The sequence below is a fragment of the Marinobacter lutaoensis genome (assembly GCF_001981305.1).
Taxonomy (GTDB): domain Bacteria; phylum Pseudomonadota; class Gammaproteobacteria; order Pseudomonadales; family Oleiphilaceae; genus Marinobacter; species Marinobacter lutaoensis.
Genome location: NZ_MSCW01000005.1, coordinates 172617 through 285557, shown reverse-complemented (window position 1 = coordinate 285557; position 112941 = coordinate 172617). Strand labels below are relative to the sequence as shown.

Here is a 112941-nt window from a genome sequence, read left to right as displayed (position 1 = left end):
TGATCAACCTCGGCCACGGCGATCCCACGCGCCTTTACGGCCGGCTGCCCCGGCTGGACTTCGACGATGCCTGTCGCCTGGCCTGAAAAGGAGAGAACCATGAAATCCCAAGCACAACTGCGTGACATCGTGAACCTGCCGCCGCTGGTGGACAAGCAGACTTTCCGGAATGCCATGTCGACCCTGGCGGCCGCCGTCAATGTGGTAACCACCGACGGCCCCGGTGGCCGGGCCGGCTTTACCGCCACCGCGGTCTGCAGCGTCTGCGACGAGCCGCCGACACTGCTGGTGTGCCTCAACCGGGGCTCCTCGGTGTACAACGTGTTCAGCCGCAACGACGTGCTGTGCGTGAACACCCTGGCCGATCACCAGTCGGAGCTGTCCAACCGGTTCGGCGGCAAGAGCCCCATGGCAGAGCGTTTCGCCGCCGCCGAGTGGGGCCAGTCGGTCACCGGAGCGCCGGTTCTGGAAGACGCCCTGATCAACTTCGACTGCTACATCCGCAAACGGGTGAACGTGGGAACCCACGAAATCCTGTTCTGCGAGATTGCATCGGTGCGCCAGCGGGACGAAGCCGGCAGTCTGGTGTACTTCGGCCGGGGTTACCACCAGCTGAAGCTGCCGGCGTGAACACTGCGGGTGCTCGGGACGAAAGCCCGGCACCCGCCCGACAAAAGTCGCTTCGACAGGGTAATCGCCTTGCGGGATACTGCCAGTTATAGGTTCTGGCACAACAACATCCAACGCAACCCTGGAGGCAGACATGACGGAAACCGCGGAATCACGAATCAAGGTGTCCCGGGACAACGGCGTCACCACGGTGACCCTGAACCAGCCGGAGCGGCGCAACAGCCTCTCCATGGCGATGCTGGAAACCCTGTCCGAGGTGCTGGCGTCGCTGGCCACGGACGCCGATACCCGGGTGGTGGTACTGGCCGGCGAGGGCCGGGTGTTCTGCGCCGGGCATGACCTGAAGGAAATCCGCGAACAGTTCGACCGGCACGAGTTCCAGCTGGCCTTGTTCGAGCGCTGCAGTGCGGTCATGCAGCAGATCGTACACCTGCCCAAGCCGGTGATCGCACGGGTGGCGGGCGTGGCCACCGCGGCCGGCTGCCAGCTGGTGGCGTCCTGCGACCTGGCCGTGGCGGCGGACACGGCGCGCTTCGCGACGCCGGGCGTCAATATCGGCCTGTTCTGCTCCACGCCGATGGTGGCGCTGTCCCGCAATGTGTCCCGTAAGCATGCCATGGAAATGTTGCTGACCGGCGAGATGATCAGCGCCTCCCGGGCCGAGGAAATCGGGCTGGTGAACCGGGTGGTGGACGAGCAGGTGCTGGACGACACCGTCTACCGGCTGGCCCGCACCATCGCCGACAAATCCTCCCACACCCTGCGCATTGGCAAGGAGGCCTTCTACCGGCAGCTGGATATGCCACTGGCCGAGGCCTACGACTACACCGCGAAGGTGATGGCGGACAATCTCCAGGCAGACGACGCCCAGGAAGGGATCTGCGCGTTTCTGGACAAGCGGACGCCGGAGTGGAAGGACCGCTAGCGGTGACAGTCGTCGCCCAGCCGCAGCCGGTCACCCACCTCGATCTGGTTCGCCTGGTAAAACCCAGCGTTCATCTCCACCGCGGACCAGTAGGGTACCCCGGCAGGGTAGGTGGGGCAGCCGGCGCTGTCGCCGGCCAGGCAGGGAATCATGGAGCGGATTCTCAGGATGTGGTCCTGGCGATCGAGAAAGGCAATGTCGAGGGGAAGGCGGGTCCGGTACATCCAGAACCCCTGACTCGGTGAGCGCTCCTCTGGATAGCGGAACAGCATGCCGTGATTCGCCGGCAGCTCGCTCCGGCCCATCAGACCGACCCGGCGCTGCTCCGGCGTGCTGGCCAGTTCCAGCACCACCGGCACGGTCCGGGCGCCGGCGACGAAGCAGGCCGGCACCACCGGCCACTCCGATTGCGAGGAAACCGTACCGGTGCGACAGCCGGCCAGCAGCGCCAGTGCCAGCGCCGGGAACAGAAGGCGTGCGCGCCGGTTTCGGTTCATGTGCGCAGCCGGTAGCCGGTGCGGAAAATCCAGGACACGATGCCCACGCAAATGGCCAGGAACACCAGGGTCATCGCCACGCTGATGCCCACGTGCACGTCCGAGACACCGTAAAAGGCCCAGCGGAAACCGCTGATCAGATACACCACCGGATTGAACAGGCTGATGGTCTGCCACACCTCCGGCAGCATGTCGATGGAGTAGAAGGTCCCCCCCAGGAACACCAGCGGGGTCACGATCATCATCGGCACGATCTGGAGCTTCTCGAAACCGTCGGCCCAAATACCGATGATGAAACCGAACAGGCTGAAGGTCACCGAGGTGAGCACCAGGAACGACAACATCCAGAGCGGATGGAGAATGGCGTAGTCCACGAAGAAGCGGGCGGTGATCAGGATGATCAGCCCCAGAATGGTGGACTTGGTCGCCGCCGCGCCAACGTACCCGACCACCACTTCCAGGTAGGAGACCGGCGCCGACAGCACCTCGTAGATGGTACCGGAAAAGCGGGGCATGTAGATTCCGAAGGCGGCGTTGGAGATGCTCTGCATGAGCAGGGTCAGCATCACCAGGCCAGGGATGATGTAGGCGCCATAGCTGATGCTGTTGATGTCACCCATGCGCGAGCCGATCGCCGAGCCGAACACCACGAAGTACAGGCAGGTGGAAATGACCGGCGACAGCACGCTCTGCATCACCGTGCGTTTCATCCGGGCCATTTCGAACAGGTAGATTGCGCGAATACCGTGAAGGTTCATGAAGGTCTCCGTAGCGGGAACACTATTCGTGGACCAGTCCGACGAAAATTTCTTCCAGGGAGCTTTCCCGGGTCTGTAGGTCCCGATACTCAATGCCCAGGTCGCCCAGCGTGCGCAGCAGGCGGGCAACGCCGGCCTGTTCCTGCTGGGAGTCGAAGGTGAAGATCAGCTCCCAGCCGTCGTTCGCCAGTTCCACCGGTTCCAGGGTAAGTTCGCCGGGAATCCGGTCAAGCCGTTGCTGCAGTTGCAGGCGCAGCTCCTTCTTGCCCAGCTTGGTCATCAGCCGCGTCTTGTCTTCCACCAGGATGATTTCCCCCTGCCGGATGACGCCGATGCGGTCGGCCATCTCCTCGGCTTCCTCAATGTAGTGGGTGGTCAGGATGATGGTCACGCCGCTTTCCCGCAACTTGCGAACCATCTCCCACATATCCCGGCGCAGTTCCACGTCAACGCCGGCGGTGGGTTCGTCCAGGAACAGGATGCGGGGTTCATGGGACAGCGCCTTGGCGATCATCACCCGGCGTTTCATGCCACCGGACAGGGACATGATGCGGTTGTTGCGCTTGTCCCAGAGCGAGAGCGCCTTGAGCACCCGCTCGATATGGCCCGGGTCCGGCGCCTTGCCGAACAGTCCCCGGCTGAAGGAAACCGCGTCCCAGACGGTCTCGAAGGCATCCGTGCTCAGTTCCTGGGGCACCAGCCCGATCAGCGAGCGGGCCTTGCGATAGTCCTTGACGATATCGTAGCCGCCGGCGCGAACCTCGCCGCTGGTTTTGTTGACGATGCCGCAGATGATGCTGATCAGAGTGGTCTTGCCGGCCCCGTTCGGGCCCAGCAGCGCGAAGATCTCGCCCGGATGGATTTCCAGGTTGATGTCCTTGAGGGCCTGGAACCCGCCGGCGTAGACCTTGTTGAGGTGCTTGACGGAGATGTCCGGTTGCACGGGCGTGTCCTGTGTCTGAGGGTGGATGGGTTCTTGGCAGGCGCAGTATTTTGTCACGACTGGGCCCGGTTGAGAAACCTTTGCCAAGCCGACGGGATTCCCCATAATGCGCCTTTGTCCTGAACGAGGTGAGGCATGTTGCGGGAAGTTTTGGTGGCGAGTGTGATTGTGGCGGTCCTAGCCGTGCTGGTGTTTGTGCCCCGGTGGCTGCGTTCACCGGAACCCGCGGCCCAGATGCCGACCTGCGACGTACTCGCCGGCCCGTGCCGCTGGCACAGTGACCAGGGTGAGTGGGTGGTCGAGGCCGAGCCGCTGGGCGAGGGGGACCAGGGCACGGAATTCCGGCTCCAGGTCCGCGCCCCGGTGGCACCGGAGCGGTTCCTGGCGGTACTGCGGGGCGAGTCCATGTACATGGGAGAGTATCCGGTACCGCTGATGCCCGACGACAAGGGTGGCTGGAACGCCCGTTTCACCGCGCCCTTCTGCACCACCGGCTCGGAAATGCAGTGGCGTATTGACCTTCAGAGCGGGCAGCGGCCGGTCGGCGCCCCTCCGGCCAGGCTCACGTTCTGGGCCCGGTGAAGCCGGACCCCGTCGTCAGCAGCTGGGCAGGGTCTGCAACGCCAGCCTGCGCCGGATGAAGCGTCCCAGAGCATCGATCCCGATGTTCAGCAGGGCGGTGATCAGGATCAGCACCATCGCCCGGTCAAAACGGATGTTCTGGATCGCGCTGTCCACGTAAAAGCCCAGGGTATAGATGCCGAGAATGCCGAGAATGGCGGTCTCGCGCATGATGATTTCCCAACGGTAGAACAGAAACGCCAGAAACGGCCGGTACAGGCGGGGCACCAGCTCCCAGGCGTAACGGTGAATGCCCCGGGGCGCGTCGGGCCGGAGCCGGAGGGTATCGCTTTGCCGGCCGATCAGGTGGCCGATGATGCCCCCGTTGTGCAGCGCCAGGGCGACCACGGCGGGGAGCATGGATGGCCCCCACAGTTGCAGCAGGATATAGGCCAGCACGTATTCGGGCGTGGACCGGGCAACCACCAGCAGGATGTGGCCGGAGGTGCGCCGAACCGGCCCGCCGAAATGGCGGGAAATCAGCGGAAAGGACAACAAGGCCAGCAGTCCCGTGGCCACCAGGGCGATCTGCGTGAGCAGGACGGTGTTCCAGATCCCCGGCAAGGCTTCGTTCAGGAACAGGTCACCCAGCCACGACAGCAGCCCGCCCACCCCCTCACCGTGCCGCAGGGGCGCGGGAACGATGTCCTCGGTGAAGAAACGCTCGACGTTGCCCCAGACAATCGGAAACCCTTCGCCCAGGAAAAACGGCGCCGCCACCAGGTACACGGGCAGCAGTTTCGGCCGTACCCACAGGGGGATGGCCGCGATCAGTACGTAAAACAGAATCAGGACGGCGCCGGCGTCGGAGTACAGCCCCTGGGAAAAGGACGTTTCCAGATAGAAGCCCAGCGTCGGCAGGCCCACGAACCCCAGGATGGCGCTGGACCGCAGGCCACATTCCAGGCGATAGGCGGTGTAGGTTCGCAGCTGGGCCCAGCAGTCCGGGATGCGGGCATAAACAAAGGCGGCGACCACGCCGGTGCCGGGGGGCAGCAGACGGTAGGGTTCCGGGTCCGCTTCATCGAGGATCTCGGCGTACACCTTGGCGAAAATACCGGTGTAGGGAATGGCGATGGCCAACACCCCAGTGAGCGGATGGAAGCCGAAGAACTGTAGGAAGATCAGCGCCCAGAACAGCTCGTGGATGGCGCGGATGAAGGCGCAGAACACCCGGACCGGCCCATGGCGGTAGAGCAGGGCCAGCAGGAACCCGCTCAGACTGCCGAGCGCCACCCCGACGAAAGCGAAGGACACGGTTCGCAACAGCGCTGTCAGCAGGCCCTCGGAGCTGAAAAAATTGGGGGTGACCACACCCAGGAAAAAATTGCCCAGATCCCGCCAGGGGTTGGAGGCGGTGATGCTGATATCGGCCAGCAGCAGCCCGACCAAGGCCAGGGCCACGAACAGCAGGCTCAGTCGTACGGTCGGGTAGGAGAACATGCCCGGACGTTCCTCAGTACAGGGACATGATGTCCGAGGCGGACAGCCGGTCGGCGCCGGCGTCCAGGGCGATGCCGCCATCCTGAATGCCGACGATCCGGTTGCAGTAAGCCAGCGCCAGGTCCACGTCGTGCAGGGCAATGACGCTGGTTTCAAACCGGTCCCGGAGCAGGGCCATGACTTGGTGCGCCATCGGCCCGTCCAGCGCCGACACCGGCTCGTCGGCCAGCAACAACGGTGCGCCCCGGTAAAGGGCGCGGGCAATGGCGACCCGCTGGCGCTGGCCACCGGACAGAGCCGCCGCCGGCGTCCAGAGTTTCTCCGCCAGATGCAAGTCGGCCAGCAGCGCCCGCACCGCTTCCCGGTCCGCCCTGAACGGCCGCACCAGCGTCAGTAGGCTGTACCAGGTCGCGTGCCGGTCGAGCCGGCCCATGAACACGTTGTGGAACACCGGCAGGGCGTTGACCAGCCCCAGCTCCTGGGGCACCAGGGCGGAGGCGCGGCCCACCCGCTCATGGATCAGGCGGATGAGGGTGGACTTGCCCGCGCCGCTTTTACCCACCAGCGCCACCTTCTCACCGGGTTGCACCCTCAGGGCGAGCGGGCCCAGGACCCGCTCGCCGCCGAAGGACGCGGTCAGGCCGGAAAGGTCAAACGCCGACATCAGTCCAGAATTCCGATCGCTTCGGCCGTCTCGCGGATGGGTTCGTAATCGTCGTTGGACGCGGGCACGAATCCGGAACGGGGGAAGCTTTTCAGCAACTCCGGGTCATCCAGGTCGAGCAGCGCCTGCCGGACTTTCGCCTTGAACCCCTCGCCAAAGCGCTGGTCAACGTCGCCACGGATGGTCCACTGGTAGTCCGGGTAGGGCGGTGTCTGCCAGATGACTCGCACCGCGGATTCGTCGATGTTGCCGTCTTCCAGTTCCTTCTGCCAGACCTGGAAGTTGAGCGCGCCCACCTGATAGGTGCCCGCCTCCACCAAGCGCAGGGTCCGGGTGTGGTTACCGCTGAAGCCCACCCGGTCGAATACGTCCTCGGGCGAGGTGCCAAAGGCTTGGCGCAGGAAGAACTCGGGCATCAGGCGGCCGGAGGTGGACCCCTTCGAACCGAAGGTGAAGGTCTTGCCACGCAGACTGTCCGTCAGTTCCTTTAGATCCTGGGCCGGCGCAATGCCGGTACTGGTGTTGGCAATGAAATAGGTCTGGAAGGCCTGATCCTCCACCCCCTGGGCGAGGGCCTCGGACCCCGGGACCAGCCGGCGGGCCTGGACGCCGGACAGGCCGCCAAACCAGGCCAGCTGCACCTGATTGTTGCGAAACGCAGAGACGGCGGCGGCATAGGACTTCACCGGAATGTAGCGAACCTCCACATTCAGTTGTTCCGACAGATAGTCGGCAACCCCGCGAAAACGCTCGATCAGCTTGGTTTCGTCCTCATCCGGAATGGCGGTGAAGACGAAGGTCTCGGCCCAGACGGCCGAACTCGCAAGCAGCAACAGTGCGGACGCGATGACTTTCCGTATCGTGGTCAATGACATTGTGAAACCCTGTTCTGGTTAATGGGGAAGGGTGCACAGGATACCCGGATTTACCGGAACCCTGAACCGTCGGAAGCCGGGCCCGGTTCACCGAGACGGTTACCCGGGCCCGGCTCCGGAGGTCTAGCCACAGAGACGGATCGGCTCGATAGCGCCCTGGCGCTCCTGGGCCAGCACCTGCCCGATGATCGCGGTGTTCGGGTAGCCCAGGGCTTTGAGCTCCCGGACACAGGCTTCGGCGTTTGCCTTTGGCACGCCGGCCAACAGGCCGCCGGCGGTCTGCGGATCGAACAGCAGCGGATAGCGCGGGTGCTCGCGCCAGCGGGCCTGGTCGCGGATGCCCCGGCGCAGCCGGACATTGGCCGGTTGCAACGAACTCAGGATGCCGGCGGCCACGGTTTCTTCCGCCCCCGGCAGTACCGGAATGGCGGACAGCGACAGTTCGGCGTCGACTCCGGAGGGCCGGGTCATCTCGATCAGGTGGCCCAGCAGACCGAAACCGGTGACATCGGTACAGGCCCGGGCACCATGGCGCCGCAAGCAGTCGGAGGCCAGCCGGCTGGATTGCACCATCGAGGCGAGCGCGGTGTCGATCCAGCGCCCCTTGGCGGCCAGCCGGGCATGAGCGGCCAGCAGGGTTCCGGTTCCGATGGGCTTGGTCAGCACCAGCGCATCCCCGGGGCACAGTCCGGCCTTGCTCAGGATGTGGTCGGGGTCGACCAGTCCGTTGACCGCAAATCCCAGGGCCAGCTCTCGACCCTCGCCGGTGTGTCCGCCCACCAGGGCACAACCGGCATCGTTCAACACATCCACCGCCCCGGCCATCATCTGGAACACCACGTCTTCGACCTTGGCCTCAATACCATAGGGCACGGTGGCCACGGCGGTGGCGCTCTGGGCCTCGGCGCCCATGGCAAAGATGTCGCCGAGGCTGTGGTTGGCGGCGATCCGGCCAAAGACGTAGGGATCGTCGATAAAGGCGCGGAAGAAGTCCACGGTCTGCACCACCGCCTTGCCGGCGGGGACCCGCAGAACCGCGGCATCGTCGGGCGCGTGCAGGCCCACCAGAATGTCGTCCCGCTGCACGGGGCGCAGCTCGCTCAGCGCCCGAGACAACACGGTACTGCCCACCTTGGCCCCACAGCCGCCGCAGCGCATGGCGACGGCGGACAGAGCCTGAGCCGCTTCCTCACGGCTGCGGGCAGCGGCGGTGTCCGGCATCGCCACCGCCTCCGGCATCGGCGGCAGTTCGGTGAACCGGCGCATGAAGCGGCGGTCAATCCAGTCCTTCCAGCGCCAGACCCAGGCGCCGTGCAGTTCCAGGTCGCCCCGCGATGCCACCGCGTATCGGTCGCCGGTGCTGATCAGGGCCAGCCACCGCTTCTGGGGGCGGAAGTCCCTCGGGGCCCGGCCGGTGGCCAGACGGCGGAGGTTGTCGGCCAGTGGCGGTCCCTGGCGTACGGCGAAAACCCCGGCTTTCTCGCGCGGGTGGTGAACAACGTTGGCAATGTCGCCAGCCGCGAAGATGTTGTCGTCGGTTTCCGTTTGCAGAGTGTCCCGGACGCGGATGAAACGTCCCTCGTCCAATGCCAGCCCAGTCTGCTCCAGCCAGGCCGGGCCGCCGGCCCGGGTGACCCAGAGCACTTCGTCCACCCCCAGGCTCTGACCGGCCTCGGTACGCAGCTGGCCGGCGTCCACCTTGACCACCGGTGATCCCAGGTGGACGGTCACACCACGGTCGGCGAGCGTGCGCCGGAACACCGCGCGGACCCTGGGGTTGTGGGTGGGCAGGATATCCGCCGCCGCGTCGAACAGATGAAAGTGCAGCTGGTTCGGATCCTTGCCGCGCTGGCGCAGTTCCCTGCGCAGACGGTACTGCATGGCCAGCAACAGCTCAACACCGCCGGCGCCGGCACCCACCACGGCGATCACCAGGGGGCCGTCGTGATTTTCGACGCGGCTGAGCAGCTTGAGCCAGCGCTGGTTGAAACCGTGGATAGGCTTGACCGGCACCGTGTACTTCTCGGCGCCGTCCACGTCCGCCACCCGGGGCGAGGAGCCGATGTTGATGGACAGAAGGTCGTAGGGCACCTCGGGGCGGTTGCGGCAGACGACCCGTTGTCGGTCGCGGTCGAGCCCGATGGCTTCGTCCCGATAGAAGCGGGCGCCGGCGAACTCGGCCAGCCGGCTCAGGTCGATATGGACATCGTCGTAGCTGTAATGCCCGGCGACATAGCCGGGCAGCATGCCGGAGTAGGGGGTGTGGGTGTCCCGGCAGATGAGGGTCAGGCGGACGCCGGGGACCGGGTCCATGGCGAACCGCTTGAGAACCCCGACGTGGCTGTGCCCGCCGCCAACCAGGACAATGTCCCGTAATACAGGCTGGTCAGGCGTTCGCATCAGAGCAGTTTCTTGGCTTCAGCGGACAGCTGGCTATAACCTTTGAGGCTTTTGAATGCCTTGAGCTTTTCCCGGTCCTCGGCGGACGGGTTGGCGATCTGGTCAATGGAGGTGATACCCGCTGCCTTCATTTTCTTGGCGGTGGCCGGGCCGATGCCCTTGACCCGGGTCAGGTCGCCCTTGTCCAGCGGTTTCTTCCCGGTCTTGGCAGCGGTGGCGCTCCTGGTACCGGTCTTCGGCTTGGCGGCAGCCTTCGGTGCGGGCTTGGTGCCAGTCGGTACCGCGGCTTTGGCCTGTTCGGCCACGCTTTTCACCTCGGACTCGGCTTCCCGGGCGGCAATGCCCAACCGTTCCAGGACGGCTTTCTGGAACTCCTGAAGCTCGGTCAGGCGGCGATCGAATTCTTCGTGGAAACGCTTCATCTCACGCTCCCGGAGTTCGTTGACCTCCTTGAGTAGCTTGCGCACCGGCTCCTCGATCTGGCTTTGGAGGCTGTCGAACTGACGCAGGGCGTCGCTGATCAGGCCCTCGATCTGACTGGATGTCTTCTCGAATTCCTTGTTGACCTTCTTGACGATCTTATCGACGCTCGGTTTGGCTTTCTTTGCCATGGATTGTCTCCTTACGGACGGGGGGTGAAACGCTGCGCCACCGGTCAGGCCATTTGCCGGAAGCCGGAAATTGGGGAACGGCGTGACTTCAGGGTCAGTTTTCGCGACAGGACCTCGCGAATCCTTGTGAGCTTTTCGGATAGGGGGGAATTTGGGTCAAACTCCACAAAATCAATGGAATAAAAGAAATTGCTACAGTGCTTTCGACGTTCCGTCACCAGGCCGGAAACCCCTTCGGCGCGGATTTCCTCGAAGGGCATGTCCATAACCAGATCCAGCACCAGGGTATCGCCGGGGTTGAACACCTTGTCGGTCTTCATCACACAACCGTAGCCGTCCAGCTCGAACAGGGAGGCTTCAACAATTTCCTTGCGAAAGAGCCCATGCCTGACCCGGAACCGGGCCGTTAGATCGGGAAGTGCTTCGTTCATGAATGACGTTCTCTGATGATATCCCTATCCACTGCAGCCGGCCCACCGGTCGGGCGACTTGGATAATGGTTAAACAATAGACACTCTTCGATGAATTGACAATGTCATCAGTGTCCTACACCAAAACCCTGAAGCGGCACATCAACTGCCGCCGTGCACCGGCGCCAGCAGCTCGACCCGATACAGGTCGGCGCGGCGGTCCTTCAGGTTGTTGACGGAGCCTTCGTTGCGCACCAGTTTCAGTTTTGCCAGATCCATGTCCGAGAACATGATCATCTCGGTATTGGGGGTGGTTTCGGCCATGACCGCGTCGTGGGGGAAGGCAAAGTCCGACGGCGAGAAGACCGATGACTGGGCATACTGGACGTCGAGGTTTTCCACCTTCGGCAGGTTGCCGACGCTGCCGGTGATCACCACGTAGCACTCGTTCTCGATGGCCCGGGCCTGGGCGCAGTGCCGGACCCGGAGGTAGCCGTTCTTGGTGTCCGTCCAGAACGGAACACAGATGATGTCCACTCCCTGGTTTGCCGCAATCCGCCCAAGCTCCGGGAATTCGATGTCGTAGCAGATCAGGATGGCCACCCGCCCGGCATCGGTTTCAAACACCTGGAACTTGTTGCCGCCCTCGATGACCCAGTCCCGCCGTTCGTGGGGCGTGATGTGGATCTTGCGCTGTTCGTCCACCCGACCGTCACGGTGGCACAGGTAGGAAACGTTGAACAGCCGGTCGTTTTCCAGCAGTGGCATGGAGCCGGTGATGATGTTGATGTTGTAGCTCACCGCCATTTCCGACATTTCGTTGCGGAACTGCTCGGTGAATCCGGCCAGGAAACGGATGGCCCGGGTCTGATCCACCTGGTCGGTCAGGCCCATCAGGGGCGCATTGAAGAATTCCGGGAACAGCGCGAAGTCGCTCTTGTAGTCCGACAGCGCGTCCACGAAGTATTCCACCTGCTTGAGCACTTCTTCGACCGAGCCGAACTCCCGCATCTGCCACTGGACCGCGCCCATGCGCACCTGGGTCTTCTTGGCCCGCAGCACCGGTTCCGGCGGGGTATAGAAGATGTTGCGCCATTCCAGCAAGGTGGCGTAACCCATGGATTTTTCATCTTCCGGCAGGTATTTGTGCATCAGCCGGGTCACCTGGAAATCGTTGGAGAGCTGGAAGGTCAGGATCGGGTCGTAGATTTCCTTCCGGTCCACCCGCTGAATGTACTCCTCCGGCGAGTACTGATCCTTGTACTTGTGGTAGTTGGGAATCCGGCCACCGGCGAGGATCGCCCTCAGGTTCATGGACCGGCACAGGTCCTTGCGCGCTTCGTACAGCCGGCGCCCCAGACGGTAACCCCGGTACTCCGGATGAATGAACACGTCCAGACCATACAGGGAGTCGCCGTCGGGGTTGTGCCAGATTTTCTCGTTGCGCAGGATCAGGTCGTCGTAGGTGTGGGGGTTGCTGAAGCGGTCGTAGTTGACACACACCGTCAGAGCCACCGCCACCAGTTCGCCGCAGTCCTCGATGCAGATCTGCCCGTCCGGAAACTGTTCCACCAGCGCCCTGATGGTGTCCTTGGGCCAGGCTCCGCCGATGTCCTCGTAAACCAGGTCCATCAGGGCCTGCAGCTGGTCGTAGTCGTCCAGCGTCAGGTTACGGAGGTTGAGGTGGAGTTCTTCGTGGGCCATCGAAACGCTCTCTCTTCGTCGGGCTGGGTCACGTGGGTGCCGGCAGGTGTCTGCCGGAGGTTGCGCAGAAGGAGTTTAACAGATGGCGCTAAAGACTTCGTAGCAGGGGCCGAAACAAGATATAACAGAATTTGGTCCCGAAAGTGGGTAATCTTTCGGCCCTTCCTGCACTTGTGACTTGTATTCTCCGATCCTGCTAGGGGAGTTCTTCCTGTGAATCTGACATTTGGTCAAAAACTGCTTGTTGCTTTCGGGGTCCTCCTGCTCCTGGTGATGGCCGCCTTCACCGTAACCAGCGACCTCCGCCTCCGGCACACCACGGAAACCTATGTCGAGGCGATGATCGATGAATCAGTGGCCCAGAGCACCTCGAGTATCGCCGAGTGGCTCAATTCGAAGCTGGCCACCACCGAAGCCGCCGCTTCGGCCCTGCAGCCGGTCGCCGACGATGCCCAGGCTCGCAACATTCTGGCGGCCTTCACCCGGGCCGGCGGCTTCCAGAACGTTTATGTCGGGAAGGCCGATGGCTCCATGCTGATGAAAACCGTGGCGGATGACGCCACGCTGCCCCCCGGGTTTGATCCCCGTACCCGCCCCTGGTACAAGAAAGCCGTGGAAACCGGACGCGCTTCCTACACGGAACCGTTTACCGATGTCAGCACGGGCAAGACCATCATTTCCGCCGCGGCACCGGTCACCCAGGGAGACTACCGTGGCGCTGTGGGTGGCGATATCACCCTCGATGCCATCGATAAAATCCTGTCCACCATCACCCTCGGTGGCAACGGCTACGCCGCCCTGATCAACCAGCAGGGCACCGTGCTCTTTCATCCGGACCAGGCGCTGGTGGGCAAGAACGTGAGCGCCCTGATCGGCGGCCAGGCCAACCTCGACGGCGCGCCCCGCGCCTACCAGACCGACGGCGTGAACTGGGAGGTCAGCTTCCATCCGATCACCGGCGCCCGGGGCGTGAGCTGGTATCTGGGCACCTTCGTCAACATGGACAAACTGCACGCTCCGGTCCAGAGTGCCCGCATGACCGGGCTGATCATTGCCGCCATCGCCCTGCTGCTGTCACTGGTGGTGCTGCATCTGGGCATCCGGGTGCTGATGGCACCGGTGCGGCGCCTGAACGCCGCGATGGATGACATCGGCTCCGGCGACGCCGACCTGACCCAGCGTCTGGACGATTCCGGCAGCGACGAGTTTGCCGACTTGGCGCGCAGCTTCAACCGGTTCGTCGAGAATATCCGTACCGTGGTGCGGGACGTGCAGCAAGGCAGCCGGGAACTCGGGGATAACGTGGTGTCCCTGAAAAAGACCGCCAGTGCCAGCCGCACCAGTGTCGAAAAACAGCAGTCGGAAATCGACATGGTGGCCACCGCCATCAACGAAATGTCGGCGGCGGCGGCCGAGATTGCCCGCAATGCCCAACAGACCGCCGACGCGGCCAACACCGCCGATGCCGACAGCCATGCATCTTTGGAAACCGTGGCCGCCAGCCGGGACGCGGTGCAAAAACTGGTCAAGGAAATCAACGCCGCAGCCGAGGTGATCGACCGGCTGGGTCAGGATGTCACCTCCATCACCTCGGTGCTGGAAGTGATCCAGGGCATCGCCGAGCAGACCAATCTGCTGGCGCTGAACGCGGCCATCGAAGCCGCCCGGGCCGGGGAAGCCGGGCGCGGTTTCGCGGTGGTGGCCGACGAGGTGCGCAACCTGGCACAGCGGACCCAGCAGAGCACCGAAGAGATCAACGACATGATCGAGCGGTTGCAGAAAGGGGCCAACAACGCCGTGGATGTGATGAAAGCGTCCACGGCCGTTTCCAACATGAGCATGGAGAAGGCCCAAGACGCGATGGAAGCCCTGAACCGGATCGCCGAAGCCATTTCAGCGATCAGTCAGATGACGTCCCAGATCGCCACCGCCTCGGAGGAGCAGACGTCCGTGACGGAAGAGCTCAATGCCTCCATCAATCGCATCGCCGAGCAGGGCCAGCAGGCCGCCGCCGCGGCCAGCGAGAACGATGTCTACAGTGGCCATGTCGAGGACATCGGCCGCACCCTCAACGAGCACGTTTCCCGCTTCCGGGTCTGATCAGCGCTCCGGGACAAGGAGGTCCAGGCGCCGCCGCAGGTTGTCGAAAGTTTCCCGGCTGACGTACTGGGACTCCTCGCTCAGCAGCGGATTGTCGAGCACGATCAGCCGCCGTTGTTCCAGATTCAGGCGGGCCACCGCCTGACCGTAAAAGTGGTCCAGATAGGTCCCGAAACTGCCGTCCTCGATCGCCCGCTCCAGCCCCAGTTGCAGCCGGTGCGCCGTCAGGGTGTCCCGGGGCCCGACGAACAGGTAGGACGGCATGGGGTAGGCGATCAGCAGATTGGGTTCGATCACCAGGTTGGGATCGGCGGCCAGCCGCAGGTCGTGGGTCACTTCGCTGATGCCCCGGGCAAAGCAGTCGAAACGGTCGTTGCGCAGCATGGTCAGGAGGATTTCATAGCGGGTGTGGGTGATCACCGTAAGCCCGCTTTCCCGGAGAATGGTGGTATCCGGCCAGTGGCTGCCCTGGCCGATCCGGATGCCACTGTCCCGCAGCTGCGCCAGTGTCTGGATGCCCCGGAAGCGAGGCAGGTGGTCCGCTTTTACCACGCATACCCGAAAGCCCAGCAGGCCACCGTCGATGGGAATCGGGATGGCGGTCAGCTCCGCTTCCCGCTCCTTCGACGTGGCCACGTTGGCGATATCCACCAGCCGGGAGCGGCCGCTGGCCAATTCCAGCAGGGCGCGCCCCTGGCTCAGCTCCTCGCTGCGACGCAGGGTATAGGGACCGTACTCGGGCGTTTTGTCGAGGGCCAGTTGGACCAGGGAACGAATGGCAGGGCTGTCGTAGTTGCGGTACCAGAGGACGAACGTCTCCGGAGCGGGCTCGGTGGCACGCCCGTCCGTGGTCGTGTCGTCATTTGCCTGCGCCTGGCAGCCAACCCAGAAAAACAGGGCCAGCACCAGGGAGCGACCGGATAGCGCCAACGGCGAGTTCCTTCTCTGATGGTGTCTGACGGATGACTTTTGTCCTCACTGTAAACGAGATTTTCGCAAAAATAACGTATAAATTGCGGGATCGGTCCCATCCACGACAACCGTCACAACAACAGGACATGCCATGGCACTGATTGACCACCTGATTACCGCCACCGGCCAGTGGGTCGCCGGCGCCGATCCCCGGGCCACCCTGAGCCACCCGGTGGCCTGGCTGAAAAAAACCGGAGGCTATGCCGCGGTCAACCGGATCATCGGCCTGTCGATTCCGTTCGCCAGGCGCAACGGTTTCCGGGTCGAGGAGCTGCGCCCAGGGTACGTGAAGGCCCGGATTCCGCTGAAAGGCAACGGCAACCACTTCGGCAGCCTGTACGCGGGCGCCTATTTCCTGGTCGCCGAGATTCCCGGGGGCGTACTGAGCCTGTTCGATCTGGGGCCGGCCTATACGCCGATCCTCAAGGCGATGACCCTGGAGTTCCTGCAGCCGGCGAATTCGGACGTGACGGTGGCGTTTTCCCTGTCGCCGGAACAGATCGCGGCGATTCTGGCGGAGGCGGACGAAACCGGTCGGGCGAAGTTCACCCTCGAAGGCCGGCTGATGGATCAGGAAGGCAACCACGTGGCCACCTCCATTGCCCACTACCGGGTGAGAAAAAGAGGCTTCCAGGCGGGAACGCACCGTCCGCCTAGCTAGGCGTCCAGTTCGGCCAGTGCCGCCAGGAAAGCGTCGCCGTATTTTTCCAGCTTGGCGGCACCAACCCCGTTGATCTCTGCCAGTTCCGCCAGGGTCCGAGGGCGGCGCTCGAGCATCTCGAACAGGGTGGTATCGTGGAAGATCACGTACGGCGGCACACCCTGCTGATCCGCCAGGGCCTTGCGGCAGGCTCGCAGGTGGTCCCAGGCGGCCTGATCCCGGATCTCCAGGCTGGCCGTGCGGACGTTTCCCGTTCCCCGGCCAGCCGGCCGGCGCGAGACCGGATCCTTGCGTAGCCACACCTGTTCTTCCCCCTTGAGGATCGGGCGGCACCGTTCGGTGAGCTGCAGCGCGCCATAACCGTCCGGATCGGCGCGCAGGTAGCCCTTGGCGACCAGCTGCCGGAATACCGATTTCCACTCGTTGGCGCTCAACTCCTCGCCAATGCCATAGGTGGACACGGCCTGATGGCCCGCCTGCCGGATCCGTTCGTTGTCGGCCCCCCGCAACACATCGATGAGATAGCTCACGCCGTAACGCTGGCCCGTTCGGTAGACGCAGGACAGAGCTTTCTGTACCGCCACCGTGCCGTCCCAGGTCTCGGGGGGATTGAGGCAGGTGTCGCAGTTGCCGCAGGGCTCCGGCAGGTCGTCCCCAAAATAGCGGAGCAGCACCTGGCGTCGGCAACTGGTCACTTCGCAGAAGCCCAGCATGGCATCCAGTTTCTGGCGTTCGATCCGCTTGAACTGGTCGTTGCCAGCAGAGGCCTCCAGCATCTGCCGCAGTTTGATCACATCCTGCAGGCCGTACACCATCCAGGCCGTGGAAGGGTTGCCGTCCCGGCCGGCCCGACCGGTTTCCTGGTAGTACGCCTCCAGGCTTTTGGGCAGGTCCAGATGGGCGACGAAACGAACGTCCGGCTTGTCGATGCCCATGCCGAAGGCGATGGTCGCCACCATAATGATGCCGTCCTCCCGCAGAAAACGCTCCTGATGGTGGGCCCGATCCTGGGCGCTCATGCCGGCATGGTAGGGCAGGGCCTGGAAGCCCTGTTCCACCAACATCCGCGCGGTGGCTTCCACCTTGTTGCGGGAGAGGCAGTAGACGATGCCGCTGTCGCTCGGGTGTTCGGAGCGGATGAAGTCCAGCAGTTGCCGGTTGGCGTTGGTCTTGGGCGCGATTCGGTACTGGATGTTGGGCCGGTCGAAACTGCTGATGAAGTGACGGGCCTCGGTCAGACACAGACGTTCGGCGATCTCCCTGCGTGTGCGCTCGTCGGCGGTCGCGGTGAGGGCGATCCGGGGCACGCCGGGAAATTCCCGTGCCAGCAGACTCAGTTGCAGATAATCCGACCGGAAGTCATGACCCCACTGGGAGACACAGTGCGCCTCGTCGATGGCGAACAGGGCGATGGGCGTATTGTGCAGCAGCTCCAGAGTGCGGGGCTGGATCAGCCGTTCCGGCGCGCAATAGAGCAGGTCCAGCTCGCCGGACGTCAGGGCGTACTCGGTGGCCCGGGCCTGCTCAAAGTCCATGGTGGAGTTCAGGAAAGCGGCCCTGACACCCAGCTCGCGCAGGGCATTGACCTGGTCCTGCATCAGCGCGATCAGCGGCGACACCACGATCGCGGTACCGGGGCGGACCAAGGCCGGCACCTGGTAACACAGGGATTTGCCACCACCGGTGGGCATCAGCACCAGGGCGTCCCCGCCATTGACCACCTCTTTCACGATGTCTTCCTGCAACGGTCGGAAGGACTCGTACCCGAATACCTCGTGCAACACGGCCTCCGGCGTTCGTTGCATGCCCTGGGGGCGTTCGGTGTCCAGTTGCTCGAAGTCGTGGTCGAAATACATGGATGAGCCGCTTGTCGTTGTTCCGGAAGGGGTCAGTGTGCCGGAGGGGCGTCACCCCGGCGAGGAAATGTGGAAGATCATACCAGATTGTGCCAGTGCGTGGGTCAACCCGCCTTTCGGGTGAGGCAAACCGGAAACAGAACCGCTACAATAGCGCGGCTTTCATGCATGCCATGGTTTTGGCACCAACCCGATTTCCGGTAGTGACCACAACAACAGGACTCCAATGCAGGATTTTGATGCCATCCGTCCCTATTCGGACGAAGAGACGGCTCCGGCGATCCGGCGTCTGCTCGACGACCAGGAATTCCTGGACATGGTGGGTCGGTTCAAGTCGCCGACCCTGGCCCGCTGGGCTCCGGCGGTGCTGCGCGGCTTCACCCGCCGCTGGCTGGCTCGCCACTTTGGCGGCATCACCCGGGTGGACGACCTTCAGGCCCACCTCTCCCGCTACGTGGGCGAGCTGGTGGAGCACACCACCACACGGGTGACCCACAGCGGCCTGGAGCGGCTGGACAAGCATAGCCCCTACCTGTTCATTTCCAACCATCGCGACATCGTGTTCGACCCGATGGTGGTCAATTACCTGCTGTTCCAGAACGGCTTTCATACCACCCGCATCGCCATCGGCGACAACCTACTGCAAAACCGGGTGTTTGCGGAAATGATGCGCCTAAACAAGAGCTTCGTGGTGCGCCGCAACCTGACCAGCCCTCGGGAAATGCGGGACGCCTACATGACGCTGTCGAGCTTCATTAACCACAGCATTGACACCAACCACAGTATCTGGATCGCGCAGCGCGAAGGCAGGGCGAAGGACGGCCTGGACCACACCGACCCGGCGATCATCAAAATGTTCTACATGAGCCAGAAGAAAAGTGGCCTGGGTTTCGGCGAGGCGATGAACCGCCTGCACATCGTACCGGTCTCCATTGCCTATGAGTACGACCCGTGCGACGCCGACAAGGCCCGGGAGCTGGAAATCCGGGCCCGGACCGGCTCCTATACCAAGGCCGAGGGTGAGGACAGCGAGCAGATCGTCAAGGGGCTGCGGGGGTTCAAGGGGCATGTTCACGTCCATTTCGGCACCCCGATACACGACGCGCCGGATAGCCCGAAGGAACTGGCGGCCCGGATCGACCGGGAGATGCACGCCAACTACCACCTGCACGCCTCGAACCTGGTGGCCTACCAGATGCGTGGTGTACACCCGGACGCCCACGCCACTCCGGAGTCGGTCAGCGACGCGGTGGTGACTGCCGAGACTTGGTCACCGGCGGACCTGGCCGCGGCGGAAGCGGAAATGGAGCGTCGCCTGGCGGCCTGCGAGCCGGCCATTCGTCCCTATCTGCTGGACATGTACGCCAACCCCGTGGCCACGTCCCTGGCCGCAACCGCGGGTTAGGCCCAGAGCATGCAGCCCATCTCGAACAGGTGGGTGAGGGCCGGATGGTAGGGATACATCCGGAGGCGGAGGGTTTGCAGTCCCGGATAGGGCGGCGCCACTTCCGTCTCGAACACCGTCCGGCCATCCTGTTCCGAGGCTTTCGTCAGCAGGAACCGGTCCGGACCGGGTGAGTCATGGCTGCCGGTGCATTCGGGGGTGACCAGGCACTCGACACGCACATCCCCGGCATTCAGTCCATTCAGATCCGCCTCCACCCGCAGCGCGATACTGCCGTCGCTGCGGCAGAGTTCCTCCACGCAGCCGACCACCTTCAGTGACACGCCACTCCAGGCCTGGCGCACCCGGGCCTTCCATTCGGCCAGTTCCCGGGCTTCCGCACCGTTGTCGGCGAGCAGCCGATCCCCTTGGGCGGAGGCCGGCTCGTAATAGCGTTCCACATAATCCATCACCATGCGCTGGCTGTTGAACCGGGGCGTGATGGTCTTCATGGATGCCTTGGAGCGGGCCACCCAGCCCTTGGAATACCCTTGGGAGGCGCGGTCGTAATAGAGGGGGATGATGTCATGCTCCAGCAGGTCGAGCAGGTCCCGGGCTTCCTCCTGATTCCGGAATTCCGGATCCAGACGGGTGTCCCGGGGCGTGATCGCCCAGCCATTGTGGCCATCGTAACCCTCGCCCCACCAACCATCGAGGATGCTCAGGTTCAGGGCTCCATTGAGGGCAGCCTTTTCTCCGGAGGTGCCGCTGGCCTCCTTCGGATACTCGGGGTTGTTGAGCCATACGTCCACGCCTGCCAGCATCTGCCGCGCCATGGCCTGGTCATAATCCTCCAGCAGCAGGATGTGGCCCATCAACGACGGCCGCATGGACAACTCGTGAATCACCTTGATCAGTTGCTGGCCGGGGTTGTCCCTGGGGTGAGCCTTGCCGGCGAAAATCAGCACCACCGGCCGCTCGGGGTCGGTCAGCAAGCGCTCAAGGCGCTCCAGGTCGGCGAAAATAAGGGTGGCCCGTTTGTAGGTGGCGAAACGTCGGGCGAAGCCGATCACCAGCGTGTCCTTTTCCGGTGACACCAGTTGCCGGGTCATGCGCTCGGTCACCGAGTGGCCGGTGCCGTTGCGTTGGTGTTGCCGCTCCAGCTGCTCCACCACGAACTCGCCCATCTGCTGTTTCAGGGCCTTGTGCACGCTCCAGTAGTGGTAATCGGGAATCTGGTCAACAAAACTCCAGAACTCCGGGTTGCGCAGTTCGCTTTTCCAGGTGGGGGCGTGGATGTCGAACAGGCTGGCCCATTCCGGCGCCAGAAAGGTGGGTACGTGGACGCCGTTGGTGATATAGCCGATGGGATTTTCCTCCGGCGGAATCTGTGGCCAGATGGCCCCTTCCATGGCCGAGGCGACGCCGCCATGGATACGGCTGACACCGTTGTGAAAGCGTGATCCCCGCAGCCCGAGGCTGGTCATATTGAAACTGTGATCCCCTGCCTTGGCGCCCAGCGCGAACACCGTTTCAAAGTCCAGTCCGGATTCCTCGAGATAGCGACCGAGGGCATGCTGGACCAGGTCCCGGGAAAAAATATCGTGGCCGGCCGGAACCGGGGTGTGGGTGGTGAACAGCGTGGAGGCGGCCACCGCTTCCAGCGCGGCCTTGAACGACAGCCCCTCGGTCATGCGCTGACGACAGCGTTCGAGAATCAGGAACGCGGCGTGACCTTCGTTGATATGCCAGGCGGTGGGGCTCAGGCCCAGGGCCTCCAGCACCCGAGTACCGCCGATGCCCAGCAGCATTTCCTGACTGATGCGCGTGGACTCGTCGCCGCCGTACAGGCGCTGGGTCAGCTCCCGGTCCTGCTCGCTGTTCTCCTCGGTGTGGCTGTCGAGCAGGTACAGGCGGATGTGCCCGACCCGGGCCTGCCACACCCGTGCGACCACCAGGCGCCCGGGAAAGGGCACCGACACCTTGAGCTGCTCGCCGTTGCCTTGGGTTACCGGGGTGATGGGCAGCTCATCGCTGGAGTGAGACTGGTAGCGGGCGATCTGCTGTCCCTGGGCATCGATGGTTTGAATAAAGTAACCCTGCTGGTAAAGCAGACCAACGGCCACAAACGGCAGGCCCAGGTCGCTGGCCGCCTTGCAATGGTCACCGGCGAGAATACCCAGACCTCCGGAATAGATCGGGAAACTCTCGTGAAAGCCAAACTCGGCGCAGAAATAGGCCACCAGGTTGCTGGCCGGGTCCAGGATTTCCGTCACCTCCGGCACCGGCTCGAACTCCACGTAGGCATCGTAGGAGCTCAGGACCCGGCGGTATTCCGCCATGAAGGCGCGGTCCTGGGCCGCTTCGTCCAGGCGCTCCTGTGCCACCCGGCGCAGAAACAGTTTGGGGTTGTGCTCGACTTTCTGCCAGAGCGGGCGGTCGATGCGGGAGAACAGGTTCCGGACACCGTGGTCCCAGCTGTAGAACAGGTCGTTGGCCAGCTCATCCAGGCGGTCGAGCGCCTCCGGGATCGAGGGCCGGGCTTCGAGGCGGAATCGCGTCGCCTTGTCCATGCGGTGTCTCCTGTTGGGGCCCGCGCCCCGCTATGAGTGGTTGCAACGATCCCTCAGGATCGCCCGATACAATGCCTGGTATTCCTTTGCCCGCCGGCCCCAGGAGTGGTCGATGGCCATGCCGTTGCGCTGCAGGCGACGCCAGGCCCTGCGGTTGTCGTAGACGGCCAGGGCCCGGGTCGCGGCCTGCCAGAGTCCATCCGGGCCCGGCTGCCGGAAGCAGAACCCGGTGGCCTTGGCGGCACCGGCATCGTCGTAGTCCCGGACCGTGTCCCTGAGGCCGCCCACCGCATGCACCACCGGCACGGTGCCGTAGCGCAGGGAATACATCTGGTTCAGGCCACAGGGTTCGAAACGCGACGGCATCAGAAACAGATCCGCGCCCGCGGTGATCCGGTGCGCCAGCGGCTCGTCGTATCCCAGGGTCAGTGACAGCTGCCCGGGGTGACGGTGGGCAAGGGCCCGCAGGGGGTCGGCGTAGCGGGGCTCGCCGGAGCCGAGAATGGCGATCTGGCAGCCACGGTCAAGCAGGCCGGGCAACACGGCGAGTATCCAGTCGATGCCCTTCTGTTCCACCAGCCGGCCGATGAAGCCGAACAGCGGCGCACCGGTGCGCTCCAACCCCAGCTGCTGTTGCAGCCGTGCCTTGCACTGGGTCTTGTTTTCAATCTGGCCGAAATCGTAGTGAAAATCCAGGTAGGGGTCCTCGGTGGGGTTCCATATCCGGGTGTCGATTCCGTTCAGGATGCCGGTAAGGTGGTCTGAACGATAGCGCAGCAGCCCGTCCAGGCCATAACCGAATTCCGGGGTCTGGATTTCCTGGGCGTAGCTGGGACTGACCGTGGTTAGGCGGTCGGCGTACACCAGCCCGCCCTTGATGAATGACAACTGGCCATGGAACTCCAGACGATCGAAGCGCCACAGGCTGTCCGGCAGGCCCAGCGCCCGGAACGTCTCCCAGGAAAACACCCCCTGATAGGCGAGGTTGTGGATGGTGAACACGGTACCGGGGCGCTTCGGCAGCGCATCCAGAAACACCGGCACCAGGCCGCTTTGCCAGTCGTTGCAGTGGACGATGTCCGGCTGCCAGCTCAGTCCGACTTGGCCACTCGCCATCATGGCACCGACCCGGCAGAACAGCTGGTAGCGGTGAGCATTGTCCCACCAGTCTTGGCCGTCGTCGTTTTGATAGGGGTTGCCCGGGCGGTCGAACAACGCCGGGCAGTCCACCAGCCAGAGGGTGACGGGGGTGCCAGGCAGGCGCGTGCGCCAAAGGCTGAGGTGATACTGGCCCAGGCTGAGCTGGGCTTCCCGCCGTGCGCCGGTCGTCCGGGCCGTTTCCATGGCGGCGGGATAGCCGGGCAGCAGAATCTGTGTATCCAGGCCCTGTTGGCAGAGGGCCTCCGGCAGGCTCCCGGACACATCCGCCAGACCACCGGTTTTGATGACCGGGTAGACTTCGCTGGTGATGAACAGGACCCGCGTCACGTGGCCGGCCTCAGGACCACCGCCGCCAGTGGCGGCAGCGTCAGTTCCAGGGAAGCCGGGCGCCCCATCCAGGGTTCGTCCCGTGCCGCCAGGCCCATCGGATTGCCGACGTTACTGCCACCGTAGTAGGTGGAATCGGTGTTCAGCACTTCCCGCCAGTGGCCGCTCCGGGGCACACCGATGCGGTAACCGTAGCGCACCACCGGGGTGAAGTTGATCACCACCAGGGTGGTGTCATCCGGGCCCTGACGCAGGTAGCTGATCACCGACTGCGGAGCATCGTGGCAATCGACCCACTCAAAACCGTCGGCGCGGTAGTCACGGGCATGCAGCGACGGGGTGCCCCGATAGAGGTGGTTCAGGTCCCGGATCAGAGTTTTCAGTCCCTGGTGCCCGGGGTACTGGAGCAGTTCCCAGTCCAGCTCCCGGATCTCGCTCCATTCCCGACGCTGGCCGAACTCGCCGCCCATGAACAACAGCTTCGCACCCGGGTAGGTGTACTGGTAGGCGAACAGCAAGCGCAGGTTGGCCCGCTGCTGCCAATCGTCCCCAGGCATCTTGTGCAGCAGGCTGGCCTTGCCGTGCACCACTTCGTCGTGGGAGAGGGGCAGCATGAAGTTCTCGGAGAAAGCGTACATTAAACCGAACGTCAGCTTGTCATGGTGGTATTGCCGGTGCACCGGGTCGTGGCTCAGGTAGTCCAGGGTGTCGTGCATCCAACCCATGTTCCACTTGAGGTTGAAGCCCAGGCCGCCGACCCGGGGCGGGCGTGTCACCTGGGGCCAGGACGTGGATTCCTCGGCAATCATCAGAATGCCGGGGAACCGGGTCTGGCAGACCTCGTTGAGGGTCCGCAGGAAGTCGATGGCCTCTAGATTCTCGTTGCCCCCGTGCGCGTTGGGCAGCCACTCGCCGTCACGCCGGGAATAGTTGAGGTACAGCATGGAGGCCACGGCGTCCACCCGCAAGCCGTCGAGATGGTAGGTGTCGAGCCAGTACAGGGCGCTTCCGATCAGGAAGTTACGGACTTCGTGGCGACCGTAGTTGTAGATCAGCGTGCCCCAGTCCTGGTGCTTGCCCCGGCGGGGATCTTCGTGTTCGTACAGGGCGGTACCGTCGAACCGGGCGAGGGCGTGTTCGTCCTCGGGAAAATGGCCGGGTACCCAGTCCAGCAGCACCCCGATGCCATGGCGATGGCACTGGTCCACCAGATAGCGCAGGTCGTCGGGGCTGCCGTACCGGCGGGTGGGGGCGTAGTAACCGGTGGTCTGGTAACCCCAGGACTCATCCAGCGGGTGTTCAGTGACCGGCAGCAGCTCAATGTGGGTAAACCCCAGCTCCAGTACGTAGGGGATCAGCTGGTCGGCCAGCTCCCGGTAGGTGAGCCAGCGGCCCGAACCATGGTGGCGCCAGGAGCCGGCGTGAACCTCGTAGACGGAGAGGGGCGTCTGCTGCCAGGCATCCTGCCGTCGGCGGGCGAGCCAGTCACCGTCGCCCCAGTTGAACGGCTCCCGCGCGGTGACCACGGCGGCATTGGCGGGGCGCAGCTCGAACTGCTGGCCGTAGGGGTCGGTCTTCACCCGCACCTCGCCCCGACGGGTGGTGATGGCGAATTTGTACAGCGCGCCGGGCTCCAGCCCCGGAACAAATGCCGACCACACGCCGGAGGCACCGTGGCACTGCATTGGGCTCGATGCCGGCTGCCAGCCGTTGAAGTCTCCAATCACGCTGACCGCGGTAGCGTTCGGCGCCCATACGGCGAAGCGGACGCCATGCTCGCCCTGGAACTGGCAGGGGTGCGCTCCCAGGACGTTGTAGATGTGCCAGTGACGACCCTCACCAAACAGATACAGGTCGTAGTCACTGAGCAGGGGGCTATCCATAGACGACTCAATTCCTAAGTGGATTTGAGGTCATTGAACCCGGGGAAGGGTGTCGAAAAAATGACCTTTGGCAATTCTACGTCATAATTCCGTGATATTGTCCTAGTATTGTTACGACAGTACGAATTCTGTCGGTTTCCAATCACGGCCATCGGCAGTGTGACACTCCGTTGCAGGGATGGACCCATGCATACCGCCAAGCGCTTCGTCAGCCGGCTTACCCGGCAGACCCTCGCCCTGGTTCTCGCCGGTGGCCGCGGGTCGCGTCTCCATGATCTCACCAAGTGGCGGGCCAAGCCTGCCGTGCCCTTTGGTGGCAAATTCCGGATCATCGACTTTCCGTTATCCAATTGCATTAACTCCGGGATCGGGCAGGTGGGCGTGATCACCCAGTACAAGTCCCATTCCCTGATCCGGCACATCCAGCGCGGGTGGGGGTTTCTCCGGGGCGAAATGGACGAATTTGTCGAACTGCTGCCGGCCCAGCAGCGTATCGAAACCTCCTGGTACGAGGGCACCGCCGACGCGGTTCTCCAGAATCTCGACATCATCCGCAGCCACCATCCGGAGTATGTGCTGATCCTGGCCGGTGATCACATCTACAAGATGGACTACGGCACCATGCTGGCCGCGCACGTGGAAAGCGAGGCCGACATCACCGTCGGCTGCATCGAGGTGCCCATCGAGGAGGCCTCGGCCCTCGGCGTGATGTCGGTGGACGACGAATACCGCATCCGCGAGTTCGAGGAAAAGCCGGCACAGCCCCGGCCGATGCCCGGCAACCCGGGCCGGGCCCTGGCCTCCATGGGCATCTACGTGTTCAACACCCGTGTTCTGTTCGAAGAGCTGATCCGGGACCATCAGCTGCAGGAACGCTCGTCCCATGACTTTGGTAAGGACGTCATTCCCTCGGTGATCCGGCGGCTGCGGGTGATGGCGTTCCCATTCCGCGATCCGGCCACCAGCGCTCCGGCCTACTGGCGGGACGTCGGCACCGTCGATGCCCTGTGGCAGGCCAATCTGGAACTGATCGGCGTCAGCCCGGAACTCAACCTGTATGACTCCGAGTGGCCCATCTGGACCTATCAGGAACAATTGCCTCCGGCCAAATTCGTGTTCGACGACGACAACCGGCGCGGCACCGCCGTTGACTCCATGGTGGCGGGTGGCTGCATCGTGTCCGGCGCTCAAGTGAAGCACTCGCTGCTGTTCTCCCAGGTCCGGGTCCATTCCTTCAGCGAAGTCACCGATTCGGTGATCTTTCCGGATGTCGAGATCGGCCGCAACTGCCGGGTCCGCAAGGCCCTGATCGACCGGGGCTGCCGACTCGCCCCGGGCACCGTGGTAGGGTTTGACCCGGATGAGGACCGCAAACGCTTTCATGTCTCCAGTAAGGGCGTGGTGCTGATCACCCCGGAAATGCTCGGGCAGGACTACCCCCATGGCCTCTGACGGCAAAACCCCGGTGGTGTTGTGCTGGCATATGCACCAGCCCAGCTATTACGCCCGCCAAACCGGACAGTTCGTTTTTCCCTGGGTCTACCTGCACGCCATTAAGGATTACAGCGACATGGCGGCGCACCTGGAGACACACCCGGACGCCCGCGCGGTCGTCAATTTCGCCCCGGTGCTGCTGGAACAGCTGGAAACTTACCTGGTGCAGATTGAGCGCTGGCGTCACGGTGCCGGCACGCTGGGCGACCCGATGCTCGCGGCCCTGGTGTCCACGGAATTGCCGGTGCCGGGCAGCCCCGCGTTCCTGGAACTCATGGACAAATCGCTGCGGGCCAACAAAGACCGCATCATCAACCGCTTTCCCGCCTATGCCCGCCTGGCCGATCTCGCCGCCTTCTACCGCAGCCGTCCCGACATCCAGCGGTATCTTTCCCCGTCTCTGCTCACCGATCTTCTGGTGTGGTACCACCTGGGCTGGATGGGCGAAACGGTGCGACGCACCAATGCCCGGGTGCAGAGCCTGCAGGAAAAAGGTGCCGGCTTTACCCTGGAAGACCGCAAAGCCCTGCTGGACGTGGTGTACGAGGTCATGGCGGGCATCATCCCCCGCTACCGGGCCCTGGCCCAGAAAGGGCAGGTGGAGCTGGCGGTGAGCCCGTACAGCCATCCGATCCTGCCGTTGCTGCTGGATTTGGGCGCGGCCCGGGAGGCCATGCCCGATATCCGGCTTCCCCGCCACCCCGCCTACCCGGGCGGGGAGGCGCGCGCCGACTGGCAGCTGGCCGAGGCCCGAGCCTTGTTTCAACGCTGCTTCGGCATGGAGCCCACGGGCTGCTGGGCCTCGGAGGGCGCGCTGAGCCAGGCCACCCTGGAGGTTCTGTCCCGGCAGGGCTTCCGCTGGACCGCCAGTGGTGACTCGGTAATCAACAACAGCCTGGCACGGGCACGGGAGCAGGGCCAGGCCCCGGACACCGCAGGCATTCACCAGAGCTACCGTTTCGGCGACGCCGACATCACCGTATTCTTTCGCGACGATGGCCTGTCCGACCTGATCGGTTTCACCTACGCCGACTGGCACGCCAAGGATGCCGTCGGTGATCTGGTCCACCACATGGAGAACATCGCCAGGAGTGCCGTCGGGCGGCCGCCACCGGTGATTTCGGTGATCCTCGATGGCGAGAATGCCTGGGAGTACTATCCGGACAACGGCATCCACTTCCTCGACGAGCTGTACCGGGTGCTGTCCAAACACCCGTACCTGCGCCTGACCACCTATCAGGAGCTGCTGGAGCGGCCGGTGGCACCACCGGTGACATTGCCCCGTCTGGTGGCGGGCAGCTGGATCTACGGCACCTTCTCCACCTGGATCGGAGACCCCGACAAGAACCGGGCCTGGGATCTGCTGTGCGAGGCGAAGGGACACTACGACCGGGCTATGGACAACGGCACCCTGGGCACGGACCGGAAAGAGGCAGCCCGACGCCAGCTGGCGCTGTGCGAGGGTTCGGACTGGTTCTGGTGGTTTGGCGACTACAACCCGGCCCAGATCGTTTCCGACTTCGAACAGCTGTACCGGCGCCACTTGGTCAGTCTGTACGACCTGATCGGCTATGAGCCGCCGGCCTCGATCTTTCAGCAACTCAGCCAGGGCGGAGGCGAGCCGGCCCGCGGCGGAGCCATGCGTCAGGGCCACGAACAGGACGGCGATGGCGGATCATGAGCAGTCTTTCCCCCAGGCGACTTTGGCATACCCGGAGAGCCGGTGTCCTGCTGCATCCGACCGCCCTGGCCGGACGCTTCGGCCCCTTGGGCGACACTGCCCGGCGGTTCGTGGATTTCATCGCCGACAGCGGCCTGAGTGTCTGGCAGACACTGCCCGTCGGCCCGACGCACCGGGACTTGTCGCCGTACCAGTCACTGTCGGCGCACGCCGGCAATCCGGCCTTTATTGATGTGTCCGAACTGGCGACCCTGGGCCTGTTGCGCCCGGAGGAGCTGGACGAGCTCGAGCAGCAGGGGCGCCAGCCGCTTCTGCGCCGGGCCGCGACCCGGTTCTCCCGGGGTGAAGGCCGGCTCGGGCGCGAGGACTACGACCGGTTTTGCCGGTCACACCGGCGCTGGCTGGAAGACTTCGTCCTGTTTTCCGCGCTCCGTGAGCGGCACCCCGGCAGCAGCTGGCTGCAATGGCCGGAACCCTACCGGCACCGGGACCCGGCCGCTCTCAAAGCCTTCTCCGAGGCCAACCGCGACCTGTTGGAGGCGATCTGTTTTGAACAGTACCTGTTTCACCACCAGTGGCGGGACATCCGTGACTACGCCCGTGCCCGGGGCGTGCTGCTGTTTGGCGACATCCCCATCTTTGTCGCCCACGACAGCGCCGATGTCTGGGCCAACCGCCACCTGTTCAAGCTGGATGCCCATGGCCTGCCCACCGCCGTGGCCGGGGTTCCGCCCGACTACTTCTCGCCGGACGGCCAGCACTGGGGCAATCCGCTGTATGACTGGGAGCGCCTGGCCGCTTCCGGCTACGACTGGTGGCTGGATCGGCTGGACAGCCAGCGCCATCTGTTCGACCTGATACGCATTGACCACTTCCGGGGTTTCGAAGCGTACTGGGAAATTCCCGCCAGTACGCCCCAGCCCCGGTTCGGCCGCTGGGTACCCGGACCCGGCCGGCAGTTTCTCGAGGCCTGTTTCCGGCGTTTTCCCGAGCTGCCGCTGGTAGCGGAAAACCTCGGGGTCATCAGCGCGGAGGTGGAACAGCTGCGCCACGACTTCCAGCTTCCGGGCATGACCGTGCTGCAGTTCGGTTTTGACGGCAACCCGGACAATCCACACTTGGTGCACCGTCACCAGCCGGAAGACCTGGTGTATACCGGCACCCATGACAACGACACCACCCTGGGCTGGTACCGGAGCCTGGATGACCGGACCCGGAACTACGTTGACCAGTACCTGAACACCGATGGCCACAACATGCCCTGGCCGGCCATCGCAACGGTCATGCGCTCGGTGAGCTGGCTCGCGGTGGTGCCGGTCCAGGATTTTCTTGGGCTGGGCTCGGAAGCCCGTTTCAACAAGCCGGGCACGGTGAACGGCAACTGGATCTGGCAGCTGGACCTGACGCTCTGCACGACGGAACTGGCGGAAAACATCCGGAAACTGGTGGCCGAAACGGAACGATTGCCGAAACTTCCGATCAAGAATTGACCACAGTCAAGCCTGTTGGAACAGGCGTTTTGTATAAAAACTGTTCAAACAAAAAGTTCCTGGCGTCCAGGGAGGCAGATATGGAACACCGGCTCAGCACACGCATTCTCGGCAAACTTCCCATTCTCGTGTACAAGCGCGGCCTGCCGGTCGCCAGCGGGCAGATCATCAACGCCTCGCGGCGCGGTGCCTTCATCGCCACCGATTACGACGATGTCGCGCTGAACCAGTCGATCGAGCTTGAACTATGCTATCCGGGAAGGGCAGGCCGGTTGAAGGCCCACATCGTCCGCAAAGCGGCCGATGGACTCGGTGTCGATTTCGACACCACCGAGCAGGATGCCCTGGACATTTCACGGCTGTTGCAGTGGCTGCAGGATCAGAGTGCCGCCGCGTCGTTTCACCCACCGTTCCGACGGCGGGCCTGACGGACAGCCAGCCAAGCCAGTGACCTGAAGACGAGGATCTATGACTCTATACGCCTATCGGCCGAGACGACTCCCCGAGGCCCTTGGCGGGCTGTTCACCCTGGCTCTCGATCTTCGCTGGAGCTGGCATCACGGCAGCGACCGGCTGTGGCAGGCCCTGGATGAAGACACCTGGAACAGTACCCGCAACGCCTGGCTGGTTCTGAACGGCGTTTCCGGCGAACGTCTGGATATGCTGAGCCACGACCCGGACTTTCTGCAACGCCTTCAGGCCCAGCTGACCGCCCACGCGGCGTTTACCCGTGCGGAAACCTGGTACTCCGAAGCCCACCCCGGCAAGCTGGAGCGGGGCGTCGCCTTTTTCTGCATGGAGTATGGTCTGAGCGAATCGCTGCCGCTGTACAGCGGCGGGCTCGGCGTGCTGGCCGGAGACTACCTCAAGGCCGCCAGCGACCTGGGCGTGCCGGTCACGGCGGTGGGCCTGCTGTACCAGCAGGGGTACTTCCGCCAAGCCATCAGCGCAGACGGTGAGCAGCTGGAGTTCTATCCCTATAACGATCCCACCATGTTGCCGCTGTCGCCCTTGCGGGACGAAGATGACGGCTGGCTGCGTGTCACCGTGCCGCTGCCAGGGCGCGATGTGCGCCTGCGAGCCTGGATCGGCCAGGTCGGCCGCTGCGAACTGCTCCTGCTTGACAGCAACGACCCCCGCAACGAGCCCGGTGACCGGGGCATCACCAGCGAACTGTACAGCGGCGACCCGGAAAAGCGCCTGCAGCAGGAAATGATGCTGGGGATCGGTGGCTGGCGCCTGTTACGGAAACTGAAGCGGGACCCGGCCGTCTGCCACATCAACGAGGGGCACTGCGCGCTGGCCCTGGTGGAGCGGGCGCTGTCCTGGGGCCGGGACAACGAACGGGATTTTGAGACCGCCCGCTCGGCCACCCGGGTCAGCAACCTGTTCACCACCCACACCTCGGTGGCCGCGGGCTTCGACCGCTTTCCCAGGCGTCAACTGGAATTGTACCTGGCGCCCTGGCTGGCCCAGAGCGACCTGTCCGTGGAGCAACTGGTGGCCCTGGGAGTGCACGACGACGACCGGGACGCTACCGGCGACCCACTGCTCAACATGGGCCGTCTGGCCCTTGCCATGAGCGGCCGGGTCAATGCCGTGAGCCGGATTCACCAACAGGTTTCCCAGACCATCTTTCAACCGTTTTTCCCCCGCTGGCCAAGGCAAGACATACCGGTGGAATATGTCACCAACGGCGTTCACACGCCGTCTTGGGACTCACCGGAGTCGGATGAACTGTGGACCGGCGCCTGCGGCCAGGATCGCTGGTGCCGCCCTATGGAAACCCTGGAGCCCTTGGCGGAGGTTTCCGACCAGACACTGTGGCACATGCGCCTGGCGCAGCGCAGGCGCCTGATCCACTACCTCCGCCAACGCTTGGCCAGCCAGCACTGTGCACACCATCCCGGTGGCAATACTCAGGCTGCCTGCGGCCTTCTGCTGGACAGCGAGACCCTGACCCTGGGATTTGCCCGGCGCTTTACCGAGTACAAACGTCCCGACCTGCTGTTGAGCGACGAGGCTCGCTTGGTGCGGCTGCTCAGCCAGCGGGACCGGCCGGTGCAGATCGTCCTGGCGGGCAAGGCCCACCCCCACGACCATACCGGTAAGGCGCTGATCCAGCGCTGGAAGCGGTTTTCCCGTCGTCCGGAGGTCGAGGGCCGGGTGGTGTTCATCGAGGATTACGACCTGGGCGTGGCCAATCAGCTGGTGCAGGGCGTCGATGTCTGGCTGAACACGCCCAGGCATCCCTGGGAAGCCTGCGGCACCAGCGGCATGAAAGTGTTGGTGAACGGCGGCCTCAACGTCTCACAGTTCGACGGCTGGTGGGCCGAGGCCTGGCGTCCGGAAGTGGGCTGGGCCATCCGCCCCGGCGCGACCTTCGAGGAGCTGAGTCATACCAATGACCACGACGCCTCCGATGCCCTGGAGTTGTTCGAGCTGCTGGAAAATGAGGTCATTCCGGCGTTTTACGATGTCAACGCGGACGGGCTGCCGGAGGCTTGGCTCGCCCGGGTGCGCACCAGTATGAACACGCTCACTGCAACCTATTCCGCGAACCGGATGGTTCGGCAGTATGTCGAAGACTTTTATCTGCCAATGAGCGAAAACGGACGGCAGCGGACGGCAGCGGTGGCTCAGGCGCTGGTTGAGCAGTCCCGGCAAATCGCCGGGCACTGGCCCCGGATCCGCTTTACCGGAATGGAGGTGCAGACGCTGGACGGAGAGCAACAGGTGACGGTGGACGTATACCTGGACGGGTTGGATGAGCGCATGATCCGGGTGGAGCTGGTGGCGGAGGCCTCGGAATTCGGGCCACGGCTGGTTCAGCCCATGGCCGTTCAGGAAGCCCTGCCGGGGTCCGGCCATACCTGGGTCTATCAGTGCCGGGTACCGGCGCGACCCAAGGGACACTACACGCCAAGGATCGTGGTGGGCGACAACCGACTGACTCTGCCGCTGGAGGATGCCTCGGTGATCTGGATGCGCTAGCCCCGTTAGCCGCGCCAGAACGCCGGGGACAGCACGATCACCACGCTGAGCACTTCGAGACGCCCCATCAGCATACCGATGGACAGCACCCATTTGGCGGCGTCGGGCAGGGGCGCGAAGTTGTCGGCGGGGCCGATGATGTCACCCAGGCCGGGCCCCACATTGGTGAGCGCTGTCAGCGCTCCGGTGATGGCGGTGATGAAGTCCAGCTCCATCGCCGCCAGGGCCACGGTAATCAGCAGCAGGCTGAGCAGGAAGATAAAGGTGTAGGCGATCATGGACGAGATGATCTCGTCACTGACGGCACGACCGTTGAAATTCCGGCTCAACACCGCCCGGGGGTGCAGGAGTCGCATCAACTGTTCCCGAAGGATGATCAGCGACAACTGGAAGCGGAAGATTTTCATGCCCCCGGCGGTGGAGCCGGAGCAGCCCCCGACGAACATCAGGAAGAAGAACACCACGAACGCCAGCGGCCCCCAGGTGGAATAATCTTCCGAGGCATAGCCGGTGGTGGTGATCACCGACGTCACGTTAAACAGGGTGGCCACGTAGTTGTGCAGCGGGTTGAACGGAATCGGCGATACCCACCAGCGATACAGGGTGATCAGCACCGGCACCACGAACAGGATGGCCAGGAACAAGCGTACCTGCTGATCCCGGAACAGCACACCATGCTGGCCGTGAATCTCGCGCACGTACAGAAAGAACGGCAGGCTGCCCAGGATCATGATCAACGTCGACTCGAGCAGGATCAGGTCGTTGAACTTGCCCATCGACTGGTCGGAGGTCGAGAAGCCTCCGGTCGAGATGCTGGTCAGGCTATGATTGAAAGCATCGAACAGGGTCATGCCGGAGAGCCAGTAGATCAACACCCCGAACGCCGTCAGCACCACGTAGACAAACAGCAGGCTCCGGCTCAATGTCTTCATCCGCGGCAGCGCTTTGTCAGTCCACTCCGACGACTCGGTGGAAAACAGCCGCATGCCGCCCACCCGCAGAAACGGCAGTACCGCGACGAACATGCCGATGATGCCAATCCCTCCCATCCATTGCAGGATGGAGCGCCACAGCAGCAGGTCGGGATCCATCTGGTCCAGGCCGCTGAATACCGTGGCGCCGGTGGTGGTGATGCCGGAGGTGGATTCGAAGAAGGCATCGGTCATCGAAATGCCGTGGTTGCTCAGGTAAAACGGCAGGGCGGAGAGCAGGGCGACGATCAGCCAGCTGGAGACCGTCAGCACGAACATGAACCGGGGCTTGAGATCCCGGGGCTGTCGATAGGTACACAGGATGCCCAGAATGCCCAGCCCGCACACGATGGCGGCCGACTTCGCGAACGCCATAGCATTGGGCGCTCCCGAAAAGGCAAGCAAATGGACCGGCAGCGTCATGAAGATGCTCAGCAGAATGAACATGACGCTGACGATGAAGATAACGGGGTAAAGGTTTCTCAACGACTGCTCTAGCCAGCTGATCCAAAAGAGGCGTCAGAATACCTAGGGGTAAGGACATCCGCAAGACAGCCCGGACGATTAAGCGGGTATTAAATCGAGGTAAATTCGGTGCAAATCCGGATCCCGACTCTGGTCATCGGCGTCAGGGCAATGGTACTTAATGTCAGCGTACCGAGACGTTGCTTTTCAGAAGGAGAACCCACATGAACGCAACAAGAAGAATGCCCCTTGCCCTGGTGACCCTGGCCACCGGTCTGTGCCTTGCCGGCGCCGCCCAGGCCCAGGACATGTACAAATCCGGTGTCGGCGGCCTGTATGCCGGCCTGAACTACACCTTCCTGGATGTGGAGGATGACGGTCTGGACGCCGACCTTGGTACCCTGTCCGGCAAGGTCGGCGTTATGGCCACGCCGTTCCTGGGCTTCGAAGCGCGCGCCGGCTTTGGCGTCGACGACGACGAGGTCCGTGGCGTGGAGCTGTCTGTCGACAACTTCTACGGCGGCTACGCGACCCTCAATCTGGCCAACGAGTCCCCGGTGACTCCCTACGCCGTGGTGGGCTTTACCCGGGTGGAAGCGGAAGCGAAGTACCGGGGGGTATCGGTGTCGGATGATGATTCCGACCTGTCCTATGGCATCGGCGCCCATGTGAAGTTCGCGCAGAACCTCTCCGGCAATCTTGAGTACATGCGCTACTACGACGATGACGGCCTGACGCTGGATGGCCTTGGCCTCGGCCTGCAAGTCAACTTCTGATGAACCACCTTGCCCACGCGTTTCTCGCTCCGGATTCGCCCGAAGCCCGCGTGGGCAGCATCCTGGGCGATTTCGTCCGGGGGGTGCGGGTGGAGGCGTTGCCGGAGAACGTGCGCCGGGGTGTCCGACACCATTTCGCGGTCGACCGGTTCACCGACCGGCACCCGGAAGTCCTTGCCAGCAAGGCCGTATTCTCCAGGGAGCGGCGCCGGTTTGCCGGGGTCGCCCTGGACATGCTCTACGATCACTACCTGCTGCGTCACTGGCACCGTTTCAGTGATCAGGACCCGGATCGGTTCATCCTGCGACTCTACGGTGAACTGAGCGCGCACGAAGCGCTGATGCCGCCCCGCATGGTCGAGGTGACCCGGCGCACAGTGTGCCACGACGGGTTCAGAGCGTACCGGGATCTGGAGCAGGTGGGCCAGGCCCTGGACCGCGTGGCCAGCCGCGTCCGCTTTGCCAACCGCTTTCAGGGGATCATTGAGGAAATTCTCCGGAACCGGCAAGAGCTGGAAGATCGATTCCTTAAATTTTTTCCAGATTTACAGAAGAGTGCAGAAAATTTCTGATGCAGTTTATTAACTATTTTTTGATCATTTCCCTAGGGCTTCTGGGAACGGCTGGGCAGGCCCAGGCCGGGTCCGCGTCACCAGAGGCGGAAGTCCTCGGGTTTGTCGAATGGGTGGTTCTGGAGGAAGCCGGCGTCCGGCTCAAGGCCAGACTGGACACCGGTGCCAAGACCTCATCGCTGCACGCCGTCAATATCGAGGCGTTCACTCGGGACGGCCAGGAGTGGGTGCGCTTCCAGGTGCCCCTTGGGGACCACGAGGATCAGCCCAGCGAAGGTACCGTGGCGCACGAGGATGTGGTGCTGACGTTCGAGCGGCCGGTCTACCGGACCGTGCTGATCAAGCGGAAGGGGGCGCCCTCGCAACGACGGCACGTGGTCAAGATGCGCTTCTGTATCGCCGGCCACAGCCATGAAACCCAGTTTTCCCTGACCGACCGGGGCAAGTTTGCCTATCCGGTGTTGCTGGGGCGGCGTTTCCTGCGGGACGACAGCATTCTGGTCAGTTCCGAAGACAGTTTCCTCGCGCGCCAAGCGTGTGACTACAAGACGCTGGAACAGCTCGCGGAAACCTCGGCCAGCTAGCCCGTTCGCTCCGGAACCGCGCCAACATGGGCCAGCCGGAGTTCCCGGAGCATGGCCCGCTTTTTGGTCTGATGCGACTGCATGCGGGTCAGAATATTGTCGAGCGTCGACACGGCCTCCAGGACGTGCGGCCCCTTATTCAGCATGACACACTCGGCACGGTGCCCCATGGCGGCGTCGGTGATTTCCGCCCGGGACGGAAGCCCTTTCTGGGCCAGATTTTCCAGAACCTGGGTGGCCCAGATCACCGGCACATGGGCGGCTTCACAGATCCAGAGAATCTCCTCTTGAACCTCCGCCAAGCGCTCGAATCCGCACTCCACCGCGAGATCCCCCCGAGCAATCATGACGCCACAGCAGGGCCAGCGCATGGCCTCCAACAACATGGCCGGCAGGTTTTCAAAACCACGACGGGTCTCAATCTTCAGAACGATCGCGGGCTTTTCCACCGACAGCGCCCGCAGGTGCGCTTCCATCCGGCGAACATCCGCCACCGAATTGACGAATGACATCTCCACCGCGTCCGCATGCTCGGCGATGAAAGGCAATTGCGCAAGGTCTTCCGGCGTGGGTGAGGGCAGCACCAGGTCCGTATCCGGCAGGTTGATGCCCTTGCCGCCCCGCAACTTGGCGCCCCCCGGCCGGGCATGGGTGATTCGGACCAGAAAGGCCCCCGGCTCGACGGCCTCGATGGTCCCCCCGATCTTGCCATCGTCAAACCAGATGGTTTCACCGGCCCTGACCTGACCAACAACCTTCGGTTCGGTACAGGCGATGGTGGCCGGTTCCCGCCGTCGTCCCTGGGGGGGTGTTTTTGCGGGCTGTCCGGGCTTCGGATCGGCGGTGACCCGAATGCAGTCACCCTGGCGCAGAAGAATGACGCCGGGATGGGGAGCGAAGGCACCCACGGTGCATTGGCTGCGACGCCCTTTCTTTCTGGAAAGACGCAGCGGCGTGCCCGGCACGACGTAACACGCTTTAAACGTTTCCGCCCAGCAGCCTTCTGTATTCTTGGCCACCACCGACCACTTGCGGTTGGCCCCCCGGGCATCCAGCATGGTGATGACATCCCTCGGAGCCAGGGACTCCAGCCAGTCGCCAGGCACGGGCAGGGTGACGCCTTCAGGTGAGGGCGCGGGCCTGGGATTGTCCTGGGCGGTCAGCCAGATCCTGGCCGGCGCCACCGGGCGCCCGTATGGATCCCGCTCCGGTCGGATATGAATCACCGCAGGACCCGCTGCCACGGGGCCGGTACGCAGTTTCGGTCCGCCCAGATCCATAAACACCCGGCAGGACTGCTTCAGTTCCGCCTCGGCGGTGCGCAGGTTCCGGATCATCGCCAACCAAGCTCCCGGATCGTCGTGGGCACAGTTGATTCGCATCACATTCATGCCCGCCGCCAACAGTGCCCGCACCAGGGAAGGGTCCGTGGCCGCCTCGCTGGGCATGGTGACCATGATGCGGACTGACCGCTCCTCGGGCGCCGCGCCGAGAAGCGCTTCCGTGTGCTCGGCCAGCCATCGCTGGCCGGATTGGACATCCGGAAGCGCCGTCCCGATTCCGTGGGATTCGGGAATCGGCTCGCCCAGCAAACGCGCCAGTGCATGGCCAACCGCATCGACACTTGCCAGGACACAGGATTCGGCACGTCCGAGCGACGACAGTCCGAGTTCCGCCAGGCGTCGCTGCAGCGGACGAATGTCCTGTCGCCGTAAAGAAAGGTAGTGCACCAGGTTTTCTGCGCTGGCGCGGTAGGCGGGACTGACCTGATCCAGGCAGCCACCCGCCTGATCGGCGGCGGCAACCATCCGGTCACGGAGCTCCCGCAGTTGCCGCAGCAGCGCCGCCATCGCGTCACGGTTGGTTACCGGGTCAGCGCCTGCCGTTGCCTCTGATTCATTGCCCACGCGTCGTGCCTCCCGAGCGGAAACCGCTCACTCACGAAAGGCTGGTTGTTGCAGTAGGCCATGGTTTCGTTGCAGGGGGATGACGGCGCCCATACATCATTTAACATAATATACATTATGCGCACTTTTGGATGATCAAGACGACCGCGTCAGGGCACCGTGTGTCAATGTCCATATTCTTCTCATTCCACGCGTTCTTTCCACTCTATGCTTCCTTTCTGTGTTTTCGTTCTCCGTTTACCCCCGTCGGTCTGATGACCTTCAACCCTCTGACCGGTTCGCGGCGTTTCACGGGGCTGGCATGAAACCGCAACCTGGGCTCCCGCGTCCAGACACCCCCCGGTTTCGCCATGCCGGAATAGCGATCCCCGGAATAGCGATCCTCCGAAGCCCGACAGCGGAACGGCCCGCATCCCGCGAGCGCCTTGAGCCTTGAGGGGTGCCAACCTGGAATCCAGTAACGTCCGTACCATGCCAGGGTGATCACATCCGGGGAAACAGCGCCGGCGAGTCCGTGTCCCGGCGACAACGCCAAGTCTCGCCGGTTTGCGGGTATAAAGGCGCCGGTGTGGGATTACAGCGCGCCGTTGTTCCGTTAAGATGCTGATTTGACGGGGCTATCCATGACGTCCAATATTTAGGAGTATTGGACATTTTGCATACCCTGGCAGACATCCATCTCAACGCCAGATCGACCTTAAGACGCATCCGATGAACGCCCGAACCCGATTTCCCGGCTTTCCTCTGTTCGATACCGCCGAACGGATTCATGAGCAGTCAGACCTTGAGCTGTACCCGGACCTGCGGGTGGCCTTGGCAACGCTTCCGATCGACCCCCAAAGCGCCCACGAGGACTTTGAGACCAGTCGCAGGTTTCTGGAGAAATACAGCGACGTATCGGGAACCTACAACCGCTTTCGCAGCGAGATTCAGCGATTCCTGAATTACACCTGGCTGATCGCGCGGCGCCACCTGCCCCAGGCGGACAGTGAACTGGTCAGCAGCTATTTCGCCTTTATAAAGACGCCCCCGGCCTCGTGGATCTCCAGCGGCATCTATCCGGCGTTCCGCAGCCAGAACGATCAACGGCGATCAAACCCGGACTGGCGCCCCATGGCGCATCGCGCCAGGGATGGCGCGGCGCCCTATGCCGTCACCCAGGCCAGCCTGAATGCCAGCCGCACGGCCCTGCAGACGTTTTTCAAATACCTGGTCGCCCGGGACTACCTGCCGAAGAACCCGTTACTGGATGTCCGTAAACGGGACCGAAAGGCAAAACCGAACCTGAACCAGAACCGGGACGTGGAGGTCCGGCGGCTGACGGACTGGCAATGGTCGTTTCTGCTGGAAACCCTGACCGAACTGGCCAGTCTCCATCCGAAATACGAACGGCATCTGTTCGTCATCGTGACCATGAAAAGCCTGTTCCTCCGGGTCAGCGAACTGGCTCCCCGTCCGGTTGACCGCGGCCAGATGCGGACCCCGACCTTCGGCGATTTCCGGCGCACGGTGGTCGACGGCGAACCCTACTGGGTCTACTCCGTGTTTGGCAAAGGCGACAAAACCCGTCAGGTCACGCTGCCCGACGCCTATCTCGCCTATCTGAAACGCTGGCGTCGCCACCTCGGGCTGACGTCGCCGTTGCCGGTGCCCGGGGAGTCCACCCCGATCCTGCCGTCCGGTAAGGGCAACGCCATCGGCAAACGCCAGGTCCAGCGAATTTACGAGCAGGCCATGGTGGCCACCGCCGAGCGGATGGAACGGGAGGGCTACGCCGACGAAGCCAAGCAGATGCTGGCCATCCGATCGGAAACCCACTACCTCCGGCATACCGGCGCCAGCCAGGCGATCGAGGCCGGTGCCGATATCCGGCACATCAGTGAAGAGCTGGGCCATGCCAACGCCACATTCACCGAGTCCGTCTACGTTAACTCGGAACAGGCCCGCAGACGAACCGAGGGACGCCGCCGTCAGGTATGACGGCGGCAGGCCCGTCACTCACGCTCGCGGAAGACACTTTCCCGACGCTCGCTGAGTTCTTTCACTTCGGTGCACAGTTCCGCCGTCGGTCTGGCCAGGAGGCGGGGTATGCCGATAGGCTCGCCGGACTCCAGGCAGTAGCCGAATTCACCGGTGGCGATCCGCCGCAACGCGGCATCGATCTTGGGCAGAAGCTTGCGTTCACGATCTACGATGCGCAGCGCCATTCGGGACTCCTCCTCGTATGCCGCGCGATCCGCCTCATCATTGTGTTCGGGCGGATTGGCCAGGGTTTGCTTGGCCGCCTCGATGCTGTCCATGGTGTCCTGGCGCAGCTGTTCCAGCAGGGCCTTGAAAAACGCGAGCTGGTCCGCGTTCATGTACTCCGACTCCGGGGCGTTCAACAGCTCTTCCCTTGTCAGCATCGCATCACCTCCAGGATGAGACTTCGTAATAGTGGCAAGGTCTCCCCTCTTCCAGACCACGTTGCCACCGGGTCGCCATAAAGGTTATGTTATAATATAACGTTTAAGCAAGGGCATCGCGCCTGACATAACTGTCGGCCAGGCATTCGGAGAAGACCTGTGACTGAACCATTGCAGCAAGTGACAAAGCCCCCGGTCACCGTCGAGGGCTCCCACGCGGAAACCCTGACCCGCATTTTCCAGGACGAGGTGAACTTGGCGGTATGGCGCCGGCCGGAAAACCCGCACTGGCGCCCGTTCACCCAGGCACTGATCGAACAGGCGGGCCATTTCGAGCGCTTCGCCAGCGTGGTGCCGGGAGAAGCCGTGGATGGCCTGCTGCCAGACTGGGCACGGGAACTTGCGGGCGCAGACCTCTGGCTGGACGACGTCAATCAGCTGGTGGAGATGTTCTGCTGCCTGTTTGAACCCCAGGCGGTCGGCGTCCGGCTGCACGTGGTCGACCGGCCCCTGTGTCCCCGCTTCCATACGGACCGGGTCCCGGTACGCCTGTTGTGCACCTACTCCGGCCCGGGCACCGAATGGCTGCCGGAACACCGGGTAAGACGCTCCGGCAGCGGTGGGCCACTGCCGGAGCAGGTGGTGGACGCAAGCGACATCCAGCACATTCCCGCCGGTGCGGTGGCTCTTCTGAAAGGCGAGGCGTGGATCGGGAACGAGGGCCGGGGTATCGTGCACCGCTCCCCTTGCCTGAACCCGGAGCCACGCCTGATGGTTGGTCTGGACTGGCTTTCGGACTGAGCGTCGATGTTCAGAACCGGTATTCGAGGGACGCGCCCACCATCCGCGGCTGCACCTTCAGCGGGTTGTCGACCAAACTGTTGAAGATCAGCGTGTCGGCGTCCGTGTCAAACAGGTTGTTGACGAACACTTTGCTGGTCACCGGGCCATACCGGTAGGTCAGCTGGGCATCCGCCACGGTATAGGCACCGATCTTCTCGACCCCGAGGTTGTCGTAATCGGAATAGTAACTGTCGGTGTGACGCACGTTGCCACTCAGCTCCAGGTTCGGCAGCCATTGGTAAACGGCACCCAGCGTAGCGGCGTAACCGGGCGCTCGGGGCAGCTCGTTGCCCTCGATCGCGGTGCTGTCGAAGTCTTGGACTTCGGTCCGGAGCAGAGACAGATTGGCGAACACCGTGAACGCCTCGACCGGCATCCAGCGCGAGCCCAGCTCGGTACCATAGCTGATGGCGCGGTCGGCGTTGCGGATGACAATATCGTTGGCCCCCACGTATTCAGGCAACTGCATGTCGCTGTAATCGTTGAAGAACAGGTTGGCGGTCAGCTCCAGCTGACCGTCCAGCAGCTCGTTCCGGGTATAGACTTCGTAGCTGATGACGGTTTCCCGGTCGTACTCATAGGGGTCAAAACTGGTAATGGTCAGGCCGGCGCCCCCGGCGTTATAGCCTTTGGCCACCTTGAAGCCCAGGGTCTGGCCGGCGTGAGGCTTCCAGGCCAGGTCCAGGCGCGGCAACAAGGCGGTGTAGGTTTCGTCGAAATCCAGATCGACGGACCGAGACGGATTTAACTGTACGTCCGCCGTACGCTGCCGGCGTTCCCACTCATAGCGCAGTCCCAGTGTCAGGTCCACGGTGTCGGTCAGCGGATAGGTCATTTCACCGAACGCGGATCGGGTTTCGGTGTCGTCGGTCATCGGCTGGCTGCCGGAGGCATTGATGTACGCCTCGTCGGCGCTGGCTTGGTAGTAGCGCACGCCCACCAAGCCGCTGACCGTGCTCCCCCGGCCGCCGAAATGCAGCAGCGGCTCCAGGTGGTACTCGTCACCTTCGGAGGTGAAGTCCGCCACCGTGTTCTGAGTCTGACGCTTGTACTCAAGGTCGGTGTAGGTGACGTTGTTCTCGAACCGGAGCTGGTCCGACAGCTGCCAGTCCACGTCCCAGCTGCCGCTGGTGGCATCGGTGGTGTAAACCGGACGGTATTCGTTGGCCTGGCTGGAGGGTGGATCGGACAGCTCGTACTCACCCTGGGGCCCCTGGGTTTCCATGTCGCTCAGGGTGATTCCGGTACTGAAGTCTGGCAGTGCCCCGGGTTCGTACTGCAACCGGAAACGGGTGGTGGTCACCTCCACGTCCCGGGCATCCCCCACCGGATCGTAGGTGGCCAGGTCGACATAACTCTCGCGCCGCTGCCGGTCCACGGCGAGCCGGAAGGCCAACTCGTCCTCCAGCACCGGGCCGGACACCATGGCGGCGGTTTGCCGGTAGCCCTGGTTGCCGATTCCGCCCTTCACTGCCCCTTCCCATTCGAAGCTGGGCGCGTTGCTTTCCATGACCACCGCGCCGGCAATGGCGTTGCGACCCTGGATATGGCTCTGCGGGCCCACGTAGGTCTCCACCTGGCGAATGTCCCAGAGTGAACGGGGCCCAAAGGCGATCTCGCTGTAGCTGAGCGAACGGCCATCCAAGGACACGTTCAGGCGCGGACGAACCCCTGCGAAGGTGGCTACGCCACCGATGGAGGGGCCGGAGCCATCCACTCCGCGAACCGCCGGCATGTGATTGCCGACGCCGGCATCGACCACCGCCGGATTCAGCTTCAGCAGATCGGAAAGCTCGGTCGCCCCAGGGGTCGATTCGATGCGTTCCTGGTCATATACCTCGACACTGGAACCGGTTTCGAAGAGGGTCCGCTCGACCTTTTCGCCGGTGACCGTAATCGATGGCAACAGGGTGGAAACGGAGCCGCCGTCGTCGGCCCGGGCAACCGCGGCGGAACCCAGCCCCAGGCCGAGCGCCAGTAGGGGCAGATACGCCGGTTTCCTGGCGGCGGCCGGACCTGGTATGGGCGAAAACACTGAGGGCATGCAGGCATCTCCTGTCAACGAACGTAACCCAAGAAAATGAGAGTGAGAATTTCTCGCATTCGCTCGGTGCGCCGCCACCCAAGGCGGTAAAAAAACCACCCGTATTGGAAAACGTCACACACCGGCCCTACTCCGCGTCTCCCCGGCAGGGATGCCCAGATGGTCGGCGAAGGTGGTTCCGGAGTAGTCGGTGCGGAACACGCCGAGCTCAACCAGCCGGGGTATCACTTCATCGAGGAACAGATGCAGGGATGCGTCGGAACCGCTGGGCAGGGCGACAAAGCCGTCGGCGGCCCCGGTGTTGAAGCGCTGCAGAATGCTGTCGACCGCATCCTCCGGCGTGCCCACCACCAGCCAATGGGACGAACCGATGACTTCCGGCCGGTCCAGCAGTTCGGCCACGGTCGGCTGTTCCCGGATCACCAACCGGCGCAGCAGGGCGGCGTGGGTCCGGCTTCGCACCGGCCGGTCCGGCTCGGGGAGAAGAGCCGGTATCAGGCGCTGGCCGGGAGCCATCCCCCGGACATCCACCCCCAGGGCTTCCTCAATGTAGGCGTATTTACGTTCGAGGTTCTGCCGTGCGTGGGTGTCCCGGTACAGCGCCTGGGCCTCGCTCCGGGTCCGCCCCAGGAACAGGTTGAGACCGGGGAGCACCTTGACCGAGTGCGGATCCCGGCCGTGCCCCCGGACCCGTCGGCGAATGTCCGACACCAGCTCGCGGCCGGCGTCCGGGTCCGGCGTCGCCGCGAAAATCGCGTCGGCGACCCGGGCGGCGAAATCCCGCCCCCGGTCCGAGGCGCCGGCCTGAAGAAACGGAATACGGCCGAAATCGGTCTCGGGAATGTTCAGCGGGCCCTTGACCCGGAAACACGGCCCCTGATGATCAATCGGCTGGATCAGCGAACGGTCCACATAGCGGCCGGACTGGCGGTCCACCACCCTCGCCTGCTTCGGATAACTGCGCCACAGGTCGCAGACCACCTGGGTGAATTCCATCGCCCGGTCGTAGCGGGCGTCTGCCCCGGGCATCGCATCGAGGCCAAAATTCTCGTGACCATCCAGGGCGGTCACGATGTTCCAACCGGCCCGGCCCCGGCTGATCCAGTGCAGCGACTGCAGGGCTCGGGCAACGTGATAGGGATGGTTGAACGTGGTGGAGGCTGTCGTCACCAGACCGATACGGGAAGTTTCCCGGGCCAGCGTGGCCAGCAACAGCGTCGGATCCAGGCCTGCCAATCCCGGCGACTGATCGAGCATGTCCGGTTTCAGGAACAAAGCATCCGGCCGGAACAGGAAGTCCAGTCGGGCCGCCTCGGCTTTTTTGGCGTAGTCGACGTAGAAATCGGTCAGGCAGATCTCCTCGGCGCGGCTGTCCGGCCGACGCCAACCGTTTCCCGCCAACCACGTGGTGGCCAGCGACAAGCCGATGCACAATTGCCTGTTCTTCTGCATGGTTCACTCCTTCAGAAAGCGTCCGTCATCCATTCGTCCGACGCTGGCAATCGGCAGCACCCATGGGCAGCCGGTCACCGGGTCGGTCTCGATCCTGGCGCGGATACTGAACACCCGTTCCACCAGCTCCGCCGTCAGAATCCGCTCGGGCGCGCCGGCGGCGACAATCTCTCCGGCCTTCATCGCCACCAGGTAATCGGCGTAACGGGCCGCCTGATTCAGGTCGTGCAAGACCATCACCAGAGTCCGGCCCTGCTCCCGGTTCAGGCGCCGGCACAGTTCCAGCACTTCCAGCTGGTGGCAGATATCCAGCCACGTGGTCGGTTCGTCCAGGAGCATGACCGGTGTTTCCTGGGCCAGCAGCATGGCCAGCCACACCCGCTGGCGCTGGCCACCGGACAGCTCTTCCAGGGTGGCGTCGGCCAGTGAATGCACGCCGGTGGCTTGCATGGCCTGGGCCACCGCCTGCTCGTCCGCGGCGGTCCACTGGCGCAGGAGGGTCTGGTGCGGAAATCGGCCCCGCGCCACCAAGTCGGCCACACAGATGCCGGCGGGGGCACTGGACGACTGGGGCAGCAGACCCAGGATGCGGGCCACCTCACGGGAACCGTAACGGTGGATCTCCCGGTCCCGGAGCAACACCTGCCCCTGCTCCGGCACCAACAGCCGGGACAGGGTCCGCAGCAGCGAGGACTTGCCGCAGGCATTGGGGCCAACGATCACGGTGATCTGCCCCTCCGGAATGGACAGGTCGAGCCCCTTGAACACCCGCCGGGATTCATAGGACACCGAGAGCGACTCTCCGCGCAGCACGGCCGGATGGCGATCCTCCAAGAACATATCCTCCCGTTTCATGGTCATAGGGTTCGGCTTCGGCTCAGCAGCCAGATCAGGTACAGCCCGCCGACCACACCGGTCAGGCGCCCGATGGGCAATGACACGCCAAGCGGCAGGACGTGGCCGATCAGATCGGCGATGACCATCAGCAGGGCCCCCATGGCGGCGGCCACCATCACTGGCAGACGACCGGCCGGTGTCAACCGCCCGGCCAGCTGTGGCGCCGCCAGGGCAATGAAGGCGATGGGGCCCGCAGCACCGGTTGCCAAGGCCGCCAGAATCACCGCGCACAACACCATCACCAGACGCACCCGCTCCACCCGAACCCCGAGCTGGGCGGCCAGGTCGTCGCCCATTTCCACCAGGCTCAGCTGCCGGGCCAGCAGCACAATCACCGGGATCAGAAGGATGCAGCCCAGCATCACCGGCACCACATGCCCCCAGTTACGGGCGCTCAGGGAGCCGGCCAGCCACAGGTTGGCCATGATGGCGTTGTCCAGCGCCCCCTTGGCCAGCATCAGTCCGTTCAGAGCACTGAGAATGGAGCCCATGCCAATGCCCACCAGAACCAGGCGATAGCTGCCCACCACCCGGCGGCGCGCCGCCAGGGCGTAGACCACCACCGCCGTCAGCAGCCCACCGGCCACCGCCGCGACCATGACGCCGGCGGCACCCGAGCGGAAAAATACAATCTGGACAATGGCACCGCTGGCCGCCCCCGTGGTGAAGCCGATGAGGTCGGGTGAGCCCAGGGCATTGCGGGACACCGACTGAAACACCGCGCCAGAAACCGCCAGTGCGGCACCGACAAACACCGCCGTGAGGCCGCGGGGCAGCCGGATGTCCAGGAGAATGCGACGAGCCATGGCATCCGGGTCGGTCCCGGCCAAAATCCGGACAATCCGATCCGGCCCGATCTCCACCTGGCCCACCGACAGGGAAACCAGCAGCCCCGCCAGGGTCAGCAGCGACAACACCGTGGCGGCAGCCATCGAACGGGGACACAGGCGCAGGGAACACCGTCCGGGCGCCCAGACCCATACAGACGACCGCAGCCGGCTCATAGGTGCAGCAACCTCCGGCGTCGGGCCATGGCAATGAAGAACGGACCGCCAATCAGCGCCACCATGATGCCGACCCCCACCTCGCCGGGGTGAATGACCAAACGCCCTAGAATGTCCGCGAACAGGGTCAGAAGCGCGGCCAGCAAGGCCGTGCAGGGCAGCAGGCGATGGTGATCCGGGCCGGCAAGGCCCCGGGCGAGATGGGGTGCGGCGAGGCCCACAAAACTGATGGGACCGGCCGCGGCGGTGGCGGCGCCGGCCAGCAGGACGATGGCAACCGCGGCCAGCAGCCACACCAGGCGTGGTCGCAGGCCCAGCGCCCGGCCCAGATCACCCCCCAGCGCCATCAGATCGAGAGCACGGGCAAGGTAACCGGCCAGCACCATCCCAGCGAGTACCAACAGCCACAAGGGCAGCAGCAACGGACGCCCCCGCCCCTGCAACGAACCCACGGCCCAATGCCGGAACTGGTCGAACACCGGATCCTGGCTGTTGATAATCAAGATCTGGGCCAGGGCCATCAGCATCACCGTTACCGCGGCACCGGCCAGCACCACCCGCACGGGGTTGATGCCCTGCCTGAGACCGCCGAGCAGGTAAACACCCACACTGGCCAGGCCCGCGCCGACACACCCCAGCGTGAACTGGCCGGCCATGCCGGAGACACCCCCCAGGGCGATGCCCGCGACAATGGCCAGGGCCGCACCCGCGTTGATTCCGAGCAGGCCCGGATCGGCCAGAGGGTTGCGCGTCACCGCCTGCATGATGACACCGGCCACGCCAAGAGCACCGCCCACCAACACCGCCACCAGGGTGCGGGGAAAGCGGAGCTCTCGCACCAGCAGGTGATCGCTGATGCCGGGATCAAACGCGAGGAAGGCGTCCAGGATTACAGCCACCGGGAGCCCCCGGGCGCCCACGCCAAGGCTCACCAGCATCAGCAGGAGCAGCCCCCCTCCGGCAGCCAGCAGACCGTATCCCGTCCCCGGGGAACGGCGCCTGCGCAGGGTGCGGCCCGTCATCGGCCGAACCTGGCCAGCATGCCGTCGATGATTTCGAGGCTGCTGAAATAGTCGATCCGGAACGAATGAACGCCCAGGCCATACACCTGCCCCGACCGCACCGACGGCAGGTTCGCCAGCACCGGATCGTGCAGAAAATCCGAGACCCCCCGGTCATCGACACGGGTCAGGAAGGTGGTGGGGGCGGTCAGTCGGGTCAGGTGCTCGTACTGAGCACGCACGAAATCCGTGGCGTCGCCCATACCCGGGCTGTGCCAGGTCGGGTCCGGTTCCTCCACCTCGAACCCCAGAGCCGTCAGCAAACGGCCATGGACCCCGTCAGCGGTCGCCACCGGGTTACTCATCCCCGGCCCGTTATAGCTGATGATGTTGACCTGGCCGGCTGGCCGCACCAGCCGCGCCTTTGCCGCCTCCAGACGCTGATTGAATGCCTCGATCAGCTGCTCGGTCTGCCGTTCCAGCCCGGTGGCCTGTGCCAGACGCGAGGCCAGCGCCTGCCAGCTCTGGTTGCCGTAATCCACCAGGATGGTCGGCGCGATGGCGCGCAGGTCCGGAAGCAGATGGCCGACCGAATCGGCGCCGGAGACCGACACCACGATCAGGTCCGGAGCCACCGTCAGAACCGCCTCCAGATCCGGCGCGCCGGCGGACCAGAGCCGGGCAACCTGACGCGCCCGGGCGATGGCCTGCCACTGGCCGAAGAAGCGGCCGTCCGCGGCGGCAGCGCTGGCAACCACCGGAGCATCGATGGCAAGCAGAGTTCCCGTCACCGTGACCGAGGTGGACAGGATGCGTTGAGGCCGGGCCGGGATCGGCGTCACCGAGCCGTCGGCGTTGACGAATGTCCGCCATACCGGGGCTTTGTCGGTCGAAGCCCTTGGCGGCTCCGGTGAATCGCCACAGGCGGTGAGCGCGGCGGCCATCAACAGCAGGTAAACCAATGTGAGAAAAGGGGCAAACGGCATCCCGGATTCCATCATGAACGGTGTCACAGGGGGCAGCCGGGAACTGTCGCCCAACGGGCGGGAAACACGCCACCCGAAGGGGGAATTTTTCTGACGGAAAACGGAAAGTTAGTGCCCGCGGCCGGTTTCAGAGGGGCGATAGCCGAAATGAGTCCGGAACGCCGCGGCGAAGTGACTGGGGTTGGAAAATCCCACCTCCAACGCTGCCTGCTGGACGGTATAACCCTGACGGGCCAACAGGTGGCGAGCATGTTCCATACGCAGGGAGCGCACGTACTGGCCAATGGTCATGCCCACGACATCCTTGAAGCCGGACTTGAGGTAGCACTCATTCATGCCGACCCGGCTGGCCAGCTGAGTGATCGTGGGTGGGCAGCGCCACTCGGCATGGAGAATGTCCTGGGCCTCCCGGATCTGCCGTTTCTGCCGGGCATGGCGGCGTTCAGCCGCCGTCATGCCATGGTCATCACCGGCCCGGAGCAGAAACGCCAGCAGGCCCAGGGCCAGGGACTCGTATTCCAGCCGCGCGCACAGACTGCTGGTGGAGCAACGCAACATCTGCTGCGCCAACCGGTGAAGGGCCGGTGTAATCGGCGCGTAGCGGGCACACATTCCTTCGCCTTCCGCAAACCGGTGGCGCAGTGCCTGACGGATGGACTCGGGTGCCTCGTCCTTCCAGGCTTCCACCATGTGCTCGGGCAGGTCCAGGCCGATGCCCGTCATCTTTTCCCCCTGGCAATGGCGTGTGGTCACCGAAGCCAGATGGCCGCCACTGACCCACACCGAGCCTGCGCGGATGCGGTTGGAGAGCTTCGGATGCGGGAGTTCCACCTCATAGCGGCCGGCCAGCACCACGCTGAAACCGAGGGTCCGGCAAACCTGGGAATAATGGCTGGTCAGAGGCCGGGAGAAGGCGCAGTCCTTGCGGCTGATCACCAGGCCGCTGGGCAACTCGATGGATTCCAGATAGCCCTCGCCCAGCGGCGGCGTCAGTGACAGATGGGCGTGGCTGGCATAGGGACTGCGGGACACGGACGCCAGGGGGCGGACCGGTTCGGACAGGGATTTCGCCAGCTGATCACCAAACTGCTGAATACCTCGGGCAACGCCACGACTTCTCCCTGTCGAGGCCGGAGTTTCAACCTCAAGCATCACGCGCACGCCTTAAATGATAATGAATCTTATTGTATTTTGTCTGATGCCCCCGTGGTTGGCAAGGCGAACCGCCTTTGAGAGAATGCCCTGGCCCAGGGCAATGGTAATGGTCCATCCCCCTTCCGTTATGTTATAACGTCGGCAGACAACGGGCGTACCCAGACACAGACGGCGATGGCAACTCACGATCGATTTCCCCTCCTGCACAAAATCCTTTTGCTCCTTGGCGTATCCGTGCTCGTTGGCGCCGCCTTCCTTGGCACGCCGGACCGTTCCAGCGCCTACTCCATCGATCCCGCCACGGTCACCGGCACGGAAACGCCCGACCTGGCCCTCGCCGCCGCAGACGATCACGGCCATCCCCAACCTGAACAGGCGGTGGCGGAGCCCCAGGAGCGCGAGGAGGTCTACCGGGTCGAGCCCGGCGACACGCTGAGCGCCATCTTCGATGACAAAGGCATTTCGGTTCAGGTGCTGCACCAGCTCCTGGCCGCCGACGCCGAATACCTTGCCCTCGAAACCCTGCACCCCGGCACCGACCTGACCTTCAGGTTCGACCCGGAGGGCACACTCGAGGAACTGACCCTGCACCTGGACCCGGCCCGGAAGGCCGTGTTCTCACGCCAGGAAGACGGCACCTTCGCGTACCAGCAGATCGAAACGGAGACCCACTGGGTCCTGAATGTGCGCCAGGGAACCATTCACCGGAGCTTTTTTGCCTCCGGCAAGCAGGCCGGACTGACCGACCGGCAGATCGAGGAAATCAGCCATCTGCTGAAATCGAAAATCGACTTCCGCCGGGAAATCCGGGAAGGCGACCGGTTCGCCGCGCTGATCGCCTATGAGTGGACGCCCGAGCAGGAAACGGGCCGCTACCATATCGATGCCGTATCCTTTACCCGTGGCCGGCACACCTACAACGCGTTCCTGTACACCGACGGCAACTATTACGACGAAAACGGCGAGAGCGTTCTACCCGCATTCCTGCGCTGGCCGACCCCCCCGGCACTACCGGGTCAGCTCCCCCTTCAACCCGGCCCGGGTGCATCCGGTCACCGGCCGCAGGACGCCCCACAACGGAGTTGACCTGGCAACCCCGGTTGGCACCCCAATTCTCAGCACCGGTGACGGCATCGTCACGCGCATTGGCAACCATCCGTACGCCGGCAAGTACATCAACATTCGCCACAACGGCTCCCTGTCCACCCGCTACCTGCACCTGAGCCGGGTGCTGGTGAAGAAAGGGGAACGGGTCCACCGCGGCCAGAAAATCGCCTTGTCCGGCAACACCGGGCGCACCACGGGGCCGCATCTGCACTTCGAACTCCACATCGATGGCCGGCCGGTCAACCCGCTCACCGCCGACATTCCCACCGCCACCCGAGTCCCGGCCGATGCCCTGGCCTCGTTCAACTCAATGGTCCACGAGCGGCTGGCCTACCTGCAGGACCCGGGCAAACTCGACACCCTGTACGCCAGCGCACCGTCCAATACCGGTCCCGAGACCGGCGAAAAAACCGTGACGCGCTGAGGGCCCCAAGGGCCCTCATTCCGCCGCACCGCCCTCCGAGTCCCAGCGTTCCACGTCCCGCCGTGCATCCTCCAGAAACTCTTCCACGGTTTCTCCTGGCAGCAGCAGCTGCTTGCGGATCATGGCGTCGCGCCATTTGGTGTCGGCAAAGATGCAGCGGTAGTGGTTCGGGAACTCCACGTACAGGCGCTTGAAGTATTCCCGTGCCAGCACAGTGTTCTCGCCACCCCGGCGGGAGTGCAGCACAGCCATGTTGTAGAGGGCGGCCGCGCGGACGCCCTCGGGCTGAGCCGGGTCCCGGTAGAGGGTGTCCAGCCGCTCCAGAACCTCGTTGAAACCGCTCAGGCGGTACGTCTTGATAATCTCCACCGCCGAGTCGATCACCCGGTCCTCGCCGTTCCGGCAGGGTGAGTCGGCGTGGTCCCGGATGTACTCATCCACCTTCGCCTCCACCTCATGCTGGTACGCGTATTTCTGCTTCTGCTCGTAGATGATGCCCGTCCCAACGGCCGTCTCGATGGTTCCTGGCATACAGCCGGAAACAAGCGAAAACATAGAAAAAACAATAGGTAAAATAAAATAGTTAACTCGATTTCTGGAAATCCGAATTCCCTTCATTGTGGTGGTCCTTGCTCGGGCTCGTCGAATGTCATGGATCATTTTTTGGCGTATTAGAGCATGATCATCCGAGGCATAACGTGAGGCCGGTAGGAAAACCGGTCATTCCAGCGAACAGCGGATCCGGTCGATGAGCCATTCCATGAATACCTTGCCAGGCAGGCCGCTGCCCAGACCCTCTGCGCCCAGGCGCAGGCACTCGGCGGCCAAGCCGTGGCCCGGCCCCTGGATACCGGCAACCCGTCACACGTCCCGGCGTTCCGACAACGACTGATCGCGACTGTTCAACAGCACTGGCAGCGCGATACCATAGATGCCCTCGTGAACAATGCCGGGGGCATGTGAAAGGGCCCTACTTCCTGACCCAGGCACTGCTGCCGGTACTGGCCGACGGCGCCTCGATCGTGAACGTGTCCGGCGGCATGGTCCGGGACAACCCCGAAGATCACCGGATGGTGTCGTCGGTTACCGCGCTGGGGCGCCCGGGTGAAGCTGGGGACATCGGCGCGGCGATTGCCGCCCTGTTGAGCGATGACAACCGGTGGGTCACCGGCCAGCGGATTGAGGTGTCCGGGGGCCTGTTCCTCTAAAGCCGTCAGCCGTCGGTCTTGTTCGCGTCTCGTTAATTAGCTTGCTATGGAGATTCAATGTCAGAAACTGCGCGCACCCCGACAGTCGCCCCGGTACAGGCCCTCGTTATCCAGATCGTGCTTGCCCTGGGCGGATTCGCCATTGGCACCGGCGAATTCGTGCTGATGGGGCTGATGCCGAACGTCGCTGCCGACCTGGGCGTGACTGAGCCCCAGGTCGGCCACCTGATCAGTGCCTATGCCCTGGGGGTGGTGGTGGGCGCTCCCATTCTGGCAATCCTCGGGGCGCGTTTTTGCCACAAGTACCTGCTGATCGCGCTGATGGCCTTCTACGCCCTGGGCAATCTTGCCAGCGCCGTGGCGGGCCACTACGGCATGCTGCTGGGTTTCCGGTTCATCGCCGGCCTGCCCCATGGCACCTACTTCGGCGTGGCGGCCTTGGTGGCCGCCTCACTGGTGCCGGTGAACCAGCGCGCCAAAGCGGTGAGCCGTGTCATGATCGGGCTGACGCTCGCTTTGCTCATCGGCAACCCCCTGGCCACGGTGATGGGACAGAATCTGGAGTGGCGCTACGCCTTTGCCTTTGTCGGCCTGATCGCGCTGATTACCGCCATTGCCGTCTATCGGGTGGTGCCGGTCAACCAGCAGGAGGAGCGGCGCTCGCCGATGGCGGAGATCCGGGCGTTCGGGCGCCGTGAAATCTGGTATCCGCTGGCGATCGGGGCCATCGGTTTTTCCGGCATGTTCTGTGTCTTCAGCTATCTTGCACCGACGCTGCTGGAAGTCACCCACGTGTCCGAGGGCTGGATTCCGGTGGGCCTGTTTGTATTCGGGCTGGGCGGGTTCGTTGGCAACATTCTGGGCGGCTGGATTTTCGACCGCCTGCGTTTTCGCGGCGTTGGCGGGTTGCTGGCCTGGGCCGCCGTCATGCTGGCGCTGTACCCCATGGCAACCGACAACCTGTGGTTGCTGCTGGCGATGTGTTTCCTGGTGGCTCTGATGGTGGGGCTGGGACCGGCCCTGCAGACCCACCTCATGGACGTGGCGGAGGGCGCCCAGACGCTGGCGGCCGCCTCCCATCATGCCGCGTTCAATGTCGCGAACGCACTGGGTCCCTGGCTGGGCGGCATGGCCATTGGCGCCGGGTTCGGCTGGGAATCCACCGGCTTTGTCGGCGCCGCCACCGCCCTGGCGGGCCTGCTGATTTTCGTCATGGCCTGGCGCCAGCTGGCAACAACCGGCGCCCAACAGCCGACCTAGCCCACGGCAATCACGAACCGCGGGTGAGCGTGGCGTACAGCTCGTCCTTGAGCTGCGCCCGCCACGCCTTGAGCCGGTGCATCTTGTCATCGCCGATGGGCGCGCCCCGTCGCTCCAGCCCCTCGATTTCCTGATCCAGCTCCGAGTATCGGGCCAACCGTTCCTTGAACCTGGGGTCGCTGGCCTTGAGCGCCTCGATCCGGTCGTGGAATTCGGGAAATTCCTTCTGCAGCTGGTGGCTGGAAATGCCCATGGTCCTGGTCCTCTGGTTGGCCTGTGAATCGGAGCGCGGGGCTCACATTCCAGCATAGTCGACGTGCCCGGTTTCAGGGGGTCTTTGACAAATCGCTAATAACCCTCCGCGGAGTCCAGCGTATACGATGGAGGCCTGCGTCGATTCCAGACCCATTGAACATGCAACCCGAGGAATGAACAGAATGACCTACGCCCGCATTGTCGGCACCGGCTCCTACCTTCCAGAGAAAGTCCTGACGAACAAGGATCTGGAGTCCATGGTGGACACCACCGACCAATGGATTCGCGAGCGGACGGGCATTGCACAACGGCACATCGCCGCAGACGGACAGACCACGGTCGACCTGGCCGAGCGCGCTGCCTGGCGGGCACTGGAAGCCGCCGGCATCACCCCCGGCGATATCGACCTGATCGTGTTTGCCACCACCACTCCGGACAAGGTGTTCCCGAGCTGTGCCTGCATCCTCCAGGCGCGCCTGGGCATCCATGGCTGTCCGGCCTTCGATGTCCAGGCGGTGTGCAGCGGCTTTGTCTATGCCCTCTCGGTGGCCGACAAGTTCATCCGCACCGGCAGCAGCCGACGGGCCCTGGTGATTGGCGCCGAGGTGTTTTCCCGGATCATCAACTGGCAGGATCGAGGTACCTGCGTCCTGTTCGGGGACGGTGCCGGTGCGGTGGTGCTGGAAGCCAGCGAGGAAACCGGCATTCTCTCCACACACCTGCACGCCGATGGCCAATATGAGGAACTGCTGCATGTCCCCTGTGGCATTGCCGATGGTTTCGACCGGGTCAAGGCGGGCGAGGCGTTCGTGGAAATGAAGGGCAACGAAGTGTTCAAGGTGGCGGTGAACACTTTGGGCAAGATTGTCGACGAAACCCTGGCGGCCAACGGCATGCAAAAATCCGATGTGGACTGGCTGGTGCCACACCAAGCAAACCTGCGCATCATTTCCGCCACCGCCAAGAAACTGCGATTGCCGATGGACCGGGTGGTGGTAACCGTAGACCGGCACGGCAACACCTCCGCCGCCTCCATTCCGCTGGCGCTGGACGCTGCGGTCCGGGATGGCCGCATCCAGCGCAACGAGGTGCTGCTGCTGGAAGCCTTCGGCGGCGGTTTTACCTGGGGCTCGGCGCTGCTCCGGTACTGACCGGAAAGATCCTCATATTCCCCGAATGCATATTTTAATCGCGCATTAAACTTTTTAGTTCTTAAAAATCTTTGCTAGATTGCGGGCTTATTCACCAGCAGAGGATGGCTCGCATCATGAAAAAATTCTTCCGCGGCGTCGCGCTGGCCGCTCTTGTGACCGTACAGCCGGCATGGGCGGCCGATCGCGAGCTGCTGAACACCTCCTACGACATTGCCCGGGAACTGTTCGCTGCCTACAACGAGCAGTTCCAGACATACTGGCAGGAAAAAACCGGCGAAACGGTGACCATCAAACAGTCCCACGCCGGCTCCTCGAAGCAGGCGCAGGCCATCATTCAGGGGCTGAAAGCCGACGTGGCCACGTTCAACCAGGTCACCGACATTGACATCCTCCATAGCCGCGGCCACCTGATTCCGGAAGACTGGGCGAAGCGCCTGCCCAACAACAGCTCGCCCTACTACTCCACCATGGCGTTCCTGGTTCGCAAGGGTAACCCCAAGCACATCGACAACTGGGACGACTTGGTGCGGGACGGTGTCGAGCTGGTCATGCCCAACCCGAAAACCTCCGGCAATGGCCGCTACACCTACCTGGCAGCGCTGGGCTATGCCCAGGATCGGTTTGGGGATGATCAGGACGCCATCGATACCTTCATGGCCGACCTGCTGCGCCACGTCAAGGTGTTCGACAGCGGCGGCCGGGGCGCCACCACCACCTTTATCGAACGCGGCATCGGCGATGTGCTGCTCACGTTCGAGTCCGAGGTTCTTAACCTGGCGGACCGGTTCGACAACGGTGAATACCAGGTGGTGACACCGAAGGTCAGTTTCCTGGCCGAATTCCCGGTGACCTGGATTGACGAGTACGTCAAGCAGAACGGTACTGAAGATCTGGCCAAGGCCTACCTCGAGCACCTGTACAGCGAAGAAGCCCAGCGCCTGCTGGCCAGCTTTAACTACCGGGTCCACGATGCCACCGTCCAGGCGGAAACCCGCGACCGTTTCCCCGAAATCAAGCTGAAGTCGATCGAGGAGATCGCCGGCGGCTGGGAAAACGCGATGAAGACGCATTTCGCCAGTGGCGGCAAACTGGACCAGCTGCAGCGCCGGCGCTGAGATCCCGCCGTGTCCCAGTCCGCAAGTCGCGCCATCGGGCGGCCCCTGGTGGGCCGCAGCAAACGGGTTTTGCCGGGGTTTGGCTTAAGCCTCGGCATTTCACTGCTGTTCGTGAGTCTGGTCCTGCTGTTGCCGGTGACCGGGCTCGTCGTTGAAACCTCCGGCATGAGCTGGGATCAGTTCTGGTTCGTGATCACCGACCCTCGGGTGGTCGAATCCTACAAGGTCACTCTCTGGACTGCGCTGTCGGCATCACTGTTCAACGGCCTGTTCGGACTGCTTCTGGCCTGGGTGCTGGTGCGCTATGACTTTCCGGGCAAACGCCTGGTGGACGCGGTGGTTGACCTGCCCTTTGCCCTGCCCACCGCCGTCGCCGGCATCACGCTGGCCACACTGTTCGCCGAAACCGGCTGGTACGGGCAGCTGCTGGCCCGTCTGGGCCTCGAAGTGGCCTTCACGCCCTTGGGGATCGTGGTGGCCATGGCTTTCACCAGCATTCCCTTCGTCGTGCGCACGGTACAGCCGGTACTGGAGGAGATCGCGCCGGAAGACGAGGAAGCGGCCATGAGCCTCGGCGCCCGTGACGCCCGAGTGTTCCGTAAGGTGCTGTTTCCGGCGCTCTGGCCGGCCATCGTTACCGGCGTGGCCCTGTCCTTCACCCGCAGCCTCGGGGAGTTCGGCGCCATCATCTTCATCGCCGGGAATACCCCCTACGTCAGCGAAGTGACCAGCCTGATGATTTTCGTGCGCCTGCAGGAATACGACTACGCCGCCGCCAGTGCCATCGCTTCGGTGGTGCTGATCACCTCGCTGACCCTGCTGTTCCTGATCAACCTCTGGCAGAGCCGCTACCTGCGGCGTCTGGAAGGGAGGCGCTGAGATGCGAGCCCATACCGCTCACCGGATAGCCAGCGCCCCCTGGATTCGCCGTACCCTGATCAGCCTTGCCCTGGTCATCACCGTGGTGATGCTGGTCATTCCACTGGTGGTGATCTTTGCCCAAGCCTTCAGCACCGGCTGGCAGGCCTACATGGACAACCTGGCCGACGAATACACCCTGCACGCCATCGGGCTGACGCTGTTCGTGGCGGCATTGACCGTGCCCATCAACCTGGTCTTTGGCACGGCCCTGGCCTGGGCAGTAACCCGCTTCCGGTTTCCCGGTCGCAAGCTGCTGATCACGTTGATCGACATCCCATTCGCGGTATCTCCGGTGGTGGCCGGGCTGCTCTATCTGCTGCTCTACGGCCGCAACGGTTGGGTGGGGCAGTGGCTGGGCCAGTATGACATTCAGCTGATGTTTTCCTGGCCGGGCATCGTCATGGTCACGGTGTTCGTGACCTGCCCGTTCGTGGCCCGCGAGCTGATTCCGCTGATGCAACAGCAGGGCAGCGAAGAAGAAGAGGCGGGGGTGGTCCTGGGCGCCTCCGGCTGGCGTATTTTCCGCCGGATCACTCTGCCCAATATCAAGTGGGCACTGATTTATGGCGTGGTCCTGACCAACGCCCGGGCGGTCGGCGAGTTCGGCGCGGTATCGGTGGTTTCCGGCAACATCCGCGGCCAGACCAACACCCTGCCCCTGCACGTGGAACTGCTGTATCAGGATTACAACGTGGTAGGCGCCTTCGCCAGCGCCTCGCTGCTGGCGGGCATTGCCATCCTGACGCTGGCGGTGAAAGGCGCCGTGGAATGGCGTCAGTCCCGAATAAAGGCGAATGCCCCGGACGAGGAACCGAAACCATGAGTATTGTTGTCGATGGAATCAGTAAATATTTCGGTAACTTCCAGGCGTTACACGATGTTTCACTTGAACTCCCCGAAGGCAAGCTGACCGCCCTGCTCGGGCCGTCGGGTTCCGGCAAGACCACCCTGCTGCGCATCATTGCCGGCCTGGAGTCGGCTGAACGCGGACGCATCCTGTTCAATGGCCAGGACGTGACGGCACTGCACGTGCGGGACCGCAACATCGGTTTCGTGTTCCAGCACTACGCGCTGTTCCGCCACCTCACCGTGGCCCAGAACATCGCCTTCGGTTTGGACGCCCTGCCCCGGCGCGAACGCCCCTCCAAACCGGAGATCCGCAAGCGGGTGGCGGAGCTGCTGGAGATGATCCAGCTGCCGCACCTGGCCAACCGCTATCCCTCCCAACTGTCCGGAGGCCAGAAACAGCGGGTCGCCCTCGCCCGCGCCCTGGCCACCCAACCCCGTATCCTGTTGCTGGATGAGCCGTTCGGCGCCCTCGATGCCCGGGTGCGCAAGGACCTGCGCCGGTGGTTGCGCGCCCTGCACGACGAGTTCCACTTCACCAGCGTGTTCGTCACCCATGACCAGGAAGAGGCCCTGGAGCTGTCTGATCAGGTGGTCGTGATGAGCCAGGGGCGGGTGGAACAGGTGGACGCGCCCGCAGCCCTCTATGCGCGCCCGGACAGCCGGTTCGTGTTCGACTTCCTGGGCCATGTCAATGTCCTGTCCGGGCGCATTCAGGGCCAGGTCCTGCGCCAGGGTGAGGCCTGGGTCCGGTTGCCGGGCCAGCCGCCGGAGCAAGACGCCCAGCTCTACCTGCGTCCCCACGAAGTCCGGCTGGTGCCCAAGCCCACGCCCCACGCCTGCCTCCCCTTCACCGTGGAGGCGGTGAGCCTGATTGGCGCCGAAGTCCGGGTGGAATTGAGCCCGGCCGGCTGGGAAAGCGAGGAGATCTGGGAAGTCGGCATCAGCCATGGTGAGTTTGCCCGCCAGCCGCTGGCCCGGGGCGATCGTTGGTACGCGACGCCCGATGTCGGTCACCTGTTCCTGGCGCACGCCGAGAAGCCGGACACCCTGCACTGGGAGCCGGCTCATTATCTGGAGGCGGCGGGCTCAGGCATCTGACAACGGCACCAGTTCACCGCTGTCGTCCAGACGAAACAGCCAAAGCCAGCGGTTGCGAACCAGAGCCGACACATCCGGGTGGGCCGCGACCGCCCGCCGGATGGAGTCCTCCGGGGCATCCACCACCACGTTCAGGCGCAGCGGTTCATGCCGCCACAGGCGGCCGTCGTGCAGGGACTGGATCGGTAAGCCGATCCTCAGATCGGTACCGTTGCCCTCCACGACGCCGAGGTGTCCGCCCACCACCGAATGCAGCAGCTTGTTGCCGGCGCCGTACACCTCCGGGTTGGTCATGGATGCGAAATACTGCAGATTGATCCAGTTCGCCACGATCATCGGCGCGGACAGCAGCCGGGTCAGCACCTCGGCGTCCGGGTCCTGGTCGGCGTCGTAGTCATGCAGGAAACAGCGTCCCTTCAGGTTGATGCCCCGGGTCCGGTGGCGTTGCGCGAACACGATGGCGGCGTTACCCGCCAACCCCCACTCGGGTCGGACTTCGGCCCAGTTGCTGGTGCGCCGTGTCATCGCCGCCAGCAACGCCTCGTCATCAAGACCGTTGAGCCCCAGGGTGCTGGCACGCTCCCGGCGTGCTGCACGCCCCGCCTCGGCGAACGCCTGTTCCAGCTCCTGCAGGCGGAGCAGATGGGAATCGGGCACCTGATCCCGGTCCAGGATCCGCACTTGGTCGGTCACGGTACAGTGCTCCGCCGCCAGGACCCAGCAATGGTCCGGCAACCGGATACCGCGCTGCCGAAGACCGGCCCGAACGGTGCGGTCGTTCAACAGGTTCGCCGCGGCCCGGGCATTGGCGCCGCCGTTCTTGCCACAGCAGGCACCGCAGGCCAGGCCGGCCTCGTTCGGGTTGTTATCGGTGTGACTGCCATGCCCAACCAGCACCAAAAGACTGCCAAAGTTCCGGGTCAGTGACATGCCGCGCAGCACGGACTCGGCCAGTGCGACCCGCTCCGGATCACTCAGCGGGTCGCCGCCATGCAGGTGGCACAGGCGCCCTTCTCGCTGCGGTGAGGCATCGGTCTCGAGCCGGGTCCGCTTGCGCCCCAGGCTGTCCTTGACCAGTTTCCAGGCCCAGGCCAGGCCGGTGGTTTCCACCAGGGTGAAGGTGGACAGACTCGAATACTTGGCCCGGCGCACCGAATCCCGGGTGGCCTCTTTCTGATCAAGGCGCTGGCCCAGACGCAGGTCCTGCTCCAGGTTTCCGGTGGACTCCACGAAACGATAGGTCGGCGCCATCAGCCCCGGCAGCCGGGGAGAATCCCCCTCGGGGCCCGGCACACGGTGACTGATGGGCATGCCGAAGAAGCCGGCAAAGCCGAGCGTCTGAATGCCCGGCCGGCCCTCTTCAAGGTGCCGCCGGAACACTTCCGAGCGCACGTCGATACAGAACACGGCCTGAATCGCCGGCACCTGGACCGCCAGCTCACCGTCCCGGGGAACCGGCGCCCGAGTGGCCAGTTTGCCGCCGAACTCCCGCAGCCAGGCCAGCTCGTAGGCCCGGTGCCAGAGCCACAAACCGGTGAGGTCGCCGTCGCGCTCCCGGGACTGGGCAAACGACGCCCAGCGTCGTTGCCAGGCAGCCTTCTGCTCGGTACCCAGTGCCGACAGAGTCAGCGCCTCGAGCACCAACCAGGCAGTCAGCAGTTCCGCGCACAGGCTGGAAGCCCGGCCTTCGAGGCCGGCGCGCCAGTCTTCTCCTCGGCACCAGGAGGCCCAGCCCAGCAGGGCGTGCAGCAGGCGCCGGGCCAGGGCATCCTGGGCTTCGGACGCCAGCGGTATCGACGACAGTGCCCACTCGGCAGCGCTTGGCCAGGCGTCCGGCAGGTCCGCCAGCGCGGTGCGAAGGTCAGCCAGCCCGAGCTGTTTTTCCAGTGAGCGGTCACGGCGCGCCTGCCGTAACCAGGCCGAGAACAGACCGTCGTTGTCGGCCCGGCCCGGCCACCGGGCCTGGCGCCGATCGAAATAGCGGGCGCAGAAACGCCCCAGGTGATCCCGGGCACTGGCCAGCGGCGTGACACCATCGCCGGAGGGAGGCAGAAACTCCAGCGAGGAATACACCTGGCGCTCCGGTTCACCGGCGCTGGTCAGCATCGCCAGCCACGCCTTCGGGGAATCGGGGGGTGTCACCGCCAGCTCCCGTGCCGCTTGGTACAGATCCGACTCCCGGATGCGTCCGCTTGCAAAGGCGCTCCGGTAAAACGAGGGCGGCATCAGCATACCGACACCGGCCTCGCGCCGCAGTCGCCGCGAGGCCGCTTCCATGGGCAGCCGGCGCAACCCCCACCAGGGGTTGACGGCAATCCAGCGATCCAGGGGCCAGATCGGCGCGATGCTTTCACACAGTTCAGTCAGCCGTTTCCCGGCGTCGTTCACAGGCGCCGCCAGGGGAAGGTTCAGTTTTACCGTCATGATTGCTCTCCTGCCGGAAACGGGTAGGCATCCCGTTCATGCTGCCGACCGGCCGGACCGGCCAGGGCCTTGCTGGCCAGGCGGCGCGTCAGTCGTTCAAAGGGTTGGTCCAGATTCAGGCCGGTGGCGAATCTCGCCTGCCAGGGCACCAGCCAAGCACGGGTGCCGGCGAACACCACCAGCGCGGACAGCCCCAGCAGGACGCCGAGCAGACTCCAGGCCACGACACTGGCCCAGGTCGGCAGCGAAATCTCGGCCCCCGGCTGGAACACCAGGCCCAGCACGGCATGCAGCGCGCCATACACCGGCACCAGCGCCAGGGCCATCAGGGCCACCCAGCCCCGGGTTCTGCGATTGGCGCCGTGGGGAATCGCCAGTACCGAGGCGATCACAGCCAGCACCAGCACACCTCCGAGCACCGGCCGCCCCTCCACCAGGCCCGGCCAGAGCCAGAGCAGCCCCGAGCCCACGACGCCGCTGGCCAGAGCCAGCAGCACAGTCGCCACGCCCGGGGTGGTTTCCGGCGCGTAGCAGGCCGACACCTTGACCGTGCGGCCGCAGGCAAGGAACGAGTGCGCCTTGTAGAGGGAATGCGCCAGCAGGTGCAGAAACGCCAGCGTATAGGCCCCCAGGGCGATCTCGAACAGCATGAACCCCATCTGGGAAACCGTTGACCAAGCCAGCGCATGCTTGACGGAGGTCTGGGTCATCATGGTGATCACCGCGACCACCAGGGTGATGCCCGCCACCACCAGCAACAGGCCGTGCCCGGGGGTAAACACCGGAAATGCCGGATGCAGTCGCAGCCACAGGAATCCCCCCAGGTTGATCACCCCCGCATGCAGAAGCGCGGACACCGGGGTCGGCGCCTCCATGACCCGGATCAGCCAGCCGTGGAACGGAATCTGAGCACATTTGAGCAGCGCGGCCAGCGCCAGCAGTACCGAAGCCCATGCCAGGTCGACCGGCAATTCCAAAGCCCCCTGAGACGCGGGCTGGAGATCCGGCAGCCGGAAGCTGCCATAGTGGTGCCCCAACAGCAGGACGCCGGCGATCACACACACATCGCCCAGGCGACTGGCGATGAACTTCTGGGCGGCCGCCAGCCGCGCCTCGGAGCGCTGCGGATAGAGCGTCAGCAACTGGTGCAAGGCCAGGCTGACCCCGATCCAGGCGCCGGCCAGCACCAGCAGATGGTCGGTCATGATCAGCAGCAGGACGCAGGCCAGTGTGGTCAGGAACCAGGGCAGGAAGGTGTTCCGGGCGGGATCGCCGCGCAGGTAATCCGATGCGTAACGGAGGATGACCCAGCCGATGAACGCCACCATAAGGGACATCCACACCGCCAGCCCGTCCGGATACAGCCCAAACCGTGCGCCGGATTCGGGCAAGCCCAGTTCAACCAAGCGGCGGTCGACCCACAGCAGAACACCAATCATCAGGGAGACCGCCAGGATGGCAAGCAGCAACCGTTCGGTGAAGCGCCAGGCATACGCCAGCTTCCGGCCGTTCCGGCTCCAGTTGCTGAACAGGGCAATGGCGAACAGGGCCAGCGGCAGGCTCAGCCAGCCTATCAGCAGGGGGGGGGTCAGTAAGGTCAGGCTTGGGGTCATGGTGTCACTCCGGTCACAACGCCCCTTTACTCTGCCGGGTGTGATTCATAATTTAAAATGGTTTATAAGTATCAAATCGTTCACTTAAACAGAACAAAAGGAAGTCCCCCGTGAAACTGAACTACCACCACCTCTACTACTTCTGGACCGTGGCCCGCCTCGGGCACCTCACCCGGGCCGCCGAATCGCTTCATGTGTCCCAGTCCGCGCTGTCCGGACAGATCCGGAAGCTGGAGGAAAGCCTCGGGCACGACCTGTTCATCCGGGAGGGGCGCCGACTGAAACTGTCCGAGGCCGGGCGGGTGGCGTTTGGCTATGCCGAGGAGATCTTTCGCCAGGGAGAGGAGCTGGCGGCCCGTTTCCGTTCCGGTGCCCAGGCCAACCGGGAGGTTCTGAAAATCGGCGCGGTGGCCACTCTGTCACGGAATTTCCAAGAGGGCTTCCTGCGGCCGCTGCTGGGGCGCAGGGACCTGGAGCTGAAACTTCAGAGTGGCAGCCTGGATGACCTGCTGCGGCGCCTGTCGGCCCACCGGCTGGATCTGATTCTGTCCAACCAGCCGGTCACCGGCGACGAGGAGCATCCCTGGCGCTCGCGCCGGCTGGCCCGGCAGCCTGTCAGTGTGATCGGCCCGCAGGGCGATGGCGGCGCTGTGGAAATGCCCCGCTTCCTGCACGGCCAGAACCTGATCGTGCCCGGACCGGACAACCACATCCGGCAATCCTTCGACCAGTTCTGCGAGTACCACGGGATCTATCCCAACATCATCGCGGAGGTGGACGACATGGCCATGATGCGGTTGTTGACCCGGGATTCCGGACACTTCGCCGTACTGCCGCCGGTGGTGGTGCGAGACGAGCTGCGACAAGGGGTCCTGAGGGACTACGGCGCCCTGCCCGGCGTGTATGAGGAGTTCTACGCCATCAGCATCCGCCGCCAGTTCCAGCCGGCCCTGGTGACCCAGCTGCTGGCCCAGCCCGCGGAGGAACTGCTGACATTGCAGACCGGGTGAACGTTCCCGCCCGTGGCAATGGCACGAAACAACATGCCCCGGTTACCGGCACCCCCGTATACTCGGGTCCGGAACCCACAACAACAGGAAACAGCAGGAGCCCCCGATGCAGACACCCAACGCCTCCCCTTCCATCGCGATCATCGGCACCGGCTTCGGCGGCATCGGCATGGCCATCCGGCTCAAGCAGGCGGGGTACCACAACCTGACCCTGCTGGAAAAATCGGACCGGGTCGGGGGCACCTGGCGCGACAATACCTACCCAGGCGCCGCCTGCGACGTCCAGTCCCACCTGTATTCCTACTCCTTCGAGCCCAAACATGACTGGAGCCGGAAATTCGCCCCGCAAGCGGAAATCCTGGCGTACATCGAACACTGCGTGGACAAATACAATCTGGCCCCGCACATCCGCTGCCACAGTGAAGTCCGCGAGGCACGCTTCGACGAAGAGAGCAACCTCTGGCAGCTGACCCTGGCCGACGGCAATACCCTGCAAGCCCGGATATTGATCACTGCAACGGGACAGCTCAACCGGCCGGCCTGGCCGGACCTGCCCGGGCTCGATGCCTTTCGCGGCCGGGTGTTCCATTCCGCCCGCTGGGACCACGACTACGACCTCAGCGGCCGGCGGGTGGCGGTGGTGGGCACTGGCGCCAGCGCCATCCAGTTTGTTCCCGAGATCGCCCGCTCCGTGGACACCCTACACCTGTTCCAGCGCAGCGCCGCCTGGGTCCTGCCGAAAGCAGACCGGCCGTTCCAGCGCTGGGAGCAGGCCCTGTTCGCCCATCTCCCTGGCTGGGACCGCCTCTATCGCACATGGATCTACTGGCAGAATGAAAGCCGGGCCCTGGCCTTCACCCGCTTCCACCGGCTGCTCGACCTCTACGCGGCCCAAGCCCGCCGGGAAGCCGCCCGTCACATTCGGGATCCGGAGAAACGGCGCCGCGTCATTCCCGACTACCGGATCGGCTGCAAACGTATCCTGATCTCCAATGACTGGTATCCGGCCATCAACCGCGACAACGTCAATCTCGTCACCCGGCCGATCGACGGCATCCGGGAGGACGCGGTCGTCGATGCCGACGGCCGGCGCTACCCGGTCGACGCCATCATTCTGGCCACAGGGTTCCGGGCCACGGAGTTTCTCTCCCCGATCCGCATCCTGGGGCGTCAGGGGCGCCTCCTTAACGAGGCTTGGCGCGATGGCGCGGCCGCCTTCAAGGGGATCTCGGTGAGCGGTTTTCCCAATCTGTTCATGCTGTACGGGCCCAACACCAACCTCGCCCACAACTCGATCCTGTTCGTGCTGGAGTCGCAGTTCCGCTACGTCCTGAGCGGCCTCGACGCCCTGGCCCACCGTCCCGGAGCCGCCCTGGATGTGCGCCAGGATCGGCTGGAGCGGTTTTCCAGCCGGGTACAGCGGGCGTTGTCGGGGTCTGTCTGGGATTCCGGATGCCGCTCCTGGTATCTCGACCGGAATGGCCGGAACACCGTCAACTGGCCCGGTTTTACCTTCTCCTACCGATTCGCGACACGGCGGGTGAACACCGCCGATTATCAGTTTCTCGATCCCGCCCGGTGACGGCGGCGGGATCAAACACTCAGGTTGCCAGGTCCAGAAAAACATAGGATGATTGGATTTCATGATTTTTGGATGACCTGATCATGCTGACACGCATACGCAAGGGCTCCCTGGTGGAGACCGCCATCGAGGCCCTCAAGAGTGCCATCGAACAGGGGCAATGGACCGTAGGGGCCCGGTTGCCCGTGGAGACGGACCTGGCCGAGTCCCTGGGCGTCAGCCGCAACACCGTACGCGAGGCCGTCCGGGTCTTGGTGCATGCGGGCATGCTGGAAACCCGGCAGGGTGACGGCACCTACGTCATGGCCACCCGGGACGCCGGAGAAACCCTAAGGCGCATCGCCGCCACCGAACTGGCGGACCAGCTGGAAGTGCGGATCATGCTGGAGTCTGAAGCCGCCCGGCTGGCGGCCAGCCGACGCAGCCAGGACGATCTGGCCCGAATGACCGAAGCACTGGATGCCCGGGCCCGCTCCGGGGCCGATCTGGACGAACGGATCCGGCAGGATCAGCGCTTCCATCGGGCCGTGGTCCAGGCCGCCCACAACCCTGCCCTGCTGGAGCTGTACGACTATTTCGCCCACGGTGTCAGCCAGACCATTCAACAGACCGAGCGGGACGCCAACCTGCCGGAACCCAGCCAGGAGGAACACGAACTGCTGCTGGCGGCCATCCGCCGGGCCGACCCGGCACAGGCGGGGCAGCTGGCCCGGCGGCTGCTGGAGCCCAGCCTCGCGGTACTGCGCCAGCCCACGGAAATCGGGTCCCGTTGACATGAAACGCGCCGTCGATGTGTTCACCCTGCTGCTGCTCGGCGCCATTGTCCTGGCCTCTCTGGTTCCGGCCTCCGGTGCCTTCGCCGAGCGGCTCGGGCAGCTCGGCACGGTGGCGGTGGCCCTGCTGTTTTTCTTCCATGGCGCGGCCCTGTCACGCCAGCAGATCGTTGCCGGCGCCAGCCACTGGCGCCTGCACCTGCTGATCGCCAGCTTTACCTTCGTATTCTTTCCATTGGCGACCCTGCCAGTCCAGGCTCTGTCCGGCCTTTTGCCTTCCTGGATGCCGCGGGATCTGGGGCTGGGGTTCCTGTATCTTGGTGTGCTGCCTTCGGCGGTGTCCTCGTCCATCGCCTACACCGCGATGGCGCGAGGAAACGTGCCGGCGGCCATCTGCAGTGCCGCCGCCTCCAATGTGTTCGGTATGATGCTGACACCGTTCCTGCTGCTGGTGCTGGTCAATACCACCAGCGCCGCCGATTTCTCCATCGCCGGCGCTCTCCGGGACATTCTTGTGCAGCTGCTGCTGCCGTTCGCCATCGGCCACGCCCTACGTCCCTGGCTGGGTGCTTGGCTGGCACGGCACGAGGTTCTGATGGCCCGTTACGATCAGGCCGTGATCTGGCTGATCGTGTATTCCGCCTTTTCTCACTCGGTGGCCAGTGGCCTCTGGCAGAACCTGCCACTCCAGGCCGTCGCTTTGACCCTGCTGCTGTGCCTGGCTCTGCTGCTGTTTTTCATGCTCCTGGCAACCTGGGTGGTTCGCAGGCTGGGGTTCAGCCTGGCGGACGAAGCGGCGGTGGTGTTCTGCGGATCGAAGAAAAGTCTCGCCTCGGGACTGCCGATGGCCAAGGTCCTGTTCTCGGGACATCCCGGATTCGGCATGATCGTGCTGCCGATCATGTGTTACAACCAGATCCAGGTGGTGGTGGGAGCGATCCTGGCGCGGCGCTATCGTGCCAGGATCGACGCAGGCATGGGCTCAGTGGCCGCTCATGCCGCCAAAGATTGATGCCAGAATGGCCAGTCCGACGATCCAGCCGATCACGGCGGGCCAGAAGTTGACCATCTGCGGCGGTGCCTCCGGCTCGTGGGACAGATCGCCGGCCGGCTCCGCGTCCGGGTAGGCGCGATCATGGGCCTGGGCCGACTCACGCAGGCCGTACCATTCAAACCAGTCCCCCAGGAACCCGGCCACCGGCGGCGGCAGGGCCCCGTTTTCTGCCATCGGTCGCACCAGCCCCTCCAGTCGCGCGGCGATTGCCCGGCGCAACGCCGGCTTGTCCGCCGGCGGTTCGCACAGGATGGCCCGCCAGATTGCCACATCCTGGCTGCGAACGTCATCATTCAGCAGTGCCCGGATCTGGATCACCACTTCCCGGGCCACCTGGGCCTCCCGGGCATCCAGTTCCGCCCCGTCACTCCCGGCGGGCGTCTCCGTCCCGGCCCGCGCCGGTGTCGCCGCCGGGGCGCTCTGTCCGGTGGCTTCCCGGTAGGCCTGCTCCAGCCGCGCCACCTCCTCCGGAGACGCAAACTTGAGCTGCTGCTCGTAGGCTTCGCGAATTCGTGCAGTATCCCCGGTTGGCTCAATGCCAAGGACGTCCCAACAACTCATTCAGTACCTTCCCCAGATATTCATACAAAGACGACATAAATTGAAAGACAAGCGCATCATTGTCACTTAGGATGGGCCTGACGACTGTTTCATCTTCTCCCTTGGATCCGACGGATTATAGAGCTTGGCGATGCCCCTGACGAATACCACCGCCGTAGTGCCCTCGCGCGCCGAAAAACCAAGACCCCGCATCCCTCTGATCCTCCTCACCACCGGAGCCCTGAGCCTTGCCGCCGCCCCCGGAGTCTGGTCGCAGGAGCTGGAGGCGACGACCGGCGGCAACGGTTTTTACAGCTTCAGCGACGAGGTGCCGGAAGTGCTGACCACCACGCGCCTGAGGCAGCCCAAGGTCCGGGTACCCGGCACCACCACCGTCATCGAGGGGGACCTGATCCGCGACCTGGGCATCACCAGCCTGGTCGAAATTTTCCGTCTGGTCCCCGGCATGGTGGTGGCCGAGGTCGGCAGTGGCACGCCGGTCACCACCTACCACGGTACGGTCCACTACGAGCAGCGGCGAATGCAGGTGCTGGTGGACGGCAGGACCGCGCACAGGACCACACTGTCGGACATGGACTGGCAGACGATGCCCGTCCCCCTGGAACTGATCGAGCGGATCGAGGTCGCCCGGGGCCCGAACGCGGCCGCCTACGGCATCAACGCCTTTCTGGGCACAATCAATATCATCACCCGCGATCCCGCCGACACCGCCGGCGTGGAAACCCGGGTGGTCGGCGGCTCCCGGCAGTACCTGCGCACCTTCGCTGCGGTCGGGGCCGCCGATGACGATCTCGACTGGCGGCTGGATTACGAGAAGCGCCGATCCGACGGTTTCGACTATCAGATGGACCACGGCGAGAAAGTTCCGTTCCATGACGGCCACGACATCAATGTCTTCAACTACGACTCCCGGCTGAAGGTATCGCCGGGGTTCGACACCGAATTCCGGGCCGGAGTTACCGACGGCCTCAACGAGGAGGACGTGCGCAGGAACGGCGACATGGGGCTGGGCGACCACCCGGATATCGATGTCCGGGATTATTACCTGCACACCCGCTTCAACTTCAGGACCGACGAACATCACTTCTTCCATGTCCAGGCAGCCTACCAGAATTTCAACCGCCGCCAGTCATGGTCCATCTTCGTGCCCGAGCCGGCTTTATCCTGCCTGCGCGACGGCCTCTACGTGTTCGATCCCGCCAACCGGGATACCTGTTTTCCAACGGACGCCGACGGGAACCTGATTCTGGGCACGCCCCTGACCGCCCGGGTCGACGCCGATGCCGAGGACTCGCGCCTGGAGTTCGAGCTTCAGGACACGCGGCTGTTCAGCGACGATCTGAAACTGGTCTCCGGGGTCGGCTACCGGAAGGACACCTACCGCTCGGCCACCTACTTCAACGGTCGCGGCAGCAACTACCAGAGCCGGATGTTCGGCAATCTGGAGTACACCCCGATACCCTGGCTGACCCTCAATGGCGGCGGCAACTGGGAAAGCACGACCACCACCAATGAAAATTACTTTTCGCCCAGGGTGGCCGCCAATTTCACCCTGAACTCGAATCATGCACTACGCTTGGTGTATTCAAGAGCCGTGCGCACGCCCGACGGGTTCGAGCAGAATCCGGACTACGGATTCACCCTCCACGGGGTTCAGCCGTCAGTGTATTCGGAGTTCGAGGGGTTTCGTATCGCAAGCGTAAACATTTGGGAGCATCCGGACCTGGTCACTCTGGGACAGGACTTGGAGGAAGAACGGATTATCTCACGAGAGATCAGTTACTTTGGCCAGTTCCCAATGAATGAGGGGATATTCTTACTTGAAGTCCGGGGCTTCAAGGATACCCTTCGGGACATGATCAGCGGCGTCATCCAGTTCGACGACTGGACCATCGACAACAACGTCGCCATCGACCAGCAGGGTTTTGAGATCGAGGCTTCTCTGGAGTATCCGGATACCCGGTTCCGGGTAACCTACGCCTACCTGGACCAGAACACCTGGTATACCGGCGACCCGAACGTCAGCGAGGAAGACAAGAAATACAACGAGGACCTTCTGGAGCGCCTTTCGGTGCGCCATTCCGGCAGCGTGGCCATCATCCGGGAACTGCCCATGGGCCTGCTGGCCTCGGGCGCCATGTACTGGGCCGATGAATTCCGCAAGTCCGAGTTTCAGCGCGTCGACCTGCGGCTGGCGAAACGTCTCTATCACCCAGGCTTCACGGCTGAGCTGGCGCTCACCATGCAACACTATGTCGACGAGGAACCCGATCTGAGCAGTCAGAACAACATCGAGCACCAGAACCAGTTCTTTCTCGAAGCGGGCGTCCGCTTCTGAACGACAGCCGAGAAACGAACGGTACCCGGGACGGCATGAAACACCCTCAGGACGACAGCCAGCGAACATCGATCAGCGTCAGGGCGACGGGCATCGCAACACTGCTCATGCTGCTAGCCCTAGGCCTGCTTTGTCCGCCCACGTGGTCACAGGAAACACAGGAAAAGAAGTACCCAGACTTGGTCTACGTCGCGGGCTCCGGCAACGCGGCGCTGGACCAGCATGTCCGGCAGCTGCTTCAGGACAGCCTCGGCCCCGGTACGTCGCTGGTTCCGTTGCCGTCCAACCGGGCCGCCCTGGTGGGCGACGCCCCTGTGGTGGCGTTGGGACCCACCGCCTTCTCCAACCTGCGCCAGTTCAACCGCAGGGCTTCGGTGCTGGCGATGTTCGTGGAACGCTCGTTTATTCAGGCATACACGGAACGACACCCCGGCCAGGTTTCCGCCGTCTACTATGACGTCCCGCTGCTGCGCCAGGCCTTGATCGGCAAGGCCATTCTGCCCCAGGCGACCCGGATTTCCCTGCTGGCAACCCAGGAGTCCATCGGGCTGTACGACACTCTGATCACCCAGCTGCCCGCCTACGGATTGGAAGCCCGCGTGTTCGTGGTGGAAACCGAACAGCAGCTGATTCCGACCCTGGCCCGCGCCCTCAGCTATGGCGATTTTCTACTGGCCGCCCCGGACGATGCCATCTACAACCCCAGGACCATCAAACATATCCTGCTGACCGCCTACCGCCGCAACAAAATCGTCATCGGCCCGAGTCAGGCTTATGTCAAGGCCGGCTCCCTGGCGTCCGGCTATTCTTCCTTTCCAACCCTGATCCATGGGGTCGCTCACTATCTGGACACTTATTTCAAGACCGGAGCTTTCCCCGCACCGGACTACCCCGAAGCCTACGGCGTCGAGATCAACCGGCAGGTCGCCCGGTCCCTCAACATCCCGGTGCCGGATCGCGACCGGATCGTGACCGAGGTCGACGAAGCGCTGGCACTCCGGCAGAGGGCCTTGCCATGACCGACGCCAGGCCAGCCGGCATCACCCTGTCCCGCAAGCTGCTGGTCCTCGGCGCCCTGCCCGCTATCCTGATGTTTCTTGTGCTGATGGGTTTTTTCACCTCGGCCCGTCTGGACGACGCCCGGCAGACCCTGGCCGACAATGGCCAGCTGCTGGCCGACAGCCTGGCGCCGGCGCTGGAATACCCGGTGGTGTCCGGCAATACCCAGGCTCTGGAACAGATCCTGTCCCAGTCGCTGAAAAACAGCCTGGTCGACTGGATCCGGGTGACCGATGTGGTCGGCAACGTCATCGGCCAGGTCCCGGCGCCCGATGACACCTCGAGCGGCCGCGAACCGGCCCGCTACCAGACGTTCGAGGCGGAAATCCTGCAACAGCCCCTGGCAATCGGCAGCAACGAAGCCAATGCCTGGTTCGAGCTGGACTACGGCTTCAATCCACGCGCCCTGCGGGTGGGTACCATCACCGTTGGCGTCAGCACTCAGGCACTGCAGGCCCGACTGCAGGACATCCTGTGGACCTCCATCGCCATTGGCACGGCGCTTCTGGTGCTCACGGTAGTCATCATCCGATATTTTCTGGGCAATCTGCTGGCCCCCATTCACGGGGTATCTGAACGGGTGGACCGGCTGATTCGCCGGCAATACGACAGGCCGTCCGTCAGCCGCAAGGACAGTTCCCGGGAACTCATCGAAATCGGCGAAAAGCTGAATCAGCTGTCGATGCATCTGGAAGCTCTGGACGAGGGCCGTAACCAGATGCTGGCCGCGTCCGAGGCTGCCCGGCAGCGGGCCGAGTCCGCCAACGAAAGCAAATCCCAGTTCCTGGCCACCATGAGCCAGGAGCTGCGTACACCACTGCAGGGGGTGCTGGGAACCCTGGACCGGGTACAAGGCGATCCGCTGACACCATGCCAGCAGGACTATCTGAACACCGCACGCCAGTCCACCGAGGACCTGCTGACGGTCATCAACGACCTTCTGGGCTATGCCCACTTGGGCGACGGTTCGTTCGTGCTGGAACGTCGCGAGTTCGATCTGCGCAGGGTGATCGCCAACTGCACCGCCTCCTACCGGGTACCTGCCGAGCAGCAGGGCCTGTCGCTCAAACTCAGGTTCTTCGGCGACTGGCCGGCCCCGTGCCGGGTGACGGGCGACCCGGGGCGGTTACGCCAGGTGGTGGCCTGCCTGCTCGACCATGCCATCCGCTTTACCGACGAGGGCACCATCGACCTTCACGCCCACTGCCAGCCCGGGGCGGGCAACCGCCTCCTGCTCCGCTGCACGGTCAGCGATTCGGGGCCGGCGCTGGCCGCCGACCGCCTTGGCGACCTGCTTCACGCCTTCGAGCAACGAGGCGCGCCCCAGGGCCACGCCCAAGGCCGCACCGGGCTGGGACTGTCCCTCGTGCAGCGCCTGGTGGAACTCATGGGCGGCCACGTTCACCTCGAAACCGAACCCGGCCACCCTGGCGCCACCTTCCGGTTCGAGCTGCCCTTCGAGCAGCGCGTCGACGGTGACGTCAGCCCCTGACGCCGGTTCAGGCGACGGGTTCCCGCATGGTCACGAATTCTTCGGCCGAGGTCGGGTGGATGCCCACGGTGGCGTCGAACTGGGCCTTGGTGGCCCCCGCCTTGAGGGCCACCGCAAACCCCTGAATGATTTCACCGGCGTCCGGGCCGACCATGTGCACGCCCAGTACCCGATCATCCGAGTCATCCACCACCAATTTCATCAGACAGCGCTCGTCCCGGCTGCTGAGGGTGTATTTCATGGGCCGGAATTCGGAGCGGTAGATCCGCACCCGATGGCCACGGTCACGGGCCTGGGCCTCAGTCAACCCCACCGTACCGATGTTCGGCTGACAGAACACCGCTGTCGGAATCACCGAATAGTCCATTGTCCCCTCTCCGTCCCCGAACAGGCGACGCGACAGGACCATGGCCTGGGCGATCGCCACCGGCGTCAACTGGGGCGTACCGATCACGTCTCCCAGAGCGGTGATGGACGGTACCGACGTCTGGAAATGATCATCCACCTGGATGTGGCCGGAATCATCCAGCAACACCCCCACCTCGGCCAGCCCCAGGCCGTCGACCAGTGGCCGGCGCCCGGTCGCGGCCATGACCAGGCCGGTCTCCATCGTCCCGCCGGTATCCAGAGTCAGACGGTAGCCGCCGTCACAGGGCGCTACGGCGTCGATGTTGGTCCTGAAGACCAGATTCACGCCCTTCTTGCTCATTTCCTGCTCGGCAAAGCGTCGGATATCGTCATCAAAGCCGCGAAGGAACCGCTCACCCCGATACATCAGAGTGGTCTCCACCCCAAGGCCGGAGAGGATGCCGGCGAATTCAACCGCGATGTAACCGCCGCCCCAGACCACCGCCTGTTTCGGCAGCTGCGGCAGATAGAACATTTCGTTGGAGGTGAGGACATGCTCCTTGCCGGGAATGTCCGGCACCGAGGGCCAGGAGCCGGTCGCCACGGTAATATGACGGGCGGTGTAGCGCTGATCGCCCACAATCACCGTATGGGCATCCGCCAGTGACGCCGCGCCCCGGATCACGGTGACCCCGGCGGTATCCAGCAGACGGCCGTAGACCCCGTTCAGGCGCTCGATTTCCGCGTTCTTGTTGGCCACCAGGGTCGGCCAGTCAAAACGCACGCCGTCCATCGGAACGGTCCAGCCATAGCCCCCTGCGTCGTCCAGCTCGTCATGAACATGGGCGCCGTAGACAAACAGCTTCTTGGGCACGCAACCGACATTGACACAGGTGCCCCCCAGGTACCGGGACTCGACAACCGCCACCCGGGCACCGTACTGCGCGGACATCCGGGCCAGGCGGACACCACCGGAACCGGCACCAATAACGATCAGGTCAAACTCGCGGGAATCAGACACACTTACTCCTACCATCCAACGTATTTAAGAAGGCGCGGCCGACGCCGCCGGCCTCGCCTCGGACAACTGCCGAAACAGCACATGATCCTCGAAGTCACCCATCCGGATCTTGCCCAGGCTGCGGAACCCCTCCGATTCATAAAAAGGCAGGTACCGGCTGTTGCCGGTGTCCAGCACCAAGCCACTGCCCCGGGGGTTGTCCTCGCACAGGCGCTCCACCGCCCTCAACAGGACACGGCCATAGCCCCGGTTCTGGTACTTCGGGTCCACCCCCATCAGAGGCAGCTGGTGCGCCTGGGGCTGGGGCAGCAGGCCGCGGATTTTCTCGTGATATTCCAGGTATCGGCGGGTGGAGGCGAAGCCGGCCGTCAGTACCATTCGGATACGCCAGCTCAGCTGCTGCGCCAGGTTCAGGCGCAGTTCCGGCTCCCCCACGAAGGCCACGGCCACCAGGGTATGGTCGACCATGACGCCGACGGCCTCCTGTTCGTGCTCAAAATACAAGTCGACCAGTTCCCGCACCGTCGCCCGGACCCGCTGGTCGTACCCCGGACGACGGTGGTCGAACAGGTACTGGAAGGTGGGGTCTTCCCGATAGGCATGGTACAGGATGGACTGGGCTTCATTGCGTGCGCTCTCATCCAGGCGCACCACCACCGGCTCGAAATTGTTCTTGTTGTCGTTGCCGTCGGACATTGCGTTTTCCTCTACAGGGTCAGTGTTAGACGAACGGACACCGTGCCGGGCTGTTCGTCCCGGTCCATGGCGGCCTGGTCGATCACCACGTCATGGTCATTCCGGAGTTGCTCCAGCCAGGCCGCCACGCTGGCGAACGGCACGTTTTCCAGCCAGAGCCGGATGGCGTTCTCACCACTGGGCTCGAACCGTTGCAGGGTCAGCCCCGCCTCGGCGGCGGAGCGTGTCACCAGTCCCATCAGGGCACGGCCATCGGCCGGTTTGTCAACCGAGGGGCCGGTATTGTCGGACGCCCCCGCCAGCTGCTGGATGGTGGCCCGGTTGGCCTGCATCCAGGCCAGCAGCCCGGCGGCGTTGTCGCGGGCCTGCTCGGCCTGGTCGTGAAAATCGGACGCTGGTTTCCAAACGGCGAAATACAGCACGGCCAGCAACAGTGCGATGGCCAGAACCAGCAGCGCCTGCTGGTCGCGCCCGGGCAGTTCATCGTATCGCGCGACCCAGCGGCGAACCAGCGGGTGTTCCCTGAAACGTTCCAGCACGGGCTTATCCTCCGGATACCGTCAGGCGGCCACGGGTACCGCCGGATTCGTTGACGACCGAGCCGATCTGGGCTTCCAGACCCTGACCGGCAAGGCCATTGCGCAGGCCGCTGAGGCGTTCATAGCTGTCGGCCCTCAGATCGACCACCAACTCACCGCGATTGCGGCTGTAATTCACCGAGTTGAACACCACGGAGTCCGGCACCGGCAGCTGGCTGTACTGCTGGCCGGTGTACTTCATCAGGTTGATGAAATCCAGTTGCGGCCCGCGGTCGCCGGCGACCCGCAACTGCCCTTCGATGACCCTACGGACATTGCCGGCGTGGGTGCGCCGGTCGTTGGGAAACGCCTGGTGGTATATGGCCATCGCCTGCTGCTCCAGCTGCTCCGTCTGCTGCCGGTAATAGAGCCCCAGGCCCACCTCCAGAGCGATCTGGAGCACAAACCAGACCGACGCCACGGCGACCAGGGGCTTCCACGGGCCGAGGATCCCGGAGCGGCCGGACCGGATTGAAAACATCCCCTGGCACAGGTTGATGGGGCGACACAGGTGATGGTGATCGGCATGGGCCAGCAGCTCCAGCGGGGCGATTTCCAGCACCTCCTCCCGAACCGCCAGCCGACCCGGGGCTTTCAGCGATGCCACCACGGAGGCATGGCGCTCGAGCGCCTGGGGGGTCACGAACAGGGTAACCGGAACCTCGGCGGCGACCTCCTCGGCGGACGGGATGGCCAGGGTCTGGGCCAGCATTTCGAGGTTGTCGGGCTGGACGTTCAGCCATTCCCCCCGATCACTGACCAGCATGGCCAGCTCGGGCTCGAGACAGATGGACCAGCCTCCCTCGGTGGCCGGCAGCAGGGCGGCGTCCGGGAAAATGGCGGTCAGGCGGGTACCGGTCCATCCGGAAAAAAGGTCAAACCAGTGACCCATGCGGTCCCGGTCGATCGCCGCGACCCGGTAGCCGTCCGGGCCGGGTTCGCCCAACGCCAGGTGTACGGTGTCGATGTCCTGGGCGATTTGCTCCTCAACCGCGTAGGGCAGTGCCTGGGCGATATAGCGGGACTGACGGGCGGGAATGTCCGCGACGCAGAACAGGACGTCCTCGCCAGGTACCAGACCCAGCAGCTGCACGTGTTCCAGGGCATTCTGAGCCAGCACCTGCTCGATCGAATGCCGGCTTTCACCGGAGCCATGGGCCTGGGTGTCACCGTTGGCATCTTGCAGGACCCAGTGATACAGCTGGCCCGCCGGAGCGGACTCCGCCTCCAGATAAGGCGGCACGGGCCGGACATAAAGGCGGTACGACATGGCTATCCTTCTGAAATGGTAAAGGGTTCCTTGGTGATGCGGTTTTTCTGCCCGGCATCCCGGTGAACGGTCCGAACCTCACCCTCGCCATTCCGGAACACGGTGCTGACCAGGTTCACAACACGTTCATCGTAGGTAATCCGGGAAACAACTTCAAAAAAATGGCTCTGCACCGTCAGGCCGTTGGTGGTCAGCCCCAAGCCGGCGAACTCCGGCAGTGCCAGGAAATCCTGAAGGTTGTCGAACGGGGCGTCCTCGCGCCGCTTGAGCACCGAATCGATGGCCGCTTCGGTGAGCTCCTCATGCAGCGCCTGCAACACCGGCCCGGTGGCGGTGTTCACATTGACGCCCGCCCCCCGAACCGGCAGGGCCGCCACGTGCGGCTTCAGGGTCTGATAGATCTCCTCGGTCATGCCCTCGATCAGGCGCAGCTCGGTAACACTGACAAATGGCTGGTTCGCGGCCCGATATCCGGGCTCTGCCATCAGATATTCGCCGTCCTCGGCGCCATAGGCGCTCGCCGGTTCGTCGTTGGCGTCGATCCAGTCCACCAGGGCGTCGGCGTGAATTGCCGAAATCCCGAGCACCATGAGTAACCGGTTGAAACGCTCCTTGGCCAGGGTGTCCACCTGCCCGGTGGCGGTGACCAGGTCATTGAGATTGAAACGGCCGCTCAGGTCATCCACCTGGACCTCCACCACCCCCTGGTCGTCCAGGGGCAGGATCGCGGCATTGGCGGCCCAGAATTCGTCCAGGCTGTCCACCATCGCGTTGTCTTCTTTGTCGTCCTCGAAATCCCGGGTCAGGATCCGGCGGGCGAAATCCTCGGCACCGAGGGCGACGCTGTATCCCTGCTGCTGGGCCAGGTAATGTCCAGTCCGGAACACCCGAACCGATTGCTGGTGCGTCATACCCGCCGCCAGCAGAACCACCAGGGCCATGGCCAGTAGCACCATGATCAGGGCCACGCCAGACTGCCGGCGTGGGACACGGAGCCGACGGGCGCTCATCCGGATGTCCCTCCCTGCTCACCGGTGCCGGTTTCCTCCGGCTCCTCCGAGGATTCGTCGTCCCCGGACGTGCCCGTCCCAGAAGCCTGGCCGGCGTCGATCAGCGCCTGGGCCTCTTCCGGATCGAAATCAGGCAAGGGGAACAGCCGTTCGATCTCGCCAAACAGCCCGTGTTCCAGGGTGATCCGAATGGCCCGGGGTAGGCTGGTCTCCGGGCGCTCGCCCGGCAGGGTATCGGCCAACTCCGAATCCGGCGGCCATTGCTCTTGCCAGGTCGAGTCCTGGTCCAGAAACTCAACCTGGAAGGCCTGAACGTCATTGAGCAGAAGGATGTCCTGGCCGTTGTCTTCCTGCCCCTGATCCACCGTCGGCCAGTAACGCCGACGCAGCTCGCTGCCGGTGTATTCCCAGGCCACCCGCTGCAGGCTGCTGCGCCGCAGACCCAGGGGGTTGCGCCAGCCCTGGCGGGTCAGCATCAGCGCGAAGCCCTCCTCGCGGCTGGTCAGCGCCGGCTGGAAATCGCCATAGAGGTCCCGCGCCGGGCGATTCACCACCTGGGTCAGGTCACGCTCCAGCAGCAGCATGGTGCGCTGGAGTTCATCAAACGCTGCCGCCCGTTCGTCGACCCGGTCGCGGGAGGTGACGACACCATCGAGCACCTGCCAGACGCCCAGTCCGATCACTGCGGTGATCGCCACCGCGATCAGGACTTCCATCAGGGTAAAGCCGTCCTGGCGCATCACCGGGTCCCCAGAAACGCGGTGAGGGTGTGTACCGGCACCGGGTCGCCATCGTCTCCCCGGTATTTCTCGACACGCACTTCGATCCTCCGGATGGTCGCTTCCTCCGTTGCTTTCACGGCGGTGACGACGTGCCAGCGGAAATGGGCGAAATCCAGATCCCGGGTGGTTTCCGACACATCGGGCAACCCGGTCTGCAAGCGTGCCTCGTTGATACGGTTTTCCGCGATCCAGCCGGCCAGGGTCTTGTCGCGAATCCGTTCGAAGCTGCCGATGTACTGGCTGCCCACGCGGGCCGCGGCCGCGGCGATCAGGCCGAACACCAGCAGGGCCACCAGAACCTCGATCAGAGTAAACCCGCGCCCGGCGCGCATCAGTCTTCCTCCGATTCGCCCGGCTTGTGCCAGCGGACACCGGTGATGCCGTCGGACGCCAGCACGTGCATGCCCTCGGTGTCCTGGCCAACCGTGAATTCCAGCCGGAACGGCGTGGTCTCGCCACTGGAGAAGAACACAATGTCCGGCACCAGACGATCGCCCTGGGACGCAGACGTCAGCTTTGGAGCCTCGTTGTCGATGTCGTAGACGAGCACCAGCCCCTCGGGAAAGGTCCGGGGCTCGAACAAGCGCTCCGAGGACGGTTGCCAGCTCCCGTCGTCATCCTGATAGACGAGAAAGCGGTAACCGTCGGGGTCGAGCTTCAAGCCCAGTTCGAGGTTGTTCAGGACCGCCTGCTCCGAGGCCGTCCCCATCAGCAGGTAAAGGTCCTGGACCGCGCGCTCCAGCTGCCGCTGTTGGGAGCCGCCGAGGGTGAAAACCGCCAGCGACGCCAACAGCCCCACCAGGATCAGGACAACCAGCAGCTCAATGAGGGTAAACCCCGCCGGCGCCGACCGGGACCTCACAACCCCTCAGCCCTTGACGTCCCAGACACTGATGTCGGCGGCGTCACCGTCGCCCCCTTCCTGGCCGTCCGAACCCAGGGAGTACAGGTCATAGGGGCCCTCGGTGCCGGGGCTCACGTATTGATAGGGGGTTCCCCAGGGGTCTTCGGGAACACTTTTGAGATAGCCGTCGGGGTTCCAGTTCCGGGGCTCCGGCGTGCCGCTGGGCTTGGATACCAAGGCTTCCAGCCCCTGCTGGGTGGACGGGTAATGGCTGTTGTCGAGACGGTACAGGTCCAGGGCACTCTGGATGTTTTTGAGCTGGGTCTGGGCGATGGTGACTTTCGCCTGGTCACTGCGTCCCATGATATTGGGGGCGACAATGGCCACCAGCAGGCCGAGGATCACCATCACCACCATGATTTCAATCAGGGTGAACCCTCGTTGGGTTTCCGGTTGGCGTCGTGAGGTTGCATTCATCTTCGTGTCAGTCGTCATTGCTATGGCATCCATTTCTCGTTTTCGGTATGGGTTCGAAACCGGTGGCCGTCAACCCACCAGATTGCTCATGTTCAGGATCGGCAGCATGATCGCCATGACGATCACCAGCACCACGCCCCCCATCACCAGCAGCATCAGCGGCTCGAACAACCCGACGATCGTTGCGATCTTCGATTGCAGGGTATTCTCCTGCATCTGGGCAGTACGGGCCAGCATGGCGTCCAGCTCGCCGCTGGCCTCGCCACTGGCGATCATATGCAGCATCATGGGCGGGAAGTAACCGGTCTGCTCCAGCGACCGGTGCAGCGTCCCGCCCTCGCTTACTTTCCGGGCGGCGTCCCGCAACTGTTCTCGAAGGTAGTCGTTGGACAGCACTTCACCGGCGATGCGCATGGCTTCCACCAGCGGTACCCCGCTGGTGGTCAGAATGCTGAGGGTACTGGCGTAGCGGGCGGTGTTCACCCCACGCACCAGTCCGGACACCAGTGGCAGGTGCAGCAGGCGACGGTGCACTCGGCGCCGAAACCCCGGTTTGCGCAGCGCCATGCGAAACCCCGCCAGGCCGAGCAGGATCAGGATCAACAGGTAGACACCGAAATCGGCCAGGAATTCCGAGACCGCCAGCATACCCCGGGTAAGCACCGGCAATTCCTGCCCCTGCTTGAGAAACACGTCGATGATATCCGGGACAACGTAGGTCAGAAGAAACACCACGATGGCCACGGCGACCACGCTCAGGATGATCGGATAGATGGCCGCCAGCTGGATTTTCTGGCGCGACTCCTGGCGGCTTTCGGTGTAATCTGCCAGTCGGTTCAGGACCAGATCCAGGTGCCCGGCGTGTTCGCCGGCTGCGACGGTGGAACGGTACAGACGGGGAAAGGCACCGGGGAATTCGCCCAGGCTGTCCGCCAGGGTATAGCCTTCCATGACCTTGGCCCGGACCGCGATCAGCATGCCGCGGATACGCGGTTTGCCGGCTTGGTTGGCCACGGCGGCCAGCGCCTGCTCCACCGGAATGCCCGACTGAATCAGTGTCGCCAGCTGCCGGGTGATCAGTGCCAGGTCGGCGGCTCCGAGAGAACCGCGCGGCCCCAGAAAGCGGCGACGGCGCTGTTTTTCCACCGCCGGTTCGACCGCCAGCGGTGTCAGTCCCCGCTCCCTCAGCTGCTGACGAACCGCCCGGGGCGCGTCCGCCTCCAGCACCCCCTGTCGCTGCTTGCCCCGAGCATCCAGGGCCTTGTATTCGAACGCCGGCATCGGTTACTGGCCCCGGTGGGTCACGCGGAGAACCTCTTCCACGGTGGTCACGCCGTCGAGGATCTTCTGGACCCCGTCGGCATGGATGCTCGGCCCCCGGAGGCGGGCTTCCCGCTCCAGGTCCAGTTCGCCAGCCCGTTTGTGGATCAGAGAGCGGATGTCCTCGCTGATTTCCACCACCTCGTAGATGCCGATACGCCCGCGGTATCCAAGCTGATTGCAATGGTCACACCCCCGAGCACGGTAAATGGTGGGCGGGTTCGCCGGATCCTGCTGCAGGAACTCGCAGTGTTCGGCATCCGGGGTATAGGCCTCCCGGCAACGGGGGCACAGCACCCGAACCAGCCGCTGCGCGACGATGCCTACCAGGCTGGAGGAAATCAGGAACGGCTCGATGCCCATGTCCATCAGCCGTGTAATCGCCCCCACCGCGGTGTTGGTGTGCAGGGTGGACAGCACCAGGTGACCGGTCAGGCTCGCCTGTACGGCGATCTCGGCGGTTTCCAGATCGCGGATTTCGCCGATCATCACCACGTCCGGATCCTGGCGCAGAATCGCCCGCAGGCCCCGGGCAAAGGTCATGTCCACCTTGGGGTTGACCTGGGTCTGGCCGATCCCGGGCAGGTTGTATTCGATGGGATCCTCGACGGTGAGAATGTTGCGGCTGCGGTCGTTGATTTCCTGCAGCGCGGCATACAGGGTGGTGGACTTACCGGAACCGGTCGGTCCGGTCACCAGCAGGATGCCGTAGGGCCGGTGGATCAGCTTGCGCAGAATGGTCAGGTCGCGCCCGGCCATACCCAGAGACTCCAGCCGTATGGTGCCGGCCTGTTTGTCCAGCAGCCGCAGCACCACCCGTTCGCCGCTGGACGAGGGCATGGTGGACACCCGGATGTCCACTTCCCGGCCGGCCACCCGCAAGGCGATGCGGCCATCCTGCGGGATGCGTTTTTCGGCAATGTCCAGCTTCGCCATGACCTTGATCCGGGACACCAGCAAAGGTGCCAGGGCACGCTTCGGCTGGACCACCTCCCGCAGCACGCCATCGATCCGGAACCGCACCACCAGCTGCTTTTCATAGGTTTCGATGTGCACGTCGGAAGCGTTCGACTTGACCGCCTCGGTGAGAATGGCGTTGATCAGCCGGATGATCGGGGCATCGTCTTCCTGCTCCAGCAGGTCCTCGGTTTCCGGCACCGAGTCCGCCAGAGACGCCAGGTCCATGTCGTCACCAATCCCCTCCACCATCTGCATGGCTTCGGCGGAATCGCTCTGGTAGGCGGCATTCAGGGCCTGGTCGAAGCGGTCGGCGTCAATGGTGGTGAAGCGGGCCCGGCCGCCGCTCAGGCGGTTGGCCTCGGCCAGCGCGGTGTGGGGCGCGCCCGGGCGCACCAGGATGACCGGCTCGCCGTCCTCGGATCGGGTCAGAATGACGCCGTGGCGTTTGGCGAACGCAAACGGCAGACGCCCGAGGGGGGCTTCCTGGATCTGAACGTCGGTCTCGGTGCTCAAGGTCGTTCTCGTTCCTCTGGCAAGACGGGGGGGCGGCAGGCGGTATCGTCCCGGAAACCCTTTTTGTTTCAATCGATTCGGAAAAGGCTACCACAGGTTATGGACCCGCTGAATAACTCTATACACTATACTCCCACTAAAACATTTCCGTCTGATAACCTGTGGGCTTTTTCCAACCCCACCCAGCATCAGGATGTTCCATGTTCTCGATCGACCGCCGGCTCCCCCTGCTTGCCGCCGCCCTGGCCGGGCTGGCCATGATAGGCGTCACCACCTGGCAGGGCTACCGGTTCTGGCAAGCGGAGCAGCCCCCCACCCGGGCCGCCGCTCCGGCCCCTGGTACTTCGCCCCAGGCCGAGCCCCGGCGCATCCCCAGGTTGGACTGGCAGACGGTGCCCCTGTTCGGTCGCCAGACCGACGCCGGCACCCAGGCCACGGTTGCCACCGAAAATCTGCCCGAAACCAACCTACGGCTGTCTCTCCGGGGCGTGCTGGCGGCGGACGGCGACTTTCCCGGCAGCGCGCTGATCGAGGACGACAAAGGCAAGACCGACGTCTATCTGGTCGGGGACGAGCTCCCCGGGGGTGCCCGTCTGCGCACCGTCTTCCCGACCCGGGTGGTCATCGAGCGCTCCGGCAAGCTGGAGAATCTGTACTTCCCCGACACCGAGGACCGGTCCGGACTGTCCGTGGCGACCAGCGACGAGCCACCCCGGCCCGCGGCCCAGCCGCAACCCGCCCCCTCCGCAGCCCCCGCAACGGTTCCGGACAGCAACAGGGACCAGGCCCGGCGGGAAGAAATCCGCCGGCGCCTCGAACAATTGCGAGAACGCCTGAGAAACCAGAACTGAGGCGTCCATGGCCAGGGCCGTACCCAGATTCCGACGACGCTCTGGCTTCCTGCTTCTGCTGGCCCTGGTCTCAGCGGTGGCCGCCCTGGAGCTCAGTGACCGGCTGCTGAGCTATGTCCGCAGTGAATTCGGAGATGCGGCCTATCAGCGGCTGGAAAGCTGGCAGCGGCTCCAGAACCTGGCAGGCCACGCCCCCATAGACCGCAAGCTGTTTCTGGTCAACTCGTTTTTCAACCGGGTCCGCTTCGTCAGCGACATCCAGCACTGGGGCGAAGAGGACTATTGGGCCACCCCCATTGAACTTCTGGCCACCAATGGGGGCGACTGCGAAGACTTTTCCATCGCCAAGTACCTGACCCTCAAGGATATGGGCGTGCCGGACGACCAGCTCCGCATCGTCTATGTCAAGGCGCTGACGCTGAACCAGGCCCATATGGTGCTGGCCTGGTACCCGGAGCCGGGGGCCGACCCGCTGATCCTCGACAACCTGACCAACGAGATCAAACCCGCTTCCCAGCGTACCGACCTGGAACCGGTGTACAGCTTCAACGGCGACGGCCTCTGGCTGAACCAGTCGGGGGACCGGCGCATCGGCGAGGCGCAGAAGCTGTCCCGCTGGCAGGAACTGAACCGCCGGCTGACCGAATCCCTGCGTCCGGGCTCGTTCGGTGTCGGCAAATGACACTGGCGGTGTCGCCCGCGGGCAATGACGCCCGCGCCCCGGTCGCTACAATGCCGGCAGAATCACCGCAGCATGGAGTTACCGAATGAGACGCTGGAACGGATGGGGGGACGAAGCCGTCGCCCTCGACCTGCCGCCGGAAGGCGACGACTTTCTCCGCCAACGCATCGGCCAGGGCACGCCCCTACCCGACGCCGACCTGGCGGCGGTCTGCGCCCGGGTACCGGCCTCGCGCTTGCCCGCCGACCCGGCCGTCGACCACCTGCTCGACCACACGCCGGAAACCCGGATCCGCCACGCCCGTGGCCAGAGCCTGCCGGACTGGCTGGCCATGCGTTCCGGCGACATGGGCCCGTTCCCGGACGGCGTGGCCTTCCCCGAATCCAGCGACGAGGTGACCGCCCTGCTCGCCTACGCCCGCCGCCACGGCGTACACCTGATCCCCTACGGCGGTGGCACCAGCGTGGTGGGACACATCAATCCGCCCGCCGGAGCACAACCGGTACTGACCGTGGCCCTGAGCCGAATGAACCGCCTGCTCGATCTGGACGAGGAAAGCCGGCTGGCCACGTTCGGCGCGGGTACGCCGGGGCCGTTGGTGGAGTCACAGCTGCGGGCCCGGGGCTATACCCTGGGCCATTTCCCCCAGTCCTTCGAGCTGTCCACCCTGGGCGGCTGGATTGCCTCCCGCTCCAGCGGCCAGCAATCCCTGAGATACGGCCGTATCGAGCAGCTGTTCGCCGGCGGCCGCCTCGAGACCTTTGCCGGCACCCTGATTCTACCCACGGTTCCGGCCTCCTCGGCCGGACCGGACGTCCGGGAAATGATCCTGGGGTCCGAGGGGCGTTTTGGCATTCTCACCGAAGCCAGCGTTCGCATCAGCCAACTGCCCGAACATGAAAGCTTCCATGTCGTGTTCTTTCCGGATTGGGACCGGGCCCGGGCCGCCTGCCGGCAGCTGGTCCAGGATCGGGTGGCGCTGTCGATGCTGCGTCTGAGCAACGCCCGGGAGACGGAAACACAGCTTGCCCTCGCCGGCCACCCCGGCCTGATCCGCTTGCTGGAACGTTTCCTGGCCGTCCGGGGCGCGGACCAGGGCAAATGCCTGATGACCTTCGGCATTACCGGCCGACGTCGCCAGTGCCGGGCCACCCTGGCCCAGGCCCGGGCGGTATGCCGGAGCCACGATGGCGTCTATACCGGTACGCGCCTGGGTCGTAAATGGGCCGAGAAACGCTTTACCATGCCCTACCTCCGGGAGGCCCTGTGGCAGCGGGGCTACGCGGTGGATACCCTGGAAACCGCCACCGACTGGAGCAACGTCGACGCCCTGCTGAACCGCATTGAACACAACCTGTCCCGGCAACTGAGCGACGACGGCGAACACACCCACGTATTCACTCACCTTTCCCACGTCTACGGGCAAGGGTGCAGCATCTATACCACCTACGTCTTCCGGGTCGCCGACAGCTACGAACGTACGCTCGAGCGCTGGCGGCGCCTGAAGCACACCACCTCGGAGCTGATCGTTCGGCACGGCGGTACCATCAGCCACCAGCACGGAGTCGGCAAGGACCACGCGCCCTATCTGCCCATTGAGAAGGGACCGCTGGCCATGGCGGCCATTCAGGCTCTGGGACGGCACTTCGACCCAGAGGCCCTGCTCAACCCCGGGACTCTGATGGAGTGAGGCATGCAGCGACAGCGGATACTTTCCGACTTGGCCCGGGGGGATGCCACCTTTGACGTGGTGGTGGTCGGCGGCGGCATCACCGGCGCGGGCGTTGCCCGGGAAGCCGCCGGCAGCGGGTTACGAACCCTGCTGGTGGAACAGCGGGACTTCGCCTGGGGCACGTCCAGCCGCTCTTCGAAAATGGTGCACGGCGGCCTGCGCTATCTTGGCCGCGGGCACCCGGGGCTGACCCGGGAGGCCCTGCGCGAGCGGGAACGCCTGCTGGCCGAGGCGCCCGGGCTGGTGGAACGGCTGCCCTTCATCATGCCCCACAGACAGGGGCGCTTCCCTGGCCCCCGGCTGTTCCAGCTGCTGCTTCGGATCTATGACCGGATGGCCGGCGTGCGAACCCGCCGCTGGCTCCCGAGCCATGAGGCCAGAACCTGGGTTCCGGGCCTCGGCGGGTCCGACCTACGGGGCGCCAGCCTGTTTCTGGACGCCGTCACCGACGACGCGCGACTGGTCTTGCGGGTACTGGAGGAGGCCCGGCGGGACGGTGCCCTTTGCCTGAACTATGTGCGGGCGGAATCGGTGCGGCGGGACGACGGCCGGGTGAGCGGACTGGTCCTGCGGGACCAGGAAAGCGACCGCAGTTTCACCGTGCACACGCCACGGGTGATCAACGCCAGCGGCGCCTGGGCCTGCGATCTCCAGCGCGACCCGGCCAAGGTGCGGCTACGCCCTCTGCGGGGCAGCCACCTGGTGTTGCCCTGGTCCCGCCTGCCGGTCAGCTGCGCGGTGTCCCTGCTGCACCCCCGTGACCGGCGGCCGGTGTTTGCCTTTCCCTGGTCCGGCATGACCGTATTGGGCACCACCGACCTCGATCACACCCCCCCCCTGAATCAGGAGCCCGGGATCACACCGGAGGAAGTCCACTACCTACTGGCCATCGCCGAGGAACTGTTCCCGGGAACCCGACTGTCCCACCAAGACATCGTCTCCACCTGGGCCGGCGTGCGGCCGGTGGTGACGGACGGCGAGGGCCGCCGCCCACCCTCGGGAGAAAGCCGGGAACACGTGATGTGGCAGGATGCGGGTCTGCTCACCATTGCCGGCGGCAAGCTCACCACCTTCCGGACCATGGCGAGGCAGGCCCTAATCGCCGCCCTGGGCCCGGATCAGGCCGGGCGCCTCAGACCGGAATCGCAACCGCTGTTTCGACCCGCAGCGGTTCAGCCTCGGCCGGCGGGTGTGTCGCGCCTGACCTGGCGGCGCCTGCTGGGCTACCACGGCCAAGCGCTCGACGAGCTGATGGCGGCGGCAGAACCGGCGCCCATCGCCGGTACCGGGACGCTCTGGGCCGAATTGGTCTGGGCCTGCCGGAGGGAAGCGGTGGTCCATCTGGATGATCTGCTGCTGCGACGGACCCGGCTCGGCCTGGTCTTGCCCGACGGCGCCGACGCGCTGTTGCCGGACATCCGCCGGCGCTGTCAGCCCGCACTGGGCTGGACCGACGAACGCTGGCAATGGGAGGTCCGCCGCTACCGACAGATACACCGGGCAGCCTACCGGCTTCCGGACGAGTCAAGGAATCCCACGCATGACCACTGAGCCCCTGATCCTGGCGATCGACAACGGCACCCAGAGTGTCCGTGCCCTGCTGTTCGACATCGCCGGCAACTTGGTCGGCAAGGGCAAGCAGGAAATCGAACCCTACTTTTCCGAGCACCCGGGCTGGGCCGAGCAGCACCCGGAGTATTTTTGGCAGCAACTGGGCCATGCCTGTGCCCGAGTGTGGCAGGCTACCGACGCCCGCCCCGAGCAGGTGGTGGGCGTTACCGTCACCACCCAGCGGGGCACCGTGGTCAACCTCGACCGGGACGGCCACCCCCTACGCCCAGCGATTCTCTGGCTCGACCAACGCCACGCCGCCGTCAACGGCCCGTTGCCGGGCCCTTGGGGCTGGCTGTTCCGGCTCACCCGCCTGGAGGACACCGTGAACCGCTTCCGGGAGCGGGCTCAGGCCAACTGGATTGCCCAGAACCAGCCGGACATCTGGCCCCGGACCCACAAGTACCTGTTGCTCTCCGGCTACCTGAACTACCGTCTGACAGGGCAGTACCGGGACTCCACCGGCAGTCAGGTGGGCTACCTGCCGTTTGACTACCGTCGGCAGCGCTGGGCCGGCACCCGGGACTTCAAGTGGCTCGCTTTGCCGGTCACCCGCGACATGCTGCCGGAGCTGGTTCCCCCGGGCGCAACCCTCGGCCATCTCACCCCCGATGCCGCCAAGCATCTTGGGCTGCCTGCAGGTCTGCCGGTGGTCGCCGCCGCCTCCGACAAGGCCTGCGAAATCCTGGGCTCCGGTGGTCTGGCGCCGGACATCGGGTGTATGAGCTACGGCACCACGGCCACCATCAACACCACCAGCCGCCGCTACGTCGAGCCGGTGCGGCTGATGCCTCCCTACCCCTCCGCCCGGCCCGGGCACTACTCTACCGAGGTGATGATTTACCGGGGCTTCTGGATGGTGAGCTGGTTTAAGCGGGAATTTGGCCTTCGGGAACAGAAACTGGCCGAACAACGCGGTGTCGAACCAGAAGCCCTGTTTGACGAACTGATCCGCGAGATTCCCGCAGGCTCCATGGGCCTGATGCTGCAACCCTACTGGTCACCGGGGGTACGGCAACCGGGTCCAGAGGCCAAGGGGGCGATCATTGGATTTGGCGACGTGCATACCCGGGCTCACATCTACCGCGCCATCCTGGAAGGCTTGGCCTATGCCCTGAGGGAAGGAAAGGAACGCATCGAAAAGCGCAGCGGAGTACCCATTCGCCGGCTCCGGGTGGCGGGGGGCGGCTCGCAGAGCGACGCCGCGCTCCAGCTCACCGCGGACATTTTCGGAGTGCCGGCGGAGCGACCCCACACCTACGAAACATCAGGCTTGGGCGCGGCCATCGATGCCGCCGTGGGCCTGGGTCTGCACCCGGACTTCCCAACCGCGGTGGCCGCCATGACGCGGGTGCGGGACACCTTTCAGCCAGACCCGGAAGCCCATGCACTGTATGACCGCCTGTACCGGGAGGTGTACCTGGCGATGTATCCGCGCCTGCAGCCTATCTACCGCAGAATCCGGGAGATTACCGGCTACCCGCGCTAGCCACGCTCGGACGCGTCCCGCAGCAGGCGACACACATCATCGTCGGAAACCTCGCCAAAATCCTCGTACCAGGCGCCCACGCAGTGGAAGGTCCACGGCTCGTGCAGGCATACGAAATGATCCACCAGGTCGTCATAACGGTCGCGAGCTTCGGCAGGTGCCACCGGCACCGCCAGCACGATGGCGTGGGCGCCGGCACGTTTCACCTGCTCGATCGCCAGATCCACCGTCGCGCCGGTGGCAATGCCGTCATCCACCAGGATCGCTGTTCGCCCCTGCACATCCAGTGGCGGACACTGGCTGCGATACCGCGTCCCGCGCGCCTGGATCACCCGCAGCTCCCGATCCTTGACCGAACGGATCTGCGTCGGCGTAATGGCCATCGCAGTCACCCGTTCTGAATCCAGATGCGGCACCCCATCCTCCCCGACCGCCCCCATCGCCAACTCCGGCTGCCAGGGCACCCCGAGCTTGCGCAGGTTCAGAAAATCCAGGGGAAGACCGAGGCGAAGTGCGATTTCGTAAGCCACCGGGATCCCGCCCCGGGGCAACCCCAGCACGCAGGCATCCGGGTCGGTCACCACCCCGGACACCACCTCCGCCAGCTGACGCCCGGCATCGCGCCGGTCCTTGAACAATGACGTGGCCATGAGGAATCCCCCCAAGGCTGACATGCCAACGTGACATGAACGCGTGGGCCATGAAACGCCCAACCTTGAATCAAGGTAGACAAACGAGGGAAGAAAGGAAAGAAAATGGAGGCGCGGGTCGGAATCGAACCGGCGTACACGGAGTTGCAGTCCGCTGCATAACCACTCTGCCACCGCGCCGGGTGAAGCCCAGGATTCGGACTTTGCTCTCAGGGGGCAATGAGAGACTTGAGTTTGGATTTCCAACCGGCGTACCGGAGAGAAATTGGAGCGGGAAACGAGACTCGAACTCGCGACCCCAACCTTGGCAAGGTTGTGCTCTACCAACTGAGCTATTCCCGCTCTGTGTTCGCCCGGGGCGTTGCCCCGTCAACGGCTGCGTATTCTACGCATTCCGTTTTCGGCGTCAACACTTTTTTTACAAGTTTTTGTTTTATAGGAAGTTGTGGGCATTTTTTGCACAATCCCCCTGCCGGGCGTTACCCATTGGGATCAAAGTGCGCCGCCGCTGCCCCCGCCAAAGAAGAAGGCAAGCTCATCGCAGCTGGAGTAGGTTTCGATGGCCTGGCCGTCGACCCAGATCTCCGCAACGCGGGTGGAGCCGGTGTCGTCTCCCAGGCGCAACTCGGCGTCCCCGTCCGATTCGATCCGGACCACGCCTTCGATCGGGCAGTCTTCGGTGTCCGGCCAGCGGATGGTCTTGTCCGTGGTGACCTCGATGTAGCCCTCAATGGCAGAGCCGATCAGCTTGCCATTGAAATCAATCTCCGTTTCCCCATCCGCCTCTCGAAGGGACTCGTCTCCCAGGGTGATGGCAATGTACTGGGAGCCGATTTGAAACTCCAGGCCGTCGATCTCGAACGTGTCGGTTTCCCCGCTCAGACTGCCCAGGGAGTCGTAGGTATTGACCGAGACCGACCCGATCGTGCCGCGCATCGCAACCGGATCCGAGGAAGCGACAATCTCGCCCTCGATGTCATAGTGCTCGGCTGCCTGTTCCTCGTAACGCTCTGCGGTGTCCACCACGATCTGCTCATCGTAGCTGAAGGTGCCGCTCAGCCGGATGTCTCCTTCACTGTCGGTCGTCACCACGCAATCGTTCAGTGTCCATTCTTCCTGATAGTGCTCACCGGTGTCGCTGTAGTGCACAGTGGCGGTACCGCCGCCATCGCAGGCGGTGGTCCCGCTCTCTCCACCGGCCTGATCGTCCAGGCGCGCGCGAATATCCCAGGACAGCAACAGACCGTCCTGAAGGTCGGCATAGAGTCCGAACATGGCCTCCACATCGGACGAGGGGCGAATGCTCACGGGCGTATCGGCATAGTCACCCGGGTCAAGGACCAGATCGGGCTCGGTTTCCGACGTCCGCGCATCGCCACCGTTGCCGTCGACGACCCAGTCACACGCAACCAACAGGGTGGAAGCGGCCACGATTGCTCCAAACTGCACACGACATCCTGCCATGGTTCGGATCTCCCTACTGCGTTGAATATTGATCTTTGTTTATAACAACATGAAGCTAAGCATATTGCCATGACTTATATCAACCGCCGCTCTTCCGTTATCACGGCCCGACGGCTCCCCATGCTATACTCGCTCCCACTCAACGGGGTGCCCGCGAAGCGGGCTGAGACCATACCCGCGGAACCTGATCCGGATCATGCCGGCGAAGGGATTGAGTGATCACTCCAGAGTGACGGCGCCCGCGGCATGGTCCCCATTTACCAGAGGACACAGACCATGCGACTCCGCTCCCTTTTCCTTATGGCGGTCCTGGGCGCCACGGCTTTTGCCCAGGCCCGGGCCAACGAGACCCTGACGGTCTACACCCACCCTTCCTTTGCCGCCGAATGGGGTCCCGGCCCCGCCGTCAAGGCAGCGTTCGAGCAGCAGTGCGACTGTACGCTGCAGTACGTGGTACTGGATAGCGGCGGCGATATCCTCCAGCGCCTGCGACTGGAAGGCGCGTCCAGCCAGGCAGACGTGGTGCTGGGGCTGGACACCGCCACCATGGAGACGGCCCGTCAAACCGGCCTGTTGGCTCCCCACCAAGTGTCGCTGGCGGCGCTGGAGCTGCCGGTGGCCTGGCGGGACGAGCTGTTCGTGCCCTACGACTGGGGCTACTTCGCGTTCGTCTACGACACCGAACAGCTGCCAAACCCGCCCACCAGTCTGGACGAGCTGATCGGCGCGCCGGATGACCTCAAGATCATCATTCAGGATCCCAGAACCAGTACGCCCGGCCTCGGCCTTCTGCTCTGGATGCGCTCGGTCTATGGTGACCAAGCCGGAGAGAAATGGCAGGCGCTGAAGAGCAAGATCCTGACCACCACCAAGAGCTGGAGCGACGGCTACTTTTCACTGTTCATGAACGGCGAGGCGCCGATGATCCTGTCCTACTCGACGTCGCCGGCCTATCACATGGCCATCGACAAGACCGATCGATACCAGGCCGCGGCGTTCGAGGAAGGCCACTACCTGCAGGTGGAGGTGGCGGCCCTGGTGGCTTCGTCCCGGCACAAGGCCCTGGCCCGTCGTTTCCTGGCCTTCATGCTGACACCGGAGTTCCAGCGTGAGATTCCCCTCAAGAACGTCATGTATCCGGCCATCGACCTGGGCGATGAACTCCCGGACGTGTTTGACCGGCTGATTCAGCCCAGTCAAACCCTGTACCTGGACCCGGCCACCGTGGCCGAACACCGCAAGGCATGGCTGGAGGAATGGTTGGAGGCCATGAGCCGCTGATGCCCCAGGCACCGTTCCGGCATCCGGCTTGGCTGATCGGGCCGGGCTTGGCGGCCGCCGGCATCCTGCTGGTCATGACCGTGGCCGGCCTCGCCGCCTTGTTCTGGCAGGCACCGCTGCCAGCGCTGGCCGAGCTCTGGCAGCAGCCTTACCTGCGCCGGGTCCTGACGTTCACACTCTGGCAGGCGACACTGTCGACCCTGCTCAGTCTGGCGGTCGGGCTGGCCGTCGCCATGGCGCTGGCCCGCCGCGCGGTATTCCCCGGTCGCGGCCTGCTGCTGCGACTGATGGAACTGAGCTTGGTTCTGCCCACCATTGTCGCCGTCTCCGGCCTGATCGGTGTCTTTGGCCGGCAAGGCTGGCTGACCCGGCTGGCCGATGGCTGGCTGCCGGGCTGGAACCTCTATGGGCTTGGCGGCATCCTGCTGGCCCACGTGTTCTTCAACGCACCCCTGGCCGGACGCCTGCTGCTGCAGGCCCTGGAAAGCGTACCCGCGCCCCGGCGCCGCATCGCCAGTCAGCTGGGCCTGCGTGGCCGGTGGCTCTGGCTGGCCCTGGACTGGCCTGCCATCCGTCGGGTACTGCCCGGCATTACCGCCCTTGTGTTCACCCTCTGCTTCACCAGCTTCGCCATCATCATGACGCTGGGCGGAGGCCCGGCCAGCACCACCCTGGAAGTGGCCATCTACCAGTCTCTCCGGTTCGAGTTCGACTTTGGCCGAGCAGCCCTGCTCGCCGTGGTGCAACTGGCCCTCTGCGGCCTGCTCTGGCTGCTTCTGGTACGACGGGCGCCAACCCGCGGGCTGGCTCCGGATCGCCGCTTGCCGGAACCCATCCGCCGTCCGGACCAGGGCGGGCTGCGAGCTCTGCGGGACCGGGCGCTGTTGCTGGTCTTCAGCCTGTTTCTGGTCATGCCGCTGGCCGCCGTCCTGATCCGCGGCCTGCCGGGGCTGACCGGCATGTTCCTGCAGGGTGGCGCCCCGCTGGCCACGCTCTGGCACGCCACCCTGCGCAGTTTCGCCATTGCGCTTCCGGCCGGGCTGATGTCCGTCCTGGCCGCCCTGTGCCTGTTGGCCCTTGGCAACCGCGGCGGCCGCTATCTGGCCCCCCTGTCACCGCTGACCACCGCCATTCCACTGATGGTTCCCCCGATTGTCCTGGGCACCGGCCTGTTCCTGCTGCTCAGGCCCAGTCTTGGCGACGCCGCACAGGGCATGGCTCTGGTGGCCCTGATCAACGGCCTGATGGCCCTGCCCTTTGTCGCACAGCTGCTGCGCGGGCCCTTGAACAGTCTGGACGCGGCCAGCCTGCGACAGGCCGATCAGCTTGGACTGCTGGGTTGGTACCGCTGGCGCTGGCTGTACTGGCCAAAACTGAAGCAGCCTCTGGCTCTGGCCCTGGCCTACGGCATCGCCCTCTCCCTCGGCGACTTCGGGGTCATTGCGTTGTTCGGCGCCCCCCAGGAGCCGACCCTGCCCGTCCTGCTGTTCCAGCAGCTGGGCAGTTACCGCACCGAACAGGCCTCCGGCACGGCCCTCTGGCTGGGTCTGATGCTGTTGTTGGTATTCCTGAGCCTCGGCCGGCTCGGCCAGCCAAAGGCCGGCCGCCCAGCCACCACGCTTTCGACGACCAGGGTCCACCATGCTTGATGTCCGCGACCTGACGTTCCACTATCCGGGCGGCGCCCGGTGGCAATTCCAGTTTACCCTTGCTCCGGGCGAGTGCCTGGCGGTGGCGGGGCCCAGCGGTTCGGGCAAATCCACTCTGATGAATCTGTTGGCGGGCTTCCTGACACCGGATGCCGGTTCCATCCAGTGGCGGGGGCGGGAGCTGGTGGGAACGCCCCCCTGGGCGCGGCCCATGACCAGCGTGTTTCAGGAACACAATCTGTTCGAGCACCTGGACGTGACCACCAACCTCGGCTTGGGCATGGACCCCGGCCTCAGGCTGACGGCCCGGCAGCGCCAGCGGATCGCGGATGGCCTGAAAGCACTGGGGCTGGAAGGATTCGGGCAACGAATGCCCGGCGACCTGTCAGGCGGGCAGCGCCAGCGGGTCGCGGTACTGCGCGCCCTGCTCCGGGACCAGCCCATTCTGTTGCTCGACGAACCCCTGACCGGGCTCGATCCCGAGGCCCGGGCACTGTTGCGTGACTTGCTGCTGGCCCAGAAAGCCGAGGGACGGCTGCTGGTGTTGGCCAGCCACGACGCCGAGGACCGGGACGTCCTGGCCGACCGGCTACTGCCGGTCTGACGAGACCCGCTGCCCCGGGAACAGATCGCCCCAGGCGGCTTTGAGGTAGAGCACCATCGACCACAGCGTCAGCACGGCCGCGATGTACAGCAGAGCCACAGCCACCCGGGCCCAGACGTCACCCGGAGGAAACGCCAGCAACCCGACAATCGCGGCCATCTGGGCGGTGGTCTTGATCTTGCCGATGTAGGAAACCGCGACGCTGGCGCGGCTGCCGATTTCCGCCATCCACTCCCGCAACGCGGAAATCACAATCTCCCGGCCGATGATGATGGTGGCCGGGATGGTCAGCAGCACCGCCGCGTATTCCTCGATCAGCACCGCCAGGGCCACCGCCACCATCAGTTTGTCCGCCACCGGGTCCAGAAAGGCACCGAACGGTGTGCTCTGATCCAGCTTGCGCGCGAGGTAGCCGTCCAGCCAGTCGGTGACGCCTGCCAGCGCGAAGATCGCCGCACTGACCAGGTAACGCCATTCCACCGGCAAATAAAACACCACCACGAACACGGGAATCATGACGATGCGGGAGAGCGTGAGCAGGTTGGGCAGGTTCATGGTTTTCCTATTCATCATGCAATGCCGCGTAAATCGTTTCCGCCAATGTCTTGCTGATGCCCTGGACCTTGGCGATCTCATCCACGCTGGCCTTGCGGATTTCCTGTATGCCGCCAAAGTAGCGGATCAGTTCCCGGCGGCGTTTGGGACCGACGCCCTCAATCCCTTCCAGAGTGGACTGGCGCCGTTTTTTGTCCCGGCGCAACCGGTGGCCGGTAATGGCGAAGCGGTGGGACTCATCCCGGATGTGCTGGATCAGGTGCAGCGCGGGCGAATCCGCCGGAACCCGGAAGACGTCACCGGTCATCGCGTCGATCAGCTGTTCCATCCCGGCCCGGCGGGTCACCCCCTTGGCCACCCCGATCAGCGGGATGTCGGAGATCCCCAGCTCCTCGAACACTTCCCGCGCCACGTTCAGCTGTCCCTTGCCGCCATCGATGAAGACCAGGTCCGGGCGCTTGCCCTCACCCGCCACCAGTTTCCGGTAGCGGCGGCTCAGAACCTGGCGCATCGCCGCGTAGTCGTCGCCGGCCTTCACGCCTTCGATATTGTAGAGCCGGTAGTCACTTTTGAGCGGGCCGTTCTCATCGAACACGACACAGGAGGCCACGGTATTCTCGCCGTGGCTGTGACTGATGTCGAAACACTCCATGCGCGAGGGCGTCTCGGCCAGATCCAGCAGGTCGCGCAGAGCCAGTAAGCGGCGATACACGGTTTCCTTGCTGGCCAGATGGGTGCGCAGGGTTTGCCGGGCATTGGTCATGGCCAACTCCAGCCAGCGCCGCCGCTCCCCGCGCACATTACCACGAATCCGGGTCTCCCGGTTAGCCGCCTCCGACAGCGCTTGGGCCAGCAGTGCCTGGCCTTCCACCGCCACCGGTACCAGGATGTCCCGGGGGATTTCCCGCCGTGTGTTGCCGCCAAAGTAATACTGCCCGAGGAACGCCCCCAGCAGCTCGCTCTCGGTCTGCTCGATGGAGAAGCGGGGAAAGTAGTCCTTGGTACCCAGAACCCGGCCGCCCCGGACGATAATCACCACCACACAGACCACCCCGGCCTCCTGAGCAATGGCAATCACGTCCGCGTCGCCGCCCTGGCTGTCGATGGCCTGCTGCTCCTGGACGTGTCGGAGATGGTTGATCTGATCCCGGTAGGTCGCCGCCTTTTCGAATTCCAGACGCCGGGCGGCCTCTTCCATGGCCGCCATCAGATCCCGGAGGATGGCGGGATTCCGCCCTTCCAGAAACATGGTGGCATGCCGGATGTCCTCCTGATACGCCTCGGGGGTGACATAACCGACACACGGCGCCGAACACCGGCGAATCTGGTATTGCAGGCAGGGCCGCGTCCTGTTTCTGAAATAGCTTTCACTACAGGATCTTACGCGGAAAACTTTTTGCAGAACATTAAGGCTTTCCTTGACCGCTCCAGAACTGGGAAACGGTCCGAACCAGGTGCCGCCGCCTTTCTTGCTGCGCCCCCGGCGGAACGTCAGCGAAGGATAGTCCTTGTGTGAGGAAAGGTAGATGTAGGGGTAGGATTTGTCGTCCCGCAACAGGATGTTGTAGGGCGGACGCAACGACTTGATCAGGTTCTGTTCCAGCAGCAGCGCCTCGGTCTCGCTGCCGGTCACCGTGACTTCGATGGCAGCGATCTTGCCGACCAGGGCCTCGGTCTTCGGCGTCAAACCGGTCTTGCGGAAATAACTGCTGACACGTTTCTTGAGGCTGCGGGCCTTGCCCACGTAGAGCACCTGGCCCTGGGCATCGTACATCCGGTAGACGCCGGGGCGCTCGGTCAGCTGTTTCAGGAAGCTTCTGGCGTCAAACTCCCCGGTGTGTCCACTGCTCGCCTCAGACCTTGTCGGCATCCAGCAACCCAACCCGTACAGCCATCAGGGCCAGTTCGACATCACTGGAGATTTCCAGTTTCTCGAAAATGCGGTAGCGGTAGCTGTTGACGGTTTTCGGGCTCAGGCAGAGCTTGTCGGAGATGTCCTGAACCTTCTGGCAGTCCACCACCATCATCGCGATCTGCATTTCCCGTTCGGACAAGCGCTCGAACAGCGACAGCTCGCTCTCGCCCCCCTTGTCGCCCGAAACCTGCTTCAGAGCCATTTTCTGGGCGATCTCCGGGCTGATGTAGCGTTGTCCGGAATGGGCCATCCGGATGGCGCGTACCATTTCCTGGATATCAGCCCCCTTGGTGATGTATGCCATGGCGCCGCTCTGCATGACCCGGGTCGGGTACGGGTCGTCGGCGCAGGCCGTCACCACGATCACCCGGATGGAATCATCGATGCGCAGAATGCGCCGCGTCGCCTCCAGGCCACCGATGCCTGGCATGCGAATATCCATGAGCACGATGTCGGGGCGGTCCCTGCGCACAAAGTCAATGGCATCCTCGCCAGACGAGACCTGACCAATGACATCAATGTCGGGGTTATCCGCCAGCATCCGGCTGATCCCGGAACGCACCAGCTCATGGTCGTCGACAACCAATACCCTGATCAAGCTTCCACCTCGCACACGACTACCAGAACAACAGCGGGATTGTACCTCACGCAGGCCGACCGAGTCCGGCGCTATTTTCCACCGGGTCGAACCAGACCACCAACTCCCCCTTCCGGACGGCCGCCAGCACCCGCGCCCGTTCCGACAGCGGGTCCTCGACGTCATTGAGGCCATGATAGCGGGTACAGTATTCCTCAACCAGCCCTTGCAGCTGATCTTCGGTCAGCAGACTGGTGTCCACCACGAATCGTTCCTGGCGTGGATCGGGCTGGGGGCTGTGGCTGGTATCGTCGGTCATTATCCCTCCGGTTTGTGGGGGATATGGTAAGACTTTGCCGGCGCCGGTAGAAGCCCCTTACTGTGACGCAGTCCGGAAGCGGGCAATGAGCTGGCGCATGGACCCCGATTCCTGGCGCAGCGCCTCGCTCACCGAGCGGGTGGTCTGGACATTATCCAGCAGGACCCGGGCACTCTCGTCCAGGGCCTGGGAACGGCGGCCGACGCGGCCGATTTCCTCACGCTGGGCAACCACCGACGACACGATATCGGCACTGTGCTCCTCCAGCACCGCAAAATAGGACTTGAGGCGGTCCAGGTGTGCTTTCAGGGCCAGCAGATGTTCCCGGTTTCGGCGGCCGGCATCCTTCATTTCGCCAAGCAGGCCATCCACGGCGCCCACGCCGGCCACTAGATCCTGAACCCATTGCCGGATATCCCGGGTGGAATCCGCGGTCCGGCGCGACAGGGTGCGAACTTCGTCTGCCACCACCGCGAACCCGCGACCGTGCTCACCGGCCCGGGCCGCTTCAATGGCGGCGTTGAGGGCCAGCAGGTTGGTCTGTTCGGCGATGTCGGCGATCACGCCGATCACCTGCTCGATTTTCTCCGTGGATTCGTTCAGATTGCGGATGGAACCGGAAACGCGCTCGATCACGTCGATGGTGTGTTCCGCCGCCCGCTCACTCACCACCAGTCCGTCCTGGACCTCGGAATTCGCCCGCACCGCCTCGGAGACGGTGTCGCTCGAAGCTCCGGTGACCCGCTCAATGGCCGAGGCCTGGTCGGCGATGATGCTCATGCACTGGCTGACATCCCCGATCTGACGGCTGGTCTGCTCGGAGGTCGCCTGCAGCGTCGAGGCACTCTCGTCGAGCGCCGCCGAACGTTCATCAAGGCCACTGGCCGCGGTACGGATGTCGCCAATGAAGCCCTCGAATCGCTGTACCAGGCCGGCCAGGGCACGGCTGACCCCCGCCACTTCGTCACGCCCCCGAAAGGCCGGAACCCGGGTCAGATCGGATTCCGCGTCCATGGCCTTCAGGTCCCGCTCCATGGACTGCAGGCGCACAATGACCGAGCGGCGCAGCCATTCGGTCATCGCCGCCACCACCAGCAGAAAGGCCAGGGAGCCGGCGATCAGAAAGCCGCGCTGGGTGGACAGGAAAACCAGCAGCTCGTCCGCGCCTCCGGACACATCTGCCCGGCTCTGCACCTGGCGTTCCTGAATTGCTGCCAACATGGGCGTCAACGCCGGGAACAACTGGAAATCCACCACCTGCCCCACCCGATAGTAACTTTTCTCGGCGATGCCCTTGGCCATGGCGGCCATCAGTGCCTGTACCTGATCGAACGCGTCCTGGTGCTCGGCGGCCCAGGATTCCAGCCCCGGCGTTCCCCCCACCTGGGTCCAGGTCGACTGCAACGCCGGTTTCAGGCTTTCAAACTCGGTATCGATCTCATCCCACAGCAGCAGCTGGGCCTTGATCTTGTATGCCAGGTCCTGCAGGCGCCGATGCTGGGATTCCAGGTCCGCCAGCAGCCAGGATTCCTGCAGGCTATGGCCGATCAAATTGTCGGCGGCAGACTCGGCCTTGACGATGATGCTCCAGGACAGAGTCGCCAGCCCGGCCAGGGCGCATACGCAAAGCAAGGCGAAGAACAGGATTCGTGTACGGACAGTGCCCAGCATGACAGCTCCAGCAGCGGGATTTTCCGTGGAGGGTATGCCGGTTTCATGACAGTTGTGTTGCACCCGCCCTTGCCAGGCGACAGATCCACCCTACGCCTTTGGTGGCAGACAGGTAGCAGGCTATGGATCAACCCGCCTATAATCACCCACTGGGCCTCCCAGCCATTCCCCAAACCACAACCGAAACGGCACCCGGATGTCTCTGACCGCCATTTTTCTGCAAACCCTGGAAACCACCCTGCCGGTTTTTGCCATGGTCTTCATTGGCCTGGGACTGAAACGGCTTGGCTGGATCGATACGCCGTTCATCAACACCGCCTCCAGCCTGGTGTTCCGCGCCACCCTGCCCACCCTGGTGTTTCTCAGCATCATCCGGGCCGATCTGGACACCGCCCTGAACCTCCGGCTGCTGGCCTTTTACCTGCTCGCCACCCTGGCGTCGTTCGGTGCCGCCTGGCTGTGGGCCATCTGGCGGGTTCCCAAGGTGGACCGGGGGGTTTACGTGCAAGGCGCTTTCCGCGGCAATTGCGGCATCGTGGGCCTGGCACTGGCCGCCAACCTCTACGGCGACTTCGGCCTGTCCGCCGGCGGCATTCTCCTGGGCTTGGTCATCATCTCCTACAATGCGCTCTCGGTGGCGATCCTGGTCGCCTATCAGCCGGGGCAATCCACCAGCTGGCGCACGATCGGCCGCGACATTCTGAGAAATCCGCTGATCGTGGCCGTATGGCTGGCGATTCCCGTCGCCTGGCTGGATCTGAGGCTGCCCGGATGGATCATGACCAGCGGCGAGTATTTCGCCTCCCTGACTCTCCCCCTGGCGCTACTGTGCATCGGCGCGACCGTGTCCCTGGAGTCCATTCGGGGCGACAGCCGCGCGGCGGTCAGCTCCAGCCTCATGAAAATGGTCATCCTGCCCGCGGCCGCGACGGCCATCGCCTGGCTCGGGGGCTTCCGGGGCCCGGAACTTGGGCTCATGTTTCTGTTTTTCGCCAGCCCCACCGCCGCCGCCAGTTTCGTGATGGTCAAGGCACTGGGCGGCAACGACCGCCTGGCCGCCAACATCATCGCCCTGACCACCCTAATGGCCAGTGTCACCGTGACCCTGGGGGTATTCATCCTGCGCAGCGCAGGGCTGATCTAACCCACCAGTTCGAGGATGCGCCGGAATCCCCGCTCGCAACCGGGCCGGTAGCTGCGGCCGAACAGGTTGTAGTGATTGAGGTAATGGTAGAGGTTATAGAGGTCCCGCTTGGCCGGGTACGCCTCCGTCCGCGGGTACACGCGGTCATAGGCCTGATAGAACGCCTGGCCGAAGCCACCGAACATTTCCGTCATTGCCAAATCCGCCTCCCGGTCACCGCAGTAGACAGCCGGGTCGATCAGCCATGCGTGGTCCTGCCCAAACAGCGCGTTGCCGGACCATAGATCGCCGTGCAACAGGCTCGGGTGCGCGCAATGCCGATTCAGCCAGTCGGCCAGCCGCTCGCCCTGGCGCTCGAGCACCTCGGCGAAACGGCCGCGGACCGCACCATCCGCCACCCGTCCCACCTGGAACCCCAGGCGATCACGCACAAAAAACTCGCCCCAGTTCTCGGTCTCGCGGTTGGGTTGTGGCGACAGCCCGATGTAGTTGCCCACTGGCCATCCGTAGGCCGCCTGACGGAGCCGATGCATCCTGGCGAGCCCGGCGCCCAGCATCGCCAGGGTCGTTGGGGTGGGCGGAAAGCTCTCGATTCGCGTCATGACCAGGGCATCGGCGCTGACCCGAAACACCCTGGGCACCCGAACCTCCCGCACATCGGCCTGTTCCAGCGCCTGGCGAAGCGCATCCAGACCCTGCGCCTCGCAGATCAGCGCATCGTCGTAGCCGCTGGTGTTGCGCTTGGTGAACGCCATGCCCCCTCCTTGAATTCTCCGCCGCCAGGGCGTTAGATTCGTTCAGGGTACCATGTTGAAAAAAGTGAAGGACACGATGGCGGACATACGTTGGACACTGCGGATCTCTGGCAAGGTGCAAGGCGTCTACTACCGGGCGTCGACAGAAAAAGAGGCCCGGCGGCTGGGCCTGCGCGGCTACGCCCGGAACCTTCCGGACGGCTGCGTCGAGGTGGTGGCAGAAGGCCCGGTCGACGACCTCAAACTGCTTTACGACTGGTGCCTTGAAGGCCCCAAGGAAGCGGAAGTCACCGCCATCCAAGTGGACGAAAGCCCGGCCACGGGAACCTTTTCCGGATTTTCCATTCGGTACGACTGAGTCGGTGTTTTTTGGGGGGATTACAGGCGACGCCATCCTGAAAAAGATCGCCGTCGAAATCACCGACAAGCTGCGCAAGTCGACCACCGTGGACTGGCAGGTGCGTGAAAGCGTGCGCGCCCGGCTGCGCATCCTGGTGCGGCGCACCCTGCAACGCTACAAGTATCCGCCCGATCAAGCGCCAGAGGCTGTCGAGCTGGTATTGAAACAAGCGGAGGTGCTGTCGAACGGGTGGACTAGATAAAAAGCATCTTGGCAATGCGCGCACGTTTCTCGGTATCCGGGGGCGTGCCGACGGCCACCGACGAAGCGGATGGCTTTCCCACCAATAAAAAAACCCCAGCAGATGCTGGGGTTTTGTATTGGCGGAGAGGGAGGGATTCGAACCCTCGATACGCTATTAACGTATACACACTTTCCAGGCGTGCTCCTTCAGCCACTCGGACACCTCTCCAAGAAACTGTTTCAAATCAGCGACCTCGTCGCTCATTCGAGGGCGAAAACTTTAATGGTTTTTCAGGCGGTTGGCAACACCCATTTGCATCGGAATGGGAAAAAATTCTGACGCCGGGCAATTCCGGTTACCGGTTGATCAAATTCAGGACTATCGTTAACACAAGGCTGATCAGAACCATGGACGTGATCGGGATCAGCACCCGGCTGTTCTCCGAACGGATGTCGATGTCCCCGGGCAGCTTGCCGAACCAACCGAACAGGCCCGGGGCAAACTGCAGGATCAGCCCGAGCACAACCAGAACGACACCGGCAATGATGAGCCAGCGAGCCATGCGCGTCCTCCCAGCACTTCGTTCGACTGTTGACGACGATGGAGAATAACAATGTTGATGAAAGCGGAGCAATCGGTCCTGGTGCTGATCGACCTTCAGGAGAAACTGATGCCGGCGATCCACCGGGGAGAAACGGTTGTTGACCGATGCGCAACCCTGGCGACCATCGCGCGCCTGCTGTCGGTCCCTGTCCTGGCCACGGAACAGATTCCCCAGAAACTGGGACGAAACCGGGCCGCCGTGCGAGACGGCTGCGACATCACCCTGGACAAGACGTACTTCGACGCCTGCCCGGACGGCCTGATCGAACGGTTACCGGAAGGCAGGCAGCACATTGTCATCGGGGGGTGCGAGGCGCATGTCTGCATGCTGCAAACCGCCCTCAGCTTACTGGATGCTGGCTACAAGGTGTGGGTGGTGGCGGATGCCTGCGGCTCGCGTCAACCGCTTGACCGGGACGTGGCCCTGAACCGCCTGGCCCGGAGTGGCGCCACGGTGGTGACCCTGGAAATGGTTGCCTTTGAATGGATGCGGCACTGCAACCACCCAAGGTTCCGGGAGGTGCAGGCCCTGATCAAATAACGCACGAGGCCCCGTGAAGGGGCCTCGTGGATTCATGAGTTCGCGCTTGAACGCCAGCGGTCGTTGCCAAACGCCTCGTTGCTGGCAGCACCGTGACCCTCGGCGGGCGGCACCGCGAACACGTGGTAGGCTTCGGGGCCGAACGGGTCCAGGGCGGTATCCAGGTATTCGTAGGTATCCGGTACCGGTTCGCCGGACAGAGCCACCCGGAACTTGCGCTCGACCGTGGGGGTGCCCACGCTCAGCGGCTGTTCCACCCACACGAATACGGCTTTCTGGGAAACAATGTATTCGCAACGCACCACACGGTAGCCCTCACTCAGCACCAGAGTGGTCGGTTCCTTGCCGGTATTGAGACGAAACTTGTGAATTGTTTTCATGGCTGCGCTCCTCCGAGTTGCTGCCTGATACCTGTTCATCTTCCCAGCAACCTAGGATCGATAAAATAAGCTTTTCTAATCAGAAAAGATCGAATTATTCGATAGGTAACGCCAGACAGGAGAAATCAACCGGGGTTTCGCAAATGGCCCGAACCCCTTCATGAGCGAGTTTGCCGGAGCGGGTCACGGCGAAGAGTTCGTCCTGCACCTCATCGATGCTGGCGATCTGCTCCACCTCGTACTGCCGGCACACCTCGTCCCGGATCACCGTGGGAGCGGCGAACACCCCCAGCCCCTGGCGGCCGAACACCTTGATCAGGGCGCTGTCATCGACCCTCGCCACCAGATGCATCCGGACCCCCTTGAGCGACAGCCAGTTCATGAGCCGTTCAAAGTAAGGCACATCGGTGGCGTTTGCCAGCAGCGGCTGGCGATTGAGGGAGTCCGGGAAGCCGCCCCGTAATCGACGCGCCAGGGGGGGAGCGGCGAACAGGCTGATGCTGGAGCCCACCAGGGGGTGCACCGTCAACGGACCGTGCTTGTCCAGGTCCGGCATACGGTCGGTGAGCACCACATCCAGCTCCTTGCGCTTGAGGCTCAAGGCCAGGTCCTCGGTCCGCCCGGTCCGGCAATCCAGCTGGATCTGGCGCCCCAGCGCCATCGCCGGCTGGATCAGGTAGTAGGCAATGAGCTTGTGAATGGACGCGGAAATCCCCGCCGACAGGCGCAGCGGGCGGTCCGAAGGCGCCAGCCGGAGGGTATCGGAGAGCTCGCCGGTCAGGGCGAAGATATCATCGGCGTACCCCAGCACCAGACGCCCCAGGTCCGTCAGTACCAGCTTGCGCCGTTCCCGCAGGAACAGCCGCCCTCCCACGGACGCCTCGAATGTCGCCAGCTGGCCGCTCAGGGTCTGCGGTGCCAGTTGCAACACTTCGCTGGCGCGGGCGATCGAGCCCTCCCGGCTGATCACCCAGAAATAATAGAGGTGCCTGAGGTTGAGTTGATCCATGGGGTTCGCCCTGTCCTGTCCAGCCGCCGGTTTCAGGCGGGCCGGGGTACTTTGATCACGCCACCGAAGGTCGCGTATTCACTGCCGCCCAGACGCGACAGAGGATCCAGGCGGGCAGCGTCAAACCGGACGCGACCTTTGTCATCCTCGGTGACCGCCGGATCGGCGACAAACACTTGACGAATCCGGCCGAACACCAGGGACTGGGGCACCGCGCCAATTTCCTGAATGTCGTACAGCTCACAGGCCAGGGCCACGCGGCAGTCCTTCAGGCGTGGCAGCGGAAAGCCGTCGAACGGCACCAGTTCCAGATCCACGCGGGCCAGTTCCGACTCACCGAGGGGCAGTGTGCGCGCAGTCTCCGTCATGGGCACCGCCAGCTCCCGGTGCGCGATATGAACAACAAACCACTGTCTCTGTTCGATATTGACCCGGGTGTCCTTCGGGGCTCCGTCCGTGGGCTTTTTGCCAATCGACAGCATCAGCAGCGGCGGATTGCTGGTGATGGGGGTAAAGAAGGAAAACGGTGCCAGGTTGTAGTCCCCCGCCGGGTTCTGGCTCAACACCCAGGCAACCGGCCGCGGGATGATGGTCTGGGTCAGAACGTGATAGGCCTCCAGGGGCGGCAGGCTGTCGAGGTCGATTTGCATCAAGCTCTCCTGTTCGGGTTCATGGGTTGCGGCGCACGGGCGCGCGTCCGGCCGTGGCCGGCGGCCCGGACACCGGCAGGCAGCGGCTATTTCTTCCTGTAGATGATACCGGGGCGGCACTGGACCATCTCGTAAAGGTCCGGCAGGCCATTGAGGGACTCGGAAGCGCCAAGAATGAGGTAGCCGCCGGGATTCAGGGCGGCATGCATCCGGGTCAGGATGTCCTTCTTGAGATCCACCGAGAAATAGATCAGCACGTTGCGGCAAAGAATGATGTCGAATTTGCCCAGCAGGTAGCGATCGAGGAGGTTGAGCTCCTTGAATTCCACCATGCTGCGAATCTGGGGCTTGATCTTCCAGCCCCCGTTTTCGGACGGCGTGAAGAACTGACGCTGCCGTTCCGGTGACAACCCTCGGCCAATGGCCAGCATTTCGTATTCCCCCTGACGGGCGACATCGAGCACGCTCCGGGAAATATCGGTGGCAACGATCTTCACATCCCGGAGCTTGCCCGGGCGGGCTCGCCGGAACTCCTCCACCACCATCGCCACCGAATAGGGCTCCTGGCCGGTGGAGCAGGCTGCCGACCAGATTCGCAACGGCTGGGCCGGCTTGCGTTCGGCGAACTCAGGCAGGAGCTTTTCTTGAAGGATCCGGAACGGGTGATTGTCCCGAAACCAGAGCGTCTCGTTGGTGGTCATGGCATCGATGACCGTTTCCCGCAGGTTCGCCCGGCCCGGTCTGCGCAGCCGCTCCAGCAACGCACCCAGGGATTCCAGATTGTTTTCGTCCAGAATGCGCCGCAGGCGGCTTTTGACGAGGTACTGCTTGTTGTCTCCAAGCAGAATTCCGCAGGCCTCCTGCAGGAACGATTTGAAGGCGTCGTATTCCTGTGGCGTTATGTCCGCTTTCATTGGGTCTCTGTTTTGAGTGGATCTTTAAGAGGCCCGCGTCAGGCCTGGTCGATGATTTCCATGACCCGCTCGGCCAGCTCGTCCGGGTTGAACTTCGCCATGAAATCATCGGCGCCAACCTTCTTGACCATCGCCTGGTTGAACACGCCGCTCAGGGACGTGTGCAGCATCACGTAGCTGTCGCGCATCGCCGGGTTCTCTTTCACCCGGGTGACCAGGGTGTAGCCGTCCATCTCCGGCATCTCGACATCCGAGATGATCAGGGCGAGATGGTCGCTCACCTTGGAGCCGTCGGCGGTGATCTCCTCCAGGTAGTCCAGTGCCTGGCGGCCATCGTTCTTAAGCACCACGTCCATGCCGATCGCCGTCAGGCAACGCTCGATCTGACGCCGCGCCACCGAGGAGTCGTCCACCACCAGCACCGGCAGGTGTCCCTGCACACGCTCCGCACTCTTCTCCCGGAGCGCCTCGGTGACGTCCTCACGAAGCGGAGAAACCTCTGAAAGAATCTTCTCTACATCAATGATTTCAATAAGCTTATCATCAACCTTGGTAACCGCGGTAAGGTAGACCCCGCGCCCCGTGCCCTTGGGTGGCGGAAGAATCTCCTCCCAGTTCATGTTCATGATGCGGTCCACTGCGGACACCAGGAACCCCTGAGTCTTTCGGTTGTACTCGGTAATGATGACGAAGCAGCTGGCCAGGTCTTCCCGGGCGATCGGCGGCAACCCGATCGCCATGCCCAGGTCAATGATCGGAATGGTCTCGCCACGGATGTGGGAAACGCCAAGCACGACGTTCCGGCTCTTGGGGATGGAAGACAGCTTCGGGCACTGCAGGACCTCTTTGACCTTGAACACGTTGATCCCATAAACCTGACGCCCCCTGAGACGAAACAAGAGCAGCTCCAGGCGATTCTTGCCGACCAGCTGGGTCCGCTGGTTCACACTGTCCATTACCCCTGCCATTGATGACTCCCCCGACCTGCCGTGGCTACCGGCATGCGTTTTGCTTCTTGGTTGTTGAGTGGCAGGCGGAGCGCCAAGTGTTTGGCACCCGCCCCGATACACCGGTTAACGGCCGGTGGTCGCACAGTTTTAGCAACGATACCGGCTTTCGGATCAGTAACCAAAGCATAGGACAAACCCACAGGCATGCGCATCACTGTTTTTACCCTCGCCCTGTTTTTTTCGGGCCTTGCCCTGGGGGCCGACGCCCGGACCACCGCCGCGCAGATCCAGCAGGCCAGCGAGACCTTCCTGCGATCCTTTGCCGAACAGCAGGCCGCCCGCGGCTTCGACGTCCATTTTCAGCCCGGGTCACTGGACAGCCGGTTGGCCCTGGCCCCCTGCTCCCAGCCGCTGGCGGTCGTCTTTACCGGCGATCCCTGGAAGAGCAGCCGCCCCTCACTTCAGGTTTCCTGCTCCGGCGAACGTCCGTGGCGCCTGTTCGTGACACCCAGCCTGACCATTCATGGCCCCGGCCTGGTCGCCCGGCGGCCCCTCGCCCGGGGCGAGGTCCTGACCCCGGACCTGGTGACCGCGACGACGATGGCACTCAATGACAGCCATCGGGACATCCTCTCTGAGGTCGGTGACGTGGCAGGCATGGTGGTCCGGCGCCCCATCAATCCGGGCGTACCGATCACGGCCGATCTGCTGGAAGCTCCGAATGCCGTCTCCCGGGGTGACCATGTTATTATCAGCGCCCGGGCCGGTGCCTTCGCGGTGACCTCCCGGGGCAAGGCTCTGGCGGATGCCGCCGTGGGCGAACAGGTACTGGTGGAAAACCTACGGTCGGCCAGAACCATCAAGGCTACCGTCACCGGTCCTGGCCGGGTCGAGGTGCCCATGTAACACCGGATGCGGCGGCAAACCATTGCCGTTGCATGTCGCCGGAAAGCGGCAAATCCTGTCCGGCATGTAATGAAAAAAGTCCCTGAAGCGACTAAAGAATTGGACACAACCGCCGTTACACCACTGTGAAAGCGCATCGGCTCCCCCAGTCAGGAGATCCGGAGCCCCAAGCAAGCAGGTACCGATATGTCAGTTGACTTCAATGGAATTGGCCCGGGCCAGGTCAACAGCCAGAAACCGACGGCCAACAAAGCCGAGGGTGGCCCGGCGAAAGCACCGACCACAACCGACCAGGCTCGCACCCAGGCCCAGTCCGCCCGGGGTGAAAATGTCAGCCTGAGCAACCAAGCCAAAAACCTAAAGCAGCTCGAACAGCGACTTGGCGATTATCCCGAAATGGACGACGAACGCATCGAACAGATTCGCCAGGCGCTGGCCGATGGCACCTACAAAATCGACGCGGAAAAACTGGCCCAGAAAATGCTTGAGATGGATGAAAGCATTTTCGGGTGAGTGAACCATGGCTGCGATCGACGAATTGAAGCGCTACCTGACCGAAGACCTTCGCCAGCTTGAAGCCCTGGAGGCTTTGCTCCGTCAGGAAAAAGAGCGACTGCGGCAATCCGATGTCCGGGAACTGCAGGCGCTAACCCAACAGAAAAACACCCTACTGGACGCCTTCCGGGAACGGGCCCGGCTGAAGATCCAGGCTCTGGTCGCCATGGGCTACCGCCCCGAACGCGGCGCTCCGTCCCGGTTTATTCAGGCCGCCGGCCTGACCGAGCTGCACCGGCTCTGGCACCAGGCGGACACGCAGTTGCGCCGGTGCCAGCGGGCGAACCAGGAGAACGGGCGTGTACTCAGCCATTTGCAGAAGCGTTTGGCGAGGCTGACCGATATTTTCCGTGGCGGTGCCGGTCAGCAAAAACTGTACGGCGCCAAGGGCGAACAGACGTCAATGACCAGCCGCAGCATCCTGGCCAGCGCCTGACCTGCGCCTTACCGCTTCTGGAAAAACGCCCGGCTCGACCGGGCGTTGTCGCATCTCATCGGGTATAGAGCGTCATCCTGGAGTCCGGATGAAAACGGATATCCTGGAGACTGACATTACCCAGGGCCGCGCTGGCGCTCCCCGCCACCCGGATATTGTCCATCCGTATTTCCTCGATCCGCTCCGGCAGGGCCATGGACACCGCACCATCCGCCCGAACTTCATAGCGCGGCTCCCCCTCCCGGTAATGCACCCCGGAAATGCTCAGGTCAGAGTCCAGAAAGTTGAGAACCGGCACGAACACATTCGCTGCAAACTTAATACCTTCCACCGCATCCACCGGCACGCCGCCCTCACCGTCCACCTGCGACGGATTCGCTGCCATTGCCGCCAGCCGCTGCGCCCGTTCCAGCAGGGCCGGATCGGCCTGGCCGGCAACCCGCCCCAGCTCCTCGTCGCTGATGGGTGACAGACCACGGCCATAGAGCTCGCCGGCCACCTGAGACTGCTGGGACGCACTGGCTCCCTGGCTGCCCGCGGCGAGCGTGACCAGGGGCTGAAATGGCAGGGTCACCAGGGTGACCAGGGCCGCGGCATTGCGATAACGGGACTGGTGCTTGAGGACCCGGTGCAGCTCCCGTTCCGAAATCCAGCCGTTCTGCACGAATATCTCGCCGAGCCGCTGGCCGGTTTCATGCTGCAGTCGCAGCCCTTCCTCCACCTGCGCTTCCGAGAGGTAGCCCCGGTTGACAAGCAGACGACCCAACCGGGATTTTTCTTCGAGCCCCTGACGGATTCTCACCACAAACCTCCTACTTTCACAGTGAAACCGTACAGCCCGGCCCGGTGTGGTTGGTTAATGCCCCTGGTGACTAGAGAGTAGCCGATCCGTGGAGCCTTCGCGTGGGGGATTTGCCCGTATTTCCGTATCAATCTGATAAGATCTGTCACCAGCTCCCGTGATCGTGTGCATTATTGCAGCGACCGATCCTTCGCAGAACACAAGGTAACGTTTGGAATGACAAACATGGTAAAACGCTTGCGATTTGTGACCCCAGTCCTGTTTGGCCTGCTGCTGGTGCTCGGAGCGCCCGGGGCCTGGTCCCAGGATCAGGCAGCGGACTCTGACCTGCCCAAGGTTCGTGTGATCACCAGCGAAGGCGCGTTCACGTTACAGCTGAGGCCCGACGTTGCACCCAAGACGGTGGCCAACTTCCTCCGGTACGTGCAGGAAGGCTTCTATGACGGCACCGTGTTCCATCGGGTGATTCCCGGATTCATGATTCAGGGTGGCGGCTTCAACGAGGCCCTCGCCCGCAAGTCCACCCACGCTCCGATCGTCAACGAGGCCACCGCGACCCTGCCCAACCTTCGCGGCACCATCGCCATGGCCCGAACCCGGGACCCGAATTCCGCCACCTCCCAGTTTTTCATCAACGTCGTTGACAACGACTTCCTCAACGCCGGCGTGCGCGGGCCGGGTTACGCGGTGTTTGGCAAGGTCATTGAGGGCATGGGCGTGATCGACGCCATAGCCCGGGTCCGGACCGGTTACACCCGGGGCATGGCGGACGTCCCCGTTGAACCGGTGGTGATCGAAAGCGTCACGGTTTTGCCGGAAGCCGACCCATCATGACTTCAGACACCCTGGCACCGGCCATTGAGAGCGCCGAGCTGGCTTGGCGCGATGGCGTCCCCGAGTCGTCCCGGTTCGGGGATGTCTACTTCAGCCGGGACAACGGCCTGGAAGAAACACGCTATGTGTTCCTGGCCCATAACCGTCTGCCAGAACGGTTCCGTTCGGTTCCGGCGGGTGGGCGCTTCGTGGTGGCGGAAACCGGTTTTGGCACCGGCCTGAACTTCCTGGCCACCTGGCAGGCCTGGCGCGAGCGGGCGCCCGGGCATCCGTGCGTTCTGCATTTCGTGTCCGCCGAGCGCTACCCCCTGACCCGTCACGACCTGCAGCGTGCCCTGGCCCTGTGGCCGGAACTCGAGCCTCTGGCCCGGCAGCTGCTGGCGCAGTATCCCCCCCTGGTGCGGGGCACCCACCGTCTGGTCTTCGACCAGGGGCGAGTTCGCCTGACGCTGCATTTCGGGGATGTGCTCGAAGCCTGGCAAGCGCTGACGTTCCAGGCCAACGCCTGGTTCCTTGACGGTTTCGCACCGGCCCTCAACCCTGAGATGTGGCTGGAGCAGGCGATGTCGGAAGTTCGCCGGCACAGCGCGCCTGGGGCCACTCTGGCCACCTTCACCGCCGTCGGTCGGGTTCGCCGGGCCCTTGCGGCACAGGGCTTTGCCATGCGCAAAACGCCCGGCTTTGGCCGCAAGCGGGAGATGCTGGCGGGGACGCTGAATACCGGGCCGGAGCCGCCGAGCGTCTCGACGGATCGCGACATCGTGATCGTCGGTGCCGGCATCGCCGGCACCCTGCTGGCCCGGAGCCTCGCCGAGCGGGGGTTCCCGGTGACCCTGCTGGACGCCCAGCCGCAGCCTGGGCAGGGTGCATCCGGCAATCGTCAGGGGGCGCTGTACGTCAAACTGGGCGTGGAGTTCAACGACCAGACCGAGCTGGCTCTGGGCGCCCTCACCTTTGGCCAGCGCTACTACCACCCCTATCAGGGCCGGTTCTGGCACCCGACCGGTCTGCTGCAACTGGCCTGGAGCCCCCAGGAGCAGTCACGTCAGCAGCGCTTCCTCGACCGCAACCGGTACCCGGAGGAGCTGCTGGTTCCAGTGGATGCCGAGCAGGCGTCCCGGTTGGCCGGCCTCCCGGTCGACACCGGCGGCCTGTGGTTCCCCGGCGGTGGCTGGCTGACCCCCTCGGCCTTGTGCCAGGCACTGGCCCAGCATCCGCGTATCACCCTGCGCCAGGGTGCCGAAGTCACCCGCCTCACGCCCTGCAACGGCCAATGGCACCTTGCCTGTCGCGATGGTGGCGGTCTTGTCGCCGGAACCCTGGTCATCACCGCCGGACACCAGTCGCCGGCCCTGCTTCCCCTGGCCGCCGAACACCGTTTCAAGGCCATCCGTGGGCAGGTCACCCACTTGCCGGAGCCGGCGCTGCGGCACCGGCCTCGGGCCGTGGTGTGCGGTCAGAAATACCTAAACCCTTGCCATGATGGCATCGCCGTCACCGGAGCCACGTTCGACCTCCACGAAAACAACCCCCATCCGAGCGCCGACAGTCACCGCGACAACCTTGGCCAGCTTGATGCCATGCTACCCGGGC

At 64.0% G+C, this 112941-nt stretch carries 105 protein-coding genes, 3 tRNA genes, 1 pseudogene and 1 riboswitch (2 of these 110 running past the window's edge); of the genes and pseudogenes, 50 read left to right on the top strand and 59 right to left on the bottom strand.

Annotated features, from left to right (window positions below; translation table 11 throughout):
• The 3 genes from BTO32_RS07540 to BTO32_RS07530 all read left to right on the top strand — a co-directional run.
• On the top strand, window positions 1-86 hold the 3' end of the coding sequence (locus BTO32_RS07540; RefSeq protein WP_076724010.1) for a malonic semialdehyde reductase. It extends 505 nt beyond the left edge of the window; 86 of the gene's 591 nt are visible here — the last part of the coding sequence; its start codon lies beyond the left edge, outside the window; it ends in the stop codon at window positions 84-86.
• Between the two features lie 13 nt (window positions 87-99).
• Window positions 100-630, top strand: a complete 531-nt coding sequence (gene rutF / locus BTO32_RS07535) for an NADH-dependent FMN reductase RutF (protein ID WP_076724009.1) — start codon at window positions 100-102, stop codon at window positions 628-630.
• 133 nt (window positions 631-763) lie between these two features.
• Entirely contained in the window at window positions 764-1555 is a 792-nt protein-coding gene (locus BTO32_RS07530) for an enoyl-CoA hydratase (protein WP_076724008.1), read from the top strand.
• On the opposite strand, the gene BTO32_RS07525 is transcribed toward BTO32_RS07530, so the two are convergent.
• Genes BTO32_RS07525 through BTO32_RS07515 form a run of 3 tightly spaced genes read right to left on the bottom strand, consistent with a single transcriptional unit; the run spans window position 1552 to window position 3753 of the window.
• Window positions 1552-2052, bottom strand: coding sequence for a DUF192 domain-containing protein (locus BTO32_RS07525; RefSeq protein ID WP_076724007.1), 501 nt, complete (start codon window positions 2050-2052; stop codon window positions 1552-1554). The genes BTO32_RS07530 and BTO32_RS07525 overlap by 4 nt on opposite strands.
• The gene (locus tag BTO32_RS07520; RefSeq protein ID WP_076724006.1) at window positions 2049-2810 is read right to left on the bottom strand and encodes an ABC transporter permease; all 762 of its coding nucleotides are present in this window, start codon (window positions 2808-2810) and stop codon (window positions 2049-2051) included. Before BTO32_RS07520 ends, BTO32_RS07525 begins: the two co-directional genes overlap by 4 nt.
• Window positions 2811-2832: 22 nt before the next feature.
• Window positions 2833-3753 (bottom strand): ABC transporter ATP-binding protein, encoded by a 921-nt coding sequence (locus BTO32_RS07515; RefSeq protein WP_076724005.1) that lies wholly within the window; start codon window positions 3751-3753, stop codon window positions 2833-2835.
• Window positions 3754-3888: 135 nt separating this feature from the next.
• Here BTO32_RS07515 and BTO32_RS07510 point away from each other — a divergent pair, with 135 nt between their 5' ends.
• Window positions 3889-4335 carry a hypothetical protein gene (locus tag BTO32_RS07510; RefSeq protein ID WP_076724004.1) on the top strand — a complete coding sequence of 149 codons (447 nt, stop codon included), beginning with the start codon at window positions 3889-3891 and terminating at the stop codon, window positions 4333-4335.
• A gap of 15 nt (window positions 4336-4350) precedes the next feature.
• On the opposite strand, the gene BTO32_RS07505 is transcribed toward BTO32_RS07510, so the two are convergent.
• From BTO32_RS07505 to BTO32_RS07475, 7 genes are all read right to left on the bottom strand, one after another.
• Entirely contained in the window at window positions 4351-5817 is a 1467-nt protein-coding gene (locus tag BTO32_RS07505; RefSeq protein ID WP_076724003.1) for a PhnE/PtxC family ABC transporter permease, read from the bottom strand.
• 13 nt (window positions 5818-5830) lie between these two features.
• Window positions 5831-6481, bottom strand: coding sequence for a phosphonate ABC transporter ATP-binding protein (locus BTO32_RS07500; RefSeq protein WP_076724002.1), 651 nt, complete (start codon window positions 6479-6481; stop codon window positions 5831-5833).
• Window positions 6481-7356, bottom strand: coding sequence for a putative selenate ABC transporter substrate-binding protein (locus BTO32_RS07495; RefSeq protein WP_076724001.1), 876 nt, complete (start codon window positions 7354-7356; stop codon window positions 6481-6483). Before BTO32_RS07495 ends, BTO32_RS07500 begins: the two co-directional genes overlap by 1 nt.
• A gap of 123 nt (window positions 7357-7479) precedes the next feature.
• The gene (gene selD, locus BTO32_RS07490) at window positions 7480-9756 is read right to left on the bottom strand and encodes a selenide, water dikinase SelD (RefSeq protein ID WP_076724000.1); all 2277 of its coding nucleotides are present in this window, start codon (window positions 9754-9756) and stop codon (window positions 7480-7482) included.
• Entirely contained in the window at window positions 9756-10367 is a 612-nt protein-coding gene (locus tag BTO32_RS07485) for a helix-hairpin-helix domain-containing protein (RefSeq protein WP_076723999.1), read from the bottom strand. The genes selD and BTO32_RS07485 overlap by 1 nt, the downstream gene beginning before the upstream one ends.
• Window positions 10368-10411: 44 nt before the next feature.
• Window positions 10412-10798 carry a hypothetical protein gene (locus BTO32_RS07480; protein ID WP_076723998.1) on the bottom strand — a complete coding sequence of 129 codons (387 nt, stop codon included), beginning with the start codon at window positions 10796-10798 and terminating at the stop codon, window positions 10412-10414.
• Window positions 10799-10939: 141 nt separating this feature from the next.
• Entirely contained in the window at window positions 10940-12481 is a 1542-nt protein-coding gene (locus BTO32_RS07475; protein ID WP_076723997.1) for a bifunctional GNAT family N-acetyltransferase/carbon-nitrogen hydrolase family protein, read from the bottom strand.
• Between the two features lie 213 nt (window positions 12482-12694).
• Between BTO32_RS07475 and BTO32_RS07470 the strand changes: the two genes are divergently transcribed.
• Window positions 12695-14581: a methyl-accepting chemotaxis protein gene (locus BTO32_RS07470; protein WP_076723996.1), complete on the top strand. Its 1887-nt coding sequence runs from the start codon at window positions 12695-12697 to the stop codon at window positions 14579-14581.
• Here BTO32_RS07470 and BTO32_RS07465 read toward each other — a convergent pair whose 3' ends face one another.
• Window positions 14582-15511, bottom strand: coding sequence for an ABC transporter substrate-binding protein (locus BTO32_RS07465; RefSeq protein ID WP_175618647.1), 930 nt, complete (start codon window positions 15509-15511; stop codon window positions 14582-14584).
• 133 nt (window positions 15512-15644) lie between these two features.
• On the opposite strand from BTO32_RS07465, the gene BTO32_RS07460 reads away from it, so the two are divergent.
• On the top strand, window positions 15645-16214 hold the full coding sequence (locus tag BTO32_RS07460; RefSeq protein ID WP_084206803.1) for a YiiD C-terminal domain-containing protein: 570 nt from the start codon (window positions 15645-15647) through the stop codon (window positions 16212-16214).
• On the opposite strand, the gene recQ is transcribed toward BTO32_RS07460, so the two are convergent.
• Complete coding sequence (recQ, locus tag BTO32_RS07455) at window positions 16211-18070, bottom strand: DNA helicase RecQ (RefSeq protein ID WP_076723995.1); 1860 nt, start codon at window positions 18068-18070, stop codon at window positions 16211-16213. The genes BTO32_RS07460 and recQ overlap by 4 nt on opposite strands.
• Before the next feature lie 226 nt (window positions 18071-18296).
• On the opposite strand from recQ, the gene BTO32_RS07450 reads away from it, so the two are divergent.
• Window positions 18297-19475: a 1-acyl-sn-glycerol-3-phosphate acyltransferase gene (locus BTO32_RS07450; protein WP_076723994.1), complete on the top strand. Its 1179-nt coding sequence runs from the start codon at window positions 18297-18299 to the stop codon at window positions 19473-19475.
• Here the strand turns inward: BTO32_RS07450 and glgP (BTO32_RS07445) are convergent.
• From glgP (BTO32_RS07445) to glgB, 3 genes are read right to left on the bottom strand one after another with little or no spacing between them, the layout of a single operon-like run.
• Window positions 19472-22027 (bottom strand): alpha-glucan family phosphorylase, encoded by a 2556-nt coding sequence (glgP, locus tag BTO32_RS07445; protein WP_076723993.1) that lies wholly within the window; start codon window positions 22025-22027, stop codon window positions 19472-19474. The two genes, BTO32_RS07450 and glgP (BTO32_RS07445), sit on opposite strands and share 4 nt — an antisense overlap.
• 30 nt (window positions 22028-22057) lie before the next feature.
• Window positions 22058-23515 (bottom strand): glycogen synthase GlgA, encoded by a 1458-nt coding sequence (gene glgA / locus BTO32_RS07440; protein WP_076723992.1) that lies wholly within the window; start codon window positions 23513-23515, stop codon window positions 22058-22060.
• Complete coding sequence (glgB, locus tag BTO32_RS07435; protein WP_076723991.1) at window positions 23512-25398, bottom strand: 1,4-alpha-glucan branching protein GlgB; 1887 nt, start codon at window positions 25396-25398, stop codon at window positions 23512-23514. The genes glgA and glgB overlap by 4 nt, the downstream gene beginning before the upstream one ends.
• Window positions 25399-25584: 186 nt before the next feature.
• Here glgB and glgC point away from each other — a divergent pair, with 186 nt between their 5' ends.
• From glgC to glgP (BTO32_RS07410), 5 genes are all read left to right on the top strand, one after another.
• Window positions 25585-26850 carry a glucose-1-phosphate adenylyltransferase gene (glgC, locus tag BTO32_RS07430; RefSeq protein WP_076723990.1) on the top strand — a complete coding sequence of 422 codons (1266 nt, stop codon included), beginning with the start codon at window positions 25585-25587 and terminating at the stop codon, window positions 26848-26850.
• On the top strand, window positions 26840-28573 hold the full coding sequence (locus tag BTO32_RS07425) for a glycoside hydrolase family 57 protein (RefSeq protein ID WP_076723989.1): 1734 nt from the start codon (window positions 26840-26842) through the stop codon (window positions 28571-28573). The genes glgC and BTO32_RS07425 overlap by 11 nt, the downstream gene beginning before the upstream one ends.
• Window positions 28570-30063: a 4-alpha-glucanotransferase gene (malQ, locus tag BTO32_RS07420; protein ID WP_076723988.1), complete on the top strand. Its 1494-nt coding sequence runs from the start codon at window positions 28570-28572 to the stop codon at window positions 30061-30063. Before BTO32_RS07425 ends, malQ begins: the two co-directional genes overlap by 4 nt.
• An 80-nt stretch (window positions 30064-30143) precedes the next feature.
• Window positions 30144-30491, top strand: coding sequence for a PilZ domain-containing protein (locus BTO32_RS07415; protein ID WP_076723987.1), 348 nt, complete (start codon window positions 30144-30146; stop codon window positions 30489-30491).
• A gap of 40 nt (window positions 30492-30531) precedes the next feature.
• Window positions 30532-33057 carry an alpha-glucan family phosphorylase gene (gene glgP / locus BTO32_RS07410; protein ID WP_076723986.1) on the top strand — a complete coding sequence of 842 codons (2526 nt, stop codon included), beginning with the start codon at window positions 30532-30534 and terminating at the stop codon, window positions 33055-33057.
• Window positions 33058-33062: 5 nt separating this feature from the next.
• On the opposite strand, the gene BTO32_RS07405 is transcribed toward glgP (BTO32_RS07410), so the two are convergent.
• A complete protein-coding gene (locus tag BTO32_RS07405; RefSeq protein WP_076724156.1) occupies window positions 33063-34475 on the bottom strand; it encodes a TrkH family potassium uptake protein in 1413 nt (470 codons plus the stop codon).
• Between the two features lie 242 nt (window positions 34476-34717).
• On the opposite strand from BTO32_RS07405, the gene BTO32_RS07400 reads away from it, so the two are divergent.
• Genes BTO32_RS07400 through BTO32_RS07390 form a run of 3 tightly spaced genes read left to right on the top strand, consistent with a single transcriptional unit; the run spans window position 34718 to window position 36425 of the window.
• A complete protein-coding gene (locus BTO32_RS07400; RefSeq protein WP_084206802.1) occupies window positions 34718-35269 on the top strand; it encodes a porin family protein in 552 nt (183 codons plus the stop codon).
• The gene (locus tag BTO32_RS07395; protein ID WP_076723984.1) at window positions 35269-35841 is read left to right on the top strand and encodes an acyl carrier protein phosphodiesterase; all 573 of its coding nucleotides are present in this window, start codon (window positions 35269-35271) and stop codon (window positions 35839-35841) included. Before BTO32_RS07400 ends, BTO32_RS07395 begins: the two co-directional genes overlap by 1 nt.
• Complete coding sequence (locus tag BTO32_RS07390; protein WP_076723983.1) at window positions 35841-36425, top strand: ATP-dependent zinc protease family protein; 585 nt, start codon at window positions 35841-35843, stop codon at window positions 36423-36425. Before BTO32_RS07395 ends, BTO32_RS07390 begins: the two co-directional genes overlap by 1 nt.
• On the opposite strand, the gene BTO32_RS07385 is transcribed toward BTO32_RS07390, so the two are convergent.
• Entirely contained in the window at window positions 36422-38332 is a 1911-nt protein-coding gene (locus BTO32_RS07385) for a pyruvate kinase (RefSeq protein WP_342742304.1), read from the bottom strand. The genes BTO32_RS07390 and BTO32_RS07385 overlap by 4 nt on opposite strands.
• 711 nt (window positions 38333-39043) lie before the next feature.
• Here BTO32_RS07385 and BTO32_RS07380 point away from each other — a divergent pair.
• On the top strand, window positions 39044-40312 hold the full coding sequence (locus BTO32_RS07380; protein ID WP_076723981.1) for a tyrosine-type recombinase/integrase: 1269 nt from the start codon (window positions 39044-39046) through the stop codon (window positions 40310-40312).
• A 14-nt stretch (window positions 40313-40326) separates the two neighbouring features.
• Here the strand turns inward: BTO32_RS07380 and dksA are convergent, their stop codons facing one another.
• Window positions 40327-40737 (bottom strand): RNA polymerase-binding protein DksA, encoded by a 411-nt coding sequence (dksA, locus tag BTO32_RS07375; protein WP_076723980.1) that lies wholly within the window; start codon window positions 40735-40737, stop codon window positions 40327-40329.
• A 159-nt stretch (window positions 40738-40896) separates the two neighbouring features.
• Here dksA and BTO32_RS07370 point away from each other — a divergent pair, with 159 nt between their 5' ends.
• The gene (locus BTO32_RS07370; RefSeq protein WP_139339037.1) at window positions 40897-41538 is read left to right on the top strand and encodes a DUF1826 domain-containing protein; all 642 of its coding nucleotides are present in this window, start codon (window positions 40897-40899) and stop codon (window positions 41536-41538) included.
• A gap of 10 nt (window positions 41539-41548) precedes the next feature.
• On the opposite strand, the gene BTO32_RS07365 is transcribed toward BTO32_RS07370, so the two are convergent.
• The 7 genes from BTO32_RS07365 to BTO32_RS07335 all read right to left on the bottom strand — a co-directional run bounded on the left by BTO32_RS07365 (window position 41549) and on the right by BTO32_RS07335 (window position 50116).
• Window positions 41549-43624, bottom strand: a complete 2076-nt coding sequence (locus BTO32_RS07365) for a TonB-dependent receptor (protein WP_084206801.1) — start codon at window positions 43622-43624, stop codon at window positions 41549-41551.
• A gap of 114 nt (window positions 43625-43738) precedes the next feature.
• Window positions 43739-45076, bottom strand: a complete 1338-nt coding sequence (locus BTO32_RS07360) for an NtaA/DmoA family FMN-dependent monooxygenase (RefSeq protein ID WP_076723978.1) — start codon at window positions 45074-45076, stop codon at window positions 43739-43741.
• A 3-nt stretch (window positions 45077-45079) separates the two neighbouring features.
• Window positions 45080-45910 (bottom strand): ABC transporter ATP-binding protein, encoded by an 831-nt coding sequence (locus BTO32_RS07355; RefSeq protein WP_245820295.1) that lies wholly within the window; start codon window positions 45908-45910, stop codon window positions 45080-45082.
• Between the two features lie 23 nt (window positions 45911-45933).
• The gene (locus tag BTO32_RS07350; RefSeq protein ID WP_076723977.1) at window positions 45934-46977 is read right to left on the bottom strand and encodes a FecCD family ABC transporter permease; all 1044 of its coding nucleotides are present in this window, start codon (window positions 46975-46977) and stop codon (window positions 45934-45936) included.
• Window positions 46974-47999 (bottom strand): FecCD family ABC transporter permease, encoded by a 1026-nt coding sequence (locus BTO32_RS07345; protein WP_076723976.1) that lies wholly within the window; start codon window positions 47997-47999, stop codon window positions 46974-46976. Before BTO32_RS07345 ends, BTO32_RS07350 begins: the two co-directional genes overlap by 4 nt.
• On the bottom strand, window positions 47996-48964 hold the full coding sequence (gene fepB / locus BTO32_RS07340) for a Fe2+-enterobactin ABC transporter substrate-binding protein (RefSeq protein WP_217697009.1): 969 nt from the start codon (window positions 48962-48964) through the stop codon (window positions 47996-47998). The genes BTO32_RS07345 and fepB overlap by 4 nt, the downstream gene beginning before the upstream one ends.
• 108 nt (window positions 48965-49072) lie before the next feature.
• A complete protein-coding gene (locus BTO32_RS07335; RefSeq protein WP_076723975.1) occupies window positions 49073-50116 on the bottom strand; it encodes a helix-turn-helix transcriptional regulator in 1044 nt (347 codons plus the stop codon).
• Window positions 50117-50353: 237 nt separating this feature from the next.
• Here BTO32_RS07335 and BTO32_RS07330 point away from each other — a divergent pair, with 237 nt between their 5' ends.
• Window positions 50354-51205, top strand: a complete 852-nt coding sequence (locus tag BTO32_RS07330; RefSeq protein WP_175618646.1) for a LysM-like peptidoglycan-binding domain-containing protein — start codon at window positions 50354-50356, stop codon at window positions 51203-51205.
• Window positions 51162-51650 (top strand): M23 family metallopeptidase, encoded by a 489-nt coding sequence (locus BTO32_RS17700; protein ID WP_175618645.1) that lies wholly within the window; start codon window positions 51162-51164, stop codon window positions 51648-51650. The genes BTO32_RS07330 and BTO32_RS17700 overlap by 44 nt, the downstream gene beginning before the upstream one ends.
• 15 nt (window positions 51651-51665) lie before the next feature.
• Here the strand turns inward: BTO32_RS17700 and BTO32_RS07325 are convergent, their stop codons facing one another.
• Window positions 51666-52181, bottom strand: a complete 516-nt coding sequence (locus BTO32_RS07325; protein WP_139339034.1) for a hypothetical protein — start codon at window positions 52179-52181, stop codon at window positions 51666-51668.
• A 428-nt stretch (window positions 52182-52609) separates the two neighbouring features.
• Between BTO32_RS07325 and BTO32_RS18065 the strand changes: the two genes are divergently transcribed.
• Entirely contained in the window at window positions 52610-52858 is a 249-nt protein-coding gene (locus BTO32_RS18065; RefSeq protein WP_076723973.1) for an SDR family oxidoreductase, read from the top strand.
• 57 nt (window positions 52859-52915) lie between these two features.
• On the top strand, window positions 52916-54118 hold the full coding sequence (locus tag BTO32_RS07315; protein ID WP_076723972.1) for an MFS transporter: 1203 nt from the start codon (window positions 52916-52918) through the stop codon (window positions 54116-54118).
• Between the two features lie 10 nt (window positions 54119-54128).
• On the opposite strand, the gene BTO32_RS07310 is transcribed toward BTO32_RS07315, so the two are convergent.
• Window positions 54129-54371, bottom strand: coding sequence for an HP1242/YdcH family protein (locus BTO32_RS07310; RefSeq protein WP_076723971.1), 243 nt, complete (start codon window positions 54369-54371; stop codon window positions 54129-54131).
• A gap of 184 nt (window positions 54372-54555) precedes the next feature.
• Between BTO32_RS07310 and BTO32_RS07305 the strand changes: the two genes are divergently transcribed.
• From BTO32_RS07305 to BTO32_RS07285, 5 genes are all read left to right on the top strand, one after another.
• Complete coding sequence (locus BTO32_RS07305; protein ID WP_076723970.1) at window positions 54556-55524, top strand: beta-ketoacyl-ACP synthase III; 969 nt, start codon at window positions 54556-54558, stop codon at window positions 55522-55524.
• Window positions 55525-55640: 116 nt separating this feature from the next.
• Window positions 55641-56642 carry a thiosulfate ABC transporter substrate-binding protein CysP gene (cysP, locus tag BTO32_RS07300; protein WP_245820294.1) on the top strand — a complete coding sequence of 334 codons (1002 nt, stop codon included), beginning with the start codon at window positions 55641-55643 and terminating at the stop codon, window positions 56640-56642.
• Between the two features lie 45 nt (window positions 56643-56687).
• A complete protein-coding gene (gene cysT / locus BTO32_RS07295) occupies window positions 56688-57521 on the top strand; it encodes a sulfate/thiosulfate ABC transporter permease CysT (RefSeq protein WP_217904817.1) in 834 nt (277 codons plus the stop codon).
• Between the two features lies 1 nt (window position 57522).
• Window positions 57523-58386 carry a sulfate ABC transporter permease subunit CysW gene (gene cysW / locus BTO32_RS07290; RefSeq protein ID WP_076723967.1) on the top strand — a complete coding sequence of 288 codons (864 nt, stop codon included), beginning with the start codon at window positions 57523-57525 and terminating at the stop codon, window positions 58384-58386.
• Window positions 58383-59510: a sulfate/molybdate ABC transporter ATP-binding protein gene (locus tag BTO32_RS07285; protein WP_076723966.1), complete on the top strand. Its 1128-nt coding sequence runs from the start codon at window positions 58383-58385 to the stop codon at window positions 59508-59510. Before cysW ends, BTO32_RS07285 begins: the two co-directional genes overlap by 4 nt.
• On the opposite strand, the gene BTO32_RS07280 is transcribed toward BTO32_RS07285, so the two are convergent.
• Together BTO32_RS07280 and BTO32_RS07275 are read right to left on the bottom strand one after the other, a co-directional pair.
• Window positions 59499-61934 carry a DUF2309 domain-containing protein gene (locus BTO32_RS07280; RefSeq protein ID WP_076723965.1) on the bottom strand — a complete coding sequence of 812 codons (2436 nt, stop codon included), beginning with the start codon at window positions 61932-61934 and terminating at the stop codon, window positions 59499-59501. The genes BTO32_RS07285 and BTO32_RS07280 overlap by 12 nt on opposite strands.
• Entirely contained in the window at window positions 61931-63547 is a 1617-nt protein-coding gene (locus BTO32_RS07275; protein WP_076723964.1) for an NADH-quinone oxidoreductase subunit L, read from the bottom strand. Before BTO32_RS07275 ends, BTO32_RS07280 begins: the two co-directional genes overlap by 4 nt.
• A 110-nt stretch (window positions 63548-63657) precedes the next feature.
• Here BTO32_RS07275 and BTO32_RS07270 point away from each other — a divergent pair, with 110 nt between their 5' ends.
• The 4 genes from BTO32_RS07270 to BTO32_RS07255 all read left to right on the top strand — a co-directional run bounded on the left by BTO32_RS07270 (window position 63658) and on the right by BTO32_RS07255 (window position 67924).
• On the top strand, window positions 63658-64557 hold the full coding sequence (locus tag BTO32_RS07270; RefSeq protein WP_076723963.1) for a LysR family transcriptional regulator: 900 nt from the start codon (window positions 63658-63660) through the stop codon (window positions 64555-64557).
• A gap of 106 nt (window positions 64558-64663) precedes the next feature.
• Window positions 64664-66139 carry a flavin-containing monooxygenase gene (locus BTO32_RS07265; RefSeq protein ID WP_076723962.1) on the top strand — a complete coding sequence of 492 codons (1476 nt, stop codon included), beginning with the start codon at window positions 64664-64666 and terminating at the stop codon, window positions 66137-66139.
• Window positions 66140-66222: 83 nt separating this feature from the next.
• Window positions 66223-66912 (top strand): FadR/GntR family transcriptional regulator, encoded by a 690-nt coding sequence (locus BTO32_RS07260; RefSeq protein WP_076724152.1) that lies wholly within the window; start codon window positions 66223-66225, stop codon window positions 66910-66912.
• A gap of 1 nt (window position 66913) precedes the next feature.
• A complete protein-coding gene (locus BTO32_RS07255) occupies window positions 66914-67924 on the top strand; it encodes a bile acid:sodium symporter family protein (RefSeq protein ID WP_076723961.1) in 1011 nt (336 codons plus the stop codon).
• Here the strand turns inward: BTO32_RS07255 and BTO32_RS07250 are convergent.
• Window positions 67895-68527 carry a molecular chaperone DnaJ gene (locus BTO32_RS07250; RefSeq protein ID WP_076723960.1) on the bottom strand — a complete coding sequence of 211 codons (633 nt, stop codon included), beginning with the start codon at window positions 68525-68527 and terminating at the stop codon, window positions 67895-67897. The genes BTO32_RS07255 and BTO32_RS07250 overlap by 30 nt on opposite strands.
• 130 nt (window positions 68528-68657) lie before the next feature.
• On the opposite strand from BTO32_RS07250, the gene BTO32_RS07245 reads away from it, so the two are divergent.
• The 3 genes from BTO32_RS07245 (at window position 68658) to BTO32_RS07235 (ending at window position 73416) form a co-directional block, all read left to right on the top strand.
• Window positions 68658-70865: a TonB-dependent receptor plug domain-containing protein gene (locus BTO32_RS07245; protein ID WP_076723959.1), complete on the top strand. Its 2208-nt coding sequence runs from the start codon at window positions 68658-68660 to the stop codon at window positions 70863-70865.
• Window positions 70866-71044: 179 nt separating this feature from the next.
• Window positions 71045-71884 (top strand): type 1 periplasmic-binding domain-containing protein, encoded by an 840-nt coding sequence (locus tag BTO32_RS07240; protein WP_139339033.1) that lies wholly within the window; start codon window positions 71045-71047, stop codon window positions 71882-71884.
• Window positions 71881-73416, top strand: coding sequence for a sensor histidine kinase (locus BTO32_RS07235; protein ID WP_076723957.1), 1536 nt, complete (start codon window positions 71881-71883; stop codon window positions 73414-73416). The genes BTO32_RS07240 and BTO32_RS07235 overlap by 4 nt, the downstream gene beginning before the upstream one ends.
• 7 nt (window positions 73417-73423) lie before the next feature.
• Here the strand turns inward: BTO32_RS07235 and gorA are convergent, their stop codons facing one another.
• The 11 genes from gorA to gspE all read right to left on the bottom strand — a co-directional run bounded on the left by gorA (window position 73424) and on the right by gspE (window position 83235).
• Window positions 73424-74785 (bottom strand): glutathione-disulfide reductase, encoded by a 1362-nt coding sequence (gene gorA, locus BTO32_RS07230; RefSeq protein ID WP_076723956.1) that lies wholly within the window; start codon window positions 74783-74785, stop codon window positions 73424-73426.
• Between the two features lie 24 nt (window positions 74786-74809).
• Window positions 74810-75481, bottom strand: a complete 672-nt coding sequence (locus tag BTO32_RS07225) for a GNAT family N-acetyltransferase (protein WP_076723955.1) — start codon at window positions 75479-75481, stop codon at window positions 74810-74812.
• 11 nt (window positions 75482-75492) lie between these two features.
• A complete protein-coding gene (gene gspM, locus BTO32_RS07220) occupies window positions 75493-76020 on the bottom strand; it encodes a type II secretion system protein GspM (RefSeq protein WP_076723954.1) in 528 nt (175 codons plus the stop codon).
• 4 nt (window positions 76021-76024) lie between these two features.
• Window positions 76025-77329 carry a type II secretion system protein GspL gene (gene gspL / locus BTO32_RS07215; protein ID WP_076723953.1) on the bottom strand — a complete coding sequence of 435 codons (1305 nt, stop codon included), beginning with the start codon at window positions 77327-77329 and terminating at the stop codon, window positions 76025-76027.
• 2 nt (window positions 77330-77331) lie between these two features.
• Complete coding sequence (gene gspK, locus BTO32_RS07210) at window positions 77332-78339, bottom strand: type II secretion system minor pseudopilin GspK (protein ID WP_076723952.1); 1008 nt, start codon at window positions 78337-78339, stop codon at window positions 77332-77334.
• A complete protein-coding gene (gene gspJ, locus BTO32_RS07205) occupies window positions 78336-79079 on the bottom strand; it encodes a type II secretion system minor pseudopilin GspJ (protein WP_076723951.1) in 744 nt (247 codons plus the stop codon). The genes gspK and gspJ overlap by 4 nt, the downstream gene beginning before the upstream one ends.
• A complete protein-coding gene (gspI, locus tag BTO32_RS07200; RefSeq protein ID WP_076723950.1) occupies window positions 79079-79453 on the bottom strand; it encodes a type II secretion system minor pseudopilin GspI in 375 nt (124 codons plus the stop codon). Before gspI ends, gspJ begins: the two co-directional genes overlap by 1 nt.
• A complete protein-coding gene (gene gspH / locus BTO32_RS07195; RefSeq protein WP_076723949.1) occupies window positions 79453-79983 on the bottom strand; it encodes a type II secretion system minor pseudopilin GspH in 531 nt (176 codons plus the stop codon). Before gspH ends, gspI begins: the two co-directional genes overlap by 1 nt.
• Window positions 79984-79989: 6 nt before the next feature.
• Window positions 79990-80442: a type II secretion system major pseudopilin GspG gene (gspG, locus tag BTO32_RS07190; RefSeq protein ID WP_245820303.1), complete on the bottom strand. Its 453-nt coding sequence runs from the start codon at window positions 80440-80442 to the stop codon at window positions 79990-79992.
• Between the two features lie 69 nt (window positions 80443-80511).
• Window positions 80512-81723: a type II secretion system inner membrane protein GspF gene (gspF, locus tag BTO32_RS07185; protein ID WP_076723947.1), complete on the bottom strand. Its 1212-nt coding sequence runs from the start codon at window positions 81721-81723 to the stop codon at window positions 80512-80514.
• Window positions 81724-81726: 3 nt separating this feature from the next.
• On the bottom strand, window positions 81727-83235 hold the full coding sequence (gspE, locus tag BTO32_RS07180) for a type II secretion system ATPase GspE (protein ID WP_076723946.1): 1509 nt from the start codon (window positions 83233-83235) through the stop codon (window positions 81727-81729).
• Between the two features lie 200 nt (window positions 83236-83435).
• Here gspE and BTO32_RS07175 point away from each other — a divergent pair, with 200 nt between their 5' ends.
• The 5 genes from BTO32_RS07175 to BTO32_RS07155 all read left to right on the top strand — a co-directional run bounded on the left by BTO32_RS07175 (window position 83436) and on the right by BTO32_RS07155 (window position 89600).
• Entirely contained in the window at window positions 83436-84086 is a 651-nt protein-coding gene (locus tag BTO32_RS07175) for a type II secretion system protein N (RefSeq protein ID WP_076723945.1), read from the top strand.
• A 7-nt stretch (window positions 84087-84093) separates the two neighbouring features.
• Window positions 84094-84768, top strand: a complete 675-nt coding sequence (locus BTO32_RS07170) for a transglutaminase-like cysteine peptidase (protein ID WP_076723944.1) — start codon at window positions 84094-84096, stop codon at window positions 84766-84768.
• 85 nt (window positions 84769-84853) lie between these two features.
• Entirely contained in the window at window positions 84854-86458 is a 1605-nt protein-coding gene (locus BTO32_RS07165) for an FAD-binding oxidoreductase (protein WP_076723943.1), read from the top strand.
• Between the two features lie 3 nt (window positions 86459-86461).
• Window positions 86462-88051 carry a glycerol-3-phosphate dehydrogenase/oxidase gene (locus tag BTO32_RS07160; RefSeq protein ID WP_076723942.1) on the top strand — a complete coding sequence of 530 codons (1590 nt, stop codon included), beginning with the start codon at window positions 86462-86464 and terminating at the stop codon, window positions 88049-88051.
• On the top strand, window positions 88041-89600 hold the full coding sequence (locus BTO32_RS07155) for an FGGY-family carbohydrate kinase (RefSeq protein WP_076723941.1): 1560 nt from the start codon (window positions 88041-88043) through the stop codon (window positions 89598-89600). The genes BTO32_RS07160 and BTO32_RS07155 overlap by 11 nt, the downstream gene beginning before the upstream one ends.
• Here the strand turns inward: BTO32_RS07155 and BTO32_RS07150 are convergent.
• From BTO32_RS07150 to BTO32_RS07135, 4 genes are all read right to left on the bottom strand, one after another.
• Window positions 89597-90250 (bottom strand): phosphoribosyltransferase, encoded by a 654-nt coding sequence (locus tag BTO32_RS07150; RefSeq protein ID WP_175618644.1) that lies wholly within the window; start codon window positions 90248-90250, stop codon window positions 89597-89599. The two genes, BTO32_RS07155 and BTO32_RS07150, sit on opposite strands and share 4 nt — an antisense overlap.
• Window positions 90251-90356: 106 nt before the next feature.
• A tRNA-Cys gene (locus tag BTO32_RS07145) sits at window positions 90357-90430 on the bottom strand.
• 86 nt (window positions 90431-90516) lie between these two features.
• Window positions 90517-90592, bottom strand: a tRNA-Gly gene (locus BTO32_RS07140).
• A gap of 150 nt (window positions 90593-90742) precedes the next feature.
• The gene (locus BTO32_RS07135; protein ID WP_076723939.1) at window positions 90743-91699 is read right to left on the bottom strand and encodes a hypothetical protein; all 957 of its coding nucleotides are present in this window, start codon (window positions 91697-91699) and stop codon (window positions 90743-90745) included.
• A 148-nt stretch (window positions 91700-91847) separates the two neighbouring features.
• Window positions 91848-91942, top strand: a riboswitch (TPP riboswitch).
• Between the two features lie 48 nt (window positions 91943-91990).
• Here BTO32_RS07135 and thiB point away from each other — a divergent pair.
• Genes thiB through BTO32_RS07120 form a run of 3 tightly spaced genes read left to right on the top strand, consistent with a single transcriptional unit; the run spans window position 91991 to window position 95248 of the window.
• Complete coding sequence (thiB, locus tag BTO32_RS07130; protein WP_076723938.1) at window positions 91991-92995, top strand: thiamine ABC transporter substrate binding subunit; 1005 nt, start codon at window positions 91991-91993, stop codon at window positions 92993-92995.
• Window positions 92995-94644, top strand: a complete 1650-nt coding sequence (gene thiP, locus BTO32_RS07125; RefSeq protein ID WP_076723937.1) for a thiamine/thiamine pyrophosphate ABC transporter permease — start codon at window positions 92995-92997, stop codon at window positions 94642-94644. Before thiB ends, thiP begins: the two co-directional genes overlap by 1 nt.
• On the top strand, window positions 94637-95248 hold the full coding sequence (locus tag BTO32_RS07120) for an ATP-binding cassette domain-containing protein (protein WP_076723936.1): 612 nt from the start codon (window positions 94637-94639) through the stop codon (window positions 95246-95248). Before thiP ends, BTO32_RS07120 begins: the two co-directional genes overlap by 8 nt.
• On the opposite strand, the gene pgsA is transcribed toward BTO32_RS07120, so the two are convergent.
• From pgsA to BTO32_RS07095, 5 genes are read right to left on the bottom strand one after another with little or no spacing between them, the layout of a single operon-like run.
• Complete coding sequence (gene pgsA / locus BTO32_RS07115) at window positions 95234-95803, bottom strand: CDP-diacylglycerol--glycerol-3-phosphate 3-phosphatidyltransferase (protein ID WP_076723935.1); 570 nt, start codon at window positions 95801-95803, stop codon at window positions 95234-95236. The two genes, BTO32_RS07120 and pgsA, sit on opposite strands and share 15 nt — an antisense overlap.
• Window positions 95804-95810: 7 nt before the next feature.
• Window positions 95811-97673, bottom strand: a complete 1863-nt coding sequence (gene uvrC / locus BTO32_RS07110) for an excinuclease ABC subunit UvrC (RefSeq protein ID WP_076723934.1) — start codon at window positions 97671-97673, stop codon at window positions 95811-95813.
• Window positions 97657-98316 (bottom strand): UvrY/SirA/GacA family response regulator transcription factor, encoded by a 660-nt coding sequence (gene uvrY, locus BTO32_RS07105; RefSeq protein WP_076723933.1) that lies wholly within the window; start codon window positions 98314-98316, stop codon window positions 97657-97659. Before uvrY ends, uvrC begins: the two co-directional genes overlap by 17 nt.
• A 46-nt stretch (window positions 98317-98362) precedes the next feature.
• Window positions 98363-98614, bottom strand: a complete 252-nt coding sequence (locus BTO32_RS07100) for a YheU family protein (RefSeq protein WP_076723932.1) — start codon at window positions 98612-98614, stop codon at window positions 98363-98365.
• Window positions 98615-98671: 57 nt separating this feature from the next.
• Window positions 98672-100285, bottom strand: a complete 1614-nt coding sequence (locus BTO32_RS07095; RefSeq protein WP_076723931.1) for a methyl-accepting chemotaxis protein — start codon at window positions 100283-100285, stop codon at window positions 98672-98674.
• Window positions 100286-100481: 196 nt separating this feature from the next.
• Between BTO32_RS07095 and BTO32_RS07090 the strand changes: the two genes are divergently transcribed.
• Window positions 100482-101429, top strand: coding sequence for an AEC family transporter (locus BTO32_RS07090; protein WP_076723930.1), 948 nt, complete (start codon window positions 100482-100484; stop codon window positions 101427-101429).
• Here BTO32_RS07090 and BTO32_RS07085 read toward each other — a convergent pair.
• Window positions 101426-102184 (bottom strand): fructosamine kinase family protein, encoded by a 759-nt coding sequence (locus tag BTO32_RS07085; RefSeq protein ID WP_076723929.1) that lies wholly within the window; start codon window positions 102182-102184, stop codon window positions 101426-101428. The two genes, BTO32_RS07090 and BTO32_RS07085, sit on opposite strands and share 4 nt — an antisense overlap.
• A 76-nt stretch (window positions 102185-102260) precedes the next feature.
• Here BTO32_RS07085 and BTO32_RS07080 point away from each other — a divergent pair, with 76 nt between their 5' ends.
• Both BTO32_RS07080 and BTO32_RS07075 read left to right on the top strand, forming a co-directional pair.
• Complete coding sequence (locus BTO32_RS07080; RefSeq protein ID WP_076723928.1) at window positions 102261-102542, top strand: acylphosphatase; 282 nt, start codon at window positions 102261-102263, stop codon at window positions 102540-102542.
• Between the two features lie 25 nt (window positions 102543-102567).
• Window positions 102568-102786, top strand: a pseudogene (locus BTO32_RS07075) (type I restriction enzyme endonuclease domain-containing protein); the annotation flags it as partial.
• A gap of 119 nt (window positions 102787-102905) precedes the next feature.
• Here BTO32_RS07075 and BTO32_RS07070 read toward each other — a convergent pair.
• A tRNA-Ser gene (locus BTO32_RS07070) sits at window positions 102906-102996 on the bottom strand.
• Between the two features lie 127 nt (window positions 102997-103123).
• Window positions 103124-103330 (bottom strand): DUF2905 domain-containing protein, encoded by a 207-nt coding sequence (locus tag BTO32_RS07065; RefSeq protein WP_076723927.1) that lies wholly within the window; start codon window positions 103328-103330, stop codon window positions 103124-103126.
• Window positions 103331-103381: 51 nt separating this feature from the next.
• On the opposite strand from BTO32_RS07065, the gene BTO32_RS07060 reads away from it, so the two are divergent.
• A complete protein-coding gene (locus BTO32_RS07060) occupies window positions 103382-103912 on the top strand; it encodes an isochorismatase family protein (protein ID WP_076723926.1) in 531 nt (176 codons plus the stop codon).
• 32 nt (window positions 103913-103944) lie between these two features.
• Here the strand turns inward: BTO32_RS07060 and BTO32_RS07055 are convergent, their stop codons facing one another.
• The 5 genes from BTO32_RS07055 to BTO32_RS07035 form a co-directional block, all read right to left on the bottom strand.
• Entirely contained in the window at window positions 103945-104292 is a 348-nt protein-coding gene (locus BTO32_RS07055; protein ID WP_076723925.1) for a DUF7352 domain-containing protein, read from the bottom strand.
• A gap of 94 nt (window positions 104293-104386) precedes the next feature.
• The gene (locus tag BTO32_RS07050) at window positions 104387-105301 is read right to left on the bottom strand and encodes a LysR family transcriptional regulator (protein ID WP_076723924.1); all 915 of its coding nucleotides are present in this window, start codon (window positions 105299-105301) and stop codon (window positions 104387-104389) included.
• 32 nt (window positions 105302-105333) lie between these two features.
• On the bottom strand, window positions 105334-105951 hold the full coding sequence (locus BTO32_RS07045) for a flavin reductase family protein (RefSeq protein ID WP_076723923.1): 618 nt from the start codon (window positions 105949-105951) through the stop codon (window positions 105334-105336).
• An 86-nt stretch (window positions 105952-106037) separates the two neighbouring features.
• A complete protein-coding gene (locus BTO32_RS07040; protein ID WP_076723922.1) occupies window positions 106038-106865 on the bottom strand; it encodes a CheR family methyltransferase in 828 nt (275 codons plus the stop codon).
• A 38-nt stretch (window positions 106866-106903) separates the two neighbouring features.
• Window positions 106904-107833 carry a chemotaxis protein CheV gene (locus tag BTO32_RS07035; RefSeq protein WP_076723921.1) on the bottom strand — a complete coding sequence of 310 codons (930 nt, stop codon included), beginning with the start codon at window positions 107831-107833 and terminating at the stop codon, window positions 106904-106906.
• Between the two features lie 186 nt (window positions 107834-108019).
• Here BTO32_RS07035 and flgA point away from each other — a divergent pair, with 186 nt between their 5' ends.
• From flgA to BTO32_RS07020, 3 genes are all read left to right on the top strand, one after another.
• Window positions 108020-108721: a flagellar basal body P-ring formation chaperone FlgA gene (flgA, locus tag BTO32_RS07030; protein ID WP_076723920.1), complete on the top strand. Its 702-nt coding sequence runs from the start codon at window positions 108020-108022 to the stop codon at window positions 108719-108721.
• Window positions 108722-108907: 186 nt separating this feature from the next.
• Window positions 108908-109234, top strand: coding sequence for a flagellar biosynthesis anti-sigma factor FlgM (gene flgM, locus BTO32_RS07025; protein ID WP_076723919.1), 327 nt, complete (start codon window positions 108908-108910; stop codon window positions 109232-109234).
• 7 nt (window positions 109235-109241) lie between these two features.
• Window positions 109242-109712 (top strand): flagella synthesis protein FlgN, encoded by a 471-nt coding sequence (locus tag BTO32_RS07020; protein WP_076723918.1) that lies wholly within the window; start codon window positions 109242-109244, stop codon window positions 109710-109712.
• Window positions 109713-109767: 55 nt separating this feature from the next.
• Here BTO32_RS07020 and BTO32_RS07015 read toward each other — a convergent pair whose 3' ends face one another.
• Entirely contained in the window at window positions 109768-110514 is a 747-nt protein-coding gene (locus tag BTO32_RS07015; RefSeq protein ID WP_076723917.1) for a cyclic di-GMP-binding domain-containing protein, MshE-related, read from the bottom strand.
• Between the two features lie 216 nt (window positions 110515-110730).
• On the opposite strand from BTO32_RS07015, the gene BTO32_RS07010 reads away from it, so the two are divergent.
• Window positions 110731-111348 (top strand): peptidylprolyl isomerase, encoded by a 618-nt coding sequence (locus BTO32_RS07010; RefSeq protein WP_076723916.1) that lies wholly within the window; start codon window positions 110731-110733, stop codon window positions 111346-111348.
• Window positions 111345-112941: the 5' portion of a bifunctional tRNA (5-methylaminomethyl-2-thiouridine)(34)-methyltransferase MnmC2/FAD-dependent 5-carboxymethylaminomethyl-2-thiouridine(34) oxidoreductase MnmC1 gene (mnmC, locus tag BTO32_RS07005; RefSeq protein WP_076723915.1), read on the top strand. 332 nt of this gene lie beyond the right edge of the window; 1597 of the gene's 1929 nt are visible here — the first part of the coding sequence; it begins with the start codon at window positions 111345-111347; its stop codon lies off the right edge, out of view. Before BTO32_RS07010 ends, mnmC begins: the two co-directional genes overlap by 4 nt.

What these genes read in the sequence shown, in the direction of transcription:
- rutF (WP_076724009.1), top strand. Translation starts at nt 100, where the DNA reads ATGAAATCCCAAGCACAACTGCGTGACATCGTGAACCTGCCGCCGCTG.
- BTO32_RS07530 (WP_076724008.1), top strand. Translation starts at nt 764, where the DNA reads ATGACGGAAACCGCGGAATCACGAATCAAGGTGTCCCGGGACAACGGC.
- BTO32_RS07525 (WP_076724007.1), bottom strand. Translation starts at nt 2,052, where the DNA reads ATGAACCGAAACCGGCGCGCACGCCTTCTGTTCCCGGCGCTGGCACTG.
- BTO32_RS07520 (WP_076724006.1), bottom strand. Translation starts at nt 2,810, where the DNA reads ATGAACCTTCACGGTATTCGCGCAATCTACCTGTTCGAAATGGCCCGG.
- BTO32_RS07510 (WP_076724004.1), top strand. Translation starts at nt 3,889, where the DNA reads ATGTTGCGGGAAGTTTTGGTGGCGAGTGTGATTGTGGCGGTCCTAGCC.
- BTO32_RS07505 (WP_076724003.1), bottom strand. Translation starts at nt 5,817, where the DNA reads ATGTTCTCCTACCCGACCGTACGACTGAGCCTGCTGTTCGTGGCCCTG.
- BTO32_RS07500 (WP_076724002.1), bottom strand. Translation starts at nt 6,481, where the DNA reads ATGTCGGCGTTTGACCTTTCCGGCCTGACCGCGTCCTTCGGCGGCGAG.
- BTO32_RS07495 (WP_076724001.1), bottom strand. Translation starts at nt 7,356, where the DNA reads ATGTCATTGACCACGATACGGAAAGTCATCGCGTCCGCACTGTTGCTG.
- selD (WP_076724000.1), bottom strand. Translation starts at nt 9,756, where the DNA reads ATGCGAACGCCTGACCAGCCTGTATTACGGGACATTGTCCTGGTTGGC.
- BTO32_RS07485 (WP_076723999.1), bottom strand. Translation starts at nt 10,367, where the DNA reads ATGGCAAAGAAAGCCAAACCGAGCGTCGATAAGATCGTCAAGAAGGTC.
- BTO32_RS07480 (WP_076723998.1), bottom strand. Translation starts at nt 10,798, where the DNA reads ATGAACGAAGCACTTCCCGATCTAACGGCCCGGTTCCGGGTCAGGCAT.
- BTO32_RS07475 (WP_076723997.1), bottom strand. Translation starts at nt 12,481, where the DNA reads ATGGCCCACGAAGAACTCCACCTCAACCTCCGTAACCTGACGCTGGAC.
- BTO32_RS07460 (WP_084206803.1), top strand. Translation starts at nt 15,645, where the DNA reads ATGGCACTGATTGACCACCTGATTACCGCCACCGGCCAGTGGGTCGCC.
- recQ (WP_076723995.1), bottom strand. Translation starts at nt 18,070, where the DNA reads ATGTATTTCGACCACGACTTCGAGCAACTGGACACCGAACGCCCCCAG.
- BTO32_RS07450 (WP_076723994.1), top strand. Translation starts at nt 18,297, where the DNA reads ATGCAGGATTTTGATGCCATCCGTCCCTATTCGGACGAAGAGACGGCT.
- glgP (WP_076723993.1), bottom strand. Translation starts at nt 22,027, where the DNA reads ATGGACAAGGCGACGCGATTCCGCCTCGAAGCCCGGCCCTCGATCCCG.
- glgB (WP_076723991.1), bottom strand. Translation starts at nt 25,398, where the DNA reads ATGGATAGCCCCCTGCTCAGTGACTACGACCTGTATCTGTTTGGTGAG.
- glgC (WP_076723990.1), top strand. Translation starts at nt 25,585, where the DNA reads ATGCATACCGCCAAGCGCTTCGTCAGCCGGCTTACCCGGCAGACCCTC.
- BTO32_RS07425 (WP_076723989.1), top strand. Translation starts at nt 26,840, where the DNA reads ATGGCCTCTGACGGCAAAACCCCGGTGGTGTTGTGCTGGCATATGCAC.
- malQ (WP_076723988.1), top strand. Translation starts at nt 28,570, where the DNA reads ATGAGCAGTCTTTCCCCCAGGCGACTTTGGCATACCCGGAGAGCCGGT.
- BTO32_RS07415 (WP_076723987.1), top strand. Translation starts at nt 30,144, where the DNA reads ATGGAACACCGGCTCAGCACACGCATTCTCGGCAAACTTCCCATTCTC.
- glgP (WP_076723986.1), top strand. Translation starts at nt 30,532, where the DNA reads ATGACTCTATACGCCTATCGGCCGAGACGACTCCCCGAGGCCCTTGGC.
- BTO32_RS07405 (WP_076724156.1), bottom strand. Translation starts at nt 34,475, where the DNA reads ATGTTCATTCTGCTGAGCATCTTCATGACGCTGCCGGTCCATTTGCTT.
- BTO32_RS07400 (WP_084206802.1), top strand. Translation starts at nt 34,718, where the DNA reads ATGAACGCAACAAGAAGAATGCCCCTTGCCCTGGTGACCCTGGCCACC.
- BTO32_RS07395 (WP_076723984.1), top strand. Translation starts at nt 35,269, where the DNA reads ATGAACCACCTTGCCCACGCGTTTCTCGCTCCGGATTCGCCCGAAGCC.
- BTO32_RS07390 (WP_076723983.1), top strand. Translation starts at nt 35,841, where the DNA reads ATGCAGTTTATTAACTATTTTTTGATCATTTCCCTAGGGCTTCTGGGA.
- BTO32_RS07380 (WP_076723981.1), top strand. Translation starts at nt 39,044, where the DNA reads ATGAACGCCCGAACCCGATTTCCCGGCTTTCCTCTGTTCGATACCGCC.
- dksA (WP_076723980.1), bottom strand. Translation starts at nt 40,737, where the DNA reads ATGCTGACAAGGGAAGAGCTGTTGAACGCCCCGGAGTCGGAGTACATG.
- BTO32_RS07365 (WP_084206801.1), bottom strand. Translation starts at nt 43,624, where the DNA reads ATGCCCTCAGTGTTTTCGCCCATACCAGGTCCGGCCGCCGCCAGGAAA.
- BTO32_RS07360 (WP_076723978.1), bottom strand. Translation starts at nt 45,076, where the DNA reads ATGCAGAAGAACAGGCAATTGTGCATCGGCTTGTCGCTGGCCACCACG.
- BTO32_RS07350 (WP_076723977.1), bottom strand. Translation starts at nt 46,977, where the DNA reads ATGAGCCGGCTGCGGTCGTCTGTATGGGTCTGGGCGCCCGGACGGTGT.
- BTO32_RS07345 (WP_076723976.1), bottom strand. Translation starts at nt 47,999, where the DNA reads ATGACGGGCCGCACCCTGCGCAGGCGCCGTTCCCCGGGGACGGGATAC.
- fepB (WP_217697009.1), bottom strand. Translation starts at nt 48,964, where the DNA reads ATGCCGTTTGCCCCTTTTCTCACATTGGTTTACCTGCTGTTGATGGCC.
- BTO32_RS07335 (WP_076723975.1), bottom strand. Translation starts at nt 50,116, where the DNA reads ATGCTTGAGGTTGAAACTCCGGCCTCGACAGGGAGAAGTCGTGGCGTT.
- BTO32_RS07325 (WP_139339034.1), bottom strand. Translation starts at nt 52,181, where the DNA reads ATGCCAGGAACCATCGAGACGGCCGTTGGGACGGGCATCATCTACGAG.
- BTO32_RS07315 (WP_076723972.1), top strand. Translation starts at nt 52,916, where the DNA reads ATGTCAGAAACTGCGCGCACCCCGACAGTCGCCCCGGTACAGGCCCTC.
- BTO32_RS07310 (WP_076723971.1), bottom strand. Translation starts at nt 54,371, where the DNA reads ATGGGCATTTCCAGCCACCAGCTGCAGAAGGAATTTCCCGAATTCCAC.
- BTO32_RS07305 (WP_076723970.1), top strand. Translation starts at nt 54,556, where the DNA reads ATGACCTACGCCCGCATTGTCGGCACCGGCTCCTACCTTCCAGAGAAA.
- cysP (WP_245820294.1), top strand. Translation starts at nt 55,641, where the DNA reads ATGAAAAAATTCTTCCGCGGCGTCGCGCTGGCCGCTCTTGTGACCGTA.
- cysW (WP_076723967.1), top strand. Translation starts at nt 57,523, where the DNA reads ATGCGAGCCCATACCGCTCACCGGATAGCCAGCGCCCCCTGGATTCGC.
- BTO32_RS07285 (WP_076723966.1), top strand. Translation starts at nt 58,383, where the DNA reads ATGAGTATTGTTGTCGATGGAATCAGTAAATATTTCGGTAACTTCCAG.
- BTO32_RS07280 (WP_076723965.1), bottom strand. Translation starts at nt 61,934, where the DNA reads ATGACGGTAAAACTGAACCTTCCCCTGGCGGCGCCTGTGAACGACGCC.
- BTO32_RS07275 (WP_076723964.1), bottom strand. Translation starts at nt 63,547, where the DNA reads ATGACCCCAAGCCTGACCTTACTGACCCCCCCCCTGCTGATAGGCTGG.
- BTO32_RS07265 (WP_076723962.1), top strand. Translation starts at nt 64,664, where the DNA reads ATGCAGACACCCAACGCCTCCCCTTCCATCGCGATCATCGGCACCGGC.
- BTO32_RS07260 (WP_076724152.1), top strand. Translation starts at nt 66,223, where the DNA reads ATGCTGACACGCATACGCAAGGGCTCCCTGGTGGAGACCGCCATCGAG.
- BTO32_RS07255 (WP_076723961.1), top strand. Translation starts at nt 66,914, where the DNA reads ATGAAACGCGCCGTCGATGTGTTCACCCTGCTGCTGCTCGGCGCCATT.
- BTO32_RS07250 (WP_076723960.1), bottom strand. Translation starts at nt 68,527, where the DNA reads ATGAGTTGTTGGGACGTCCTTGGCATTGAGCCAACCGGGGATACTGCA.
- BTO32_RS07245 (WP_076723959.1), top strand. Translation starts at nt 68,658, where the DNA reads ATGCCCCTGACGAATACCACCGCCGTAGTGCCCTCGCGCGCCGAAAAA.
- BTO32_RS07235 (WP_076723957.1), top strand. Translation starts at nt 71,881, where the DNA reads ATGACCGACGCCAGGCCAGCCGGCATCACCCTGTCCCGCAAGCTGCTG.
- BTO32_RS07225 (WP_076723955.1), bottom strand. Translation starts at nt 75,481, where the DNA reads ATGTCCGACGGCAACGACAACAAGAACAATTTCGAGCCGGTGGTGGTG.
- gspL (WP_076723953.1), bottom strand. Translation starts at nt 77,329, where the DNA reads ATGTCGTACCGCCTTTATGTCCGGCCCGTGCCGCCTTATCTGGAGGCG.
- gspK (WP_076723952.1), bottom strand. Translation starts at nt 78,339, where the DNA reads ATGAGCGCCCGTCGGCTCCGTGTCCCACGCCGGCAGTCTGGCGTGGCC.
- gspJ (WP_076723951.1), bottom strand. Translation starts at nt 79,079, where the DNA reads ATGCGCCAGGACGGCTTTACCCTGATGGAAGTCCTGATCGCGGTGGCG.
- gspI (WP_076723950.1), bottom strand. Translation starts at nt 79,453, where the DNA reads ATGCGCGCCGGGCGCGGGTTTACTCTGATCGAGGTTCTGGTGGCCCTG.
- gspG (WP_245820303.1), bottom strand. Translation starts at nt 80,442, where the DNA reads ATGAATGCAACCTCACGACGCCAACCGGAAACCCAACGAGGGTTCACC.
- gspF (WP_076723947.1), bottom strand. Translation starts at nt 81,723, where the DNA reads ATGCCGGCGTTCGAATACAAGGCCCTGGATGCTCGGGGCAAGCAGCGA.
- BTO32_RS07175 (WP_076723945.1), top strand. Translation starts at nt 83,436, where the DNA reads ATGTTCTCGATCGACCGCCGGCTCCCCCTGCTTGCCGCCGCCCTGGCC.
- BTO32_RS07170 (WP_076723944.1), top strand. Translation starts at nt 84,094, where the DNA reads ATGGCCAGGGCCGTACCCAGATTCCGACGACGCTCTGGCTTCCTGCTT.
- BTO32_RS07165 (WP_076723943.1), top strand. Translation starts at nt 84,854, where the DNA reads ATGAGACGCTGGAACGGATGGGGGGACGAAGCCGTCGCCCTCGACCTG.
- BTO32_RS07160 (WP_076723942.1), top strand. Translation starts at nt 86,462, where the DNA reads ATGCAGCGACAGCGGATACTTTCCGACTTGGCCCGGGGGGATGCCACC.
- BTO32_RS07155 (WP_076723941.1), top strand. Translation starts at nt 88,041, where the DNA reads ATGACCACTGAGCCCCTGATCCTGGCGATCGACAACGGCACCCAGAGT.
- BTO32_RS07150 (WP_175618644.1), bottom strand. Translation starts at nt 90,250, where the DNA reads ATGGCCACGTCATTGTTCAAGGACCGGCGCGATGCCGGGCGTCAGCTG.
- thiB (WP_076723938.1), top strand. Translation starts at nt 91,991, where the DNA reads ATGCGACTCCGCTCCCTTTTCCTTATGGCGGTCCTGGGCGCCACGGCT.
- thiP (WP_076723937.1), top strand. Translation starts at nt 92,995, where the DNA reads ATGCCCCAGGCACCGTTCCGGCATCCGGCTTGGCTGATCGGGCCGGGC.
- BTO32_RS07120 (WP_076723936.1), top strand. Translation starts at nt 94,637, where the DNA reads ATGCTTGATGTCCGCGACCTGACGTTCCACTATCCGGGCGGCGCCCGG.
- pgsA (WP_076723935.1), bottom strand. Translation starts at nt 95,803, where the DNA reads ATGAACCTGCCCAACCTGCTCACGCTCTCCCGCATCGTCATGATTCCC.
- uvrC (WP_076723934.1), bottom strand. Translation starts at nt 97,673, where the DNA reads ATGCCGACAAGGTCTGAGGCGAGCAGTGGACACACCGGGGAGTTTGAC.
- BTO32_RS07100 (WP_076723932.1), bottom strand. Translation starts at nt 98,614, where the DNA reads ATGACCGACGATACCAGCCACAGCCCCCAGCCCGATCCACGCCAGGAA.
- BTO32_RS07095 (WP_076723931.1), bottom strand. Translation starts at nt 100,285, where the DNA reads ATGCTGGGCACTGTCCGTACACGAATCCTGTTCTTCGCCTTGCTTTGC.
- BTO32_RS07090 (WP_076723930.1), top strand. Translation starts at nt 100,482, where the DNA reads ATGTCTCTGACCGCCATTTTTCTGCAAACCCTGGAAACCACCCTGCCG.
- BTO32_RS07085 (WP_076723929.1), bottom strand. Translation starts at nt 102,184, where the DNA reads ATGGCGTTCACCAAGCGCAACACCAGCGGCTACGACGATGCGCTGATC.
- BTO32_RS07080 (WP_076723928.1), top strand. Translation starts at nt 102,261, where the DNA reads ATGGCGGACATACGTTGGACACTGCGGATCTCTGGCAAGGTGCAAGGC.
- BTO32_RS07065 (WP_076723927.1), bottom strand. Translation starts at nt 103,330, where the DNA reads ATGGCTCGCTGGCTCATCATTGCCGGTGTCGTTCTGGTTGTGCTCGGG.
- BTO32_RS07060 (WP_076723926.1), top strand. Translation starts at nt 103,382, where the DNA reads ATGTTGATGAAAGCGGAGCAATCGGTCCTGGTGCTGATCGACCTTCAG.
- BTO32_RS07055 (WP_076723925.1), bottom strand. Translation starts at nt 104,292, where the DNA reads ATGAAAACAATTCACAAGTTTCGTCTCAATACCGGCAAGGAACCGACC.
- BTO32_RS07050 (WP_076723924.1), bottom strand. Translation starts at nt 105,301, where the DNA reads ATGGATCAACTCAACCTCAGGCACCTCTATTATTTCTGGGTGATCAGC.
- BTO32_RS07045 (WP_076723923.1), bottom strand. Translation starts at nt 105,951, where the DNA reads ATGCAAATCGACCTCGACAGCCTGCCGCCCCTGGAGGCCTATCACGTT.
- BTO32_RS07040 (WP_076723922.1), bottom strand. Translation starts at nt 106,865, where the DNA reads ATGAAAGCGGACATAACGCCACAGGAATACGACGCCTTCAAATCGTTC.
- BTO32_RS07035 (WP_076723921.1), bottom strand. Translation starts at nt 107,833, where the DNA reads ATGGCAGGGGTAATGGACAGTGTGAACCAGCGGACCCAGCTGGTCGGC.
- flgA (WP_076723920.1), top strand. Translation starts at nt 108,020, where the DNA reads ATGCGCATCACTGTTTTTACCCTCGCCCTGTTTTTTTCGGGCCTTGCC.
- flgM (WP_076723919.1), top strand. Translation starts at nt 108,908, where the DNA reads ATGTCAGTTGACTTCAATGGAATTGGCCCGGGCCAGGTCAACAGCCAG.
- BTO32_RS07020 (WP_076723918.1), top strand. Translation starts at nt 109,242, where the DNA reads ATGGCTGCGATCGACGAATTGAAGCGCTACCTGACCGAAGACCTTCGC.
- BTO32_RS07010 (WP_076723916.1), top strand. Translation starts at nt 110,731, where the DNA reads ATGACAAACATGGTAAAACGCTTGCGATTTGTGACCCCAGTCCTGTTT.